The sequence below is a fragment of the Epilithonimonas sp. JDS genome (genome assembly GCF_021261315.1).
GTDB lineage: Bacteria > Bacteroidota > Bacteroidia > Flavobacteriales > Weeksellaceae > Epilithonimonas.
Genome location: NZ_JAJSAX010000001.1, coordinates 346029 through 461371, shown reverse-complemented (window position 1 = coordinate 461371; position 115343 = coordinate 346029). Strand labels below are relative to the sequence as shown.

The 115343-nt window shown below is 36.7% G+C and carries 84 protein-coding genes (2 of these 84 cut by a window edge); 43 read left to right on the top strand and 41 right to left on the bottom strand.

Translation table 11 applies throughout. The features are described 5' to 3' along the window. Positions 1–996, bottom strand: partial view of a PQQ-dependent sugar dehydrogenase gene (locus tag LUD75_RS02145; RefSeq protein WP_232704078.1) — the 5' portion only. It extends 363 nt beyond the left edge of the window; 996 of the gene's 1359 nt are visible here — the first part of the coding sequence; the start codon lies at positions 994–996; the stop codon falls past the left edge of the window. 224 nt (positions 997–1220) lie between these two features. On the opposite strand from LUD75_RS02145, the gene secD reads away from it, so the two are divergent. Next, on the top strand, positions 1221–4130 hold the full coding sequence (gene secD, locus LUD75_RS02140; protein ID WP_232704077.1) for a protein translocase subunit SecD: 2910 nt from the start codon (positions 1221–1223) through the stop codon (positions 4128–4130). Positions 4131–4337: 207 nt separating this feature from the next. Here secD and LUD75_RS02135 read toward each other — a convergent pair whose 3' ends face one another. The 3 genes from LUD75_RS02135 to LUD75_RS02125 form a co-directional block, all read right to left on the bottom strand. Continuing rightward, positions 4338–5015 (bottom strand): hypothetical protein, encoded by a 678-nt coding sequence (locus LUD75_RS02135; protein ID WP_232704076.1) that lies wholly within the window; start codon positions 5013–5015, stop codon positions 4338–4340. A gap of 477 nt (positions 5016–5492) precedes the next feature. Next, a complete protein-coding gene (locus LUD75_RS02130; RefSeq protein WP_232704075.1) occupies positions 5493–5864 on the bottom strand; it encodes a hypothetical protein in 372 nt (123 codons plus the stop codon). A gap of 182 nt (positions 5865–6046) precedes the next feature. Further along, on the bottom strand, positions 6047–7033 hold the full coding sequence (locus tag LUD75_RS02125; RefSeq protein ID WP_232704074.1) for a hypothetical protein: 987 nt from the start codon (positions 7031–7033) through the stop codon (positions 6047–6049). Positions 7034–7177: 144 nt separating this feature from the next. On the opposite strand from LUD75_RS02125, the gene LUD75_RS02120 reads away from it, so the two are divergent. Then, positions 7178–8395, top strand: coding sequence for a TCR/Tet family MFS transporter (locus LUD75_RS02120; RefSeq protein ID WP_232704073.1), 1218 nt, complete (start codon positions 7178–7180; stop codon positions 8393–8395). Here LUD75_RS02120 and LUD75_RS02115 read toward each other — a convergent pair. Continuing rightward, positions 8392–9642, bottom strand: a complete 1251-nt coding sequence (locus tag LUD75_RS02115) for a chloride channel protein (RefSeq protein WP_232704072.1) — start codon at positions 9640–9642, stop codon at positions 8392–8394. The two genes, LUD75_RS02120 and LUD75_RS02115, sit on opposite strands and share 4 nt — an antisense overlap. Positions 9643–9791: 149 nt before the next feature. Between LUD75_RS02115 and LUD75_RS02110 the strand changes: the two genes are divergently transcribed. Next, entirely contained in the window at positions 9792–10118 is a 327-nt protein-coding gene (locus tag LUD75_RS02110; RefSeq protein WP_232704071.1) for a twin-arginine translocase TatA/TatE family subunit, read from the top strand. A gap of 5 nt (positions 10119–10123) precedes the next feature. Beyond that, complete coding sequence (locus tag LUD75_RS02105; RefSeq protein WP_232704070.1) at positions 10124–10684, top strand: phosphatase PAP2 family protein; 561 nt, start codon at positions 10124–10126, stop codon at positions 10682–10684. Positions 10685–10906: 222 nt separating this feature from the next. On the opposite strand, the gene LUD75_RS02100 is transcribed toward LUD75_RS02105, so the two are convergent. Beyond that, the gene (locus LUD75_RS02100) at positions 10907–11380 is read right to left on the bottom strand and encodes a 23S rRNA (pseudouridine(1915)-N(3))-methyltransferase RlmH (protein WP_232704069.1); all 474 of its coding nucleotides are present in this window, start codon (positions 11378–11380) and stop codon (positions 10907–10909) included. A gap of 30 nt (positions 11381–11410) precedes the next feature. Between LUD75_RS02100 and LUD75_RS02095 the strand changes: the two genes are divergently transcribed. Further along, entirely contained in the window at positions 11411–12346 is a 936-nt protein-coding gene (locus tag LUD75_RS02095; RefSeq protein WP_232704068.1) for a YihY/virulence factor BrkB family protein, read from the top strand. A gap of 215 nt (positions 12347–12561) precedes the next feature. On the opposite strand, the gene nhaA is transcribed toward LUD75_RS02095, so the two are convergent. After that, the gene (gene nhaA, locus LUD75_RS02090) at positions 12562–13725 is read right to left on the bottom strand and encodes a Na+/H+ antiporter NhaA (protein ID WP_232704067.1); all 1164 of its coding nucleotides are present in this window, start codon (positions 13723–13725) and stop codon (positions 12562–12564) included. Further along, positions 13725–15926: a RelA/SpoT family protein gene (locus tag LUD75_RS02085; protein WP_232704066.1), complete on the bottom strand. Its 2202-nt coding sequence runs from the start codon at positions 15924–15926 to the stop codon at positions 13725–13727. Before LUD75_RS02085 ends, nhaA begins: the two co-directional genes overlap by 1 nt. A gap of 256 nt (positions 15927–16182) precedes the next feature. Between LUD75_RS02085 and LUD75_RS02080 the strand changes: the two genes are divergently transcribed. The 4 genes from LUD75_RS02080 (at position 16183) to LUD75_RS02065 (ending at position 20118) form a co-directional block, all read left to right on the top strand. Next, entirely contained in the window at positions 16183–17625 is a 1443-nt protein-coding gene (locus tag LUD75_RS02080; protein WP_232704065.1) for a circularly permuted type 2 ATP-grasp protein, read from the top strand. Between the two features lie 70 nt (positions 17626–17695). Beyond that, positions 17696–18625: an alpha-E domain-containing protein gene (locus LUD75_RS02075; RefSeq protein WP_232704064.1), complete on the top strand. Its 930-nt coding sequence runs from the start codon at positions 17696–17698 to the stop codon at positions 18623–18625. Between the two features lie 57 nt (positions 18626–18682). Further along, positions 18683–19663, top strand: coding sequence for a transglutaminase family protein (locus tag LUD75_RS02070; RefSeq protein ID WP_232704063.1), 981 nt, complete (start codon positions 18683–18685; stop codon positions 19661–19663). 32 nt (positions 19664–19695) lie between these two features. Next, the gene (locus LUD75_RS02065; protein WP_232704062.1) at positions 19696–20118 is read left to right on the top strand and encodes a VanZ family protein; all 423 of its coding nucleotides are present in this window, start codon (positions 19696–19698) and stop codon (positions 20116–20118) included. A gap of 13 nt (positions 20119–20131) precedes the next feature. Here LUD75_RS02065 and proC read toward each other — a convergent pair whose 3' ends face one another. The 6 genes from proC to LUD75_RS02035 form a co-directional block, all read right to left on the bottom strand. Then, positions 20132–20935, bottom strand: coding sequence for a pyrroline-5-carboxylate reductase (gene proC / locus LUD75_RS02060; RefSeq protein ID WP_232704061.1), 804 nt, complete (start codon positions 20933–20935; stop codon positions 20132–20134). 89 nt (positions 20936–21024) lie between these two features. Beyond that, positions 21025–21525 (bottom strand): hypothetical protein, encoded by a 501-nt coding sequence (locus LUD75_RS02055; protein WP_232704060.1) that lies wholly within the window; start codon positions 21523–21525, stop codon positions 21025–21027. A gap of 20 nt (positions 21526–21545) precedes the next feature. Continuing rightward, entirely contained in the window at positions 21546–22247 is a 702-nt protein-coding gene (locus tag LUD75_RS02050) for a DsbA family oxidoreductase (protein WP_232704059.1), read from the bottom strand. A 72-nt stretch (positions 22248–22319) separates the two neighbouring features. Then, entirely contained in the window at positions 22320–23336 is a 1017-nt protein-coding gene (gene murB, locus LUD75_RS02045; protein ID WP_232704058.1) for a UDP-N-acetylmuramate dehydrogenase, read from the bottom strand. Beyond that, a complete protein-coding gene (locus LUD75_RS02040; protein ID WP_232704057.1) occupies positions 23336–23779 on the bottom strand; it encodes a hypothetical protein in 444 nt (147 codons plus the stop codon). The genes murB and LUD75_RS02040 overlap by 1 nt, the downstream gene beginning before the upstream one ends. 17 nt (positions 23780–23796) lie before the next feature. Continuing rightward, positions 23797–24999: a pyridoxal phosphate-dependent aminotransferase gene (locus LUD75_RS02035; RefSeq protein ID WP_232704056.1), complete on the bottom strand. Its 1203-nt coding sequence runs from the start codon at positions 24997–24999 to the stop codon at positions 23797–23799. A gap of 359 nt (positions 25000–25358) precedes the next feature. Between LUD75_RS02035 and LUD75_RS02030 the strand changes: the two genes are divergently transcribed. Then, the gene (locus tag LUD75_RS02030) at positions 25359–25985 is read left to right on the top strand and encodes a YiiX/YebB-like N1pC/P60 family cysteine hydrolase (RefSeq protein WP_232704055.1); all 627 of its coding nucleotides are present in this window, start codon (positions 25359–25361) and stop codon (positions 25983–25985) included. A gap of 217 nt (positions 25986–26202) precedes the next feature. On the opposite strand, the gene LUD75_RS02025 is transcribed toward LUD75_RS02030, so the two are convergent. Then, positions 26203–26523 (bottom strand): hypothetical protein, encoded by a 321-nt coding sequence (locus tag LUD75_RS02025; protein WP_232704054.1) that lies wholly within the window; start codon positions 26521–26523, stop codon positions 26203–26205. A 120-nt stretch (positions 26524–26643) separates the two neighbouring features. On the opposite strand from LUD75_RS02025, the gene LUD75_RS02020 reads away from it, so the two are divergent. Further along, positions 26644–26955: an NIL domain-containing protein gene (locus LUD75_RS02020; protein WP_232704053.1), complete on the top strand. Its 312-nt coding sequence runs from the start codon at positions 26644–26646 to the stop codon at positions 26953–26955. 61 nt (positions 26956–27016) lie between these two features. Here LUD75_RS02020 and murA read toward each other — a convergent pair whose 3' ends face one another. From murA to LUD75_RS02000, 4 genes are all read right to left on the bottom strand, one after another. Next, entirely contained in the window at positions 27017–28330 is a 1314-nt protein-coding gene (murA, locus tag LUD75_RS02015; protein WP_232704052.1) for a UDP-N-acetylglucosamine 1-carboxyvinyltransferase, read from the bottom strand. Further along, positions 28330–28986 (bottom strand): DUF4290 domain-containing protein, encoded by a 657-nt coding sequence (locus LUD75_RS02010; RefSeq protein WP_232704051.1) that lies wholly within the window; start codon positions 28984–28986, stop codon positions 28330–28332. The genes murA and LUD75_RS02010 overlap by 1 nt, the downstream gene beginning before the upstream one ends. A gap of 156 nt (positions 28987–29142) precedes the next feature. Next, positions 29143–29568 carry a DUF393 domain-containing protein gene (locus tag LUD75_RS02005; protein WP_232704050.1) on the bottom strand — a complete coding sequence of 142 codons (426 nt, stop codon included), beginning with the start codon at positions 29566–29568 and terminating at the stop codon, positions 29143–29145. Then, positions 29565–30026, bottom strand: a complete 462-nt coding sequence (locus LUD75_RS02000) for a heme-binding domain-containing protein (RefSeq protein WP_232704049.1) — start codon at positions 30024–30026, stop codon at positions 29565–29567. Before LUD75_RS02000 ends, LUD75_RS02005 begins: the two co-directional genes overlap by 4 nt. Positions 30027–30264: 238 nt before the next feature. Between LUD75_RS02000 and der the strand changes: the two genes are divergently transcribed. Both der and upp read left to right on the top strand, forming a co-directional pair. Beyond that, a complete protein-coding gene (gene der / locus LUD75_RS01995) occupies positions 30265–31575 on the top strand; it encodes a ribosome biogenesis GTPase Der (RefSeq protein WP_028121367.1) in 1311 nt (436 codons plus the stop codon). 688 nt (positions 31576–32263) lie between these two features. Next, positions 32264–32914 carry a uracil phosphoribosyltransferase gene (upp, locus tag LUD75_RS01990; protein WP_232704048.1) on the top strand — a complete coding sequence of 217 codons (651 nt, stop codon included), beginning with the start codon at positions 32264–32266 and terminating at the stop codon, positions 32912–32914. Between the two features lie 76 nt (positions 32915–32990). Here the strand turns inward: upp and LUD75_RS01985 are convergent, their stop codons facing one another. Continuing rightward, positions 32991–33647 carry a double zinc ribbon domain-containing protein gene (locus LUD75_RS01985; protein WP_232704047.1) on the bottom strand — a complete coding sequence of 219 codons (657 nt, stop codon included), beginning with the start codon at positions 33645–33647 and terminating at the stop codon, positions 32991–32993. A gap of 122 nt (positions 33648–33769) precedes the next feature. Next, the gene (gene glgP / locus LUD75_RS01980) at positions 33770–35422 is read right to left on the bottom strand and encodes an alpha-glucan family phosphorylase (protein WP_232704046.1); all 1653 of its coding nucleotides are present in this window, start codon (positions 35420–35422) and stop codon (positions 33770–33772) included. A 282-nt stretch (positions 35423–35704) separates the two neighbouring features. Between glgP and LUD75_RS01975 the strand changes: the two genes are divergently transcribed. The 29 genes from LUD75_RS01975 to LUD75_RS01835 all read left to right on the top strand — a co-directional run bounded on the left by LUD75_RS01975 (position 35705) and on the right by LUD75_RS01835 (position 98137). Beyond that, positions 35705–36484, top strand: a complete 780-nt coding sequence (locus LUD75_RS01975; RefSeq protein WP_232704045.1) for a hypothetical protein — start codon at positions 35705–35707, stop codon at positions 36482–36484. 148 nt (positions 36485–36632) lie between these two features. Beyond that, entirely contained in the window at positions 36633–37235 is a 603-nt protein-coding gene (locus tag LUD75_RS01970; protein WP_232704044.1) for an SMI1/KNR4 family protein, read from the top strand. A 24-nt stretch (positions 37236–37259) separates the two neighbouring features. Further along, the gene (locus LUD75_RS01965; protein WP_232704043.1) at positions 37260–37811 is read left to right on the top strand and encodes an FG-GAP repeat protein; all 552 of its coding nucleotides are present in this window, start codon (positions 37260–37262) and stop codon (positions 37809–37811) included. 331 nt (positions 37812–38142) lie between these two features. Then, positions 38143–42411 (top strand): T9SS type A sorting domain-containing protein, encoded by a 4269-nt coding sequence (locus LUD75_RS01960; RefSeq protein ID WP_232704042.1) that lies wholly within the window; start codon positions 38143–38145, stop codon positions 42409–42411. Positions 42412–42725: 314 nt separating this feature from the next. Beyond that, complete coding sequence (locus tag LUD75_RS01955; RefSeq protein ID WP_232704041.1) at positions 42726–47600, top strand: YDG domain-containing protein; 4875 nt, start codon at positions 42726–42728, stop codon at positions 47598–47600. Positions 47601–47803: 203 nt separating this feature from the next. Further along, positions 47804–52846 (top strand): T9SS type A sorting domain-containing protein, encoded by a 5043-nt coding sequence (locus LUD75_RS01950; protein WP_232704040.1) that lies wholly within the window; start codon positions 47804–47806, stop codon positions 52844–52846. 195 nt (positions 52847–53041) lie between these two features. Continuing rightward, positions 53042–58615 carry a YDG domain-containing protein gene (locus LUD75_RS01945; protein ID WP_232704039.1) on the top strand — a complete coding sequence of 1858 codons (5574 nt, stop codon included), beginning with the start codon at positions 53042–53044 and terminating at the stop codon, positions 58613–58615. Positions 58616–58853: 238 nt separating this feature from the next. Continuing rightward, complete coding sequence (locus LUD75_RS01940) at positions 58854–62069, top strand: T9SS type A sorting domain-containing protein (RefSeq protein ID WP_232704038.1); 3216 nt, start codon at positions 58854–58856, stop codon at positions 62067–62069. A gap of 259 nt (positions 62070–62328) precedes the next feature. Then, positions 62329–68580 (top strand): lamin tail domain-containing protein, encoded by a 6252-nt coding sequence (locus LUD75_RS01935; protein ID WP_232704037.1) that lies wholly within the window; start codon positions 62329–62331, stop codon positions 68578–68580. A 459-nt stretch (positions 68581–69039) separates the two neighbouring features. Further along, positions 69040–76248 (top strand): fibronectin type III domain-containing protein, encoded by a 7209-nt coding sequence (locus LUD75_RS01930; protein WP_232704036.1) that lies wholly within the window; start codon positions 69040–69042, stop codon positions 76246–76248. A 106-nt stretch (positions 76249–76354) separates the two neighbouring features. Further along, positions 76355–76696: a hypothetical protein gene (locus LUD75_RS01925; RefSeq protein WP_232704035.1), complete on the top strand. Its 342-nt coding sequence runs from the start codon at positions 76355–76357 to the stop codon at positions 76694–76696. Between the two features lie 44 nt (positions 76697–76740). Then, positions 76741–77346: a sugar transferase gene (locus LUD75_RS01920; protein WP_232704034.1), complete on the top strand. Its 606-nt coding sequence runs from the start codon at positions 76741–76743 to the stop codon at positions 77344–77346. Further along, positions 77339–77953 carry an acetyltransferase gene (locus LUD75_RS01915; protein WP_232704033.1) on the top strand — a complete coding sequence of 205 codons (615 nt, stop codon included), beginning with the start codon at positions 77339–77341 and terminating at the stop codon, positions 77951–77953. Before LUD75_RS01920 ends, LUD75_RS01915 begins: the two co-directional genes overlap by 8 nt. A 216-nt stretch (positions 77954–78169) precedes the next feature. Further along, positions 78170–79303: an aminotransferase class I/II-fold pyridoxal phosphate-dependent enzyme gene (locus LUD75_RS01910; RefSeq protein ID WP_232704032.1), complete on the top strand. Its 1134-nt coding sequence runs from the start codon at positions 78170–78172 to the stop codon at positions 79301–79303. Between the two features lie 15 nt (positions 79304–79318). Then, on the top strand, positions 79319–81250 hold the full coding sequence (locus LUD75_RS01905) for a nucleoside-diphosphate sugar epimerase/dehydratase (RefSeq protein WP_232704031.1): 1932 nt from the start codon (positions 79319–79321) through the stop codon (positions 81248–81250). A gap of 48 nt (positions 81251–81298) precedes the next feature. Continuing rightward, on the top strand, positions 81299–82084 hold the full coding sequence (locus tag LUD75_RS01900; protein ID WP_232704030.1) for a polysaccharide biosynthesis/export family protein: 786 nt from the start codon (positions 81299–81301) through the stop codon (positions 82082–82084). Between the two features lie 115 nt (positions 82085–82199). Further along, positions 82200–84557, top strand: coding sequence for a tyrosine-protein kinase (locus LUD75_RS01895; RefSeq protein WP_232704029.1), 2358 nt, complete (start codon positions 82200–82202; stop codon positions 84555–84557). A 5-nt stretch (positions 84558–84562) separates the two neighbouring features. Continuing rightward, positions 84563–86014 carry a flippase gene (locus LUD75_RS01890; protein WP_232704028.1) on the top strand — a complete coding sequence of 484 codons (1452 nt, stop codon included), beginning with the start codon at positions 84563–84565 and terminating at the stop codon, positions 86012–86014. A 426-nt stretch (positions 86015–86440) separates the two neighbouring features. Further along, entirely contained in the window at positions 86441–87517 is a 1077-nt protein-coding gene (locus LUD75_RS01885) for an EpsG family protein (RefSeq protein WP_232704027.1), read from the top strand. Positions 87518–87599: 82 nt separating this feature from the next. Next, positions 87600–88451, top strand: coding sequence for a glycosyltransferase (locus tag LUD75_RS01880; protein ID WP_232704026.1), 852 nt, complete (start codon positions 87600–87602; stop codon positions 88449–88451). Positions 88452–88536: 85 nt separating this feature from the next. After that, complete coding sequence (locus tag LUD75_RS01875) at positions 88537–89241, top strand: glycosyltransferase family 2 protein (RefSeq protein ID WP_232704025.1); 705 nt, start codon at positions 88537–88539, stop codon at positions 89239–89241. A 23-nt stretch (positions 89242–89264) separates the two neighbouring features. Further along, entirely contained in the window at positions 89265–90602 is a 1338-nt protein-coding gene (locus LUD75_RS01870; protein WP_232704024.1) for a hypothetical protein, read from the top strand. Between the two features lie 19 nt (positions 90603–90621). Then, complete coding sequence (locus LUD75_RS01865; protein WP_232704023.1) at positions 90622–91695, top strand: glycosyltransferase; 1074 nt, start codon at positions 90622–90624, stop codon at positions 91693–91695. 124 nt (positions 91696–91819) lie between these two features. Further along, positions 91820–92788, top strand: coding sequence for an NAD(P)-dependent oxidoreductase (locus tag LUD75_RS01860; protein WP_232704022.1), 969 nt, complete (start codon positions 91820–91822; stop codon positions 92786–92788). A gap of 350 nt (positions 92789–93138) precedes the next feature. Next, positions 93139–93597 carry an adenylyltransferase/cytidyltransferase family protein gene (locus LUD75_RS01855; protein WP_232704021.1) on the top strand — a complete coding sequence of 153 codons (459 nt, stop codon included), beginning with the start codon at positions 93139–93141 and terminating at the stop codon, positions 93595–93597. Further along, entirely contained in the window at positions 93594–94139 is a 546-nt protein-coding gene (gene rfbC, locus LUD75_RS01850) for a dTDP-4-dehydrorhamnose 3,5-epimerase (RefSeq protein WP_232704020.1), read from the top strand. The genes LUD75_RS01855 and rfbC overlap by 4 nt, the downstream gene beginning before the upstream one ends. A 124-nt stretch (positions 94140–94263) precedes the next feature. Then, on the top strand, positions 94264–95655 hold the full coding sequence (locus LUD75_RS01845; protein WP_232704019.1) for an exopolysaccharide biosynthesis polyprenyl glycosylphosphotransferase: 1392 nt from the start codon (positions 94264–94266) through the stop codon (positions 95653–95655). 90 nt (positions 95656–95745) lie between these two features. Beyond that, on the top strand, positions 95746–97050 hold the full coding sequence (gene rimO, locus LUD75_RS01840) for a 30S ribosomal protein S12 methylthiotransferase RimO (RefSeq protein WP_232704018.1): 1305 nt from the start codon (positions 95746–95748) through the stop codon (positions 97048–97050). A gap of 718 nt (positions 97051–97768) precedes the next feature. Further along, positions 97769–98137 carry a septal ring lytic transglycosylase RlpA family protein gene (locus LUD75_RS01835; RefSeq protein ID WP_232704017.1) on the top strand — a complete coding sequence of 123 codons (369 nt, stop codon included), beginning with the start codon at positions 97769–97771 and terminating at the stop codon, positions 98135–98137. Between the two features lie 75 nt (positions 98138–98212). Here LUD75_RS01835 and LUD75_RS01830 read toward each other — a convergent pair whose 3' ends face one another. The 19 genes from LUD75_RS01830 to LUD75_RS01740 form a co-directional block, all read right to left on the bottom strand. Then, the gene (locus tag LUD75_RS01830; RefSeq protein WP_232704016.1) at positions 98213–100333 is read right to left on the bottom strand and encodes a cation:proton antiporter; all 2121 of its coding nucleotides are present in this window, start codon (positions 100331–100333) and stop codon (positions 98213–98215) included. A gap of 10 nt (positions 100334–100343) precedes the next feature. Continuing rightward, entirely contained in the window at positions 100344–100916 is a 573-nt protein-coding gene (locus LUD75_RS01825; protein WP_232704015.1) for a hypothetical protein, read from the bottom strand. 130 nt (positions 100917–101046) lie between these two features. Next, a complete protein-coding gene (locus tag LUD75_RS01820) occupies positions 101047–101313 on the bottom strand; it encodes a hypothetical protein (RefSeq protein ID WP_232704014.1) in 267 nt (88 codons plus the stop codon). Between the two features lie 20 nt (positions 101314–101333). Beyond that, on the bottom strand, positions 101334–101543 hold the full coding sequence (locus tag LUD75_RS01815) for a hypothetical protein (protein WP_232704013.1): 210 nt from the start codon (positions 101541–101543) through the stop codon (positions 101334–101336). Between the two features lie 88 nt (positions 101544–101631). Next, positions 101632–102195: a DUF1963 domain-containing protein gene (locus LUD75_RS01810; RefSeq protein WP_232704012.1), complete on the bottom strand. Its 564-nt coding sequence runs from the start codon at positions 102193–102195 to the stop codon at positions 101632–101634. Between the two features lie 87 nt (positions 102196–102282). Continuing rightward, entirely contained in the window at positions 102283–102783 is a 501-nt protein-coding gene (locus tag LUD75_RS01805; RefSeq protein WP_232704011.1) for a hypothetical protein, read from the bottom strand. 40 nt (positions 102784–102823) lie between these two features. After that, positions 102824–103537: an FG-GAP repeat protein gene (locus tag LUD75_RS01800; RefSeq protein WP_232704010.1), complete on the bottom strand. Its 714-nt coding sequence runs from the start codon at positions 103535–103537 to the stop codon at positions 102824–102826. 70 nt (positions 103538–103607) lie between these two features. Next, positions 103608–104102 (bottom strand): hypothetical protein, encoded by a 495-nt coding sequence (locus LUD75_RS01795; RefSeq protein ID WP_232704009.1) that lies wholly within the window; start codon positions 104100–104102, stop codon positions 103608–103610. Between the two features lie 545 nt (positions 104103–104647). Then, the gene (locus tag LUD75_RS01790; RefSeq protein WP_232704008.1) at positions 104648–104971 is read right to left on the bottom strand and encodes a hypothetical protein; all 324 of its coding nucleotides are present in this window, start codon (positions 104969–104971) and stop codon (positions 104648–104650) included. A gap of 206 nt (positions 104972–105177) precedes the next feature. Beyond that, on the bottom strand, positions 105178–105600 hold the full coding sequence (locus tag LUD75_RS01785; protein ID WP_232704007.1) for a hypothetical protein: 423 nt from the start codon (positions 105598–105600) through the stop codon (positions 105178–105180). An 86-nt stretch (positions 105601–105686) separates the two neighbouring features. Then, entirely contained in the window at positions 105687–106181 is a 495-nt protein-coding gene (locus LUD75_RS01780; RefSeq protein WP_232704006.1) for a YfbM family protein, read from the bottom strand. A 187-nt stretch (positions 106182–106368) separates the two neighbouring features. After that, positions 106369–106953, bottom strand: a complete 585-nt coding sequence (locus LUD75_RS01775; protein WP_232704005.1) for a hypothetical protein — start codon at positions 106951–106953, stop codon at positions 106369–106371. Between the two features lie 151 nt (positions 106954–107104). Continuing rightward, a complete protein-coding gene (locus LUD75_RS01770) occupies positions 107105–108100 on the bottom strand; it encodes a hypothetical protein (RefSeq protein ID WP_232704004.1) in 996 nt (331 codons plus the stop codon). 183 nt (positions 108101–108283) lie between these two features. Next, positions 108284–108658 carry a hypothetical protein gene (locus LUD75_RS01765; RefSeq protein ID WP_232704003.1) on the bottom strand — a complete coding sequence of 125 codons (375 nt, stop codon included), beginning with the start codon at positions 108656–108658 and terminating at the stop codon, positions 108284–108286. Positions 108659–108940: 282 nt separating this feature from the next. Next, on the bottom strand, positions 108941–109918 hold the full coding sequence (locus LUD75_RS01760; protein WP_232704002.1) for a hypothetical protein: 978 nt from the start codon (positions 109916–109918) through the stop codon (positions 108941–108943). After that, positions 109890–110282, bottom strand: a complete 393-nt coding sequence (locus tag LUD75_RS01755) for a hypothetical protein (RefSeq protein ID WP_232704001.1) — start codon at positions 110280–110282, stop codon at positions 109890–109892. Before LUD75_RS01755 ends, LUD75_RS01760 begins: the two co-directional genes overlap by 29 nt. 277 nt (positions 110283–110559) lie before the next feature. After that, positions 110560–111261, bottom strand: a complete 702-nt coding sequence (locus LUD75_RS01750) for a toxin-antitoxin system YwqK family antitoxin (RefSeq protein WP_232704000.1) — start codon at positions 111259–111261, stop codon at positions 110560–110562. A 177-nt stretch (positions 111262–111438) separates the two neighbouring features. Next, positions 111439–112056 (bottom strand): CpXC domain-containing protein, encoded by a 618-nt coding sequence (locus LUD75_RS01745; RefSeq protein ID WP_232703999.1) that lies wholly within the window; start codon positions 112054–112056, stop codon positions 111439–111441. A 150-nt stretch (positions 112057–112206) separates the two neighbouring features. Continuing rightward, a complete protein-coding gene (locus LUD75_RS01740; RefSeq protein WP_232703998.1) occupies positions 112207–112842 on the bottom strand; it encodes a hypothetical protein in 636 nt (211 codons plus the stop codon). A 145-nt stretch (positions 112843–112987) separates the two neighbouring features. On the opposite strand from LUD75_RS01740, the gene LUD75_RS01735 reads away from it, so the two are divergent. After that, on the top strand, positions 112988–113821 hold the full coding sequence (locus LUD75_RS01735) for a tyrosine-type recombinase/integrase (RefSeq protein WP_232703997.1): 834 nt from the start codon (positions 112988–112990) through the stop codon (positions 113819–113821). A gap of 59 nt (positions 113822–113880) precedes the next feature. On the opposite strand, the gene groL is transcribed toward LUD75_RS01735, so the two are convergent. Next, positions 113881–115343, bottom strand: the 3' portion of a protein-coding gene (gene groL, locus LUD75_RS01730) for a chaperonin GroEL (protein WP_232703996.1). Its footprint extends 160 nt past the window's final position; only the last 1463 of its 1623 coding nucleotides appear in the window; its start codon lies beyond the right edge, outside the window; its stop codon occupies positions 113881–113883.

Below are 115343 nucleotides of genomic sequence, written 5' to 3'. Positions count from 1 at the left end.
ACTCCAGGTAATAGTTGTGTTGTTAAGAATTCCAATCTGAGCAGAACAGTAATCCGCAAAAATATACTTTCCAACCAGGTCCGGATAAAGATTTCCTCTGTAAACATAGCCTCCGGTGATCGAGCATTTTCCGCCGGAATGATCATATTGCACAACCGGGAAAGTCATCGTAGAAGCATTGGCGCAACCAGTAGTGTTGTACTCACTGTTGCCTTCGTAACATCTCCAGCCGTAGTTCACTGCTGGCGTAGTTGCAGGAACTCTGTTTATTTCTTCAATCAGATTTTGCCCCACGTCGGCTATCCAGATATTATTCGTTGTCCTGTCGAAAGAATATTTCCAGCCGTTTCTCAATCCGTACGACCAGATTTCGTCAGCACCGTCAACGCCAACAAAAGGATTGGTTGGAGGAATGTTATATGCAGCTGTAGAATTCACATCAATTCTCAACATTTTCCCCAAGAGAGAATTTCTGTTTTGTCCGTTGCCATTGGGGTCGCCGCCACTTCCGCCGTCGCCTGTTGAAATCCAAAGATAACCGTCTGCGCCAAAATGAATACTGCCGCCATTGTGATTGGTAAAAGGTTTTTCTATAGACAGCATTACTTTTTCAGTGGCAGGATCAGCCGTGTTTGGATTTGCAGAATTAGCTGTAAATCTGGAAACTGTAATTGTTCTGCCGGCTCTGTTGTAGTAAACATAGAAATAGCGGTTCGTAGCAAAGTCCGGATGAAAAGCCAGACCTAATAATCCCATTTCACCACTGAAGTTGACTCTGTCGGTAATGTTTAAAAAGTTTGTGGCTTCAATAGTTCCATTTGCATTCACAATTTTAATGAGTCCGGATTGATCTACTGCAAACAAACGGTTGTCATTGGTCGGTGAAGCGGTAATTTCTGTCGGATTTGAAACTGTAGCAAACTCCTCCAGAATGATTTGTTGGGAATAAACTTCCGATGCAAATGCACAGGAAAGAATGAGTAGTAATTTTCGCATAACTTATTATTTTTTAGATTATTAATAAAGTTACCAAATTATATGCCTTACCATTCCAGAATTATTCAATTGATAACAAAAGCTTAATTTCAACGTGTTTTTTGAGGGAAAACTGAGTTTTAATTTCAATATAAAAACTATAATGCACTTTTCTCATTTTCAAATTCTTATTTCCGCTAATAATCATTATATTTGCCGACTTAATTTATATATATCGTAAGAAAATGCAAGGAAAAGGACTCGTTACATTAGTTGCCATCGTTCTTGGATTAATTTGCCTTAATGAGCTTCTGCCTTCTTTCTATGCCAACAAAATAGAAAAAGAAGCAAAAGCAATTGCCGGCGAAAATCCAGTGAAATACAACGCTGAGATCGCAAGACTTTCTAAAGACACGCTTAATCTAGGTTTTACAAAACTGGATTATGCGTCTGCAAAACAGAAAGAAATGAAACTCGGATTGGATCTTAAAGGTGGTATCAACGTATTATTGGAGATCAACCAGAGAGATTTGGTAAATGATCTTAGTAATTACTCTACAAATGCTACTTTAATAGAAGCACTCAACAGAACAGACAAAGCGCAGAAAAACTCAAGTAAGCAGTACATCGAGGATTTCTTCACGCAGTTCGACGCTGTTAATCAGGAAAAAGGAACCAACCTGAAACTTGCAGATCCTGAGATCTTCGGAAACACCAATCTTTCTGAGATCAAATTCAACACACCGGATGATCAGGTAAAAAATATTATCAGAAAAAAAATCGATGCCTCTGTAGGAACAGCTTATGAAGTTCTTAGAACACGTATCGACAAAATGGGTGTTACGCAGCCAAACGTTCAGAGAGTTCCCGGAACTGGAAGAATCTTGGTGGAAATGCCTGGTATCAAAGATATCGACAGAGTTAAAAAAATGCTTCAGACTTCTGCAAAACTTCAGTTTTGGGAAGTACAGCTTGGGCCGGAAGTGGTTCCGTATTTTGCTCAGCTGGACCAATTGGTTAAAGTGAAAGGTGATTCTATCGGCGTTGCAAAAACAACGAATCTGATGAACTTAATCCAGATGAATTCTACACCTGGAAATGCTGTTGCGAATGTAAAATTGGCTGATACAGCAGTTGTGAATAAATTACTTAACAGCGACGCTGCTATCAAAGCAAGACCTGTTAACTTGAAATATACCCAGTTTATGTGGGGCTACAAACCAGAATCTACTTCAGCAAACAGTCTTGTTCTTTACGCGATCCGCGGGAACATCTCTCAGAATGCGCCAGTTGACGGTGCTGTAGAATCTGCAAACATCAACTATGACCAGTTGGGTCGTATCGTTGTAGATATGCAGATGGATTCTCAAGGTGCGCGTGATTGGAAAGCAATGACGGAGAAGAACAATGGAAAAGTGGTCGCGGTTACTTTGGACAACAGAGTTTACACGGCGCCTTCTGTAAACAGCGTGATCCCTGATGGTAGAACGCAGATCTCTGGAAACTTTACACAAGAGGAGGCTAAAGATCTGGTAGATGTTTTAGGAGCCGGTAAATTGCCTGCAGGTGCGAAGATCGTACAGGCAGACGTTGTAGGTCCATCTCTTGGAGCTGAATCTATCAATGATGGGGTGATGTCATTCCTTATTGCATTTGCAGTAATTATTGTTTACATCATTTTCTATTACGGTGGTGCCGGAGTTTATGCGGTTATCGCGATGGTGATCAACTTGTTCTACATCTTCGGGATTATGGATTCTTTGGATGCTACTTTGACGCTTCCTGGTATTGCCGGAGTTGTATTGTCTATGGCAATGGCGGTAGATGCGAACGTAATTATCTATGAAAGAACAAAAGAAGAGCTTTTCCGAGGGAAAACTATTCTTGAAGCTTATAAAGATGGTTTCAAACACGCAATCTCTGCGATTATCGATGGTCACGCGACGACTTTCATTACAGCATTAATTCTTTATATCTTCGGAACAGGACCTATCAAAGGGTTTGCGGTAACGTTGATGATAGGATTGGTAATGACATTATTTACTTCTGTATTGTTGTCAAGAGTAATGATCTTCAGTAGACTTGAGAAAGGAAAATCTCTTTCTGTTTGGACTGCGCCAACTAAGAACCTTTTCAGAAACACTTGGATCGATTTCATCGGGAAAAGAAAATATGCTTATTATTTCTCTGCAATCTTAATGGTGATTTCTATTGCTTCCATCGCTTATAACGGATTCAAATTTGGGATCGATTTTACTGGTGGACGTAACTATGTGGTAAGATTCGAAAAACCGGTAGACGCTGAGAATGTTGAGGCTGGTATTGCGAAATTAATGAAAACTGCAGATGGTCAGAACAACATCGTTGAGGCAAAGACTTTTGGGAATTCTTCTCAGTTGAAAATCACAACCGATTATTTGATCGATGATGAGTCTCTTGCAGCGGATCAGACTGTGGAGCAAAAAATATACGAAGGTGTTAAATCCGAGTTGCCGGCAGGAATGACGATTGCAGATTTCAAATCGGCTGATAAAGGACACGCTGGTATTGTTTCTTCAACCAAAGTTGGACCTACAGTGGCAGATGATATTCAGACGCACGGGATGTTGGCAGTTGCTGCATCACTATTGGGAATCTTCATCTATATTCTTGTAAGATTTGACAAATGGCAGTTCTCTCTTGGAGCGGTTGCAGGTTTGTTCCACGATACTGTTGTAATCCTTGGGGTTTACTCATTGTTCTACAAAGTGATGCCGTTTAATATGGAGATCAATCAGGATTTCATTGCAGCAATCCTTACGGTGATTGGATATTCCATCAATGATACAGTAATTATCTTCGATAGAATTAGAGAATACCTTCGTGAGAAGAAAGCATTGACCCTTGCGGGATTATTTGATGACTCTATCTCCAGTACGATTGGTAGAACGTTCAATACATCATTCACTACGATTTTGGTGATCCTTGCGATCTTCATCTTCGGTGGGGATAACCTGAGAGGATTTATGTTCTGTCTATTGATTGGTATCGGTTTCGGTACTTATTCATCTATCTTTATCGCATCGGCTACGGCTTATGACTTCCTTAGAGGTAAGAAAAAAGAAGACAAAGTAACCGGAAAATCTACGATCAGCAATGCTGAAATAGTAGAGTAATTTTCTTAAAATATATAATGAAAGCCCTCAAGTGATTGAGGGCTTTTTTGTGCTTAATTAAATTAAGAGCGCTCTCTTAATAGACAGAATGGAACAACATCACCAAGCTCCGGCGGAGCGAATTGTAAAATATATAAAAAAATCCTGCAGCATTAAAAACTGCAGGATCAACCCATAAAAACAAATCAATTGGGAAAATTGACTTTACTATTCGACCGGTGGTGGCACAACTTCCGGCTCACCACTTGGTGTATCGTAGATCACATAATCATTATATTTTGCCTCGTCGGTTTCGTAGAAGATGTCTTGTCCTATGCCGGCGTATTTCATAACGAGTCTGTAAAGAATGTTCAGGGTTTCGACACGGTTTTCTGTAGCAACATCCCGATCCGAAATTCCTTTAGCCTGCGCATCTATAGCAATATCTAAAATATCACGTTGGTTTGAAAGTGTTGTGATTTTATCCGCAGTCAATCCTTCGGAGGCAAGTTCTGTCAGATATTTATCTGCTGTCACCGTCATAATTCTGGCGTTGCGTACCAGCTCGGCATCACTTTGGCGGGAAAGATCCGATCCTCCAAATTCCTTATACTTGGCACTCGCAAAGCCGAAAACATTTTGAGCCATATTCAGAATGGTGCGCATTGTTTTGGCAAGGGCATTTCTTGCGGCATCTTTTTGGGCGGTAAACTCTATTTTAATCGCTTCCAATTGTTCGTCGGAAGGGAAATTGTCCACGGCATCGCGCGCATTGGTAAACTCGGTTTTCTTGGTTGGGTTGTAGCCTCGGTCTGTGAATTCTACAATATCACGGTCTATAAGATTAATAAACTCGTCAGCTTTTTGTTTGAGAAAGGCATCGGCAAGTTTAAACTCGCGAGCCACGGGATTTTTTTTCATCGTTGAAGTATTTGTGTTTCTTGAATCGAATTTAGAAAAATAATTTTAGGACAACAAATTTTTCCAGTAAAAAATTTTTTTTGTTGAACTTGCAACTTATTGATTCATAACAAAATCGATGCATCTGCCTCAAAGGAGTGAATCAACGGCTTAACGGAATGAATCACTGGCTCAACGGAATGAATCAAAGAGCCTTCGTAATACTTCAACGCTTCATCGTAATGAATCAAAAACCCAACGAAGTGAATCACTGATCTGTCGTAATGGATCAATGGCTCAACGTAATGTGTTTTTGGCGCTATTGAGTATTTTAATAAAAAACAGACATTGGGGTGTCTGTTTTTAAGTTTAGCTGGCGCGAGCATCTTGCTCGGGCCTTTTAATGTTTGAAGCACGAGCGGGACGCTCGCGCCAGCGTGGGGATGTCTGTTTTGGTTTGTGTTTAATCTATTGTCGGAAAGTTTATTGTTTTGTAAGTGTCCAATCGCCTGAAAGCGTACCGTTTTTCCAGGTTCCTTTTTTATCTTTTAACTTACCGTAGAGGAAGAATGTGTAGTTTTCTGATAAGACCGGCTGCAATGTACCATCGTCATAAACGTAGCTTACCAATGCATCATTATTCTGTCCGTAAGTTCCGGTGATGTTTCCGCTTTTCGAAACTGAGAGAGTGATGTTCCCACTGCCTTGTCCGGTGTAAGATCCGACCCATTTTCCCATATAGGGCGAGGTGTAGTTTTCCTGAGCTTGGTGTTCGTAGTAATTGTCTGTGATGCGATCGCAGGAGATGAATGCGCAAAACATAATAAGAAGTGAGAGGATGGTTTTGGTTTTCATTGGTGGTTGTTTTTAGTTTGGTGAATTTAATGAAAAAAACGGATAAGGTGGTGTCTGTTTCTGTTTTATGTGTACGAGCAGGATGCTCGCACCAGCGGGGGGGATCAATGGCTCGACGTAATATGTTTTTAATGCTTTTTAATATTTTAGTAAAAAAACAGACATTGAATTGTTTCCTTAATTTATATATCTCTAAAATACTCACTATATAAATGCTTCTCATTTACATAAGATTTCAATTCTTTAATAAGATTGTCACTGTATTTTCTGTGTGGATGTTTTGAGCTATAGTATCCAATTTTACTATTAAATTGTTCTAATTCAACATTTCGCAAAATCAGTCTTATCTCTTCACAAAGGCTTTCATATTCTAAAGATATTTGAGGTAGTTCTAAGGTTTTTATATCTGTAATAATAAATCGATGAACAACTTTATTTCTTAAATTATATAATTTATATAATTCATTGTATTGCGTCTCATTTATGATATTCATTTTTTTTGAAATATCATAAATTTTCTTTTCCATCACAGGTTTATCATTTTCCTTTTGAAAAAGATATTCAATTTTAAATTCTTGAGTTTTTTCTATTAGTTGATATTTTAGGACGATACAAATTCTTAAATATGCGTCAATTTGGTTTGCGGTAATTATAATAAATTGAACAAAGCATCTATTTTCTAACGCTTTATTTTTTAAATCAAAAGATGCGGCGAGTGAAGAATTAAATTTTTCATATCTATCAAAACCAATAGCTAATTTTCTTCTGTCTTCACTTAAACACATTAATGTAGAAAGAACTTCATCTACTTTACTAATTTCTTCTTTTATCTGAATTCTATTTGATTCATTTGGTTGACAAACATATTTTGCCATAAATAAATAATCTTCGACAACAGTTGCCCATAGATAGATTTTGAAATCTTTATCGGGAAGTTCATTTTCAATAAACTTCAGATTATTAGTGTTATATATTTGTTTAGGAAGTTTAGTACTAAATTTTTTTTTAGATTTATGATAAACACTTATTTGAAAGCATCCACAATTATTTTCGTATAATTCAAAACTGAAAGGAGGTTTGTTTGGATAACCAAAAACTTCATTTTTATAATACCACTCAAGTGGAATGTTTAGTTCAAATATTCCTTCAGGATGTGTAAAGAATTTCATGACAGTTGTTTTTGATAGTTGTTATGTAATATTAGTCATTTTCTGTTAAAATCTTTCATTGTAGTTTTCAACATTCTTTAAAATTATGCGCTGTGTATCTTAGAAATCGAACTGTAAAATCAAAAAATTCCTATCTTCGCAAGCATGAAAACAAATCAAAAATCTGCTGCCATTGGTTTCATTTTTATCACGCTGCTGATAGATATTACAGGCTGGGGAATCATCATTCCCGTTGTCCCGAAACTGATAGAAGAACTGATCCACGCAGACATCAGCGAGGCAGCGAAATATGGCGGCTGGCTGAGTTTTGCCTACGCCTTTATACAGTTTGTTTTCTCGCCATTCGTAGGCAATCTGAGTGATAAATACGGGCGGCGACCAGTGATCCTGCTTTCTTTATTTGGATTCTCTGTAGATTATATTTTTCTAGCCTTGGCACCAAGTATCTGGTGGTTGTTTGTAGGAAGAATCATTGCGGGAATTACCGGCGCAAGTATCACAACGGCAAGTGCATACATTGCGGATATTTCCACTGATGAAGACCGTGCGAAGAACTTCGGGATGATCGGGGCGGCGTTTGGTCTTGGGTTTATCATCGGGCCTGTTTTGGGTGGCGTTTTGGGGCATTATGGAGCAAGAGTTCCGTTCTATGCGGCGGCGGTTTTGTGTATGATCAATTTTATTTATGGCTACTTCGTGCTGCCTGAAAGTTTGTCCAAAGAAAACCGACGGGAGTTCAGTTGGAAAAGAGCAAACCCGATCGGATCTTTCAAATTCCTGAAAAAACATCCCGAGATCTCGGCACTTACAACAGCTTTGATCCTGATTTATATTGGCGGACACGCCGTCCAAAGCAACTGGAGTTTCTACACAATGTACCGATTTGATTGGGATGAGCGAATGGTGGGGATTTCTCTTGGTGTTGTTGGTTTGCTTGTAGGTTTGGTGCAAGGTGTTTTGATAAGATGGATCAACCCGAAAATCGGCGATCAGAAAAGTATCTTTTATGGATTGATGCTTTACGCTGTTGGAATGTTGCTTTATGCTTTTGCGACGGAAGGTTGGATGATGTTGGTTTTCACGATTCCGTACTGTCTGGGTGGGATTTGTGGTCCGGCTTTGCAATCGATTATCACCAAGAATATTCCATCCAACGAACAAGGCGAGCTACAAGGTGCATTGACAAGTCTGATGAGTGCGACTTCTATTATTGGGCCGCCATTGATGACGAATCTGTTCTATTACTTCACGCATAAAAATGCACCTTTTCTGTTTCCTGGTGCGCCGTTCTTTTTGGCGTTCCTGCTGTTCGCGGTGAGTATTTATTTTGTTTCGATTAGTTTTAAAGGAAAGAAATCTTAAGCTTTCGGAGCGTAAGTGTAAACATTGTAAGGTAAAATTCTCTGAGCTGTTTTCTGAGCTAAAATACATCCCAACAAAATAGGGAAGAACAATGCGTAACCGTTTGGTACCAGACTGCAGGTCAATATTAATGCGGTAAAAGGTGCGTAGATTGCAGCAGATAATGTGGCGGCGATTCCTACCAAAACGAAATTGATCAAGATCAAAGACGTTCCGAAGAAGGTGTTGCACGCTATTGCAAACGCCAATCCTAAGTAAGCACCCACAACAATACTCGGAGCAAACACACCACCGTCGCCACCAGCGCCTAGTGTAAGAGACGATGCTAAGGGCTTCAATAAAATCAAAGCAAAAAGAAACAGCAGTGAATAGCTTTGTGGATGAATGATTAATTCGTTTAACGAATGATAACTGTCACCGTATAGAAATGGAAATATGCAAATCAAAGTTCCAACTGCCAAAGCACCGAGATTGACTCTAATGAAATTGTTGTTGATTCCAGAAAAGAATTCTTTCATTTTAATGACAAGGACTGTGAAATAGACAGACAATGTTCCGCTGAGTAAACTTAAAACCACCATAAACGGAACCGCGATCCAATGCCATTCGGTAACGGGTAAACTAATCAATGAAGTTGAGGGGAAAAAGTAAAGAAAAAGCCAAGATAACAGCGCAGATGCAGAACAGCTGATGAGCAAAGTCTTGCTGAATTTCCTCGCAATCACTTCCAAAGCAAACAGAAAACCAACCATCGGATTTCCGAAAAGGACGCCAACACCGGCAACTACACCTGCACAAATCAATTCCAGCTTGTAAACATTGGCTGCAAATTCTTTCTCGTAAACCGAATTCCCGACCGTGGCCGTTGCAACAACTGTAGAAACCTCGATTCCGGTAGATCCGCCAAAGATTACCGTTAAAAAACCATTGAAATAGTGTGACGGAATTTTAAAGAAAGGAAGATGATCTTTCCGCTGATCCACAGTTTTGTAAATCTCCGTGATGCCTTTGTTCTTCCTGTTTTTAAAGAGATATTTTCTTAAAAAATAAATAGCAGTGATTCCGATCGTCGGAAGAATGATAAAGAGATAAGAATTGTTTTTCTCCGCAAATTCGAAGATGTGTTCCTGAAAATATTCTGTAATTTTTTTGAGTGAAAGTGCAAGGCAGGATGCAATAATTGCGATGAATAATGATGATGTGATTAATTTCAAATAATTGTGCGCCTGTACTTTCTGTCTTTTCATTTTCCTAAACTCTTAATGGTCACAAATTTACGATAAAATGTCCGGAAACTTTTGGGACAGAAGGTGACATTTCTCTTTTTATCAATTTTATAATAAATTTAATAATGTTCTGTATATCACTTTTCTAAATCTTTGCTTAATTTTGTGAAATGGAATTGAGTATTGGAGAAATGCTGATGATTGCTTTGGCGATTGTTGTTTTGTTCGGCCCCGATAAATTGCCCGAGATCGCAAGAGGTCTTGGAGAAGGCGTGCGCAAGATGCGTGGCGCGGTGGACGATATCAAAACCGAAATTATGAAAGAAGCCGATAATCCGCTTTCTGAGATCAAAAAAGAGATCGATAACGTGAAGAAATCTGCCCAAGATTACAACCCTCTGTCTGACAGCAAAACCGAGACTTTCATTAATGAAGAAACTCCAAAGAAAATAGATCTTTCCGAAGACGATTCTCACGAAGGACCAGTAAGCCGATAATTTTTATGAACGGATTGATCGAAAAAGACCAGCAGCTTCTTCTTTTCCTTAATGGTTTGGGCAATTCCACCTTTGATCCTTTTTGGCTCACGGTCACCGGGAAATGGTTCTGGATTCCATTTTACGCCATTCTACTTTATTTACTTTACAAAAGTTTTCCGCTCAAAAAATTACTTTTTGTCTTAATATTTATCACGATTGGTATTACGATTTCTGATCAGTTGGCCGGGATTTTCAAACACGGCATCGAACGGTTCAGGCCTTGCCACACAGATGCGCTGATTCCTCATATGCGGATGGTCATCTGCGGCGGGAACTACGGATTTTATTCCTCACACTCATCGAATTCCTTTTTCCTGTTCAGCTTCCTCACGATTCTTATTGGGAAGAATTATCGATATCTACCTTATATATTGTTCATTTGGGCAAGTATCGTTTCTTACAGCCGGATTTATCTCGGTGTTCATTTTCCTTTTGATATTGCATTTGGTGCAGCTGTTGGATTCCTGCTGGGTGGTGTTTTGGCAAATCTTGCAAAGAAAGTTGTGAATAAACAGTCGGTTTAGATCATTATTTTTAGGAGCTTAATCCCGCTATCCACTATATCTTTTTTGTCTTCGAAGATGGTTTATCAATAGAACATTTCAAGAAAGACAAAAAAGGATGCCGTTTCTATCGGGGCTATGGGTTTTCGCAATCGAATTGTGTTTTAACTTTTATCCCGGAGTAATATTCGTTTTAAACAACTAACTAAATTTATTATCACTGATCACCCATCGCTTATAATCTCAGTCATTGTGATAAGGTTTCCCTTGCAAAATAGTCGCAGCTCTGTAAATCTGTTCCACGAAAAATAATCTGATCATCTGATGTGTGAAAGTCATTTTTGATAAAGAGATTTTCTCATTTGACCTTTGATAGATTTCTTCCGAAAAACCATAGGCGCCGCCAATTAGAATATTCACTTTCTTTACAGAGCTTCCCAACCAGAAATCGATTTTTTCTGAGAATTCGCGGCTTGTGAATTGCTTTCCTTTTTCGTCCAGGAGAATGACGAGCTCCGAAGACTCCATTTGATTGAGGAATAATTTGGCTTCCTCTTTCTTCAATTGGTCAGGTGTCAGGTTTTTGGCATTCTTGATATCAGGCATTTCGATAAGTTCGAAGTTCCAGTGTTTCGGGATTCGGAGAAGATAATATTTGATGAGAGAGATGATTTCTTTGTCATCCGTTTTCCCAATACAGATCAAATTAATACGCATTTACTATATTTGTGCGGCAAAGATAAATGAATGGCAAAAAAAATACAGCGTTTTTTCCTGAATATCAAAAACTTTTTCGACGGGATTCATATTCCGGTTTTGGGAATTTCTCTGTGGAAAATGTTCTCGATCTATTCTGATGCGATTTTCAAAAATCCTTTGGGGAGGCAGGCTGCGAGTATTTCCTGGAACTTTTTCCTGAGTCTGTTTCCGATGATTCTGTTCTTTTTGTCTGTTTTGCCGTTTATGCCGCATTACGACAAACTTCAGTTTTATATTTTCGAAGTTTTGATGCCCAGAGTTTTCCCTTCTCATATGCAGAGTGATGTCACGAGTTACATTCAGGAAAGCATCATCCCGAATATGAAATCGATTAGTAATCTGACAATTCTACTGTCTTTCGTTTTCGCGACCAACGGTTGTTTTACTTTAATTAATGGATTTAATAGAAATACGGAACTCTCAAGAACTTTTGTGAAAGAATACCTTCTAGCGATGCTGGTGACGATTTGTTTCCTTTCGTTGGTCTGTATTTCAATCTTCGGAATATACTACAGCGAGGTTGTTCTGAAACTTTATACGCCGACTTATGACATCACCTGGTTTACGAAAAACCTTACCAAAATCATCAGTTTCGTTTCTTTTCCGATATTTTATTTTGCGCTGCTGACTTTATTTTATTGGGTTGGCTGTCTGAAAATCACAAGAATCAGAGAAGCTTTTCCTGGCGCAGTTTTGACCACAGTTTTATTCGTTTTGCTGACTTATTTTTTTGCAATTTATGTTTCTAATATTGCCCGTTACAATGTGCTTTACGGATCTATCGGTTCCATTATTTTGGTGATGGTCTGGGTGAATGTGAATGTATTTTTGGTCTTAATGGGAAATGAACTGAATCTGGCTATCAAAAAAGTGAAGCTTGAGAAGATTGTTCGGGATGAGATGAGAACGATTAATGAATTTTAATTGAAATTTAAACTTAGTTTTAAATCCAAAAATCATTATATTTACAATACTTAAAAGCAACAAACACCAAAATATAATCATTATGGCAAAAGGTCAGGACGTAAAAAAGGCAGTGAAAAAAGAGCCTTTGAAAACAGCAAAAGAAAAGAAAGAAGCAAAAAGAGAAAAGAAAAATGCTTCTAAAAGAGATTAAAATAACAAGCCTTTCACTTTAATTATTGAGAGGTTTTTTTATTGGATTTCAAAATAAAATATCCCACAATACCTGATAAAACAGAAGCAATTAAAATGCTGATTTTTGCAATATTCTGAATCTCAATTTCATTTGGAAATGCCAGGAGCGAAACGAAAATCGACATCGTAAAGCCAATTCCGGCCAGAAATCCTACGCCAATCATTTCGCGCCAGCCGGAAAATGTCGGTAATGCAGCCCATTTTAACTTGATGGCAATCATCGAAAACAGGTTAATTCCCAAAACTTTTCCTAGGAATAATCCGCCGATAATTCCCAAGCTTAAAGGATTTATAAAACCTTCGAAAATCTCTTTCTGAAAAGTAATATTTGTATTAGCCAAAGCGAATAAAGGCATAATCAAAAAGCTGACAGGAATGTGAAGTTTCGCTTCCAGTTTTTTTAAAGGAGAAATCTCAGTTTCTGAAATATTTGTAGGAATGGTGAATGCTAAAATTACGCCTGCAATCGTAGCGTGAATTCCCGAATGGTGCATAAAATACCAAAGAAAAAGTCCGGGAATTAAATAGAAAATTAGTTTATTGACACCGGATTTATTCAAAATAATTAAGAGCATTGTAATTCCCGCGCAAATTCCTAATGACAGCCAATCGATCTGATCTGTATAAAATAATGCGATGACCAGAATTGCTCCCAAATCATCGACAATTGCCAGTGCGCTTAGAAATATTTTTAAAGAATTTGGAACGCTTTTTCCCAGCAGTGAAATTATCGCCAGAGAAAACGCAATATCCGTCGCCATCGGAATTGCCCATCCGTTTTTGTAATGTGTGTTGTGATTGAAAATGAAATAAATTAAGGCTGGAATCAACATTCCGCCAACAGCTGCAAAGATTGGAAGGCTGGCTTTTTTGATGTCGGACAGTTCACCTTCCAACAATTCTCTTTTTATTTCTAAACCAACTAACAGGAAGAAGATTGCCATCAATCCATCATTGATCCAAACGGAAACCGAATAATCAAGATGCAACGACTCAAAACCAAATTTCGAATCTAATAAATTTTGAAAACTTAATGATAATGAACTGTTTGCAATTAATAAAGAAATCAAAACAAAAACGATCAGAACAATCCCCGAGCTTTTGCTGTTGTGAAAAAATTGCTGGAAATATTTGGATAAAATCATTAAGTCCTTTTCACTTTAGAAACGCCATTGATGCTTTTCAGCTGTTTGAAAGTCTCTTCCAGTTGGCTCTTGTTTTTCACTTCAAGGTTGATGTTTCCGGTGAAAATACCGTCGTTTGAAGAGATGCTCATACTCTTCATATCCATATTCATAGAACCACTGATAACGGCCGTAATGTCATTGATCATTCCAATTCTGTCCAAGCCTTCGATCTCGATTTTAATTCTGTTTTTGAAACTTTCTGCATTCACCCACTTCGCCTGCAAAACTCTGTAATCGTAATTGGCTCTTAGGTTAATAGCATTCGGACAGCTGTCATTATGAATTTTAATTCCGTCCGATATGGTAATGAATCCGAAGATTTTGTCGCCTGGAATTACCGTACAGCACTTCGCAAAAGAATAGTTTAGTTTTTCCTCATCTTTTCCAAAAACGATCATATCGAGGTTGGAATCTACTTTTTCAATGTATTCCTCTTTGTTGGAAGTCTTTCTGAATCGCTGGAAAAGATTACTAAGAATGCTTTTTCCGTCCGCATATCTTTTGATGTCGCCGATGTCAAAAGTGCCGTTTTGGAAACCTAGGAAAAGATCTTGTGATGTTTTCAGGTTCAGAGATTTTTGCAGGCCATTGATTTCTTCATCAGAAAAATTCAGTTTTGCGTGGCGCATTTTTCTTTGCAGAATTTCTTTGCCTTCTGTTGTGTTTAAGTTTTTTTCTGAGTTAAGAATATTCTTGATCTTCGATTTGGCTTTGGAAGTCACTACAAAATCCAGCCAGTCCGGTTTCGGTTTTTGGTTTTGAGAAGAAAGAATATCGATCTGATCTCCATTTTGGAGTACGTAACTGATTGGAACCAGTTTTCCGTTAATCTTCGCCCCAAGACATTTTGTTCCTAAGTCTGAGTGAACTGAGAACGCAAAATCCAATGCTGTTGCGCCAGTCGGTAAAATTTTGATTTCACCTTTTGGCGTAAAGACAAAAACTTCTTTTGAGTAAAGATTGAGTTTAATATTATCAAGAAGTTCAGACGTGCTCAGGTTTTGTTGTTGTTCCAGAACATCACGGATTTCCGTTACCCAATTTTCAAATCGTTGATCATCGGTGTTTTTTCTGTAACCTTCTTTGTATTTGTAATGTGCAGCAACTCCTTTTTCTGCAATCTCATTCATCCTTTCGGAGCGGATTTGTACTTCGATCCATTTTTTGTCCGGACCCATTACGGTGAGATGGAGACTTTCGTAGCCTGTAGATCTTGGCTGGGAAATCCAGTCACGCATTCGGGAAGGATTGCTTTGGTAAAGATCGGTTACGATGGAATATATTTTCCAGGCCAGAAATTTTTCATTTCGAGGATCGGATTTATAAATAATTCTGATGGCGTAATTATCATAAACTTCCTCAAAAGTCACATTCTGTTTCTGCATTTTACGATAGATGGAACTGATGGCTTTTGCGCGTCCTTTGATCGTAAAGTTGAGATTTTCTTCTTTCAGCTGTTCGGAAACTTCTTTGGTAAATTCATCTACATATTTTTCACGAAACTCTTTTGCTGTTTCTAGTTTGCTGAGAATCTCATTGTAAACATCCGGATTATTATATTTAAGAGAAAGATCTTCAAGCTCAGATTTGATGGAATAAAGTCCGAATCTGTGGGCAAGCGGCGCATAAATATAAGCGGTTTCCGACGCTATCTTTTTCTGCTTCACCGGATGCATACTGTCCAGCGTCCGCATATTATGAAGTCTGTCTGCGATCTTAATAAGAATCACCCGGAAATCTTCGGAAAGTGTCAACAGTAATTTTCTGTAATTTTCTGACTGCACAGAGATGTTCTGCTGATTCATCACCGAAATCTTCGTCAATCCGCTGACGATGTCTGCAATGGTTTTGCCGAAAATTTTATTAAGGTCTTCGTAAGTGTATTCGGAGTCTTCGATAACGTCGTGGAGTAGTGCGCAGGCTATACTTGTTGCGCCAAGACCAACTTCATTGGCTACGATTTTTGCGACTTCAATCGGATGATAGATGTATGGCTCACCGGTTTTTCTCCGCTGATCTTTGTGTGCATCCAGAGCAATATCAAAAGCCTTTCGGATAAGCTTGTTCTGTTCCTCATCCAAAGTACGGTAGGTATTGGAAATGAGGTCTTTATATCGGGCAAGGATTTCCTTGTTTTCTTTCTCTAAATCGTAGATCATCGGCTTATGTTATCTCTTAACGAATATATGAAAAATTAAGACCATTGTCAAGAGATATTTTGTCTGGAAGGAAGAAATTTTTTCAAATCGATTATTTGAGACCAGTATTTATTTAAATCTACAATTTTGATCTAATTTTATAATTTTAAATTTTTAACCCCTATAAATTAAGGTATAAAATATAAATATTATAAAATATTATGATTTTACCCTTGTAAATTTATATATTAGATGTAATATTTATAAAAACTAATATATGACTGGAGATTTACTGAATCATTATCGACCTCTGGAAAGTGTTTTTGATGAGATGATGTCGGATGACTTTATCAGGAATCACTATCAGGAATTCATGACTTCATTTGAAAAACTGGATGTCACTGAGATGGATCAGAAAAGTGAACTGGCCAAAAAGCTTTTTTTAACTCAGGGAATTACTTTTACAGTGTACAGTGACGGCGAAGGTATTGAAAAAATATTTCCTTTTGATATTGTTCCGAGGATCATCCAGGCTGCAGAGTGGGATTTCATCGAAAAAGGAATCAAGCAGCGTTTGAAAGCTTTAAATATATTTTTGAAAGACGTTTATCATCAGCAGTTTATTTTAAAAGATGAGATTATTCCTTCGTCCTTGATATATAGTTGCCCGAATTTTCTTCGCGAAATGATCAATGTAGATGTTCCTTTTGATATCTACACGCACATCAGCGGAATCGACCTTATCAGAGATCACGATGGAAGTTATTATGTTTTAGAAGACAATCTCAGAACGCCTTCCGGAGTAAGTTATATGCTGGAAAACCGTAAAATGAGTTACCGGCTTTTTCCCAATATTTTACCGAACATCAAAGTTAAACAAGTTAATAATTATCCGGATTTATTAATTAAAAATCTACTGTCACTTGGAAGGCAGATCAGTGCAAAACCAAATGTAGTTCTCCTGACGCCGGGAATTTATAATTCAGCTTATTTTGAACATACAACGCTTGCAAGATTAATGGGAATCGAGTTGGTAGAAGGTCGTGACCTTGTGATTCAAAATCATATGGTCTATATGAAAACGACGAAAGGTCTCAAAAAAGTGGATGTGATTTACAGAAGGGTTGATGATGAGTTTTTGGATCCGTTGGTTTTTCAGAAGACCAGTGTTTTGGGTGTTCCAGGCCTGTATCATTCTTACAGGAAAGGAAATGTGATCATCGTGAATGCAATGGGAAATGGCGTTGCAGACGACAAAGCCATTTATTCTTACGTTCCCGATATGATCCGATATTATCTCGGCGAAGAACCGCTATTGAAAAGCGTTCCAACCTACCGAATGGAAAATATGGACGAACGGAAATTTGCTATCGAGAATATGGACAAAATGGTCATTAAGAAAACCAATGAAAGTGGCGGTTACGGAATGCTGATTGGTGATGTGGCAACTGATGAAGAAATTGCAGAATTCACCAAACAGATCAACCTTAATCCAAGAAATTATATCGCCCAACCAATTATCAAATTATCAACTTCGCCTTGTTATATCAATGGTATTTTGCAACCAAGACGCGTCGATCTTCGACCATTTGCTTTGTATGGTCCAGACGGAATCGACATCGTTCCGGGCGGATTGACAAGAGTGGCGATGAAGGAAGGTTCCATCGTGGTAAATTCCTCACAAGGCGGCGGAAGTAAAGACACTTGGGTCGTGGACTAATTATAAATGATTAATTATAAATGATGAAAAATCTAAAAACCAAAAACCATCAACCAAACACCATGACAAAATGTTAAGTAGAGTTGCAGAGAATATCTTCTGGATGAGCCGTTATATGGAGCGGTCGAATTTCCAGATCAAGGTTTTCCATACCCGATACATTGCATATCAGGATGGTGCTTCCACAGAAAGTTGGGAGAATTTTTGTGATGAATATCAGATCAAAGTCGAGGATGGCGATTACAGTTTTGGAAATCTTTTGTCTAAAGCACTTTTCGATATCGAGAACGATTCTTCTATCGCAAACAATATCTTCCGGGCAAGGGAAAATTGCAGAAGTGCGCAGGATCACATCAACAAAGATGTGTGGCAATGTCTCAACGATTTTCACCACCAGATGAAAGACCAAAGTCTGATCCGACAGGCAAAATACGGCGATCCAATCAGTGTTTTTGATGCATTGGTAAAGCAGGCAATGATCTATTACGGTGTCATTGACAATTCTGTGGCGAGAGATTTTGGCTATTGTTTTATCGAATTGGGAAAGTATGTGGAAAGGATTTTGAACGGCATCAATCTCATCCGGAAACAATGGCTTTTGTACGGCGAAGATCTTTTGGATAATGATTATTCCAGCTGGCGGTATTTTCTGAGTTCGGTGAGTGGTTACGACTTTTATCTTCGGAACAATCTCGGAACAATGGAAAAGGAAAGGATTTTTTATCAGATTATTTATGAGCCTTTGTTTCCAAATTCAATTACTTATTGTCTTCAGGAAATAGAAAAATTTGCCAAACATTTACAAGCCAACAGCAATGCTGAGGAAAAGGACGAATCTGTGGAATTCTTCATTGGGAAATGTATTGCGAACGTCCAATTCACGAGACATCCAAGAAGCAGAGATGAAAAAATGCAGTTTCTTGCCAAGATAGAATCCGGTGTCTACGAAGTCGTCAATATTTTTAATCAAAGTTTCTTCGGATTGGTTCTGAAAATCTGAAAATCTGTTTCAATTTAATTTAAACTCTAAAACACTCAAACTCTCTAACTTAATATTATGCCAGTTTTCAACGTTTTACATATTACAAAATACCAATATCCATCGCCCGTTACTGATAGTGCGAACCAAATTATCCTGTCTCCTTTGAGTAATGATTTTCAGGAAGTCATCAGTCAGAAATTGAGCCTTTTTCCTAATGTCAAACTTGATTTCTATTTTGATTTTTTTACTAATAAAGTCGGCGTGTTTACCATTGTAGAGCCACATAATTTTCTTGAAATCAAATCAGAATTGGTCGTGGAAACTTATCCAATCGAATTACCGATTGTAGATATGGATGTCCAAATGCAGTGGGAAGATGTGAAAGAGCAAAGTCAGGTTTTTCCTTATGTGGATTTTGTGCGTCAGGAAAAGATTGAAAGTAAAGATGAGATTCTCGAAGCGGTGAGAAATATTGCGAAACCAGAGTTGTCTGTGATGGAAACCACGACGGAACTTTCAACTTACATTTATGAGAATTTTGCCTATAAACAGGGCGTTACGGATTATGAAACCGAGATTGACGAAATATGGAAATTGAAAGCCGGCGTTTGTCAGGATTTCGCGCATCTGCTTTTGGCGATGTTGAGAATGTTGGGCGTTCCTTCGCGATATGTGAGCGGTTACATTAGTCCAAGTAATCAGGAACTTCGAGGTGAAGGTGCGACGCACGCCTGGGTCGAGGTTTACATTCCGGGTTATGGCTGGCTGGGGAACGACCCTACGAATAATTGTTGGGTGAGCGACCGTCATATTAAAATTGCGATTGGAAGAGATTTCAACGATTGTACGCCTGTGAAGGGAACTTACAAAGGTCTTTCCAATCATATTCTCAGCGTTTCTGTAATTATTACAAATGAAAATACCAAAGAAAAAACCAGCTTACCGATTGTGCCAATGTATGTGCGAGAAAATCCGAAAGTGATAGAGCAGACTTTGGATAACAATTCTTACCGCCGGTTTTTGGAAATTCAGCAACAGCAACAACAGCAGCAGTAATTTTGAACGCTAGATTCTGTAATTTTGCAGAAATGTTTCAGAAGTTTTATAAAATCACAATTCCGTTTTACACGATTTTTCTTTTGTATCTGATGTTTTTCGGATTCGGGAGAAGTCAGTATGATATCAATATTGTAAGACTGTCACCGCTGATTTCGACTTTTAGTTTTGTGAAGGAAACAATTCTGTGGAAAACGATTATCACTAATGTTTTCGGGAATATCATCATGTTTACGCCTTTTGGATTTCTTGGAATTGTCTTTCCGAAACTCAATGATTTTAAAACTTTAATCATCAACTTTCTTTCTGCAATTATCATCATAGAAAGTCTTCAATATTTCACCAGACTTGGCGTATTTGATATTGATGATATTATTCTGAATACTATTGGTGTGGCAATTGGCTTTCGGTTTTACAAATTTTTTAAGTTTAATAATCTATCAACCAACAACTGACAACCAACAACAATTATTTATTCAGTTCCTTAGCACGATTTTCCGCAGCAAGAATTCCTTTTTTTAGGATTGATTTTAATTCGTTTTCGTCAAAAGTTTTGAGTGCAGCTTCCGTTGTTCCACCTTTTGAAGCAACGTCTTTGATTAATTCTTCCAAAGATTTATCAGAATTATTAATGAGATGATACGCGCCCAACATTGTCTGTTTCACGAAAAGTTTCGAAAGATTTTCATCGATTCCCATTTCGGTTCCAGCTTTTATCATCGCATCGATGATGTAATAGAAATATGCTGGTCCACTTCCTGAAAGTGCTGTTACGCCGTCCAAAAGACTTTCATCTTCCAAATAAACAGAGCGTCCGGTGGAATTCAATAATCGCTCGACATTCATTAATTCAGAAAAAGAAATTCCGTCTGCCGCTGTATAACCCGTGATTCCCATTCCCAGAAGCGTAGGGGAATTTGGCATTGCGCGAACCACAAATTTGTGATTCAAAAGTTTCTGAATTTTTTCGATGGAAATTCCCGCCATTATCGACAAGACCAAAGATTTATCTGAAATTTTGAAAGGTAAATTTTCCGCAACGAAAGTAAAATCCTGAGGTTTTACAGCGATGATAATTAAATCAGCTTCAAGATTGTTGATTTCGTCAAACGTCGATATTTCTGAGTCTGGAAAGGATTCTTTGAGTTTGGATTTTTTATTCTCATTTCTTGTGATGAGATGGAGATTTTGAGGTTTTATCAATTCATATTTCAAGAATGACCTCGAAAACGAAATTCCCATATTTCCTGCTCCTAAAACTGCGATTTTCATTTGTGTTTTTTAGTTTTAAATCTTTTACGAATTACAATTTACTGTCGTAATTTGCTAATTTAATAGTAAAGCTAAGAATTTATTTATTTTCATTTTGCTCCGAAGGATACAATTAAGAAATAAATAATAAACATTATTAAATTGGTTGTTAAGTTTACAAATATGAAAGGTCTAAGTAAATTCCAGCCTCTCATTTTCTGTTTTAATGCGAGTAAGTAAAATGGAAATTCGATTATTAAAGTAGCAAGAAAAGAAACAAACATTCCAACTACAAAACCTTTTAATTCATATTCTCCTAATCTTGTTTTTCCTCCCCAAAAATCAGTATTTCCACTAAGCTCAGAAAAATGTGGAGCGATATAGTATAATCCAACAAACATTGAAATATAATTCGCAAGAACAATGAGCCATTTTCTATTTAAAACATGGAACTTAGAAGTCAATGTTTTACTTTCATAAATTCCAATTATGGCGTTTATCCAAATTAAATGTAAGAATCCAAACCACATCATTGGAGAACCTGCATTTGCCAGAACAAAAATCGGTAATAAAATTAAAGCTAAAAGGATTAATGAATTTTCTTTACTCATTAAGATTCGTGTTCTTTGTTTTAGCAATTTCCATCAATTTTACAGGAATCACCTTCTTCGATAATTTTTAATTTGGAATCGTTTTCAGAAAATTCTGACCAGCTTTTTTCCAAAACCTCCGAAAACAAATGCGTTGGCTGAGCTCCCGAAATGGCATATTTTTGATTGAATACAAAAAACGGAACACCACGGATTCCAAGATTGGAAGCTTCGGCAATATCGTTGTTTACAAGTTTCGACAATTGTTCAGAATTTACAGCGTTTTGGATTTCCTCATTTGAAAATCCGATTTTATTTCCAATTTCTGAAAGCACTTCAACATCGTCGATATCTTTTCCCAATCGGAAATAAGCTTCAAAAAGAAGTTCTTCCATTTCATTCGCTTTTCCTTTTTCTTTAGCGAGTTGAATCAGCATTTGGCTTTTGAAAGAATTAGAAACTTTCACATCATCAAAATTAAAATCGATGCCAGCATTTTTCCCTGATTGAATCAGGTTTTCGTGCATTTGCATAATTTGAGACATCGGAAAACCTTTCACTTCAGACAGATATTCGTAATGATTTTTGGTCAAATCGGTTTTCATATTGGGGTCGAGTTGGAACGAATGCCAATTGACTTCCACTTTATCATTCTGAGAAAATACCTGAAGTGCTTTCTCAAAATTTCTTTTTCCGATGAAACAAAACGGACAACGTGTGTCACTCCAAATATCTACTTTCATTTTTTTATTTTCAGTATTTTCTAATTCTACAACCCCTTCAGAGTTTCAAACTCTGAAGGGTTTCTGATATTTTTAAATAATATTCACTTCCCGTTCCAGCTCAATCCCATATTTTTGTTTTACGGAATCAATAATCATTGTTGAGAAATCAAAAATCTCTTTTCCAGTCGCATTCCCAGTTGCATTGATGATGACCAACGCCTGAAGTTTATGTGACGCCACATTCCCGATTTGTTTGCCTTTCCAACCACACTGTTCAATTAGCCAGCCGGCGGGGACTTTTACAAAATCGCCATTCGGATAACCCGGAATATTTTCAAATTTTAGTCTTAAAGTTTCATATTGAGTGAGCGGAATAGTTGGATTTTTAAAGAAACTTCCAGCGTTTCCAATCTCTTTTGGGTCGGGTAATTTGCTTTGTCTGATGTTGATGACCGCTCTGGAAACATCTTGAATCGTCGGATTAATGATTCCCAAATTTTCCAATTCCGATTGGATGGCGCCATATTCGACATCAATTCTATGGGTTTTTGTAGTCAATCGGAAAGTCACTTCCAAAATCACATATTTCCCTTTGCCTTCTTGCTTGAAAATCGAATCTCTGTAACCGAACCGACATTTTTCCAGATTAAAAATTTCTATTTCTAAAGTTTCAATATTCAGAACTTTACAAGATTCGAAAACATCTTTGATTTCTGTTCCGTAAGCGCCAATATTTTGCATCGGAGAAGTTCCAACATTTCCCGGAATCAATGATAGATTTTCCAATCCACCATAATTTTTCTCTAGACAAAACATCACAAATTGATGCCAGTTTTCTCCTGCTTTTGCAGTGACTAAAGCTTCATTTTCATTGATGGTTTCCTCCGTAATTCCTTTTAAATTCAGTCTAATCACTAAGCCATCAAAATCCTTCGTCAAAAGCAAATTACTTCCGCCACCGAGAAAAAGTTTGGGTGTTTGAGATTTTGAGATTTTGAGAGTTTCTGTGAGTTCTTCTACTGAATTGACGTCAGCAAAATATTTCGCAGAAGCTTCTACGCCAAAAGTATTGTAAGGTTTGAGAGAAACGTTTTCCTGGATTGTCATTATTTATATTTCGGAAGCATATTTTCCAAATCGGTCTTTAGTTTTTCAAGTTGTTTGAAGCCTGCGGATTCTTCTGGAACATTGTAGATTTCGTATTCTTTTTCTGTAGTTTTGATTCTGAAAATCTCGTCCGGACCATCGTAATGGCCGCGTCTTTCTCCACTTATTGTTTTGTCGAGAACTGATAAATTGATTCCCGCAACCAATTTCTGCCAATCGGTAGCATTGATTTTCTTTTTGATGGCTGGGAACTCTGTCGTTCTTCCGCCTCTCGATGAAGATTCCAGAGAGTCTTTGGTTGCAGTTACGAAGGTTGAACCACCTCTCCCAAAAGTGTGGGTGTAGGATATTGATTCGATTTTTGTACTTTGAGCAGTTGTTTTGCAGCTAAGCAAAAACAAACTGATTGCTGAAAGGACGAATCCTATTTTGATAATTTTCATCACTGTATTTTTTTATTTTAATTAAATTCAGAATTGTATTGGGTGATCGCATCTTTCAGGATCTCAACACTTCTTTTCAGGTCTCCCTGTTTCAAAACGTAAGCGATTCTCACTTGTTTTTTTCCAAGTTCAGGATTGCTGTAGAAGCCACCCATTGGCGCGACCATTACGGTTTCACCGTTATTGGAATAGCTTTCCAAAAGCCATTGTGCAAACTTCTCTGTGTCATCCACCGGCAATTCTACACCACAGTAAAATGCGCCTTTTGGTTTTGGGCAGATCACACCTGGGATCTCATTCAATAATCCGACCAAAAGGTCACGGCGCTGTTTGTATTCCTCTCTTACTTTATCAATATATTCTGCATCATTTTTATGCGCCGCAGTTGCAGCGATCTGTCCCAATAGAACTGGACTCAATCTTGCCTGAGCAAAAAGAATTGCCGCGTCGTGGATTTTTTTGGAACGCGTGATCAAACAGCCAATTCTTGCACCACACATCGAATATCTTTTCGATTCAGAGTCGATGACGATGACGTTGTCTGCCACTTCTGGAAACTCAAACATAGAGATCTGTTGTTCTCCATCGTAAACATATTCTCTGTAAACCTCGTCGGAAATAATGACGATGTCGTGTTTCTTTGCGATTTCTGCCAATTGCTGAAGTTCTTCTCTTGAATACAAATAGCCTGTTGGATTTCCTGGATTACAGATGACGATCGCTCTTGTTTTATCTGTAATTCTCTTCTCAAATTCCTCAATTGCTGGCAAAGCAAATCCTGTGTCAATGGTAGATGGAACAGCCACGATATTGATGTTGAAAGTTCCTGCAAAACCATTGTAGTTGGCGTAGTAAGGTTCTGGGATGATGATCTCGTCTCCATCATCACAAAGTGTGGAAATGGCGAAGTTCAAAGCTTCGGAACCGCCGTTTGTTACGATGAAATTTTCTGTCGTAAGATCTGTGAATCCTAAAGAATGGTAATAATCTCTAAGTGCAGTTCTGTACTCAAGATTACCTTCGGAAAGGGCATATTCGTAGATTTTCAGATGATTGTTTCTGATGGCTTCCAGCGCTGTTTCGGGTGTTTCGATATCGGGCTGACCGATATTTAGGTGGTAAACTTTGATTCCTTTCTGTTTTGCTGCAATTGCAAACGGAACTAATTTTCTAACTGGAGACGCGGGCATATGTTGTGCGCGCTGAGATATTTTCGGCATTGTTTATTGACTTTGGGATACAAAAATAGTGATTTTTTGGTTGCCGGTTGTCAGTTGATAGTTTTCAAAATTCGAGAGAATATAATTTTGTGACAAATCGTGAATATGGCGAAGCTGTAGCCCGACTTGAACGGAAATCCTTTTTTGCGTGTACTCAATTTCAACTTAATGGAAAACGTGTGCAAAAAAGATTGGGAGTGGAAGGCGGAAAAAGCTGCCCAAAAATTAACAATTAAAAACTTTCTGTAATTTGAATCTTCAATTATCTTTGCAGCTATGAAATCGCCACGATTTGTATTTGAAATATCTTTTAAGATTGAGCGATTGCATTTGACTTCTGAAAGAAATAATATCTACAAATGAAAAATTTTGTTTTACTTTTTTTGTTCTTTTTGACATTAAGTTGTAAAACTTATAATACCTCAATTTTGGAAAACGGTGATCTGCTTTTTGTGCCTGCTTTGGAAACGGGATTGTCCGGCGCCATCAACAATGTGACGCAAACGGAAAAGAAAACCTCGTACGACCATATTGGGATTGTGAAGAAGGAATCTGAGCATTTGTACGTGCTGCACGCTGCTCCAAAAGGCGGTTCTCAGAAACAAAAACTCAATTCTTTTTTGAAAGAGCAAACCAAACTCGGACAAAAGATTGATGTTTATCGTTTGAAAGTAGAATACAGATCGTCAATCACAAATTCTGTTTTGAAGGCAGAAACTTTGGTTGGGAAACCTTATAATTTTAATTACATTTTGGACGAAAATTCCTATTACTGCTCGGATTTTGTGGAAAGAGCATTTCGGGAAAATCAAATCTTCACATTGGAACCAATGACTTTCATCGACCCGAAAACAAAAACGACCAATGCGTTTTGGGAAAAATTCTATCAAAATAAAAACCTGAAAGTTCCGGAAGGTGAGCCAGGCTGTAATCCCAATGGATTGGCGGCTTCTGAAAAATTGGATAAAGTTGGGGAACTGAAATAAAATTTTTTAAATTTAATTCATACTTATTTGGTGGGAATTAAATAATTTATATATTTGCAACAGAATTAGAATTAAATGAAAGGCATCTTCTCTCAAATCATAATGTGTAACTCCAAGTAAATCATTGGATAGGAGAGAATATGTCATAAGCTTTACCTTTCCGGTAGAGCTTTTTTTATTTAAAAATTTTAAGAACAATGAAGCAAACAAATAAATTTTACACGGACGAAAATACAGTTAGATCGACTGCGTTTTTGGTAATCATTGTTCTTGCGGTCGCGCTTATTTTCAAGTGGCCGTATTTGGTTTTACTCTTAGTTTTTGATTTTATTATGAGGGCTTTAGGCTTATCACTTTGTCCTTTAGCCCTTTTTTCAAGATCGATCTCGAAAATATTGGGACTGAAAAGAAGACCGATCTTCGCTGCACCGAAAAGATTTGCGGCGGCATTGGGTTCTCTTTTTACATTATTGGTTTTTTTATTAATGCTCAATGGATTGTATGATCCGGCTTTCGCAGTCGGGTTTCTCCTGATCATCTTAGCCAGTCTGGAAAGCTTTTTTAAGGTTTGCGTCGGCTGCTATCTCTACCAATTCATTGTGATTCCCATCCAAAATAAATTTAAATAACAAATCAACTCACCAAAAAATATTCAATTATGATCTATCCACAAGAAACGCAGAAAGGAGGCTTCTTTCAAAAGCCCGCAAAGGAAATAATCCTGGAAATAGAACTGAATGGTAAAATAAGATTTGATATCCTGCTTTACACGATCTACAATCATTACAAGATCAGCTACAAAATCGTGAACGCGCATATCGAATATCTGAATGGCAATAACTTCGGCAACGTAAAACTTCTTTTGAAGATCACGGATGACGAAATTGATAAGATCGAAAATTACCTAGGTGAATATAAACTGATGAGTTGCAAAATACCGGTCCTACAACAAACAAAGGAAGCTTCATAATGAGCTTCCTTTAATTTTTTATAAATGATCAAGCTGTCGGCTGACAACTAAAAATTACTAGTTATTGTTCGATTCTTCTGATGTCTGCGCCAATCGCTCTCAGTCTTTCGTCGATATTCTCATAACCACGATCGATCTGCTCGATGTTTTGAATGATGGATTTTCCTTCTGCAGAAAGTGCCGCGATCAACAAAGCATTTCCTGCTCTGATGTCTGGCGAAACCATAGACGTTCCTCTCAATGGTGTTTCCTGATTCATTCCGATGACGGTTGCTCTGTGTGGATCGCAAAGGATGATCTGTGCGCCCATATCGATCAATTTATCGACGAAGAACAAACGGCTCTCGAACATTTTTTGGTGGATCAAAACAGAACCTTTGGCCTGAGTTGCCACAACCAATATGATTGATAAAAGATCTGGAGTAAATCCTGGCCAAGGTGCATCTGAAACAGTCAAGATAGAGCCATCGATGAATTTCTGGATCTTGTAATTCTCCTGAGAAGGAATATAGATATCATCGCCTCTTTGTTCCAATTCAATTCCTAATTTTCTGAAAGTATTTGGGATCACGCCCAGTTCATTCCAGTTTACATCCTTGATGGTGATCTCCGATTTGGTCATCGCAGCCAACCCGATCCAAGAACCGATCTCTACCATATCTGGTAACATTCTGTGGTCTGTTCCGTTCAATTTGTCAACACCTTCTACAATTAGAAGATTGGAACCAATTCCAGAGATATTCGCACCCATTCTGTTCAGCATTTTGCATAGTTGCTGAAGATATGGTTCGCAAGCCGCGTTGTAAATACTGGTTTTTCCTTTTGCCAAAACTGCTGCCATCACGATATTCGCAGTTCCGGTAACAGAAGCTTCTTCCAACAAAATAAATTTCCCTTTAAGTTCTTTTGCTCTTAAAGAGTAAAAAGCTTCCTCTTCATCGTAAGAAAATTCAGCGCCCAATTCTACAAAGCCTTGGAAATGCGTGTCCAAACGTCTTCTTCCGATTTTGTCACCTCCGGGTGTTGGCAAATAAGCTTCACCAAATCTTGCCAGCATCGGACCCAAGATCATTACAGAACCTCTCAGTTTTGCGCCGTCTTTTTTGAATTCTTTGGATTTTATATAATCGAAATTAACTTCATCTGCTTTGAAAGTGTAATCTCCTTTTCCGTTTTTAGTAACTTTTACATTAAAGTCTTCTAAGATCTCAATCAATTTGTTGACATCTTTAATATCCGGAATATTGCTGATTCGCACCTCATCTTCGGTTAGCAAAACAGCGCAAAGGATTTGTAAAGCTTCATTTTTCGCACCTTGTGGTGTGATCTCTCCGCTTAATTTTTTTCCTCCTCTTATTTCGAACGCATCACTCATTATCTTCTGTTGTTTTTATGGTTTTGGAAATTGTTTTTCCGGTTGTTGTTATTTTGGTTGTTTCTGTTATTATTTGGATTTCTATTGTTGTTATTTCTGTTGGCAGCGTAGTAAATTTTGCTTCTTTCCAAAGATTCCAAACTCGTCAAATCCAGTTTGTTATTAGATAATTCCTTCAAATGTCGGAAGATCACGTCATCCTGCACGTGTTCCTTGTTGTAAACATTGTAGGACTTTTTCATATTATTGGCAATCACGTGAGTTAAGGCTTCTTTTTCGTCGCCTTCTTCCAGTGCAATTGCTTTTTCTATCAATTGAAGAATACTTTTTCCGTAGAATTTATAAGCGTTATCCAAAGAAGGATAATCCATTTTTCTAGGTTTTGTAATAAGATCTTCAGCGGAAAGAATTGGATAAGGAGAATCTACATCCAAATTGTGGTCTGCCAGAATAAAGAAATGATCCCAGAGTTTGTGTTTATAATTTTCCTCATCGCGAAGATGCGGGTTTCTTTGTCCCATAAATTCGATGATAGCAAGCGCCATTTCATTTCTTTCTTCTTTGGTTTGCAGGGTTTTGCAATGCTCCACCAGCTGCTGTATGTTGCGCCCATATTCGGGCATTAGTAGTTGTGTTCTGTCGGTATTATAATCCATAATGTGCAAATATAAAACATTTCGTGTTCAAAGTCAGAAATTCAAAAACGAGTGTTTATTTTTTTCTTGATTAATATTTCTCTGAATGGAATAATGGCTGTAAACTAAGGCTCCCGAAGTCTTTTTTAGAGAATGTCAGGCTGAGGTTCTCGAAGCCTATTTCTCAATAAATTTTTTCCGCTGTTCCGCACTTGGTAAGAAACATTGGTTTGCAGCCAGCTTTTTTCGGTTTCGGGAAACAAGATTGTAAAATTGATTTCCAATCGCATCCGGAAGTATTTTCCCAATTGAAGCCAATGAATAAATGCCGCCGATTTCTGAAGCTATTTCTAAAATTGCCTGATATTTTGTCAAATAAAAACTGTCTGGTTTCCACAGATAAAGCGTATCAAAAACCTGATTTGGTAGATTTCGCTCATTCAAAAACTTCTGTCCAAATTCCGATTGTAGTGACGAGAATAAAAATTTGTCAGCTTTATCCTTCTCCAAGATCCATTGCACCCAATGGTTGCAAAATCCACATTCGCCGTCATAGAAAACGATGTTTTTGTCTTTGAAACTTACTGAGATATCTGTGGTCATAATGAGTTTGCTTGCTGGATTTGTTTTTGGACCATTCGGAAATAATCCACTAATTGTTTTCTTTGTTCATCGGTCAATTTCGCATCAGGATGTCCGAGTGTGTAACTTTCCAAAGGCATTTTCTTTTGCTCAACATATTCTGCTGCTTCTTCCAATTTATGGATTTGTCGCTTCGAATCGTAGGTTGCAAATGTAGAGAAATTAAGTTCCAATCTGGCCTCATCTATATGACTTTTCAAAAGCCAACCCGCTGGCTGAATGTAACTGTAAGCCGGATATTTGGTCTCATTGGAATGGCAATCGTAACAAGAATTTCTGATAATATTGGCAATCGGTTCCGGCGTATTTTTAATCTTAATAAAATCCATTCCATCGTTGGTTGCGGGATTCACTTTATCAATTTGAAAAAACTGGATCATAATAAAAGCCACCAAAAGAACAATTAATACTTTTTTCATAGTTTGATTTTAAAAGAGATATAACAAATTCTCGTCCAAAACATTTAACTCAAAAATCCTATCCCAAATAAAATCAGTACATTTGCAAAAATTTTGGGCTTCGAAAGTCGAAGTAACCCATTCTTAACTAGAATTTAAAAATTCGGAGATTGAGAGATTAAGCAATTTGTAATACTACAATAGTTTCTAAATCTCAAAATTCTTTATCTCTTAATTTTTAAAGAAAAGAAACAAATTTATGTCAAATATTGTCGCAATCGTTGGGCGCCCCAACGTAGGAAAATCCACATTATTTAATCGATTATTAGAAAGAAGAGAAGCCATCGTAGATTCCACTGCCGGCGTTACCAGAGACCGTCATTATGGAAAATCTGACTGGAACGGCGTTGATTTTACCGTGATCGACACAGGTGGTTACGACGTAGGAACAGACGACGTTTTCGAAGTGGAGATCCGCAAGCAAGTTCAATTGGCTGTGGACGAAGCAACTTCTATCATCTTTATGGTAAGCGTGGACGATGGACTTACAGACACCGATCAGGAGATCTTCGAATTATTAAGAAAATCAAACAAGCCTTTATATTTGGTAGTCAACAAAGTGGATTCTTCCAAAGAAGAACTTCCTGCAACCGAGTTTTACCAATTGGGCGTTGAAAAATATTTCACATTGTCTTCCGCAACAGGCTCTGGAACTGGAGAATTGCTAGATGCTGTTGTGAGAGATTTCCCGACTACAGATTACAAAGATCCATTCGAAGGCTTGCCAAAGATCACCATCGCAGGTCGTCCAAACGTAGGAAAATCTACAATGACGAACGCGCTCCTTGATGTGGAAAGAAATATCGTAACCGATGTTGCCGGAACTACAAGAGACAGTATCCAGACTTTGTACAACAAATTCGGACACGAGTTTGTGCTGGTAGACACTGCAGGAATGCGTCGTAAAGCGAAGGTTTCCGAGGATCTGGAATTCTATTCCGTAATGAGATCAATCCGCTCCATCGAATATTCCGATGTTGTGATCTTGATGGTAGATGCCACACAAGGTTGGGAATCTCAGGATATGAACATCTTCGGATTGGCTCAGAAAAACAGAAAAGGAATCGTGATCCTTGTAAACAAATGGGATCTCATCGAGGACAAACACACGAATACGATCCGTGATTTCGAACAATCCATCAGAGACAAGATCGGTCAGTTCAATGATATTCCAATCCTTTTCGTTTCAGCTTTGACGAAACAAAGGATCCTGAAAGCCGTAGAAATGGCAATGGTCGTTTACGAAGACCGTAAGAAAAAGATCAAAACGTCCAAACTGAATGAAGTGATGTTGCCGATCTTTGAAGCAATGCCACCGCCATCCAACAAAGGAAAATACATCAAGATCAAATATTGTGTGCAGTTGCCAACGCCATCGCCACAGTTCGTATTCTTCTGCAACCTTCCGCAATATGTGAAGGAGCCGTACAAGCGATTCACCGAAAATCAACTTCGTAAGAATTTTGGTTTCACCGGAGTGCCGATCGAGATCTACTTCAGACAAAAATAAAAATCCAAACCCTTTCTTAGTTCAAACTTCGAGAGGGTTTTTATTTTTAGGAGCATCACGTGTCTATTTCTTTTCACCAGTCCAACCCGCTATCCGCTATATCTTTTTCTTTTTTCACCACATTTGCAATCCAAATCGAAGTTTCAATACCAAAAAAGAAAAAGGATGCCGCTCCTATCGGGGCTATGTTGAAGCTTTCAACCATCTTTCAAGTTTTCAAAATGCTTAAAAGCAAAGTTATATCAGAAAAAGTCGCGGAGCGATGATCTGTTGGTAGGGAAACAAATCACGAGCGTTGGCAAAGCTCCAGAGGAGCGACCTGTTACAATGAGATAATATGATATGAAAACCAATGCAATAATGTCATTCCAAGAAATCCATAGAGTTTAGATTCCTACGGAATGACAAAATAATGATAAGAAAGTCTGATCTTAGCAAAATCACCAAATTGAGTTTTATAAAGAAGCCACAGCGTGGCGAACTGCTGGTAGAAAAGAAATTGAATGATTGTCATAGCTCCAGAGGAGCAACCTGTTGGTAGGAAAAAAATCAACATTAGCAAAAGCTCCAGAGGAGCGACCTATAACCATCAAAATATCATTAAATAACGAATTTCATCAAAAATAAATTTGAACCAAATCCAGACAATTTCCAAATTTTTACGATATTTACCCACAAAATAAACGAAATGCTAAAAGTTTTATCAGAAGAATTCTCATTGGTGAACTCCTGGATCAATGACCTTCGAAATGTTGAGGTACAAAATGACCGCTTAAAATTCCGTAGAAATATGGAACGCATCGGCGAAATTGCCGCCTTCGAGATCAGCAAAACTTTGAATTTCATCGACATCGAAATCACAACGCCACTGGAAAAGATCGCCGTAAAAGAAATCGAAACACAACCTGTGATCACTACGATTCTTAGAGCTGGCGTTCCATTATTTCAAGGGATTCTTAACTATTTTGATAAAGCAGATTGCGGTTTCGTAGCCGCTTACAGAAAACACGACGTGAATGATTATTTTTCCATTAAACAGGATTATTTGACTTGCCCGAACCTAGATAATCGTCCCTTAATAGTTGCTGATCCAATGTTAGCAACCGGCGCATCGCTTATCGAAGCTATTAAAGATCTTTTGACCAACGGAAAACCTACGTCCATTCATATCGTTGCAGCGATTGCAAGCCGACAAGGTGTAGAAACCATTCAAAAAGCTTATCCTGATGCAAATATCTGGATTGGCGCTTTGGACGAAAGTTTAACTCCAAAAGGTTACATCACACCAGGTTTGGGCGACGCGGGGGATTTGAGTTACGGCGAGAAACTTCAGAGATAGATCATTATAAATGATAATCGATAAATGATAATCGATTGCCATTCATCATTTATCAATTGTCATTCATCACTTATTATTACACGTCCATTGCCATTACCAGCAAGCTAATTTTTACATTTTCGGAATTGTGTAGGATTTCCCAAGCAATATTTGAACTTGTGTTTCCGGTGGTGTAAACGTCATCAATCAATAATAGATGCTTATCACAGATCTTCTCGGTCAGTTGGTAGGCATTTTTTGTTTTCAGACGTTCGAATTGGTCTTTCTTCGCTTGTGCCTTGGAATGTTTTGTTCTTTGAAGAAGAGAATGGCTGATTGGAATCTGAAAATGCTTTGACAACTCATTTGCGAAAATATGAAGTTGATTGTAGCCTCTTTGTTTCAGCTTTTTGGGATGGAGTGGAACGGTGGCGATGAGGTCTGGCTTTTTGTCTTCGAAGTTTAATTTCTCTATGGTCCATTCTGCGAGGTTCTTCCCGATCTTTTCTCGATGGTTGTATTTCAATTGTTGAATGATTTTCTGCGCCAGACTTTCCTTTTCATAAAGCATTAATGAAAATGCATTTTCAACCGGAAATAGGAGAGAAGCCTTTTCCTTCAAACCATTGTTTTCTGAGAATTGATGATGGGAAAAATGAATTTTGTCTTTACAAATCTCACAGACGATTTCACTTTTGTCAATCAACTGATTGCAATCCAGACAGCGGTTTGGGAAGAGAAAATCGAAAATCATTGTTTGTGTTTTTGAAACTTAAAATTAAGAATTTAATTCAAACAAAAATCCCCTCAGAGTTTTAAATTCTGAAGGGATTAGAAATTATAAGATTTATATAATTAATAATTTACCATTAATAATTAATACATCAATTTGTAATATTCGTCTGCCATTCTATCACTGTTGAATTGCGTTTTCACGTCATCCATTGAGGTGAAAACGATTTTTCTCCATTGATCTGGTTTCTCGTAATAAGCCGGAATGATTTCGTTTTCCAAAACATCATAAAGATTATTAAGGTCAAAACTATCTTGCTCGATTGTTGGCCAATTCTCGTAATCTGCTTTTGGAACTACGAAGGAGTTTTCGCCGTGTTTAGCAAATTCCGGGATCCAGCCATCGTCAGTCGAAAGGTTGACAGATCCGTTCATAGAAGCGGTCATCCCACTGGTTCCGGATGCTTCTCTTGGAACTCTTGGATTGTTCAACCAAATGTCGGAACCTTGTTTCAAGGATTTACTTAAAGACAATTCGTAGCCGGTAAGAACTGCCATATTTTTATGATTTTTGCTTTCCTCAACCAGGTTGTTGAAAGTCGAGATCGAGCCATAATCCATCGGGTAAGGTTTTCCTGCCCAAATGATCTGCACCGGATGTTCTTTGTTGGAAAGCATTTTTCTGAAACGCTCTTTGTCTGCTAAAAGTAGATCTGCTCTTTTGTATCCTGCAAAACGTCTTGCCCAGACAATGGTTAAAACTTTTGGGTCAAACATGTTTCCGGTCTGGTCTGCAACAATTCTGAATGCTCTCTTTTTTAGATATGCCTTTCTGATGTCAAATTCCTCATTATCGCCTTCCTCTTTGTATTGATAAAGCGCTTTGTCTGCCCAATATTTGAATTCCTGAGCATTTGTAATCGATTTTATTTCGCAGATGCCCGGATATTTGTTCCACATTTCTCTGGAAACCACACCGTGAAGCTGTGACACACCGTTTGCAACTCTCGCCATTCTCAAAGCGCAAAGCGAGTGGTTGAATTTGTCGTCTTCCACACCCTCGATTTTCTTTACTTCATCTATCGTCAGTCCGCAGAAGTAGGACATATCGTGGCAAAGGTAGATGTTGTGTTTTTCGTTTCCGGCTTCTTCTGGTGTGTGAGTTGTGAAAACTAATTTTTCTTTCACTTTGTTAAGATCGCCGCCGTATTTTCTTAATAAATAAAACGCTGCAGGCAATCCGTGCGCTTCATTCAAATGATAAACATCTCTCTCGAAATTCATCACGTCCAAAAGTTTTGCACCACCTTTTCCTAGAAGAATGTATTGGGCAACTTTGGTAGATTCGTTGGCGTCGTAGAGTTTATGGCAGATTGTTTTTGATAAATGATCATTCTCAGGAACGTCTGTGCTCAGGAAGAACATTGGACAGGTTTTGAAAGTCTCTGGAGCCAGATACCAAACTTTTACCCAAACCGGAGCGTTGTGAATCTCAATTTGAAATTTGATGCCCGTATCTTCCAAAAAGCTGTACATTTTTTTGGTCCAGATTGGATTCAGGGTTTGATCCATATTTCTGCTTTGGTCGTAATAACCATATTTCCACAAAATCCCGATTCCCACGAAATCCTGTTTCAAATTGTAAGCACTTTTCATATGCGAACCTGCAAGAAATCCCAGACCACCACTGTATATTTTCAGAGACTGATCGATCGCGAATTCCATGGAGAAATAAGCTGTTTTCTTGGTGTAATCTGGATTGATGCTGTAAGGCATCTTGAAGTTTTTAAAATCCATTATTGTTATAATTTTTAAGGTCTTATCTATATGCCTGCAAATATAACAATTAGTTTTTTGTACGGTCATTTAGAATCTTATAATGTTAAAAATAAAAACAATTAATTTGCCTTTGCGTTTGCCATTGCTTGTTTGTGAAGCTTTGCTGTGTGCTTATTATTCATTTTAGTTTGATGTTTTGACATTGTTATATCTTCTTATTTGTTAATTTTAATTCATATAAGTATTTTGTAATCAATTATTTATTAAATTTAAACAGGTTTAATTTCTAATAAATTCAAGATGATCTATTGTGAAGACCTTCAGAAGAATTTGGATGTGTACGTCGCTTCCAAAACCTGCAAATCGGATAATCTGGTGAAATGGTATGATTCCATTGGCAGCGCAAACCTGCACGAGCGCGAGGAATATCAGAAGAAAACGGAGCTCCTGCTTCTCAGCACTTTATTCGCTCATTATCCTGATATCGAGATCGAAAATCTTACTGGCGAAAGTCCCGATTTCATTATTAATTATCAGGGAAAAAGCATCGGTGTGGAGGTTTCGGAGATTATCAACCATTTTGAGCTCAAGAAAAAGGAAAGCTACATCAATCATATCTTTCGAACTGTAGAAGCGCTGTTGTCAGAATATAAAAGCCTTTCCGGAATTTATTATCTCAGCATCGATTATCATCAGGAAGACTTTTACCAGCAGCCGGAGCAGTTGATTAAAGAAATTTCGTCTGCGATCACCAACAACAAGAACACAAAATTTGTCAAACATATCAGAAGAACGCCCCATCACAAGGGCGTTCTTTTGTTTTTGGAATACCGATTTTCTTTGTTTGATGAGCTTCATTCCGAAAAGATCCGCCAGGTGATTGAGAAGAAAAACAGCAAGTACAAACTTTACAACTCCAAAGCTAAAGAATGCTGGCTGGTACTGGTTTCCAATATGTACAACATTGCTTCGCGCTACACCTACATCCACGCAAAAGAAGAATTGAAGAACATCAGCAGTCCGTTTTCCAAAATCCTGCACATTGAGAATCTTCACAGTCAGATGATGGTGATTAAGTGACGGTTTTTGAGTTGGAGAGTTTGAGGGTTTTAGTGCGATTTGGTTAGAAGATTTCAGATCAAATATTTTTAAAGTGATTTTAAAATGTAGTTTCTGTAATTTGAAAATGGATTGATATTGGTATTCAAAAATTCAAAGCATTACAAAAATGAACTTAGCAGAACAATATATTTCAGGACTCAGGAAAGCTTATTCCGATAATGGCGGAAAAGATATTTGGGAACATTTTGAAAACGTCAAACACGGTGCGGCGCAAGCTGATCTCGACCAACTCAAAATTATTTATCCTGAAATTCCCGAGTCATTTATTAACCTGCTGGAATATGCAGACGGCACATATTGGAGAGAATATGCAGGCGAAGAAATTGCCCTTTATTTCCTAGGATCTGACATTTGGGAATATCCTTATTATCTCTTGTCATCTCAGGAAATATTGGCTAATCAAAACATTGCAACACAATATTATTTAGATTACATCGAACGTCAATACGAAGAGGTAAAAATTGATGACAAAATCACGGATAAAACGGAGGATGTTAAATGGCTTCACTTCTCAGATTGTATGAACAATGGCGGAACTTCGCAGCTGTTTATAGATTTCAGTCCGTCGGAAAAAGGGAAAGTTGGTCAGATTCTCAGGTTTTTGCACGATCCGGATGAATTCAAAGTAATTGCGGAGAGCTTTGATGATTATCTGAAAAAGATGATTGGTAACGAATTTGATTTTATTAATGAAGAACTGATTGATTAATAAAAATTAACCAAAACAAATATTATGAAAACAAAATCTGGTATAATGACTTTGGCAATTCTTGTCTTCTCTCTATCGGCTTGTAATGATGTGAAAAGTAAGAAGCAGAAAGAAACTCTGTCTGAAAAAAATACAATGACTGCCAATATTAAAAGTCCGGCGCAAGTTACGACGCCAAAGATTTCAACTGCCGAAGCTGTAAAACTTGCAACAGCACAATTTGACGCTTATCTGCCAAAAATATTGGAATCGCACGGTGCAAATTTGGATCTTCAGGAACCGGCGACAGGAGATTTCACAGGCGACGGAATAGACGATGTTGCAATCTACTTCTCGCTCTCGCCGAAAGGTGGAGGGAATGCGCTCGTGGGTCAGGGTTTGACTTTGTATCAAAACGACGGCAAGCGGGTGAAGGTTATTGGAGGATTTGAGCCGGATTATCTTTTTAGTTTTAAGAAAATCAGTAATGGCAAAATCTACGTTGAAAAACTGGAATATGCGGAGGAAGATGGCAGGTGTTGTCCCTCCATCAAGACCGAACATATTCTGACAATTTCCGGAAACAAAGTCTATTAATTATTCGAAAAACGCCTTATCAAAGGGCGTTTTTTTTGTTTTTATATTATTGATAAATTTCTATCAAAATCAAAAGATACTGCCAATGGTTTGAATATTAAAACAAAATTAATGTTCAAAATGACTTAGATCTCAAAATAATTTGAAAAAATATCAACTGTCTATTTTACAAATCATACATCTCGGAATTCTTTACGGTGAAATGATGAATATCAAGTAATTAAATTTAAATTATTGATTATAAGTGAATTAAATATTTTAGACGATTTTGCTTTTTTTATTTAAAAATAAATTTATATCATTGCGAATAAAGTAAAAATATAAGTTTATTATGAAGGAAAAACTATTAATTTACATGCAGGATAATATTTTGCACAATGTATTTTATGTCTGCTTATTGATGCTGGGTAGTATAACAATCTCTGCGCAGGCAACGCTCAATTATTCTGAAAATTTCGAAGGCACCCATAATTGGAGTTTTATTAATGGAACTCAGGTTAACAAATGGTTTGTAGGAACTGCTACCAGCAATGGAGTGGGAAATAAATCGCTTTATATTTCAAATAACAATGGGGTGTCGAATCAATACACGCTGACTACATCATCTATAACGCAGGCTTACAGGGATATTACAGTTCCGGCAGGTACAACCAATGCAACTTTGTCTTTTGACTGGAAAGCTCAGGGGGATTCAGTTTGTTTTCTAGGGTGTACAGATTATGATTATTTGCGGGTTTGGCTCGTGCCTTCGGGTTTTACGCCTACGGCCGGAACACCAATTGCAGCCGCAACAGGAAGAGTGCAGATTGGTGCCAATTTTTTAAGACAGGGAACTTTTACCACTTACAGCATCACAGGTGATATCAGCAGTTTCGCTGGTCAGAACATGCGATTGGTTTTTGAATGGACGAATAATAGCAATGGCAACGGAAGCCAGCCTGCGGCAATCGATAATATTTCTTTTTCGGTGAGTAGCTGTCTGGCAAATCAGACCAATTCCAATACTTACGACAGGATTCTGAATATGAGTCTCACTAATTCTCTGGGCGATAACTATTCTAATGCAACCACAGGCAACACAGGCTATCTTTACACCAACAATCAGCCGCCGTTGGATTTGGTTCGGGGATCTACGACCAATACGCTGTCAATGACTTTCGGAACAGACGATCCTGTAAACATCCAGTACAGCGGTGCGTGGATTGACTTCAATGGTAATGGGATATTTGAAAACTCGGAAGCTGTTGCTTTAGCCACAACGCCTGCAACCAGTAATGCTACTGTAACTTATACCTTCGCAATACCGGCAACTGCGAGTCTTGGACCAAAGAGAATAAGGCTGCGGGGCGGAAGTGACACGGTGTATACCAGCGCAAACTCCTGTAATACGACAACCTACGGAGACACGGAGGATTATAATGTCAATATCGTAAGTTCTTCTATATCTAATGATTATGTCTGGAACGGCAACGTGAATACCAGCTGGCAGATTGCTGAGAACTGGACACCAAATGGCGTTCCTACCTCTTTTGATAATATTACCATCAATTCGGGAGCAAACGGTCTTATCACAACAGGCGTTCGTTCTATCAATAATATCACTGTCAACGGAAACCTGAATTTGGGCGCCAACAGTGATCTGATTATCCGAGGAAATGTTGTTTACGGAAGCAGTGCTACAGCTACGTTGGATTGCAGCAGTAAAATACAGATCAAAAGTACCAGTCCGCAGACGATTCCGCCATTTAATTATGGTACTTTGGATGCGACGGGAGGAAACCGTATTTTGCCAAGCGCAGGAACAGTAGGGATTTGTAATACCTTCACACCGGGAGCCGGAACCTATACGGTGACAGGCAGTACGGTCAATTTCTTTTCTCCGGCAACCGGAACTGTGATTACCGCGCCGTCTTTTACTTACAACAACCTCGTTATAAGCGGAACTGCAACTTACACAGTTGGGCAAGGCAATACCATCAATGTTCTTGGGAACTATTCTCAGTCGTCAGGGATTGTCAATCTCACAAACTTTACAGCCGGCAGTAACACGATGAATATCGATGGCAATATGAATATCACTGGCGGTACATTCGATATGAATGCCAATACAGTGATCGGCGCAAGTTCTATCATTAATCTAAAAGGCGATCTGACTGTAACTGGCGGAAAACTGGATGCAACTCAGAATAACAATGCCAATAAGGTTTTCAACTTTACAGGCACTGGCGATGGAACTTCTGCGGATAAAATTCAGAGTATCAACGTTGCCTTTCCGGATACCAGCAGAAGCAGAAGGATTCTCTTCACTGCAAAACCTGGAAGCTATGTACAGCTTGCCCGTGATTTTGATTTAGGTCTCAATTCCAGATTCTTCGTGGAAGGTAGCGCTGTTTTGGATTTCGGATTTACGGGAAATACTGCAAACAACATTACAGGAAACGGAAGAGCGGGAACCGACTTCAATGCCATACTAGGTGCGTATCTCAAAATCTCTTCACCACAAGGGATTTCAGCTACTGCAGGAACTGTCGGCAACGTGAGGACGGCCAATGATCCGCGCTATGCCTACGGAACTTTCCATTACATTGGAAAAGAAAATCAAAGTATGGGAACGGGTATTGGAAATTTGAGCAACGGAAAGGCAGTCATAGTGGAGATGGACAACAATAATCTGATTTTATCGCCGAGCACTTCTTTTGGTATTATCAAATTAACGAATGCTAATATTAATGGCGGTTTGGGAGGTATTCTGGATATCAGGAGAGGTCGTTTGGAAGAGACTGATGTCAACTACATCTACGGAGGAACTACAGAAAGCAGTTCGGGTGTTCTCAAGATGGCTGCAGGAACAGCTTATAAAATCACCAAAGCATCTGCCACTGCCATTGATAATGAGTATATTCCAAGATTTTTCACAATGAATCTTACAGGTGGTGAGATTGAGCTGGCTTCTACAGGAAATCAGACACTCAGAAGCAGTAATGCTTATCATAATATCAAGATTTCTGATAGTGGTGTGAAAACCTTATTTGGTAGCACAACGGTTGATAACTTGGTTACGGTTACAGGCGGAACACTCAGAACGCCGCTTACTACGGATGCTGCCTGGCCAATTGTTCTCACGGCGAAGAAAGGAATTAGAAATACCGGCGGGTCTGTCATCTTCGAAAACAATGCGCAGTTGATACAGGATGCGGATGCTGTAAATACGGGCAATATCCAGTCTCAAAGATTGGCGAGTAATATTAATAATCTCACGACCCAAATGGACTACATCTACTGGAGTTCGCCGGTGTCTGGGCAGAATTTGCAGACATTTTCGCCAGGTACGCCTGCAAATCGACTTTATGAGTATAATGAAAGCACGGATAAGTTCAGCGCTGTCAACCAGACTTTAGAACCCAACTTTGTGGCAGGAAAAGGCTATGCTTTCCGCGCAGAAAGTGGCATCTTGAATGGTATTTCCAAGACTTACAGTTTTACAGGAGTTCCAAATAATGCTGATATTTCTGTTGCAATCAAAAGATCTCCTAACACAGGCACGGGCGGAAGTGTAATCCACGGGTACAACCTGGTTGGGAATCCTTATCCTTCCAATATCAAATTCGATGAACTGTATCTGGGGAATTCATCTCTGATCTGGAATACGGCGTATTTCTGGACCAACAACAATTTCACTCCGGTGCAGGCGGGATCGAATTACACACCAAACAATTATGCAATCTACAACGGGACGGGAGGAAATAGCGCCACAAGAGCAGCAGTCGGTTTGGGTGTTACTGCTATTCCAAATGGCATTGTGAAGGTAGGCCAGGGATTCATCGTGCAGAAAAAGGATTTCGGTGCAGGTAATCTTCAGTTTAAAAATGATTACGGTGCTTCGAATGTGCTTCGAATTGCCGGTCCAGGTACCTTCTTCCAGAAAAATGAAGAATCAAGAAACAGATTCTGGCTCACGCTTACTTCGCCTAATGATCTTGTCAACAGTTTGCTGATTGGCTATATTCCTGGGGCTACAGATGGTTTCGAAACGGACTATGACGGTGAGCTTTTTGTAATAGGTTCGGATTCTTTCTATTCTACTTTGGGAGCGAGAAAGCTTGCGATACAGGGCAAGAAAGGTAATTTCAATACGGACGATGTTGTGCCTCTTGCGGTAGTGTCTTCTGCAGCCGGAAACTTCACCATCAATCTTCAGATTGCAGAAGGAATCTTCGATGGCAGTCAGACGATCTATCTTCGAGACAAATTATTGAACAAATATATCAATCTCAGCAGTGACGGAAGCTACACTTTCCAGGCTGTAAAGGGAGCAGATGCTTCAAGATTTGAAATCGTTTACAAAGAGTCCACATATCTGGATGCTGGTGCAAATGTCAAAACAGACTTCCAGGTTTACAAAGACGGTAATTCTTTTGTGGTGAAGTCTTTCAAAATCCTTGGTAATGTAGAGCTGTACGAAGCTGGCGGCAAGCTCATCAAATCTTACAAGTCAAATTCTAAAGATTTCAGAATAGAAAACACATCGTTACCAACTGGCGTTTATATCATAAAAGCCGAAAACTCCGGCGATATGAGAACCAAAAAAGTGATGAGGTAGATCTTTAAAAAGATAAACAGCCATCAACAAGAAAATACACTCCATTGCGGGGTGTATTTTTTTTGTTTTTTTTGATTATAAAAATTATTCTATCAGGTTAAAGTTTGATATCATTCAATGATTGATAACGTAATATTTAAATTATGGAGAATTAAGATGAATAATATGAAAAACATCGCAACCAATTAATGGATTAAAATGTAAAATAAACCCAATATTAATTTTTGATGATTTGATAGTTAATAATGATTATTATTTTCAATTTGTTTTTATAAATACTATTTTTGTACAATTTCGAATTTTAAAATGTCATTATGAAAATAAAATTATTAATTCATCAAAAATCTTCAGTAATAAGGAAGCGATTTGTGTTTCTTCTTATGCTAACAATGGCTGTGAATGTCTGGGCGCAAATAGAAATCCCATCAACAGCGATTGTTACTGAGAATTTTAATACGATGGGTACAAGCATCAGTAATGCTTTGCCGGTGTCGTGGAGACTGCAAAATAGTGCAAGTCCGACCTTTGCTGGAGGTACAAGAACTGTTGGTTTTCAATTTTCATCTGGAGCACCGGCAAGTGGCGGTCTGTATAACTGGGGTAATAGTGCTGGATCTGACCGTAGTCCTGGTGTGATGACGTCCGGTAGTTTTTCGAGTCCAAGTAGTTTAATGGGTTATTACAAAAATACTAATACTGCTGCTATCACCAAAATTACAGTATCTTACAATGTAGAGAGATATAGAATTAATTCATCCGCTGCTTCTGTCCAATTTTATTATTCTACAAACGGCTCCACTTGGACAGCAGTATCTGCTGGAGATGTTCCAACAGCATCTTTGCCGACAGGAAGTAGCGCATATGGATTTCCTCAGCTAACAGTTTCTGTCAACAATTTTGATGTTGCTTTTGCGAATGCCGTTGCTCCAGCTGGAGTATTCTATCTGCGTTGGAATATAAATACAACTGGATCTAATTCTCAAGGTATAGGTATAGATGATGTTACTGTCAAAGCTTCTTTTGTAGAAACTTGCGCCGCTCCAACTGTTTCTCCAACCACGTCATTAGAAAACAATACAGCAGTAGGAATAGATCTTTCAGGAAGTGTCATTGCAATTGGTGGTGCCAATGTGACAGAAGTAGGTTTCAACTATGGAACCTCTTCCACTTTAGCTGGTGCAACTACAGCCAGTACAACAGGACTTGCAGTTTCCACAGTTCCTTATGCGTTTACCAAAACATTGTCGGGACTAGCAGCGAACACACTTTATTATTACAGAGCATATGCAACAAATAACTGTACGACGCCTCAAACAGCTTATTCTAACGCTTCGGGATATCCAACATTTACCACAGTATCCTTAGCTCCAATTTCTGCAGCTGCCGATAATATCGTGACAGACTCTTTCCGTGCGAATTGGTCTGCACCATCTGCAACACAAGGTGCGCTGGCATACACTTATCATTTGGAAATAGACGATAATAATGATTTCTCTTCTCCAATTTATAATAACGAAAATTTAACAGCTACAAATTATACGATTGCATCACTAACTGCGAATACGCCTTACTATTACAGAGTTCGTATTAAAAATGCTGGTGGGTATTCTGCTTGGTCGGCCACGCAAACGGTAACTACTTCGGCTAGTAGTAAACCTGTGGTTACTGCATCTTCTTTCAACGGCACTGTGAATGTGAGTTTTTCACAAAATATTTCCGCGACTAATATTCCAGATAGTTATGCCATTGTTGCGGGAAACAATCTTCCTGCCGGTCTTGTTCTTAATACAACATCAGGTGCTATCACAGGGATTCCTACAGCAGCAGGAACTTTTACAACCAATGTTACTGCTACGAAAGGTGCTGAAACCAGTGATCCGACTACGCTTACATTTACCATCGCAAAAGGAAGCCAAACCATTACAGGATTGCCTATTGCGATTACAAAAATATATGGTGACGCAGATTACGCATTGACTGCAACTGCATCTTCCGGGCTAACGGTTACTTATACAAGTTCTAATACTGATGTTGCTACTGTAACAGGTAGTACTGTGAAAATTATTGGTGCGGGTAATGCTACAATTACAGCACAACAGATTGGAAATGCAAATTATAATGCTGCTTCAGATGTAACACAAGCCTTAACAGTCAATCCAAAAGAATTAACAATTACCGGTTTGGTACCACAAAATAAGGTTTACGATCAAAGCACTTCGGTAGTTGTAACTGGAACGCCTGCTTATGCTGGATTGGTAAATGGAGAAACATTTGCTGTGACAGGAACAGTGAGTTGGGCATTTGCGAACAAAAATGCTGGTGCAGATAAAGTACTATTGAAAACAGGAAACTACAATGCACCTTCTGCAAATTATACAGTGCTGCAGCCAACATTGCAGGCTACTATCACTAAAAAAGATATTACCATTAGTACCATCACTGCAAATGATAAAGCTTATGATGGAACTGTAACTGCAGTGTTCTCGAATGTCACTTCTACAGGTGTTTTAATAGGAGACACTGTAACATTTACAGTCTCGGGAAGTTTTTCTGATGCGAATGCAGGACTAGACAAAGAAGTAACTGTTTTGGCAATCAATCTTTTGGGAGCAGATGGTGGCAATTATAATATTCCACTTTTCCCAACAGGATTGACGGCTGATATTACGAAAGTAAATCAAACCATTACGTTTAATGCCGTTCCAACTGTAAATGTAGGTGGAACAATCAATCTATCAACTTATGCAACAACGACATCTGGATTGCCATTGTCATACAGCAGTTCTGTACCTGCTATAGCAAGCATTTCTGGTGCTACGCTTACCGGTAATAATATGGGAAGCACAATAGTGACAGTATCACAAGATGGGAATATTAATTACAATGCTGCAACAAATGTTCAGCAAACAGTAGATGTGGTAGAATTGCCTGTGGCATTGGCACAATGGGATTTCTTTGGTGTGACATCATCAGCATCTTTAACTACTCTTGCTGCAACAGAAATTTCGCCTTCTTTGAATGCGGCAAGTGCGATACTAAGTAGAGGATCTGGTGCGCCTGGAAGTGCAGGAGGTAATTCTTTCCGAACTACTGGTTTTCAAAATAATGGAATAGAAGTTACCAATACAGATTATTTCCAGACAAGCTTTACAGCTACAGAAAACATCTTGTCTTTGACATCTATTAAAGCTCGTGTGATTGGTACGGGTACATTTACAACAACGCCTGGTGTACAGATACAGTTTGCCTATAGTTTAAACGGTACGACTTATACTCTTATTAATTCTCCTATTAACTTTATTGGAGATGGTCAAATACCCGATATGAATTTAGCTGGCGTTACTGCACTACAAAATATTGCTGCAGGAACAACCGTATATTTTAGATTTTATGCTTCAGGACGTACAGCTACAGGTGGATATGGATTCTCTTCTCCTGCGTCAGAACAATATGGTTTAGAGTTTTACGGAAGATTCAAACCAACCACTATAACTTGGGATGGAACGGCTTGGTCTAATTTTAATGGACCAGACAAATCTCAGAATGCAATCATCGATGGTGCTTATACTCAAAGTAGTACAAATACGGCACTTGAAGTTAATAACCTTAACATAACAAATAATGGCGCCATCACAATTCTGGCTGACCAAGGTATTACTGTAAACGGAGATATCACAACTCCGGATGACAAAATCACGATCGAAAGTGATGGTAGTCTTACACAGACCAAACTTACAAATGGCAACAGTGCAAATACCATTATTGCCAAAAGAGAGGTCAATATGAGAACTTCAGATTACACCTATTGGAGTTCTCCGGTAGCCAATCAGGTTTTATTAAATACAGCCAATGTTAATGCTGCTAATAGTACTGGAGGTTTTTCTCAAGGTTCTCCAAACAATAGAACTTATGAGTACAACGAAGTGACAGATACGTTCAAAGCTACAGCAGACCAACAGTTTGTTTCGGCAAAGGGATATGCTATACGTGGAAAATCGGGTTATGGGTCAGCTCTATCATCAGATGAGCTTAGCTTTAGAGGAATTCTGCATAACGGAAACTATTTTATCCAGATTCAAAAATCTAAGAATACATTAGTTGGCGGTGTTTCTACCGAGCACGGCTACAATATGATCGGGAATCCATATCCATCACATATGGATTTTAATAAATTCTATAATCTTGATAATGGAACTGGGACGAAAAATAGCGATCTGATTTTAGGAAAAGCATGGTTCTGGACCAACGTTCCAGGCGCACCTGCAAATCAGGGTGGATCTGCTTATGTGGCAAATAATTATGCAACCTATTCATTGGCAGGTGGAGTTCCAGCAACAGGTTCAGACGAGGTAGAGTCTCCAATTCCTACCAAATTTATAAAAGTAGCGCAAGGCTTCATTGTTCAAATGAGAACTGCCGCACCAACTGGAAATACACCTGATCTTGGAATTTTGAAGTTTGATAATAGCATTAGATCCAACGACAGCTCTAGCTATTTCTATAATAACAACAAATCAGGAGAAAGCGAGATCAACCGTTATTGGATAAAATTGATATCACCTTATAATGTTGTAAATACAATCCTGATGGCTCACGTAGATGGCGCTACCAATGATTATGATGCAGATTATGACTCAGAGTTATTAGCAGTTGGTGATGATTCTTTCTACTCCAAACTCAATAGTCAGAAGTTGCAGATCCAGGCAAGAAATAATCCACTGAGCAGCAACGATGTTATTAATCTGGGAACAAAATATTCTGTAAACGGAACTTATAAGATTAAACTTGGTAATAAAGAAGGTGTTTTCAAAGCTAATCAGAAGATATATCTTATCGACAAGCTGCTCAATACTTACACCGATATTACAAACCAGGCTTATTCTTTCACAGCAGGTAAAGGAACTGATGAAACACGTTTCCAGATTGTGTATAAGGATAATACATTCCTGGGAACAGATCCAGCCACGAAATCTGACTTCGAAGTATACAGAGACGGAACAGATTACGTGATTAATTCATCCAAAATTCTGGGTCAAATTGAAGTTTATGATGCGGCAGGAAGATTGGTCATCAGTCAGAAAACTTTGAACAAATCTCTTAAAATTAATACTTCTGCTCTCATCAATGGCGTGTATATTATCAAAGCTGAGAATTCTGGAGACATCAGAACGAAGAAGATGATTAAATAATTTTTTTTTCAAATATTAAATAAAAGGCACTTTCGGGTGTCTTTTTTGCGTTTGGAAGAATCGCATTTGTAGGTGTAAATGTCAGATTTTGGTTTTAAAATCCTTTATTAATGGGTTTTGGAGGACTATATTAACTTTTCTTAAGGTACTTAGATAAAATAATAATTTATCATAACTTTATTGCGAAATAAAATCTAACACAAATGAAAAACAAATTACTTAAGAATTCCTGGGGATTTACTTTTCAGAAATCTTTGGCCACCTTCATTCTTTTTTTAAGCCTAACTCTTACCGGCCAGGTCACTTTACCTCATCTGGATCCAATAAGTTACACAGCAGGCACAGCGCTTCAAACCCAAAGTGGCTGGACTTCACTTAATGCCGGGGATGACCTTGCTGTTACAGCAGGAAGTCTTAGTTATTCAGGATTGGCAGCTTCCGCAGGCAACAAAGTAGCTTTTGACGGAGCGGGCATAGACGCTGCCAAGGCCTTCACCCAGCAGACATCGGGCACTGTTTATTATTCTTTTTTGCTTAATGTTTCTTCTTTAGGTTCTCTCAATACAACAGGTGGATATTTGACAGGTCTCAATGAAGGGACGACAACAAATTTTGGAGCCACAGTCTGGACAAGAAGCAGCGGCGTAGGATACAATATCGGCATTAATCCACGTACCACCGTTGCAAATACTGCTTGGTCATCGTCTGTACAGACAGTTGGAACAACTGTTTTGGTAGTGATTTCTTATCAAATTGTGGCAGGTTCATCAAACGATGTTGTGAAAATGTGGATCAACCCAACACCTGGAGGTACAGAACCTGCAGCTACATTGTCTGCAACTAACACAGGAACAGATTTACTTAATCTCAATCGAATATTTATTCGCCAAGATGCAACTACAACAACACCTTTTGTTGAGATGGATGAGTTGAGGGTGGGAACCACTTGGGCTTCTGTAACGCCCGCTGGATCATCCTGCGCCGCTCCGGCTTTAAGCAGCACTGTGTCTGCAACTCAGAACATCACCGGTGATATAGATTTTACAGGAAGTGTTACTAATGCAGGTGGCGGAACCAGTATTACCAAACGTGGATTCCAGATTTCTACAAATGCTAATATGTCTTCGGCAACAGACTTATCAGAAAATTCATCTTCTACCGGATCTTACACATTGAATACGATCCTTACTGGGAATACAAGATATTACTACAGATCTTACGCAATTAATAATTGTGCGGTTCCGCAGACCGGCTATTCCAGTGCAACACCTGTATCGACTTCAATTGTAACCAAGCCATTTTCTACCACTGCAAATGCAGCTACCAATGTTTCTTCAAAATCCTTCCGAGCCAATTGGACCAATCCGGGAGTAGGGACGGAAACTTTTACTTATAAATTATTCGTGTACGCCGATGACGGATTGGGAAATTACTCACTCTTCGCAACTTATACTTCAATTCCGTCTGGTACAACTTTTTATGATGTAACAGGTCTTACGCCAAATACGAATTACAGATATAACTTCAGATCAAATAATTCTGCGGGAGATTCGGAACTGCCTTCTAATACTATTAATGTTACAACACTCACTGCCGCTACAAAACTTGCTTACAGCGTAAGTCCGCCAGCAACTGGAAATGCAGGTGTCAATTTAACGTCATTTACAGTACAGGCGCAGCGAGCGGACAACAGTGTGGATACAGATTTTTCCGGAACTGTAACGTTATCAAGAAATATTGTTTCAGGATCTGGCACGCTTGGCGGAACTACGACTGCTGCTCTGTCTGGAGGTGCGGCAACTTTCGGTGCAGTCAATTTGTCATCGGCAGGAACTTACACTATTACAGCATCCCTTTCAGGATTAACATCTGCAACAAGTGGAAACATCATCATATCTGCAGTAAGCGCTGCGACAGATTATTTCCGAACTTCTAAATCCGGAAATTGGTCAGATACGGCTTCTGCAACAACTCCTTGGGAATCCTCTACCAATGGAACTTCGGACTGGCACACTGCAACACTTGCTCCGGGAACGAATGCCAGTGCTGTAACCATACAGTCAGGTCATAATATTGTTATTAATACGACCGGAATTGTCATTACAAAAACACAGGTTTACGGAAGTCTGGAAACGGGCATAAATAATTTTTCTGTAAATGGAATTGCAGACGGGATAGAACTTACCATAAAAAATGGCGGATCTTTTATCACCAATGGAGACGGATATGCTAATGCTGGAAATGCTTACGGATTGGTAGAGACCGGCGGAAAGCTTGTTGCTCTCAGCGGTAGTGGGAGCACGTTTGCTCAGCGGTATATAGAAGCAAGTTTTGGATTGTTTTATTTTGGGAATAATGCAATTTGCGAATGGCAAAACTCAAGTACCAATTTAGGAAGTGCAGATACCAATTATTTTTCAGCTTTCAACACGGGAGATATAGCAATTTTCAGAATCGTCAATTCGCCTGCATTTGCTTTTGGATCTTCTACCAGCAATGTTTTAAATGCAAAAATTGAAGTTAATTCAAATATCGTATGGGACTATCAAGGTAATGGGAACAAAACTTTCGTCGGTGGTCTGCAGGGAACGGGAAGTCTTACTATTAATTATGCTTCCGGAACTGGAAAAGTGATTTTTGGAACTTCTGGAAATATTCCAACTCTAGGTAATACTGGCAAACTCACATTCACCTTCCCATCAAATAAAATTGAATTTCCAAATGGTGCGAATGTGCCGCTGGCAGCTGAGGTTGTGCTTCAGAGCGCTGCACAGAATAACTATTTGAGCAGAACCGGCGGCACGATAACGGTCAATGGAATTCTTGATCTTTCAAATATCAGAATTATAAACTCCGCTACAGGATCTATCTCCGTCAACGGAACTTTGAAAACATCAAATACCGGTGGCCTCAAAGCGACTGGTTTAGGAAATATCCAGGAAGGAACGCTTGCTCTGAATGCAAATAGTATTGTTGATTATTATGCGACTGCCAATCAAACTGTCAGCTCAAATCCTTCTTATTATAATATCATATTTTCTGGTGCAGGAATCAAAACACCCTCCAGTGCAATATCAGTTGATACAAATGGATCTGTAAAAGTCACCGGAACTACGACAGCAGATTTTACCTCGAATAATCTTGCCAGTACATCGGCAAATACTACTGCATTTCAAATGGATGGTGGCCGCCTGATTCTAGGAACCGGAGGAGCGCAGCCAAATATGCGCGGAACGTATAATCTAACTGGTGGCGTTGTAGAATTCAAAGGTTCATCCTCACAAACTATCAGAAGTAAAAGTTATCAGAATATAGAAGTGAGCGGAACAGATGTCGGTAATTCTTCAGGAAATATTACACTGAATTCAAACGGTACATTTACAGTGGTTTCGGGCGGTTTATTTACTATTAATGATAATTCTATTACTTCATTATCCGGAGCCAATGCAAAAGTTATTGTGAAAAATGGAGGTACTTTCAAAACGGGAAATACCAAAGGATTACACGGTTTTACAGCCACCTTCACGGATAACTCTGCAGTGCATTCCAATATTACGGACATCACTTTGGAAAATGGCAGTACGGTGGAATATAGCAAAGCAACTGCGCAAACTGTGAGCGATTTTACGCCGGGATATTATAATCTTAATTTTACCGGTACAGGCGAAAAGACTGCAGCAAATCTTAAGGTTAATAATCTGACGACGATAAGTGCCGGAATTCTTAGAATCTCGGAGACAGCAGATAATGTGATACCTAATGTTTTCTATGCACACAAAGGAATCAGCAATACTGGCGGAAATGTAATTCTCGAAACCAATGCAAACCTGATGCAGGATGCGACTGGTGTTTCTAACTTCGGAAATATTGAAGCGAAGAGAAAAGCCAAACTGCCAAAATTGGGTTACAACTATTGGAGTTCGCCTGTCAGCAATCAAAATCTCTACGCTTTTTCTGACGGCGGCGGTCTTAACGGGACACCAAAAAACAGATTCTGGCAGTACGATGAGGCTACAGATCTTTTCAAAAACACAGGATCTTTTCAACTGAATGATCTTTCCGTTTTTGAATCCGGAAAAGGATATGCAATCCGCGGACAAAATCAGTTTGATGCTGCAGTGCCTACTACTTCATACGAGTTTACTTTTACAGGAACACCTCACAATGGCAGCTTGTCTTTTGTGAATTTGAAGTATTCCGGGCCAGACAAAGGATACAATCTGGTGGGGAATCCATATCCTTCACATATTGATTTTGATGAATTGTACAATATCAATTCCTCAAAGATCTATGCCACAGCCTACTTCTGGACTAACAATGATATGAGTGTTACCTCGCAGCAAGGTTCGGGCTATCAAGGAAACAACTATGCTGTTTACAACCTGACAGGTGGTGCTCCGGCTGTGGAAATAGATCCTGCGCCTGGACAGCCTGCATTGGCAAGCAGTACACCAAATAATATTATAAAAGTAGGGCAGGGTTTCATCATCAAAGCAAAAATTGCAGGGAGCAACCAGCCGCTTAATTTTACTAATGCAGTGAGAGTTGCAGAGAGCGGCATCTTTTTTAACAACAAACTTTCTGTAGAAAAAAACAGATTTTGGCTGAAGCTGAAATCGCCGGCCAACATTACAAATACAATTCTGATAGGATATATCCCAACGGCTACCAATGACTTCGAAATAGATTACGATGCCGAATTGTTTGTTGTTGGATCTGATTCCTTCTATTCTACATTAGGCAGTAAAAAACTCGCAATTCAGGGCAAAGGTACCTTTGACATAGAAGATAAAGTTGGCTTGGGAAATGTCTATTCGCAAAATGGAAACTACACCGTTTCACTGAAAAATGCAGAAGGCATCTTCAGCGGAAATCAAAATATTTATCTGAAGGACAAGCTGCTGAACAAAGTTGTAAACTTGAGCAATAGCGATTACACATTCCAGGCAGTAAAAGGAACAGACAATTCCCGCTTCGAAATTGTGTTCAAAGAAGATGCAGTTTTGGGAACAGATTCAGCCACGAAATCTGACTTCGAAGTGTACAGAGACGGAACAGATTATGTGATTAATTCATCCAAAATTTTAGTAAGAATCGACGTTTATGATGTCACGGGAAGATTGGTCATCAGTAAAAAATCTACCGACAGAAATTTCAGATTGGATTCTGCGATGCTTTCCAATGGTGTTTATATCATTAAGGCTGAAAACTCTGGTGATGTGAGAACGAAGAAAGTTATTAAATAATTTCTTTGTAAATATCAAATAAAAGGCACTTTCGAGTGCCTTTTTTGGTTTTCATTTGTTGTCTATAATTGATGGTTGAATTGCGGTATTTGTATTATAAAGCCTTATTTAATGCCTAATTAAAAAATATTTAACTTTTTATTAATGAGTTTGAGAAAAATAATTAATTTAACAAACTGATTTAAGAAGAAACAAATGACTACGAAAAAAAAACTAAAAACTGTGGTTTTCAAAAACCAATTTTCTAACTATGCTATTCTATTAGCTGTATTTTTTAGCAATATTATTCTGGCTCAGACAACAGTGACTTACAGTGCTTTTACAACAGTTACATGTCCAGATACACCAGTAGCAACTATTTCTACACCACCAACTGGATTGACTTTTTCTCAATTCTCACGTGGTTCCGGCGTAACCTGTGCAACAGCAAATGGATCCATATCAGGATCTTTGTTTAATAATACCCTAACTGCAAGTATCAGCGCAGCAAAGTGGTTTACATTTTCGATTACCAGTGACGCTTCTACATCCTTTACGCTTAACAGTTTAAACATTGTTTCAAGAGTTAGTAATGCCAGTGGAACCCCAAACGTATCGGTTCAATACAGCATTGGTACTGGTACAAAAACAGTAATAGGTTCTTACACGCCTACAGGAAGTGTGGCTACATATACTATTACACCGTCATCCGCAATATCTGTAGGTGCAGGAGAAGTTCTTAATATATTTATCATTCCAAATTCCTTAACTGCAAATGGTACAACTTGCAGAGTGGAAAATAATACAAGCGCTAACGTTACAGCAACCACGGTTTCAACTTGTACAACGCCTGCAGATCCGGTGGGAACTATTTCTGCTACACCTTCCTGCGGATCTACGAGTCTCGGTTTTTCCGGAACAGCTCCAACAGGTACAAAATATTATTGGCAAACCAGTTCAAGTGGAACTTCAACGACCAACCAAACGACAGGTTCTTATGCACCAACAACTTCTGGAACTTATTATGTCCGTTCTAAGTCTGATGCCGGAAATTGCTGGTCAGCAGGAACAGTTTCTCAAGCAGTTACCGTAGTTGCTGCACCTAGTATCACTAGCCAACCGGCAAATCAGGCAGTTACTGAACCTTCAACTGCAACATTTTCTGTCACTGTTTCCAATGCTGCAAGTTATCAGTGGCAAGAAAAAATAGGCGCTGCGGCCTGGACCAATGTGGGTAGCAATAGTAATTCTTACACTACACCTGCAACTTCTATTGCAATGAACGGCTATCAGTATAAAGTTGTTATTACAGGTAATTCTCCTTGCGCAACTATAGAATCTGAAGTGAAGACATTAACGGTAAATGCAGCAGTTCCACCTACCATTACAAGTTCACTTACCAAATCCACCATCTATGGAACAGGAGACACATACACAATAACCGCTTCCAATACACCAACATCTTACAGCACAGGAACATTGCCGGCTGGATTTTCATTTTCGGGAGCTATTGTTACAAAAGCAAGTAATGTAGAGGCAGGCATATATAACATCAGTATTTCTGCGACAAATGCCGGAGGAACAGACACAAAAACGCTGGTATGGACAGTTACACCAAAGCCTTTAACTATTAATGGATTAACTGGTGTTAACAAAGTTTACGATGGTAGCACAGCAACAATACTTTCCGGAAGTCCCAGCTTAGTCGGCATCGTTTTTTCTGACGATGTCTCAGTCACCGGAACGCCTACTGTCAATTTTACAACAAAAGATGTTGGAACCAATAAGCCAATTACGGTTTTTGGATATTCCTTAACTGGAACAAAAGCAGGTAATTATTCGGTATCGCAACCTACCGGATTGACGGCTAATGTTACAGCAAAATCTTTAACAATTACTTCCGTAACAGTTGCTAATAAAGTCTACGACGGGACTAATGCTGCAACAATTACAGGAACACTTTCAGGCATTATTAGTCCGGATGTGGTGACCTTCAACGGAACAGGAACTTTTGCTTCGGTTAATGTTGGAACAGGTATTTCGGTAACCTCTACTTCAACATTAGGCGGTGCGAATGCAGGCAATTACAGCCTTACACAGCCAACAGGATTAAGCGCTGATATCACCAAAGCCAATCAGACCATTACATTTACTGCGATTCCAACTTTGGGCGTCGGAAATACTTATAATTTGACATTGGTTGCAAGTTCCAGTTCAGGATTGGCTTTGAGTTTTTCCAGTGCATCAACCAATGTAGCAACTGTGTCAGGCTCTACTTTGAGCGGCGTTTCTGTCGGGACATCCCTTATCACAGCATCACAGTCCGGTAACGGAAATTACAATGCGGCAACTTCTGTCAGCCAAACGGTCACTGTTGCATTAGAAGCATTTACTGATGGCGATTTTAGGACTAAAGGCGGGGGTGTGTGGAACAATAGGAATGATGCAGCTTCTACAGTTACCTGGCAGAAATACAATGGAATTTCAAATATTTGGGAAGACGTTTCTGCAGGGCCATCTGCTGTAGATACCAATGTTTATATTGCTACTGCGGTAGAAATTCCGGTAAGCACTACGATTAGTGGAAACTTTAGAATTGTAGTTAGGGATACAGGTGTTCTTACTTTTAAATCTTCATCTTTGTGGACTTTTAGAAATATCATCATCAAGTCAGGCGGTACTTTGGATATGCAAACCAGATTTACTGTTTTGGCAGCAGGTAATTTTGAAATCGAAAACGGTGGAAATTTTTGGTACAGCTATCCATCTGCTGCTGCTTCCACGCTTACTGCAAGTCTTTGGGCTGGAAATGAGATTTTTCATCCGGATTCCAACTTTATTATTAAAAATCACGATACAGGAAGCGGTATTTATTTTTTACCGGCACAATCAAACATTTCAGCTAATACATACAATGGTGTAACAGCTTATTTTGGAAACTTGATTTCAGATTCATCCAGTGGCGACGTTAGGATGACGACCACTAATTTTAATAATACGACACTGACACACGGTAATCTGGAAATACGGCCAAATGGTTCTTATGCACTACTATATGGAAATGTAAACTGGACCATTGGAAAAGATTTTGTCATTAAACAAAATTCATCCAATCTTACTGCAACCCCGAATCTTTCAGTTTCTACCGCAAACACCATAACGCTTAATGTTAAAGGAAGTTTTATTAATAATTCAAAAAGTAATTTTAGACTTTCAAACTCTACAGCAGGTACCATAACTTTGAATATTGACGGTAATCTTGAATTAAGAGACGAAGGTAAATTTGATGCAAAATTCAATGCTGCAATTACAGAAGTTAATTTGAAAGGAGATCTTTTGGTAGATCCTGATGCGCTATTACGGGCAACTGCTGCAACTAACTTTAATTTTACAGGAACCGGAGATGGTTTAACAGCTGCAACGACTCAAAATATTGATGTGGCATCAACGGTTACAAATGAAAATTCAAACCTTAATTTCAATATAAAATCTGGTGCTTACGTTCAATTATTAAACAGAAATTTTGAACTCGGAACCAATTCTAAACTGACCGCAGAATCTGGCAGTACCTTAGATTTTGGTTTTAATGGAACTACCGCTCTCAATATCGCAAGAGTCGGATCAACTGCCGGTCAGTCGTTTGCCTCAGATGCGGGAAGTGTTTTAAAAATCACCTCACCGGATGGTATTTCTAATGGAACAAGTGTTTACACAGGAAATGTCCAGGTAGGATCGACTGCTACCAACCGTGTTTTCAGTCCTGCCGGAACTTTTTATTTCATTGGAAAGGCAAACGCTGCACAAGTCTTAGCAAATGGTGCGGATCAAATCTCTGGAAATGGTTTGCCAAGCGACGCCTCTTCCAAAAATATCATTGTGGATCTCAATACCAGCAATGCGGCTCAGGACGATGTAAGCTTCAAAGCAATTGGTGTCAATAAGTTTTCAAGCGCAGGTTCTCTTAAAATTATCAAAGGAACAGTCATTGATATTTCAGGAAATGGATTTGCAGATGGCACTGCAGAAGACGGAAAACTTGTTATGACAGGTGGTCGATATAAAATATCGCGCGGTGGAACACAGCCAAGTATGAGCGGCGATTACGATCTTACCGGCGGCGTGATAGAATTTGCAGGGTCTGCATCTGTTCAGATCAGAACGGGCGCACCTGCAAAACAGTATCTGAATGTTGATATCTCCGGAACCAATGTAGAAACTGGCGGTAAAAACTTCGTAGTCAATAATCTTCTTAGAATAACCGATACCTCTGCAATTTTCACAGTTCCGGAAGTGACTTTGGATTCCGACAATCCTTATGTAGTTACGGCGAAAAAAGGAATTCAAATTGTAACAGGCGGAAAAGCTTTGTTTAAAAATAATGCTGTCTTATTGCAGGATAAAGACGCTGTGAATAGTGGTAACATAACGATGGAAAGAAAAGCAACTGTTCCGTCTATCCAATATAATTTTTGGTCTTCACCAGTCAAAGATCAGGCTTTGTACAGTTTGTATAATGTGCCTAATAATTCGGTAATGGCTTATAATTCAGCTAATGACAAATTTAATGTTCTTAACACTGCAAGCAATCCAAAATCTGTCTTTGCAAAAGGATATTCTATAAAGGGATCTCCAACGATGGCGCCTGCTCTTACTGCTACTTTTACAGGAGAACCGAATAACGAAAGTACATTGGGAGTCAATACCATCGCCTTATCGACTGCCGGAAACAACTATAATTTAATCGGCAATCCTTATCCTTCCAATCTGGATATTGTTGCTTTATTTAACGATAGCGACAATTTTTCAAAATTTTATAATGGAGCAGATGAATCGCCAACTGCCTATTTGTGGGATAATACGAGCAATACAAATCTGAGTCAGTTAGGTTCAGGTTATGTAAACCAAAATTATGCGATCGTAAACTTATCCTCCGGCATGGGAATTCCTGCGCCAATCGTAGCTGCTACCGGGAAAAAACCAAACGGAATCTTAAGACCCGGACAGGGATTTATTATGAGAGCAATGGAAACAGGAGGAAGTCTGACTTTCAAAAATGCTTTGATGAGAACTTCCGGCATTACAATGGGTGGAACCAATTCTCAGCATTTTAAAAATAGTGAGGAGAGCAATGACAATTTTTATCTCAAGCTTACGACACCTAAAGATATGCATATCGTAATTGCGATGGCTTATCATCCGGCTGCGGAAAATTCCTTTGAACGTTTTGACAGCGCAATATTCAGCGAATCTGTGACGGAGAATTTCTATTCATTAAGTTCGGATTCCAAAAAATTAGCAATCCAGGGAAGAAAAGGTAATTTTAATAAGGATGATGTGATTCGATTGGGTTTCAAAACATCTGTCAGCGGAAATCAGAAAATCAGTCTGGAAGATAAAGGCGGAGTTTTCAGTATGGGGCAGAATATTTATTTGAAAGATAAATTATTGAATCAAACCATTAATCTGACTAATGGGGATTACACTTTTCAATCTGTAAACGGTACCGACCTTACACGCTTCGAAATTGTGTTCAAAGAAAATGCAGTTCTAGGAACAGATTCATCCACGAAATCAGACTTTGAAGTTTACAGAGACGGAACAGATTATGTGATTAATTCATCCAAAATTTTAGGAAGAATCGATGTTTATGATGTCACGGGAAGATTGGTCATCAGTAAAAAATCTACCGACAGAAATTTCAGATTGGATTCTGCGATGCTTTCCAATGGTGTTTATATCATTAAGGCTGAAAACTCCGGTGATGTGAGAACGAAGAAGATTATTAAATAAATTCTTATATCTTTCTTTAAAAGGGACTGTTTCCAAAAGTGAAACAGTCTCTTTTTATTTTTAAGTGTGTTTTTTAGTAATTTTTTTCACAGATAATTGTTTGTTTATTTTGTTAATATTTAATTAGTGTCAATAATAAAATTTTGATTATCAATGTTTTGTAAAATTTTATAATCTGAATTTTGTAAATCCGATAAAAAATCTAAATTTACAGCAGACCTTAAAAATACAAAACCTGATGAAAATTTTTTTCTCCTGGTTATTCCTGTTTGGAGTAATCAGCATCTTTGGGCAACCATATATTGCAGACACCGAAGGACTCGGCAAATATGGCTACTTAGATAAAAATGCTACAACTTACATTCGGCTCAATTCCGGATCTTACACAAATATCTACCAGCTTTTTGCAAGAACCTGGACTGGATCTGCCAGCGTGAGAACTTACGGAACGCCTCTCAATTCATGCGGCGGCGCCAATGTGAATCAGAATACCAATAATTATCTTTTTGCTTCTGCAATGTCTCCGGGTAGTATTGCTTACACTTCTGTTCATGCAGATTTTTGCGGTGGTGGCAATTCTTATGGCGGAAATCCGGACATTCCAGGTTTCAACGAGAAGCAGCATTACATTTTTGAACTCACAAGCCGGAATTCTGATCTGTCTTCCAATATTGTAGTTGGAAATAAAAATGTGGTAATGTCCGCTAAGATTGATTTCGGATCTTTGTCCGACAGAAAACTGCAGAGATTCTGGATTAAAAACAATGGAACTTTTGCGGAGGCTACAGACATTCCGAATGATGGTTTCAAAATCTATTATGAAGCAGCCACAGGATCGGAAACTTTTAACGGAAGTGAGAGCAGTGCTATACTTTATGGCGAATACGGCGGAAACTCCACTTCCAATAATGAATACGGACACGATGCGCTTAATATTGATATTCCCGCCGGCGGTCTGAGAGTTTATGTAGTTCTAGAAAATTTGAATAGTTGTTCACCAGGCAAAACGGTGAGCGTCAATTTGCTGAATGACGGACTGAGTTTTTCGCCGATTCCCTCAGCAAATACAAAAACTTTGGCGCGCGTCAATTCAATTCCGGCAACGCCAACTGCTATCACTTATAATTATCCTTCAACTTCTATCACGCCTGCAAATCAAACTGTTGATTTGTATGCAGCTGCAACCAATCTTTCGGTTTCAGTTCCGGGTGCGACATCTTATCAATGGTACAGAAATGTGGTAGCCAATAATACAACCGGAACATTGATTGCCGGCGCGACTTCATCCACATATTCTCCACCAACGGGACCTTCCGATGATTTTAATACACCTGGGACAAATTATTATTATGCCATTGCCACGACCGGCGCTGGAGCTTGTGACAAAGTTGTGAGTGTACTTTCAACAGTAGTTGTTAATAATTCCAATGTTGCCAACTGGGCAAATATCCAATTTCCAAAAACAGATCAGAATCTTTACGAAGGAATTGGTGTGGATGTGTTTGCGCAGGTTTATATTGATGGTTCTACACCGGGACTTGGTCAGGCACCCAATGTAAATGCGTGGATTGGCTACAGTTTGACCAATACCAATCCAAACACCTGGGCACCTACACAGTGGATTCCGGCTGTTTACAATCCTTTCCAGTCGTACAGAGAAGATTTTAATGATGAATATTGGGTGAAGGATTTTGGTAAAGATCTGCCAGCAGGAACTTATTATGTAGCTTCCCGATTTCAGAAAGGCAGCGGCGCCTACGTCTACGGCGGAATTGATGGAACAACAGCAAACGAAAGCGGCGGCATCTGGAATGGGACGACTTATTTTAGTTTGAAATTAATGAACGACCAAACAGTCACCTGGACTGGCTCTGCTTGGAATAATGTAACGGGACCAACAATTACAAGTCCTGCAGTAATCGCCGGAGATGCCACGTCGCCACCGTCATTTTCTGCAAAAAAATTAACAGTCAATAATGAAGTAGGACTCAATATTCCATCAGGACAATCTGTAACGTTAAGCAATGAACTGGTAAATAACAATGGTAATTCCCTCACGAAGACTGTAACTGTCAAAAGTGGCGGAAACTTAATTCAGAATAATGCGCCAGTTTCAAATTCCGGAAAAATCCTTGTCGAGAGGGACGCTGCGGTGGCGGCTGCACAATACAACTTCTGGAGTTCACCTGTTGCAGGACAAGATCTGTACACTATGTATCAATCCGGAAATACAGTGACCCCGAAAAGGGTTTTTACTTACAACACTTTGACGGATTACTACACAACGGTCAACTCAGGAACTTTTGCACCCGGAATTGGATACTCCATCAAAGGCGAATCTGCAGGAAATTCCAAAGCTGCTTTTTTCGGAATTCCGAATAATGGCGATGTAACGGTGAATCTTAATTCAGGAGGACAACGTTATAACCTGATAGGAAATCCATATCCATCTAATTTGGATGCGGTCAGTTTTCATTTTCAAAATCAGGATCAGATAGAAAATACACTTTGGTTTTGGGATAATACAGGGAATTCGGCGGTAACTCAGATGGGGTCGGGATATACTACTTATAGTACGAACAATTTTGCGACTTATAATATTTATTCCGGCGTTGGTAATTCGGGCACCGGAACGCAGAATGACGCCAGCAAAGTTCCAAACGGAAAAATTGTGATCGGACAAGGTTTTATTGTTCAAGCAAAAAGCGGCGTTGCAAATCCAGCGGTCACTTTTAAAAATAATATGAGGACTTCGGAAACAGGTGTTTTCTTTGCCAAGCAAAATCAGGAGAAAGATGTATTCTGGTTGCAGCTCATTTCGCCGGCAAATATTACAAACACTACTGCTATTGTTTATAATGAAAATGCGGTGAATAATCTGGATAATTTTGATTCTGAACTATCATCATTGGGTTCTGATACTTTATATACTTTGGCGAACAATGATTTTAAAAAACTAAGTATTCAAGGCAGAAACTCAGGTCAATTGCAAAACGACAGAGTGAAATTAGGCGTTCAGTACTTCAAAGATGGAACTTATACTTTTACACTGAAGGATAAGATGGGAATTTTCGATAATGGACAATCGATCTATTTGTTGGACAAGCAAACCAATGTTTATATTAATCTGCAAAACGGTAATTACACTTTTTCAGCAAGCAAAAGTCTGGATGAAAACCGATTCGAGATTGTTTATAAAGACAATGCTGTTTTGGGCAACAATGAAATTAGAATTTCGGATTTCCAAATCTATAGAGATCACGATAATTTTGTAATCACTTCCGCCAAAAAATTAGGCAAAATAGAACTATATAATATGTCGGGACAATTGCTGAAAACTTACTTTACCAATGATCAGACGTTCAGAATTGCCGATTCGGAATTATCAACCGGTGTCTTTATTCTAAAAGTCGAAAATGCTGGAGATGTCCGAACGAAAAAAATTATTAAATAAATAATGATAATCAGAATATGTTAAAATATATTTTTGAATATTTTAAACTAAGCATCTCTATTTTGAGGTGTTTTTTTTGATTTAAACCTTTGTGGATCATAATTATAAATATGCAGATCGTTATATTAAATTATGGATTTAATTAAATGATCGTTTGTTTTAATGTTAAATTTTTACTAATTGATTGTAGGTTTTAATATTCTGTTTACATTTGCAATCCTTTTTTAAAAGTATAAAATAATAAGAAAAAAACATAAATATGAGAAAAAGTTTATCCACGCACGGACGATCTCTACATCGTTTTACAAGAAACTTTTTGCTGCCAATCCTTCTTTTTTTGTGGAGCGGGAGTGTTTGGGGGCAGACTACAATTGCTTCAGATGGTTTGAATAATTCAACTAGTCTGTTCTCATTATCGGGTGGTTTGTATTACTCAGGAACTTCTGCTGCAGGAGACAGACCTGCTTCATCTCCCTTTGCATCAGAAGGAACCCACAGCTACGGTCTTAATGCAACATCTGCTTCAGTAGCAACTGCAAGTATGACCACCAGCGATATCAATACTTCCGGTTACACAGCCGTTGAAATGCAGTTTAAGCTAGCATCATTCTCAATAGGTTCAACCGGTAATGGTGCTGACACTACCGATACTGTTACTATTGAAGTAAGTCCTAATGGAGGTGCGAATTGGTATAGCACATATGTTGTAACTGGTAGTGGAAATAGCTTCTGGCCATTCAGTGCAGCAACAACTTCTAGTACAGCATACGACGGAGACGCAACTCCAGTGACAATTGCTGCAACTGCAACTGGTACAGTCAAAGTAACATCTCTTCCTTCCACAACAAACTTAAGATTCAGAATAACTTTAACAAATAATGCAACAGCTGAGCGTTGGTTGGTTGATGACTTTAAAGTTACAGGAACCGCCGGTATAACTTCATTTCAGACTGGAAACTGGTCAGATACTGCAACTTGGGTAGGAGGTGTAGTACCGACATCTTCCCAAAATGTGGTAATTGCCGCTGGACATACCGTTACGATGGATAATGCTACTTATTCTACACGTAATAGTGGGACAATCACTACAGTTAACGGAACTTTAGCAACGAATTTAACTTATACTAATAATGGAACAACCACAATCAACGGATCTTTCCAATTAAATAATGGTGGTTATGCCGGAGGTTCTGCATTTACTTATGCAGCAACCGGAAGTGGTTTAATTTTTAATAGTGGAAGCGTTTATGGCGTAGGATCCGGTAATGCATTTTGGCCGACTGCCAATCCGCCTTTTAACGTAACGGTTAACACAGGTTCTGGTGCAAAGCTTGATACGCCAGTTGGAATAGTTACTGGAACTTTGACATTAAATGGTCAATTAAATGCTGTTAATGCTATAACTGTCAACGGAACTTTACAACTTAACGCTGGTGGATATGTTTCAACAAATGCCCCTGTTTATGGGACATCATCAACATTACTATATAATACAACTTACGGTGTAGGAACAGAGTGGACTACAACCGGAACGACTGTCGGAGCCGGAATACCAAATCACGTAACAATTCAGGGTAATGCGACTGTGACTTATCCTGCTGGAGCTGCCAGAGGAATGGCTGGAAATCTTACTATTACTTCTGGTTCAACATTGACTGCCGGCGATGTTTTGAATGTAAAAGGAACAACTATAAACGCTGGAACTCTTACAAATAATGCCGCAGCCAACTTTACAGGTGTTGTGACAAATTCAGGTACATTTAATTCTAACGGTACTTCCACACTGGCCACTAATTTTGTAAATACCGGAACGCTTAACCTAGGAGGTGATTTCTATCTTGCAGGTAACTGGACAAACACGGGAGGAACTTTTAATCCAAATACCAAAGCTGTTTTCTTCAATGCTGCGTCCGGGACACAGGTGATTACGAATACGGCGGGCGAAACTTTTGATTATTTAGTTCATAATGGCGCAGGATTGCTGCAATTTGCTAACAATGTCACAGTTAAAGGAAGTTCGGGAGATGTGCTTCAGTTATTGGCTGGTACAATTAATCTTAATGGAAAATCACTGACACTTTCTGGCTCGGCTGGTAACGTAAAAGTTGTAGCAGGACAAGTTTTAAATTCTTCAACTTCCGGTGCGACATTCAACATCACCAATGGGACAAAAACAATTACTGGGGGAACGCTTTCCATTCCTTCAAGCGTAACAACAATATTAAATAACGGAATTGATTTCGGAAGCAATCTTACAACCATTTCAGGAACTTTGAGAGTTGCAGCAGGAGGTTTTGTTTCTAATAATTCACCGATCTATACGAGTGCTTCTACATTAGAATATAATGGTGTGACATCTTACGGCGTGAATAACGAGTGGACGGGAAATGCTGCAACCGCAGGAGCTGGAGTTCCACAAAACGTAATATTGACCAGTGCTTCTGTTAATATGCCGACTTCAGCTAGAGGAATGGCTGGGAATCTTACGATTGGTTCGGGAAGTAGTTTAATTTTGAGCGGAACTCTTGGTGCAGATCTTGCGCTAGGAGGAAGTTTTACCAATAACGGTACTTTCACACCGAGTAACAGAGCGGTTATCTTTAATGGAGATGGTTCTATTGTTAATCCACAAAGGATTAATAGTGCGACAATTTTTGATTATCTAATTATTAATCAATCTGGATCGAATTATCTTCAGCTTTCTGCAAATATTGTCGTAAATAAAGATCTTACTCTTACAAACAAAAGTATAAGCCTTACTGGTTTTAATTTGACAATGCCGAATGAATCCTCTGTTATTACATCTAATAGCTCCTCTTATGTGCAAGCTAGTAGTGCAGGACAGTTGATTCGCCAAAATTTGACCACGGGTAAAGAATATATTTTTCCGTTAGGAACTTCTGCGGGTAGCAGATATGCTCCAGTTAAGATAAGTAATCTTTCTGCGGGTGCTAACATTGGAATGAATGTAGCAGCTATTTCAAGCAATTCTAGTATTACACCAAGTATTGTAGATTGGACAAAAGTGGTACTTACTCAATGGAAAATTACAACAAGCAGTAATGTAACAGCGAATATTTATACGGAGTGGCAATCTGGCAACCAAGGTTCTACTATGGTTAATACTGGTTCAACAACCGGTGATATGGGTGTTTCTCAAAATGCTGCACCGTATCAGATTTATGATGTCAATCTTTTACAATACAATACGCAGGCGACAGGTGTGTCGTTATCAGCTACAGGAACTAATGCAATTGTTGTTGGTAATGACGATGCAGTGATGGTTGGTAACGATGACTGTGTTGGCGCAAAAAATATAACAATAAATGCAACAGCGATTTCTGGAAGTACTGTTGGTGCAAGTTCTAGTTTACTTCCTATTACTTGTAATGTTAAAACATCTACAACATCACGTGATGTTTGGTATAAATTTACTACAGTTGCCGCTGGTTATTACAAAATTGAAGTAGTCAAAGGGACTATCGGCGATCACGTTATTGATCTTCGAAGTGGTTCTTGTAATGGAACCAACATTGCTTGTGCAGATACGAATAGTGCAACAGAAAGTATTACCATAGAATTAGCTGCTAATACTTCATACATTTACAGAGTATATAATAATGGAAGTGCCACTGGAGATGGATCTTTTACTACATCAGTAACCACGGTACCAACGATTACTGTAAATCCTTCGACGCTGGATTTTGGAGATGTTGCCATAACGACAGATTCTGTTGTGAAAACATTTACAGTAAAAGCAAGTCTTCTTACAGCCTCTACAGGAAATATAGATTTAACTGCCCTTGCAGGTTATCAATTATCCTTGGATGGAACAACAGCTTGGGCATCTTCAGTGAGCTTGCCTTTTACGGCATCAACGCTTGCAGAAACTACAATCTATACAAAACTAAATCCTTCTACTTGTGGAGATTTTAATGGAAACATTACAGCTGCAGGTGGTGGAGCGACTACTGCAAATGTTGCAGTTACTGGTAAAGGTGTAATTCCAGTTACAACTGCAACAGCAGGTACAGGCATTACTGCATCAACATTCACAGCCAATTGGAGTGCAGTTGCAGGAGCAACCGGCTATAAATTGGATGTTTACAAAAAAGTTACGGGTACTGCTACAGATCTGTTAATATCTGAATATGTTGAAGGTACATCTAACAATAGATATCTTGAGATATTTAATGGTACTGGAATTTCTGTTAACCTAAGTAATTACAAATTACGTTTATATGCGAATGGAAGTACTATATCTACTGATGTCACTTTGTCAGGAACGTTAGCTAATAATGCTGTAGTAGTTTATAAAAACTCAGCTGCTACCACTTACTCAGGAACAGCAGTTAACAATGCCGCGGTAAATTTTAATGGTAATGATGCAGTAGAATTATACAAAATTTCTTCAAACTCTTCCGTAGATATTTTTGGAAAAATAGGAGAAGATCCTGGAACAGCTTGGACTGCAACGGGATTTTCAACTGCTGACAAAACTTTAGTTCGTAATTCTAACATTGCATCCGGTGTTAATGCAAATCCAGCTAGTGGTTTTCCTACTTTAGCGACACAATGGACTCAGTATAATGTTGATGTGGTTTCAAATTTAGGAAGTCACACTTTTAATGCCATTGCTAATAATTACATATTGCAAAATGAAAATGTTGGAAATGTAACATCTTACAATGTAACAGGTTTACAGCCAAACACCCAATATTACTACGTTGTAAGAGCAACAACTGCTGCTTGTGAATCTGCGAATTCTACCGAAGTTGCTGTCACCACCAACAACACCGTTGTCTGGGACGGAACAGCTTGGAGCAACGATAATGTTGGTCCAACCGCAACACTTGATTCAAAATTGACAGGCGCTTATAATATTGCTACTAATTTTGAAACAAAAGATCTGGAAATCACGAGTACAGGATCTCTGGATGTTCAAGCGACAAAAGATGTTATTGTGAACGGGAATATTATTCTTCCTTCCGATAACAAAATTACAATAGAAAGTGATGCTGGTCTTGTGCAGAAAAACACAGGGGCCGATAATAACTCAAATTTCACAGCTACTGTAAAACGTACGGCAAAACTTCCTACAAAAGGTTACACTTTCTGGAGTTCTCCGGTAAGCAATCAGAATCTTTACAGTTTCTCAAACGGTTACAATCAGGCGGCTGGAAGTGGTACAGGAACACCTTGGAACAGATTTTTCGTTTACAAAGAATCCTCTGATACATTCGTGACAGCGGTAAGTGGCGAAATTACACTAGGAGCAAGTTCAGTATTTGATAGTGCACGAGGCTATGCTATCAAAGGTAAAAACAGTTACACTCCAACGGGTGGGACAGGATCAGAAGTTCCAGCAAGTGCTGATACTTTTGTTTTCAATGGAAAAATTAACAATGGGCCGATTTCGTCTCAAATCTTGAAGAACTCTTGTGGAGGTTCTGTTTTGGAAGCTGACTGTACAAAAGGTTATAATTTGGTTGGAAATCCTTATCCATCTAATCTGAATTTTGACGCGCTCTACGCTGCCAACAGCAGTAAGATCTACGGAACAGCGTATTTCTGGACCAATAATGATATTACAGCAACCCAGCAGCAGTCTGGCTCTAATTATAGCGGGAACAATTATGCAATCTACAATATGACTGGTGGAACACCAGCGGTAGAAGTAGATCCGCATCAGCCTTCTGGTGCTGCAAGTCCTACACCTAATGGAATTGTGAAAGTAGGGCAGGGCTTCATCATCAAGTCTAAAAAGTTAGGAGCGGGAAGTGCGCTGTCATTTGATAATACAATGAGAGTCGGGTATGATGCAAATGCACATTTCTACAATGCTAAAAAAGCTGAGAAAAACCGTTTTTGGATTAGAATGACATCGCCTGCAAGCATTACCAATACATTATTGGTAGGTTACATTCCGGGTGCTACTAATGGTTTTGAAATCGATTTTGACGCTGAATTATTTGTTATAGGTTCGGATTCTTTCTATTCTATTTTAGGAACCAAGAAATTGGCTATCCAAGGTAAAGCGGACTTCTCGAATGAAGACAAAGTTCCTGTTGGAACCAAATATGCTGCAAATGGAACTTACAAGCTCAGCCTTGGAAACAAGGAAGGGATTTTTGAAAATCAGAAAATCTATTTGAAAGATAAACTGACTAATTCTTACACTGATCTTACAAGCCAGGATTATACTTTCTCTGCGGTCAAAGGATCAGACGACAGCCGTTTCGAAATTGTTTATAAAGACAATGCAGTTCTTGGAACAGACAGTAACGCAAAATCTGATTTCACAGTTTACAGAGATGGAGAATCCTACGTTGTAAAATCTTCTAAGTCTCTTGGTAAAATAGAAATTTATGACACCTCAGGTAGAATGTTGATAACTTCTTCAACGAAAGAAAACACAGTTAGGATAGATGCTTCTTCTTTGACAAATGGAGTTTATATCATCAAAGCTGAGAACTCTGGAGATCTTAAAACCAAGAAAGTGATCAAATAATTTTAAAGTTCTAAAACTTTTTATAACACCGCTTCGTATATGTTACGAAGCGGTTTTTTATGCGCCTATTCAGCATTTTAGAATCGATCATGTAATTGTTTAAATGTTGATCTAATGGTATTCCACTTCGACTTTTAAAGCTTATCAACAGGTTAAATTTTTACATTAATAATAAAAGGTTTTAATTCTATATGTTGTAATATATTAACAATTGTTAAGTCAATAAGGCAGGTATTTTACTATTTATTTGTTGATTTGTTTGATCTTTATAGGATTGCAGTTATACTATTCTTAATTTAAACATCGGTTTAGATTTTTTTGTGCTATATTCTAATTTTGTTATTAATATTTGTAAATAAATATTAATTTTATGAAAATAATTCAAAAATTATTATAATTTTGCAGGCTATTTATGATCTGACACAGATTGTACAAGTATTATATATAAACACTTAAGATATGATTAAAAATTTATTATCTTCCCAAACGAGGAATGCATTTTATTTTGCAAATTTCAAGTTTTTTGTTTTCCTTCTGGTTGCTTTCTCAACTTCTTTAGGATTAAATGGACAAGTTAGCCTATATAATTTCACTCAAAGTAGCGAAACGTATACACCTTTAAATCCTACCACAGCAACAACACTGGTAAGGAATACCGGTGTTGGAACTAGTGGTGCAGACGATGTAAATTATAGTGCTACCCTTCCCTTTAGCTTTACTTTGGGCACAACAACCCAAAGTGCGAGTACAACTGTATATGTGAACTCAAATGGTTTTTTATCTTTTGGAACTCCTACAGCAAGTGCTACAACTCCAATTTCTACTGCAACAGGGAATGCAGTAGTCGCTGCAATTGGAAGGGATTTGGTAAATAACAATTTTGCAGTTACTGCTTCAATTGCTTCTGGAAGTAACTCAATAACTGTTAGTAGTACTGCAACTGCAGCTGCATTGCAGGTAGGTGAGCCTTTGACAGGTACTGGTATTCCTGCAAATACTTATATTACAGCGATTTCTGGCACAACGATTACGTTAAGCGCAAATGCAACAGCAAGTAATGCAGCTGCATCTTTGACAGCGGGAGGTACTATAAGTTATTCGACAGTAGGATCGGACTTTGTGGTCCAATTTCAGAATTGGGCTGTTTATAATAATTATGGTATTAATAGTGGATTGAATTTTCAGATACGACTAACCCAAACAACAAATGTGGTTCGTGTTGTTTATGGAACTAATACAACTACATCAAGTAACACTACTTATCCTCAGGTGGGTTTGCGTGGTGCAACTAATTCTATTTTCAATAACAGGTCAGGATCTACTTGGGCAGGAACCGTTTCAGGATCGTCAAATACTGCTACAATTACTTTAAATTCTACTAGTGTTCCAGCCTCAGGATTAACATTTATATGGTCTCCACCAACTTGTTCAGGGGTTCCTACGGCACTTACATCTTCACTGTTAACAACTAATTCTGCCACTATAAGCTGGACTGCCCCAAGTACAGCGCCTGCAAGTGGTTACGAATATTATTACAGTACAAGTAGTACTACACCAACTTCTTCGCAAACGCCTAGTGGTTCAACTGCAGCGGGCGTTACAACAGCAGGGTTGTCGTCATTATTACCTGCAACGACTTATTACTATTGGGTTAGATCAAATTGTAACGGAACTGATAAAAGTGCGTGGAGCGCTTCCGGCACATTCACAACAGCTTGTTCTATTCCAAATGCACCAAGTAACGTCGTAATTTCCAACGTAACAGCTACAACACTGACGGTTGGCTTTACTGCTGCTTCACCAGTTCCTACTGGTTACATGGTTTTTCTTTCAACCACAACCACAGATATTCCTACATTGTCATCAGGAACTACTTATGTTACCGGCACAGATTACGTCATTGGTGGAAAAACATATAAATGTGTAGTTAGTAACGGAACGGTGACATCTTATGATTTGGTAGGCGGAACGCCAAATACACAGCATAACTATTTTGTGTTTTCACGAAGCAGTACCAATTCCTGTGCAGGTGCGCCTTGGTATTCGACGGGAGTTACAGGTTCTGCTACCACTTGTCTTGCAACCCCGACCTCCAGTGCAGGAACTGCAGTCACAAGTTCAGGATTCACGGCTAACTGGGCAGCGGTAACTGGTGCGACAGGCTATCTGTTGGATGTTTCTACTGTTTCTACGTTTGCTTCATTCGTATCGGGTTACAATGGTTTAGCTGTTACAGGAACATCACAAGCAGTAACGGGATTGAATCCCGCTACATCCTATTACTATAGAGTGAGAGCAACTGGCGCAACGTCTTGTACAAGTGTTAATAGTGCGACACAGACAGTTCTTACTTCTTGTAATGCAATTTCTTCTTTCCCTTGGACTGAGAATTTTGATAGTATGTCTACTATCGGTTCTGGAGTAGCCCCCACTTGTTGGAGTAATGTAACTGGTACAAAGGCGTGGGTTTCTGCAAATGCGGCTACGGATACATATAATGATCCGAGATCTACACCAAATTATATGTCTATTCAATATAGTAATAGTTTAGCAAGTCAATTATGGACTCCTGCATTTGCATTGTCAGCAGGAACTTCATATGATATTAGTTTTTATTATAACACTGGTACAGGAACGACAAATACTGGGTGGACAGGAAAATTGTTAGTTAACAATTCTCAAATTTTAACTGGTGCCACCGAATTAGCTACTTTTGTAAGTGCAACTCAAACTACATCAGGTTATGTAAAATATACTTATAGCTACACGCCTGCATCTGCTGCCAACTACACTTTTGCAGTAAGTGTAAGTTCTACAGGTACTCCGTGGAATTTAGGGGTGGATGATTTTAGGCTGGAACTTACACCAACCTGTCAAGTTCCAGTTGCACCGTTTTCATCTGCAATGGTTGCTGTAAACAATGCCAATATCAATTGGACAGCACCATCTGCTGCGCCTACAAACGGTTACGAATATTATCTTTCTACAACCAATACGGCTCCAACTGCTGGTTCTACAATTACAGGTTCAGTAGGTGCAGGAATTACAACTGCTAGCATAACTACTGGTTTGGTTGAGGGAAATACTTACTACTGGTGGGTGCGTTCTAACTGCAATGGTGTAGATAAAAGTACTTGGGCAAGTGGAGGAAGTTTCTACTATGGATATTGCAGACCGTCAAGTACCAATACGACAAATTATATCTCAAATTTTACGACTACTAAAGGCTACACTTCCAATATAAGCAATACTTCAACATATACTACAGGAGGTTATCAGGATAACTATGCTACCCAAAAAGTAGAGATGTATGCGGCAGGTACTGTGGATTTTTCATTTACTTCGACTGGCGGTAGTGCTGGAACAGCAATTTGGATAGACTGGAACAATAATTTGGTTTTCGAATCTTCGGAAAGAGTATATGGTTTAGCATCATATGTTACATCTGGTAGTGGTTCTATTACTGTCCCGGCAGGTACTGCAGTGGGAGACTATAGAATGAGAGTGAGAACTATGTACCTTTCCAATGGTAATGTTGTAGATCCTTGTAATTCATCAATAACTCGTTCTGAGGCTGAAGATTATAAATTTACAGTTGTCGCGACACCTGATTATACAGTATATACAGATGCTGTTTCGCCAAACAATACTGTAAACAACACAATTGATGTTTATTTAAAAGATTTTGATGGCGTCAATAATTTCTATACAGATGGTCAGACTAGTATCTGGATGTATGCCGGTGTCCAGGTAAGCCCTACATCACAATTTCAATATATTGGGACAACAGCTCAGGATGCAAACAATACGGCAACATTGGTAGAATTTACAAGACAGTCTACATCTCCAAATGTATATAAAGCTACTATTAAGTTTGCAGATTACTTCTGTATTCCGGCAGGTACTACGGTTCAGGGAATCAACTTAATATTTAGAAATCAATACAGTGCTTTAGGAAATGATAAAACTGCTGATCTATTCCTTGATTTGGGAGATGCAACGGTAGTGGTAAATGTACCGACGCTAACAGCTGCGGCATCCATTACTGATGCTTCCGCTACTATTAATTGGACTGCGCCAACATCTGGTGCGATCAAAGGTTATGATTATTACTATTCTAATTCGTCTACTGCACCAATTACATCTACTACACCATCAGGAACTACAGCAGCTGGTGTGACAACTGCTAATTTGACAGCTCTAAATCCATCAACACTATATTATGTATGGGTGAGAACAAAAGGTTGCGGAGCAGATGTAAGCGCATGGAGCACTGTTGGTACTTTTACAACAGCTCACATAGCTGCGGTTCTAGATTATGCGGATGGATTTGAAGGCGCAAATAACTGGACGCTTGTGAATGGAACACAGACAAATAAATGGTTTGTAGGAAATGCTGTCAATAATGGTGGAACCAAAAGTCTTTACATTTCAAGTACAGCGACAGGAACAAATAATAATTATATAAGTACAACATCCGTAGTGCAGGCGTATCGTGATATTGCAATTACGTCTGGAACTACATTAGTAGATATTAACTATGATTGGAGAGCAGTGGGAGAAAATATAGGTGCTACTTACTATGATTATTTCAAAGTATGGTTGGTACCTGCATCATTTACACCAGTAGCTGGAACTCAAATCACCGCTGGTGCAGGAAGAGTTCTTCTTAACGACAATATGAACCAGCAACCGACTTTTGCTACCAAGTTTAACACGAACGTAGATGTCAGTTCATTTGCTGGACAAACAATGCGATTGGTGTTTGAATGGAATAATGATAATTTTGATAATTACAATACTGCCGCAGCTATTGATAATGTTGAAGTGAAAAAATCCTGTGCAGTTTCTATCACCTCAGTTACCAATGGCTCAAATTGTGGTACTGGTTCTGTGAACTTAAGTGCGGTAGGATCTGCTGGAACTACCGAGTACCGTTGGTATTCGGCATCTACCGGAGGTACGCCGCTAGCGACAACACCTATAGGAAACTGGTCTACTCCAAGCATTTCTGAAACAACGACTTATTATGTTTCTGTCTTTAACGGTACTTGTGAATCTGGTCTGCGTTCTTCTGTGGTTGCTGCGATTTTGGTGGCGCCGGCAAATATTGTTCTTGAACCGACCATTGTTTCATCACCGGCGGGTGCAACCGATGTTGCTTGTGCTTTGGATTATGTTAAGCTGGATGTTACAGGAAATACGGCTGTTTCTTTAATAAAAGAAGGCTTTGAAACTGCAGTTTCAGATTATTTCTCGCTTAACGCAACTGGTAGTGGTTCATTTTACACCGAACCATATTTTACGGAAGGCACTCAAGCTATTAGTTTGGAAGGTGCAGGAGTGGTGGATAATGCTGCTGGAAACACGAGAATTGTTTTAACCAATTCTATAGACTTGTCTCAATACGCATCCGCACAATTGACGTTTGATCATATCTGTGCATCCGAAGCAGGTTTTGACTACGGGTATGTTGAATATTCAACCAATGGTGGGACAAACTGGACAACGTTTCCAACGTCTAGTTATGTAGGTACTGCTACATTGAAAAATGGTGTTGTTTCTTTCGATAAATCTAGTTATTCGCAATGGAATACTCAGTTCACAACAAGTACTTCTACTCCAGGTACCGCGCCTGCAAGCGCAATGTTTAGATCAGAAACGATTAATCTGGCTAGTTTTATGGGTAATACTAATTTTAAAATTAGATTCAGATTAGCCTACGATAATGTTGTGGATTATTACGGTTGGATCATCGATAATGTAAAAATTAATGTTACACCAAAAATTACATGGACGCCATCAACCGGTTTGTATACAGATGCAGCGCTCACGATTCCTTATGTAGCAGCTGCCAATGCAACTACTGTTTATGCTGCGCCGACCATCGCAACAAGTTATCAGTTAAAAGCGACAGTAGGAACTTGTGATAAAATTATAAATACAGCCTCTGTTGAAAGACTCAAAAAAGAATTCAGAGGACCTGGAACAGATTGGAATACAGCAGCAAACTGGTTCCCGGCTCAAGTTCCGGATAATGGAAAATGTGCAAGCATTCCTGCTACTCAAACTGTTGTTATTAACAGTAATGCAGAGGCAAAATCTTTGACAATCGCTGCTACTGGTAAAACAACTATCACTGCAGGTAACTCTTTGACGGTGACTGATGCGATTGATATCACAAACAATGCAACTAATGATAACCTTGTCTTGGAAAGTGATGCGAACCTTCTTCAGGTGAATTCAACAATTCCTAATACAGGAAAAATGCTGGCGAAACGTGATGTGAAAATGCGTAGACTGGATTATACTTACTGGAGCTCGCCTGTTAAAGATCAGCCTTTGCTGAACACTGCAAATGTAAATGCCGCAAACAGTACAGGTGGTTTCTCAGAAGGTTCACCAAATAACAGAATTTTCCAATACAATGAGTCAGATGATAGATTCTATGCAACTCCAGATGCTAAGTTTATAGATGCAAAAGGCTACGCAATACGTGGTAAATCTACATATGATCCTGCTGTACTAACTTCAGATACGAATCTAAAATTTGTAGGAACGCCAAATAACGGTAGCTATTCAATTAATATCAAGAAATCGCCTAACACAGGGACTGGTGGAATTGTAGAACACGGCTACAACCTGATAGGAAACCCTTATCCTTCTAATATGGATTTTGTGAAATTCTTCTTCTTAGGTAACAACAGTAATATTATTAATGCAAAAGCTTGGTTCTGGAGCAATGTAACACCTGTCGTGAAACAAGATGGATCGGCTTATGCTGGAAACAACTATGCTACTATTACACTTTTGGGTGGAACGCCTCCAACGACAACAGTAACGCCGTCTCCATCAACGGGTGCTTATATTCCTACAAAAAATATCAAAGTGGGGCAGGCATTCATCGTTCAGGCTAAGAATATTGGAACCAATCAAACTCTGACTTATGATAATACCATAAGAACTGGTGAAGCTGGTGTGTTCTATAATAATAAAGGAACCTCTGATGTGAACAGATATTGGGTAATGTTGACCACGCCTGATAATATCGTCAATACAATTCTTATCGGTCACGTAGATGGTGCAACCAATAATTACGATGCTAATTATGATGCAGATATTTTATCATTAGGAGATGATTCTTTCTATTCCAAATTGAATACTCAGAAGTTGCAGATCCAGGCAAGAAGCAATCCTCTGAACTTGGAAGATGTGATTCCATTGGGGAATAAATACTCTGTTACTGGCAATTACAAAATTAGCTTAGGAAGTAAAGAAGGTATATTTGATACCAATCAAAAAATCTATCTTTTTGATAAACTTAACAATTTGTACACAGATCTTACGTCTCAGGATTATATCTTTACAGCTAATAAAGGAACAGATGAAACGCGCTTCGAAATTGTTTATAAAAACAAAGAAGTTCTGGCATCAGATGATCTGAAAAAATCAGAGTTCTTGGTTTACAGAGATGGAGAATATTTCGTCGTCAAATCTTCTAAGATTTTGGGTAACGTAGAATTATACGATGCAAGTGGTAAGCTGATTGTCTCCAAAAGTACATCTCAGAAAGAGTTGCGTCTGGATGCAAGAACCATCGTTTCCGGTGTCTATATTATTAAAGCAGATAATGCAGGTAATATCAGAACCAAGAAAATTATCAAATAGTGTTAAAAAAAAGGATCGTTAATTTAATTTAATATAAGGATATAAAAAATTTATTAAATTTTTATATCTTTACCGCTTGAAAATTATGTTTAGTATTAAACTACCAATGAGAAAGTACTTCACCTTATTGTATGTAACCTTTAGTGTTATGTCTTTTGCTCAGTTTACAGATAATGTCTTTGAACAACAACAGTCAACTTCTGGTCAGCAACAGTCACCAAATATCAATTCTGCAACGCAGGCTGAGGCAAATCCGAACAGTTTTGCACCCGAGGGAGAAAGCCAGCCATCTGCAGCAGTTGGTGTTCCTGGACCTGGAGAGCATGAAGAAGGACCTGGTAACCCAGGTGAGCCAGTTCCAATCAATGACTATATTCCTTATCTCGTAATACTAGGTATATTTCTGATGATTTATTATCAAGCTAAAAACAAAAAGATTAATATTTAAATATCAAATCCGAAATTCTAGAATTTCGGATTTGTTTTGTCATTATGTACAGAAATATCATTAAACCCTTATTCGATTTTTTGCTCTCATTAGCTTTGATCTTAGTTCTCTCTCCGGTATTTATACTTCTAATCATACTGCTGTATTTTTTCAATCAGAAAAATGTCTTCTTTTTTCAGGAAAGACCGGGGAAAGATGAAAGAGTTTTCAGGATTGTAAAATTCAAAACGATGACAGATCAGAAGGATGAATCAGGTAATCTTTTGCCGGATGAATTCCGACTGACCAAAATGGGGAAGTTTGTTAGGAAGACTTCTTTGGATGAGCTGCCACAGCTGTTTAATGTTTTGAAAGGCGATATGAGTTTCATCGGACCAAGACCACTTTTGGTAAGTTATCTGGCTTTGTATAACTCAGAACAGAAAAGAAGACACATTATTAAACCGGGCATCACAGGCTGGGCGCAGGTCAATGGCAGAAATACCATCAGCTGGGAAAAGAAATTCGAATACGATGTTTGGTACGTGGATCATTTGACTTTTTTGCTGGATGTGAAGATTCTTTTGCTAACCGTGAAAAAAGTGATTAAATCTGAAGGTATCAACACCGCCGGACAGGCAACTACAGAAAGTTTTAAAGGAAATGAATAATAAGATTTATATAGCCGGAGCCGGAGGTCATGCGAAAGTTGTAATAGAGATAGCGGAATTATCAGGCTACGAAGTGGCTGGCGTTTATGATCAAAATGTTGAGGTTAAAGAGATTTTGAAATATCCGGTTTCTCATCACCTTTCTGATTTTCCTAAAAATGAAAAACTTTTTTTCGCCCTTGGAAGTAATCTCAGCAGAAAGAAAAATGCAGAAAACTCCCAAGCAGAATTTTTTAATCTGATCCATCCGAGAGCAATTGTTTCTAGAAATATAGAATTAGGCAAAGGGAATGCTGTAATGGGTGGTGTTGTAATCAATTCATCCTGCAAAATTGGTAATCACTGTATCATCAATACATCTGCGAGCATAGATCACGATTGTGAAATTAGTGACTATGTTCATATCTCTCCTCAGGCTGCTTTGGCGGGAAACATAAAAGTATCAGAAGGAGCCCAAATTGGTATCGGAGCCTGTATCAAGCAAAATATTACAATTGGAAAATGGTCTGTGGTAGGAGCCGGAGCTGTGGTTGTGAAGGATGTTCCGGATTATGCCGTCGTGGCTGGCAATCCTGCGAGAGTTATCAAGACTATAGAAAATCACTAATAATCTAGATTCAAAATAGATAATAGAAAAAACAGTTAAACAGAATTAGTTTATACATAATTAATTAACTTTGCAAAATCTTATAATATAACGGGTCATTTGTGATATTTAAATCAAAAAAATAAAATTGATTTTAAATATTAATTTAATGATAATGGGAGTTAATTATTGTAATAATGTTAAAATAATTGATATTCAGTAAATAATAATAAAATAATGGAGGCTAAAATATGGCTATCGTCACCACATATGGGCGGCGGAGAAATGAAATATATTCAAGAAGCATTTGATCACAACTGGGTAGCACCTTTAGGTAAAAATGTGGATGAATTCGAAATAGCAATAGAAGATTTCCTTCAAGAAAATAAATTTGCATCTGCACTCAGTTCGGGAACTGCAGCATTACATTTGGCTTTGATACAATTAGGTGTTGGCTACGGAGATGAAGTAATCTGCCAGTCTTTTACATTTTCTGCATCAGCAAATCCAATCAAATATCTTGGTGCAACACCTGTATTTGTAGACTCTGACAAAACTAACTGGAATATGTCTCCCGAGTTTTTGGAACTTGCAATCCAGGACAGAATCAAAAATCACAAAAAACCAAAAGCGGTAATTGTAGTTCATCTGTACGGCATGCCGGCATTGATGGACGAAATTCTGGAAGTTTGTAACAGATACGAGATTCCATTGGTAGAAGACAGTGCGGAGTCTTTGGGCTCAACATATAAAGGCAGAAAATGCGGTACATTCGGTGAGTTTGCATTATTGTCTTTCAATGGTAACAAAATTATTACCACGTCAGGTGGCGGCGCTTTGGTAACCAGTACAAAAGAGCAAAAAACCAAAACAATTTTTCTCTCAACCCAGGCCCGAGATCAGGCACCACATTATCAGCATTCCGAAGTGGGATACAATTACAGATTGAGTAATATCTGCGCCGGAATTGGAAGAGGTCAGATGGAAGTTTTGAATGACAGGATCAATCAGAGAAGAGCCAATCACGATTTCTACAAGGAATTATTTTCTGAGACAGAAGCTGTAGATGTTTTCTCGGAAGCCGATTCCGATTTTTACTCCAACCATTGGCTTACAAGCATTACCATCAACAAAGATTTGACTTCAAAAACAAATCATGATTTAATGAATGCTTTTGCCGAAAAAAATATAGAAACGCGGCCATTGTGGAAGCCAATGCACCTTCAGCCAGTTTTCAAAGATTGTCCGTACTACGGGGAAAATGTGGCAGAAGAATTATTCAACCAGGGCTTGTGTCTGCCCTCTGGTTCCAACCTAACCAATGATGATAAAAAAAGAATTTATGAAGTAATTAGTAATTTTCAATTTTAAAATAGCCACCAAAAAATGGAGAAGCTTAAAAATCCAAAGCGATTTTCACTGAATGATAATGTATTGGATCTTGCAGACCTCAAATTCTTGCCAAGATGGGTTATATTATTTATTGATTTATTAATCATAGCAACATCTCTTTTTGTATCACATATGCTGATACTAGGTTTGGAAGTGAATCATTATAAGGTATTCCCGTTGCCTTACGTTTTTCTTTTTATTTTAACGATCAATGTTTTGTATATGTATATATTCAAAACCTATTTGGGCGTTATCCGACATTCCACTTTTGTTGATCTTTTCAAGATTTTTTTAGCGAATCTTTGTGGTGTTTTAACGATCATTATTATTAATTATTCTTACTTTCTGAGTTCTAATGAAAAAGTAGTACTTATACCGTTTCTGGGTTTATATTTTGCTATTTCGTGTTTGTTTTTGTTCGTATTCAGGCTGTGTGTCAAAGGTTTTTTTAATATAATAAAAGAGAATAAAAGAAGTGGCAGCCGGAAAAAAATCTTTATTCTTGGAGATGATGACACCTCGGTTGCTATTGCTCAGGTTATCCTGTCTAATCCCAACTTACCTTTTGATATCCGCGGTTTTATATCTTACAACAACAAAAAAGTAAGTATCAAACTATTAGACAGACCTATTATTACCAAAGCCAAATTCATCAATAATCTCGAAAACGGAATCGAAGAAGTAAGTGGCGTTTTGGTTATTAAAGAGGCTTTGCAAAAAGAAGAACTGGATTTTTGGGTTAATCTTTTCCTTGAGAACAATCTGAAGATCTACAAAGCTCCAAATATGCAAAAACTGCGGAGCAAAGAGATTATCAATCAAATCAAAACAATTCAGATTGAGGATCTTCTCAACAGAAGACAGATCAAACTTGATAATGTTGAAGTAAGAAAAAGACATTTCCAGAAAACAATTTTAGTGACTGGCGGCGCTGGTTCTATCGGTAGAGAGATTGTAAGACAGGTTGCGCTTCTGGAGCCAATGCAGATTATCGTTCTGGATCAGTCTGAGACGCCACTTTACGATACAGAGCTGGAAATGAAGGAAACTTATCCTCATATCAATTTCAAATTTGTTCTGGCAGATATTTCAAATCTCAACCGTTTGGAGCCTATCTTTAGAAAGTATAATTTTTCTATGGTCTACCACGCTGCCGCTTACAAACACGTACCACTCGTGGAAGAAAATCCGCACGAAGCAGTACTTGTAAATGTGATGGGGACGAAGAATCTGGCTCTTTTGGCAAGCAAATATGAAGTCAATAGATTTGTAATGGTTTCTACTGATAAAGCAGTGAATCCAACAAATGTGATGGGTGCATCCAAAAGGGTGGCCGAGCTATTTGTACAATCTCTACAAAATCTTGAAGGTAATAAAACCAAATTTATAACAACCCGTTTCGGAAACGTTTTAGGTTCTAACGGTTCTGTAATTCCACACTTCAGAAAACAGATTGAAAAAGGTGGGCCTGTTACCATTACGCATCCCGATATTGTAAGATATTTCATGACCATCGCAGAAGCGTGTGAATTGGTACTAAATGCCGGAACAATGGGCGGTGGAGGAGAGATCTATGTCTTCGACATGGGAGAGCCTGTGAAAATCATCGATTTGGCGAAGAGAATGATCAAATTATCAGGTTTTGAGCCGGATATTGATATCAAAATTATCTATACAGGTCTAAGGCCGGGAGAAAAACTTTACGAAGAATTATTGAGTGATAACGCCCGTACGCTTCCAACTTCTCACGAGAAGATTATGATCTCCAAAGACCCGTCTATGCAGTTTGGAGAGATAGATGAATTAACCGAACTCGTTATCGATTTTTCCAGAAAAGAAGAGAAGCAGGAAATAGTAAGAGTACTAAAATCCATAGTAAAAGAATTTAAAAGCAATAATTCCATATATGAATCGTTAGATAAATAAGTTTGTTTATATTTGCAAACTTCTAATGAAAACTATCTTTGAACTCTTATGAAGAATTATTTACTATCTGTTTGTCTTCCGATTTTGCTTGTTGTATCGTCTTGTAAAACAAACCAAGAAATAGATTACCTGAAAAATATTGAAAATGTAGCAATTGAAGCTTCTCAAAGACAATATTCTTCTACCATTCAGCCGGCTGATCAACTATCTATTACTGTTCTTGCTAAAGATAATGAGGTTGCAAAACCATTCAATCAGAATTACTATTCTACAGATATGTCTCAGTTTTCAACAATGCCGACGCGTAATGCATCGGTGGAGCCAACTTATTTGGTTGATAGTAATGGTAATATAGATTTTCCGATTTTAGGCACTTTGAGCACTAAGGATAAAACCTTAGAAAATTTCAAAGCAGAATTGAAAGATAAACTTGCAAAATATATTAAAAATCCAGGGGTTAATATCCGTACTCTTAATTATAAAGTCACTGTACTTGGCGAGATTAATAGACCTGGAACAATTCCAATCCCAGAGGGGCAACCAACAACAATACTTAATGTAATAGGAATGGCTGGAGATCTTACTATATATGGACAACGTAAAAATATCCTGTTAGTAAGAAATGTAGATGGTGTGACTACCAAGCATTATGTAGATTTAACTAATGCAGAATTATTTAATTCTCCAGAATATTACGTAAGACAAAATGATGTCATTTACGTATCTCCAAATAAAGCAAGAAAAAGTGCAGCATCCTATGGTCCTCAGACAGGGATTTGGATTTCCGTTGCATCTGTTCTCATCGGTGTTCTGGCTCTAATATTCAGAAATTAATTTCACTATATCAAAATAGTGAAGTTAAAATTAAGCAATTAAACATTTTAAAAATTAAATAAAAACTTTGACTGCCGTATTTTTTATTGCAGTCATAATCATAAATAATACTTAGATGGACGTTAAGAATAAAGAAGAAGAAATCAATTTAAGAGAACTTATTAAACCATATACAAAAAAATGGCATTGGTTTTTATTAGGAATTGTTGCCGCATTGATTTTGGCTGTTACTTATATAATGATAAGCGCTCCGGTCTATAAAGTACAATCATCTGTTCTTATCAAAGAAGCGAAAAAAATGTCGAGTGCTTCTGGTGATTTTGATGTATTGTCGGGATTGGGAGGATTTGCCGGAATGGGTACAAACAGTATCGAAAATGAATTGGAAATTTTCAAATCAAAAAAAATTGTAGAAGATGTCGTCAAGACATTAAAAATTCAAACATCTATTTATTCCAGAGAGAAATTTTATGACGTAGAATTATATAAGGACACAAATCCATTTATTGTACATATTGTTACCGAAAAACCATTTACTGAATTACCTGAGAAACCGATAAATATAAAAATTGATGGAGATAAAATTACCTTGTCTTCAGATGAATTTAAAAAAGATCTAATAACTACATTTAATAAGACCATAAGTCTTCCTTATGCCAATATCTTAATTACCAAGAATTCAAAATTCAATCGTGAAAAGGTGAAAAAGTTGAATCTTGATGATTTTTACTTTACCTATTCAGATTTTGATGGCTATGTAAATGATCTTCAAGAATCTCTTGAAGTAGATCTTTTAGATAAAGATGCAACAGTGATTGGGCTTACCTTGGCAGACCAGAATACAGATAAATCTAAAGATATTTTAAATAAGCTAACAGATATTTATAATGAGTATGCTATTACAGATAAAAATTCAGAATCCAAGAAAACAAAGGATTTTATTGATGATAGAATTATTATAATATCAAATGAATTAGGTTCTGTAGAGACGGAAAAAGAACGCTTCAAGCTTGATAATAACTTGACGGATATAGGTGCAGAAGCAAAAATTAACTTGCAAATCTCCAATGAAACCCGCCGAAAAGCAATAGAATTTGATACGCAGATAGAGCTTACAAAAATAATGTTGGGCTACATCAATTCACAGACTAATAATTACCAAGTTCTACCCACCAATATAGGATTGGATAATCCTGCCGCAACGTCCAATATCTCTGCTTATAACAAATTGGTAATAGACAGAAGCCGATTGCTGGAAAATGCAACACCTGAAAATCCATTGGTTATTGAAAACACGAAAGACCTTAATTCTGTTAGAAATGCACTCCGTGAAAGTCTTAATCGTAATTTAATTGGTATGCAGGCTGGTAGAAGCCAATCTGAAAGTGAAAATTATTACAGTAAAAATCAAATCGAAAAAGTACCAAAGCAAGAAAGATTATTTCGAAGTATAGAAAGGCAACAACAAATTAAAGAAAACCTATACCTGCTTTTGTTACAAAAGAGAGAGGAAGCTGCGATTACAATGGCAATTACTGGTGATAAAGCTAGAGTTGTAGATTATGCTTATGCTGCAGAAAAACCAGTTTCACCAAAGAAATTGTTTATTCTACTGGGCGCAATGATATTAGGATCTTTGATACCTTTTGGTTATATATATTTAAAAGAGCTGCTCAATAATAAATTAATTGATAGAAATGATTTAGAGAAACTAACATCATCATCTGTACTAGCAGAAATCCCAAGAATTTCCAGCAAAGACCAACATCTTATCCAGCATAATGATGTGAGTCCTTTAGCAGAATCATTTAGAATTTTGGTAACGAATATAAAATTTATGCTACCAAGGAAAGATTCTGCAAAAATCATTTTTGTGACTTCGACTATTAAGGGAGAAGGTAAAACTTTTATTTCGGTTAATCTGTCTTTAGCTTTGGCTAATTCTAAAAACAAAGTTCTAGTAATAGGTTCTGATATTCGAAATCCGCAGCTGCAAAGATATAATCCTTCTATGAAGGGCTCAAAGGGCTTGGCAGAATATCTGTATGGAGATGCAAATGATACAAAATCAATAATTCATCCAAGTGGCTTTAATCCAAATTGTGATTTTATTTATTCAGGAAATATTCCGCCGAATCCGGCAGAACTTTTGCAAAATGGCCGTTATTATGAACTTATAGAGTCATTAAAAGATGATTATAATTACATCATATTAGATACAGCACCATTGATGCTAGTAACAGATTCTTTCCTTTTTGCTGATGTTGCAGATGCTACCATATATGTTACAAGATCTGAGATTACGGAAAAAGCATTTATAGAATTTGCCAACAAAAATATCGAAACCAAAAAAATTGTAAATGCTGCATTTGTCTTAAATGATATTCATAAGACCAATTTTGGATATGGTAACAAATATGGATATGGTTATCAGGCAGAAGAAAAAAAATGGTGGAATAAATTTTTCGGATAAAAATTTTGAAAACAAAAAGTATAAAAAAAAATTATATACTGAATAGCTTCAGGGTTATTTCCGGTGCAGCTGTCGGTCTTATTACGATGCCTTATATCAATAGGGTTTTAGGAGCGGAATATATCGGGAAGGTAGAATATGTGAATACTATTATCAATTATTTTCTGCTTTTTACCGCTCTAGGAATTCCGATGTATGGGATTAGAGAGATTGCTAAAGTGAGAGAACAACCAGCTCAAAAAGCAAGGACATTAGCAGAATTGCTCGTATTACTAGGCGTTACATCTTTAGCAGGTTATATTTTATTATTTGGAGTGCTTTATCAAATGGATTATTTTTCCAATTATAAAAGTATCCTTCTTATTATGAGTGCGATGATTTTTCTAACTAATATTGGTGCAGAATGGTACTTCCAAGGGGTAGAAGACCAGTTATATATTACAATTAGGTATGTTGGTGTCCGTGTTCTGATGGTTGTTCTGATGTTTCTTTTTATAAAATCACCGGATAATTATCACTTTTATGCCTTTTGTATTGTTCTTACTACATGTGGGGCTAATATTCTTAATTTCTTTGTGATTTCTAAAATTCTTTATAAAGAAAAGAATGTATTGCGGAATTTGAATGTAAAAAAACACATTAAACCAGCTTTGACAATATTTATCGCCACAATTTCAGTAAGTATTTATTTGAATTTGGATAATCTGCTCATAGGAACTATTGCCGGTGATAAGTACGTTGGATATTATTCTGTAGCCAATAAAATGATAAGATTTGTGATTAGTTTTATAACAGTAATAGGAGCGGTAATGCTTCCAAGACTGTCCTTTTTGTTTCAGGAAGACAAGGAGCAGTATTTCAAATATCTTCACAAGAGCTTTACATTTCTGCTGCTTACATCTTTACCTTTTACTGTTTATTTTCTTGTTTTTGCAAAGCCGATAATTAATCTTATAGCAGGGTCGGAATTTGACGAGTCTATTATTACAATGAAACTTATATCGCCTTTATGTTTGATTGTGAGCATGGCATATTTTATGGGATTTTTGATATTGTATCCTCAAAATAAAGAAAAGGTATACACCTATGCCACACTAATATCGGCAGCCTTTAGTGTCTGTGTCAATTTTTTTGCGGTTAAATATTATCAGCATAACGGAGCGGCGGTTGTAGGTGTGTTATCAGAACTTCTAGCGATTGTCATCATGTTCTTTTTTTTGAAGAGAACATCAAATTTGCCTGATATTTTTGATAAAAATTTTGGTAAAATTATTGTCGCTTCAGTTATAATGTTGCTGGTTTCATTGATAGGGATAAAACTTTTCCCAGAAAACATATTCTATTTTGTACTGATGAGTTTGATTTCATGGTTGGTTTATGGAGCGTTGCTTTATATTTTGAAAGAAAACGAAGTGAAGGAAATAATTAATAAAATAAAAAATGCTATAATTAGATAATGGTTTTTTATTTACGTTATTGCTTTCTCTTATTGGTCATACAAAGTAGAAAAGACTTATAAAACGTTTATACTGATAGTCATATTTTAAAAATGAAAATCTTTTTAAAATGCTTTTTTGGTATTAAATATTGACTGGTGAAAAAATTTATAAAAAAGAACATATTGTAAATATATAGTTAGAAAAAATAAATAAGTTAGGGAATATTAATATTAAGTTATTTTAATTTGTTGAAACTTTCTTCCGATTGGGATTTTTTTTTAAAAAAATTAAAAAAAAATAATGAAATATAATTTCATCTTTAACCAATTGAGTGTAAAAAAATGATTTTTATTTTCTTCTTTATCGTACGTCTAAAACCCTGTCAAATTTATAAATTTATTTTTACTAAATATTAAAAACTGTAAAAGTTAGCAGTAAAATTATATGATATATTATATACTTTTTTTAACCACTTCTTTATTAGCTCTTTTAGGTAATTATCAACTAAAAAAGGTAATTATTGTAATATTAATAATTGTACTCACTTTATTTGCTGGGACAAGACTTTATATAGATAAGGATTTTCCAATGTATAGAAACTTTTTCAGATTTAGTGATGTGTCATATGCAAAGTTTGCAGCTAATAACATGGTAGAACCCTGTATATATGTAATTCCTAATTTTTTTAAATTATTTTTTGATAGTAGAACACAAATTATTAATAGTAGTTTTATGTGTTTTGCTTTTTTAGGTGTGACAACGAAATTGTACGCTATATATAAATATTCAAACAATATATTCCTAAGCTTTATAATATATTTTTCTTTTCTTTTTTTGATGATGGAAATGACCACCATTAGAGCAGGGGTTGCCGGTGGTATTTTCTTGCTTAGTCTTCCATTTATGATTAATGGTCTCTATAAAAAGAGTATAGTTTTAATGGCTATTGCATTATTTTTTCATACTTCCAGTATACTTTTTTTTATGATATTAATTTTGATTAGACAAAAAATTAATATAAAATATTATTATTATGCCCTATTAGGATCTTTTGTAATTATAATAGCCAAAATAAATATTTTGAAATTGTTATTTCTGGATAGAATCTTCCCTAAAATAAAATTATATTTAGAATTTTTAGAGAATAATTCTGTTGATGAAGAAGTGAATTTGTTTGGTTTTAGAGTTTTATTAGCTACGTTTATGGCTATAATTCTAGGGATTAATTATAATAAATTGAAAAATATTAAAGGATTTGAAGTCTTATATAGGATACATTTGTTTTCATTAGTATTATATTTCTCTTTTAGTGTTACTGCGGCTGTTTTTTCAATAAGAAGCTTTGAATTGCTATCCGTTGTTCAAATTCTATTATTTCCAATGCTGTTATACGCATTTCCCTATAAGTTTAAATATCTTGCGTGGATTATGTTATTAATTTTGTATAGTGCACAAATATTTATTATGGTTGATATTTCTGAATTATATGAACCATATAAATCTTGGCTTTTTTCAAATTAATTTAAGTTATCGAGCGAATTATTTTTTATTATTTGAAAAAGCATGTTTTTTTACACTAATAGTTAAATTATAAAATATTAAAATGAAGCTTATAGGAGTTGTTGTTACTTATTTTCCAGAATTAGAGATGCTAAAAAAAAATATCTCATCCTATATCAGTGACTTAGATCATCTTATAATCTGGGAAAATACACCCAGCGGAGAAAGAAATTATAGTTGCGAAGAAATAAAAAAAATAAGTGGCAAGATTACCTTTGCTGGAGTAGGTGAGAATGTTGGAATAGGAAAAGCCTTGAATTTTGGAGTAAATTGCTTGCTATCCAATGATTTTGATTTTTTAATAACATTTGATCAGGATAGTTACTTCGCACCGGGAATGCTGGAAAGATATAAAGAAAAAATTTCAAAAAATGAAAATCCTAACATTGGTATTTTTGGAGTCAATTATACAGCTCGGGAAAAACTAGCCTATAAAAATGATAACGAAAATACCATTATGTTGGTAAAAGAATGTATTACTTCTGGATCGGCTTTTCCAAGATCAACCTTTGAAAAAGGTTTATTGTTTGATGAAGAACTATTTATAGACGCTGTAGATTTCGATTTTTGTTATAAGGCAAATAAAAAATATGCTCTGCAAACAGTAATACTTACAGATATAATTCTGAATCATAAAATAGGATATTCTGAAAACACTCTCAAAGGCAGAATCTCTGATAACTATTCTGCATTCCGTACTTTTTATTTGATAAAAAATCAAATCTATATCTGGAGAAGATATCCGCATTTATATCCAATAAGGAAAAAAAAACATTTGATAGTAAAATACATTGGATTAAGATATATATCGGTTTTACTCTTTGAAGAAGATAAATTTGCAAAATTAAAATCCATATCAAAAGGAATACTTTTTGGCATTTCAAAAAAAATATAGATTAATTTTGTAATTTTTTGAAGTAAGATTTTATAAACGATTATCGCACAATTAATAACTATTGAATATGAAAAAAAGCGTTTGTATGGCAACATACAATGGAGAAAAATATATTGAAGAACAATTACAATCTATACTTGTACAACTAAGTGATAATGATGAAATCGTGATTTCTGATGACCACTCAACCGATAAGACCATAGAGGTAATAAAAAACATCAATGATTATAGAATAAAAATATTCTTAAACCAAGGACAAAAGGGATTTACATCTAATTTTGAAAATGCACTGCGACATGCAGAAGGAGATATTATATTTCTTTCGGATCAAGATGATGTCTGGTTACCAAATAAAGTAAAAACGATAACGGCATATTTACAAGACTATGATCTGGTGGTTTCTGACTCTAAAGTAACAGATGAATTTTTAAATGTTACAAATGAATCTTTTTTTAGTATCTTTAATTCTGGATCGGGCATTTTCAAAAATCTGGGATATAACACCTATTACGGATATTCTATGGCTTTGCGAAGAAAAGTCCTAGAAAAAGCATTGCCATTTCCGAAAAATAGGGAAGTGGCATTTGATATTTGGTTGGGTTTTGTGGGAGAAATTGTTGGTAAAGTAAAATTTATTAACCAACCCCTTGTATTATACAGAAGAAATGATAATACAGTAACAACAATTAAAAAAAGTAATAGACCTTTATTGGGCAAGTTGTATAAAAGATTAGTTATTTTTAATAATATTGCATTATATTATTTCAAACATAAATTGAAAATTATTTGATACAATAATAGAAAACACAGAATATGAAAAAAAATAATATTATATATCAAATTACAAGTCAAAAATTACCCAAAGTTATATTTTGTAGTTTAGTTTTGGTGTTACTCCTATTATTGGTTTCTAACTTCCTTTTTTCTCAAAAAAAAGTAGAAATAGATTTTTCTCAAAAAACAACCGAAAAAAAATCTACTATTGGATTTTTACACTTCAACGATCTAAAACCATTAGAAAAAGATATTATTGCTCTAAAACCCGCATACTGGAGAATAGGCAGTGCAATGAAAGACAAAAATACCAGATTAGAACAGATGAAAATTCTAAAAAAGTATAATATCAAGCCTATCCTTGTTGTTACAGATTTCTTCTTTCATAAATCATCACAATGGAAAAAACCCTATTCTGATAAAAAAACTTTACTCACTTTGGTAGAAGAGTTATATAAAGAAAACGGTAATGAGGTCATCTATGACCTGTGGAATGAGCCCGATATCGAAGTTTTTTTTGAAGGATCTAGACAAGATTTTTTTGAGACTTTCAAATTAATTCATGATAAAATTAGATCCTTGCCGGGAGGTAATGATGCTATTATTACAGGCCCATCAACTACTTCATTTAAAGAAGTTTTTTTTAAGGAATTTTTAGAATTTTGTAACAGTAATCATATTAAATTAGATTTGTTGAATTGGCATCAGCTTGAGCTAAATGGTATTGATGATGCTCTAAAAATGAGTAATACAATAAATTTTGTAAGACAAGATTTGATAAAAAAATTTCCGAATTTAAAAATAAGAGATGTTATGATACCGGAGTTTGTAGGATCAGATGATTATTTCAAACCGTTAACATCATTAGCCTATATCAATGTATTGGATAATTTAGGAGTTGTAGGTTGCAAAACTTGTGGGGATGCTCCTCCAGCACAGAATGAAAATACTTGCTGGAATAATTCTATAGGCGGACTATTAACACCACAAGGCAAACCCAGATCTGTTTGGTGGGTTTACAAATATTATGCAGAAAGTTTAAATAATAGACTTAATACAGGCGTTGATTCGGAAAAAACCGTTGCCATTTCTTATCTCTCTGAAAATACTAATTCTGCTAATATATTATTTGGAAACTTGGGAAAAATGGCTTCATCCTTTCAGATTAATCTAAAGTCAATCAAAAAATCACCTTTATTTTCCAAATCAAATAAAATTAATTATACTCTTTTTAAGATTCCGGATACTGAACAAAAAGAATTATCTTTACCAATTAAAATAAAGTCAGGCTCAGTCTCTCTAAACAATAGTAATGCAAACATTAAGTTGAGTAATATTGATACAGAATCTGTGTATTTGCTAAAGATAAATAGATAAAACTAACAACACAATTTTTATGAAAATCTTACATATTGCAGAGGCTTTCAGTACAGGGATCTATACTTACTTGAGGGATTTGACATCCTTTATTATTCATGCTCATGGTGCTGAAGATCATGAAATTATTATTATTTATAGTAAAAGAGATGTGTTAGATGAATCTAAAATAAAGGATGATTTTTCGGATAAAATAAAATTTATCAAACTTCAAATGACTCGGGACATCAATCCGAAAACCGACATCCAATCATTCCTCGAACTAAGAAAAATTTTAAAAGTAGAAAAACCCGATATCTTACATCTGCACTCCTCTAAGGCAGGTGTACTAGGTAGAATGGCAGCGGTCGGTATTTTGAAAAGAGATAAAATTTTCTACTCTCCTCATGGCTATGCATTTTTAAGACAGGACATATCACCATCCTCACAAAAAATATTTCGACTTATTGAGAAGTCTGTACAACTTTTTTTCGGTGGAATTACAATTGGATCTGGAGAAACGGAGTTGAAGTTTGCAAGAAAGATTGGAAAAACCTATTTTGTTAGAAATGGTATAGACTTTAAAAACCAAATTTTCACCCAAGATAAAACCCAGAATAAAAGATTCACTGTAGGTACTATTGGTGTTCTTCATGCACAAAAGAATCCACAAGGATTTAATGAGATTGCACTCAAAATGCCAGACGTAGATTTTGTTTGGATTGGAAATGGAGAATTGGCAAATCAGATTACTGCTCCTAATATTACAATTACGGGTTGGGTTGGCACTAGACAAGAACTACTTACTCGAGCTTCTGCATTTGATGTATATTTACAAGTTTCTTTGTGGGAGGGGCTTTCTATAGCCATTTTAGAAGCTATGGCATTAGGGAAACCTATTGTAGCAAGCAATATAGTTGGTAATAAGGACTCGGTCGAAGATGGTAAAACCGGATTTCTCGTTAATTCTATGGATGAGGCAGTTGAGGCTATTAGGAAATTGCAAAATAGCCCAATCAGAGAAGAGATGGGTAAAGCTTCCTTTGAACGATGCAAAGAATTGTTTGATAAAGACAAAAATTTTGAAGAGTTAATTAAAATTTACAAATCTTAGTCATACTATTTTTATTTTCTGAACATAGTCATTTCTTCATTGCGGTTAATATATAGAAACAAATGGACATTACAACTATTATGTGACAGTTGTATATTTTTGAATAAGCTAATCAACACAATTAATGAATTATTTTATATTTGGAGGCTCAGGCTTCATAGGAACTCATCTAATCAATTATTTATTAGAAAAAAATCCAAATTCTAAAATTTACAATCTTGATATAAGAGAAAATCTGCACAATGGTAAATCTGTTTTTATTTATTGTGATGTAAGATTAGAAATTAACATTAATGTTCCTGTATCTGAAAATGATATCATTTTTAATTTTTCTGCAGTTCATACAACACCAGGACATCCCGACCACGAATATTTTGAAACCAATATTAAAGGTGCTGAAAATGTAACGGCGTTTGCAGATCAATTTAACATTAAGAAAATAATTTTCACTTCATCTATTGCCCCTTATGGAGCATCAGAAGATGTTAAAACTGAAGATACGCTGCCTACGCCAAATACGCCGTATGGCATTTCCAAGTTTGTGGCGGAAAAAATTCATATGGCTTGGCACATCAAAAAAGAAGAGGAGAGACAATTGACCATTCTGCGACCGGGCGTTGTTTTCGGGAAAGGCGAAAACGGAAATTTCACAAGACTGTATTGGGGAATCAAGGGTAGAAAATTTTTATATCCGGGAAGAAAAGATACGGTAAAAGCTTGTATCTATGTGAAAGAATTGGTGAACTTTATGCTGTTCCGTTTAGATGAGAATAAAACCGATTGTGAGATTTACAATTGTGCTTATTTTCCAGCTTTTACCATTGAAGAAATTGCTGAAACAATGATGAAGGTGACAAATACAAAACGTTTTGTTCCCAAAATTCCTGCACCTATTTTGAAATCCGCAGCCGTAATTATTGGAAATCTGGGTGGGAAAAAATTGGGAATCCACCCCGACAGAGTGAAAAAACTGATGATATCCACAAATATTAGTGGCGAAAAATTAGCGAAATCTCCCTATAAGTTTAAATATAAATTCGAGGAAGCTTTAAAAGACTGGTATGCAGACAACGACAATCAGTTTTTGAAATAATATTATTACCTCCAAACTTTTTCTTAAAACAGGCCGTATCTCATTTCTGTTGATTATTGTAATCTATAATAATCGAGTTTATCTTTCAGTTATACTGAATTTTACAGTTACATTAGAGTTGAATGACTTAATTTCCACATTAGCATTAAGATTTTTGTATCCGTCACATTAATTATGTTAACATTTTTTGATTTAATTAATTTTATACCACCTCCCAAGCCCATATCCTTGCTATGCAGCATAACGAATTAATTAGATGTTTGATCAAACTTACAAATAAAGATTGTAAATCATAATTGGAATGATTTAATTAATATTTTTTGTACTTTTGTCGTAATAAACTAAAACTTATGAAAACACAAAAAGTTGGAATCACATTTTCTTCTTTTGATTTACTTCACGCAGGTCATATAAAAATGTTGGAAGAAGCAAAAACTGTTTGTGATTACCTAATTGTTGGCTTACAACTGGATCCAACCTTCGACCGCCCGAATAAGAACAGACCATCTCAATCCATTGTAGAAAGGTATATTCAACTTAAGGCTTGTAAAGATGTAGATGAGATTATTCCCTATAATACAGAGGAAGATCTTATGGATATTTTGCAGTCATTTGTTGTAGATGTACGTATTATTGGCAGTGATTATAAAGATAAAAATTTCACAGGAAAGGAATACTGCGAAAAAAAAGGTATAGAAATTTTTTATAATAAAAGAGATCATAGATTTTCCAGCTCAGCGCTTAAGAAATCCGTTTTTGAGCAGGAACTAAAAAAACTTGATTCAACATTAGGAAAACAGATCGTATGAAAATAAAAGAAACACCACTTAAGGATTGTTATATTATCGAACCAACTGTTTTTGAGGATGATCGAGGCTATTTCTTCGAAAAGTACAACGAAAAAAAATTCGAACAGGAAACAGGACTTAATGGTCACTTCGTTCAAGACAATATATCCAAATCTTCCTATGGTGTACTAAGGGGATTGCATTTACAAAAAGGTGAACATGCACAGGCAAAATTGGTTTCCTGCCTCGAAGGTAAAGTATTCGATGTCGCTGTAGATCTGCGTGAAGACTCTCCAACTTTCGGAAAATGGTTTGGCATAGAATTGACGCCAGAGAATAAACTTCAACTATATGTACCTAGAGGTTTTGGACATGGTTTTTCAGTCTTGAGTGAGACTGCCGTTTTTGCTTATAAATGTGATAATTTCTATAATAAAGAATCCGAAGGAGGTGTGCTTTGGAATGATCCCCAAATTAATGTGGATTGGAAACTGCCAGCTGAAGATGTAATTCTCTCAGATAAAGATGCAGTTCTTACCACATTTTCTGAGCACAATTTTTAATTTAGTACTTATTTTTTATTATTTTGTTAAATTAATGTTATATTTGAAATTAACATATTTTGGCAAAGTAAAAACCCCAAAGTGTACTAATGAAATTGAAAAAAAATACTTCATATTTTAAAATATGCCTCTTTATTTCTTGAGAAAATTAACCAAATACCTTGTATTTGGAGATTATATAATTATTAATATTATCTTTCTGTTAGGGATTAATTTTTTTATTAGTCCTTCGGAGATTTCTGTTATTAAACCAGATTATAAAACTCAGTTGTTAATTCTGAATTTCTCTTGGTATATCATTTCAAAATTGGTGAAATTATATGCAGATTCTTATTACAAAGATTCTGCAAAACACTTTAGTTCATTATTCAAGGCTTTATTAATTTTTATCATATTCTTCTTCTTTTATAATACTTTAATCTATTCAAAATCAATTAGTATTTGGTTTACTGTAAAGTATTTACTGTTGGTTACTTCTATGATGGTTTTGGGTAGAATAGTGATATTCTTAATCAGGAAAAAATATAGAATTAAGATTACTAGAAGCATTAATTCAGTCAATACAATTTTGATTGGTAAAAATAATTTTTCAAAAACGATTTTATCTAATGAGGAGATTAGATCGTCTATGGGAATCCGGGGTTTCTATTCTCTAGAAAGTTCAAGTGGGAAAGGTAAATATTTGGGAGATATAAATAGTCTCTTGGAAGATTTGGAAAATGAAAAAATTGATAATATCATTCTTTGTGACGACTCAATTGATGAGGAATTATACAACGAGATTGTCCACGTTGCAGAGCACAAAATGATAAGAATTTATATCGTTCCGGATTTTAAATATATCAATATGGGACCTCATTCTTTTGATATCATTCAAGGTGTTCCATTTCTGAAATTAATGCCAGAACCTCTTACGAATTCTGAAAATCAAATATTTAAAAGATTTTTTGATATAGTTTTTTCACTATTTGTCATTGTATTTATTCTTTCTTGGCTTGTTCCAATTGTGGCTTTAATCATTAAAATAGAAAGTAAAGGATCTGTATTTTTCCTTCAAAAAAGATCAGGAATCAAAAATGAGCCTTTTAACTGTATCAAGTTTAGAAGTATGGCAATTAATAGTACCTCAGATTATGCTATGGCAAAAAAGGGTGACAGCAGAATAACGAAATTTGGTAAATTCATTAGAAAAACAAGTATAGACGAACTTCCTCAATTTATAAATGTACTAATAGGAGATATGTCAGTCGTGGGGCCAAGGCCGCATATGCTTTCACAGACTGAGCAGTATTCCAAAATTACAAAAAAATATATGCTAAGACATATCGTAAAGCCAGGAATTACTGGCTGGGCGCAGGTAATGGGTTCGCGTGGAGAGATATTCTCTGACAAAGATATGGAGAAGAGGATTGAAAAGGATATTTGGTACATCCAAAACTGGTCATTCTTTTTGGATCTTAAAATTGTATTCCTTACATTCTATAATATTGTAAAGGGAGATGAACAGGCTTATTAAATCAATTTGTTTAAAAACAATCTAAATAGAAAGAACCAAATTTTTGGTTCTTTTTTTTATCACTAAATTTGCAACCTCAAATTTTTATAAATGCGTACGAAATCAACAGGTAAGAAAAAAATAAATATCGTCACTCTTGGATGTTCCAAAAACGTCTATGACTCAGAAGTTCTGATGGGACAGCTGGAGGCTAACGGTAAAAAAGTAGTTCACGAAGAAAAAGGTGATATTGTAGTTATCAATACCTGCGGATTTATAGATAATGCAAAGGAAGAAAGTATCAACACAATTCTGGAATATGTAGATCTGAAAAACCAAGGTGTAGTAGAAAAAGTATTTGTAACGGGTTGTCTTTCTGAAAGGTACAAACCGGATTTGATTCGTGAAATTCCGGATGTGGATCAGTATTTTGGAACCAGAGATCTTCCTGTTTTATTAAAACATTTGGGAGCCGATTACAAACACGAATTGGTTGGCGAAAGATTGACGACCACGCCAAAACATTACGCTTATCTAAAAATTTCTGAAGGCTGCGACCGTCCTTGTTCTTTCTGCGCAATCCCACTGATGAGAGGAAATCACATTTCGACTCCCATAGAAAAACTTGTGATCGAAACTCAAAAATTAGCTAAAAAAGGCGTGAAAGAATTAATTCTGATTGCTCAGGATTTAACTTTCTATGGTCTGGATATTTATAAGAAAAGAGCTTTGGGAGAACTGCTTCAGGAATTGATAAAGGTTGAAGGCATCGAGTGGATCAGACTTCATTACGCTTTCCCGACAGGTTTCCCCGAAGATGTTCTTGATATTATCAAAAACGAACCGAAAATCTGTAACTATATTGATATTCCGCTGCAGCACATCAACACCGAATTGCTGAAGGCTATGAAACGTGGCACAACGTTCGAAAAAACGAATGCGCTTCTTGATAAATTCCGTGAAAAAGTGCCGGATATGGCAATCAGAACAACATTGATTGTAGGATTTCCTGGCGAAACAGACGAAAAGTTTGCAGAGTTGAAACAATGGGTGAGAGATCAAAGATTTGATCGTTTGGGCTGTTTCACATATTCTCACGAAGAAAATACAACAGCTTATGTTTTGGAAGATAATATTCCGGACGAAGTCAAAAATAGAAGAGTTGAAGAAATCATGGAAATCCAGCAGCAAATCTCTTGGGAGAAAAATCAGGAGAAAGTTGGTAAGGTTTTCAAATGTATTTTTGACAGAAAAGAAGGCGATTATTTCGTTGGTAGAACAGAATTTGATTCTCCAGATGTAGATAATACCGTTTTGGTGCCTGCAAAAGATGTCTATATATCCATTGGAGAGTTTGCAAATGTGAAGATTACTTCAGCGGAAGATTTTGATTTGTATGGAGAGTTAGTGGATTAGTTAGAAGATTACATTTCATAAACTTCGATAATAAATCAACTGCAAAAAGCTTAAAGCGATGAATTACAAATTCATCGCTTTTTTATTTATCGTCATTGAACTAAAAAATAACTTTATCTGTATCATAACCTATGAATCTATGATAATGTGCTGAATTTTTAATCTTATTAATTGATGTAATCTCAGATAGATAATCTCAAATTATAATACTTTCTACTAAATATCAAGTTAATCTCGAAGCAAAAATTATGTAATTGTGTTAATATTTTTGTGTTTTAAGTTTAAACAATTGAATATCAATAACTTAAATAATTATTAAATCGTTGAAACTGTATTTATGCTAATTAATTATGAATTTGATGTTAATATTTAGTTTTGTTAAAGATAATTAAAAGTATTAAGTGAATTTATTAAATAATTTTTCCTAAAACTGTAAATTAATTATATGAATCAATTATTTTACTAATTTCGAAAATGTAATATTTTACTGATTATCAAGTGTTTAAGTCTTGTGTGTTTTTAATTTTATAATGATTTAATTAACAAAATTGAATATAAATTAACATATTTTAACAAATCTTGTCATTGACTTACAGCAACTGATTATCGAAGGTTGAAAAGTGGATTTTGGGTTGTAAACGCGGCAGAAAAGCCAAAAGTGAAGTTCGGGAAAGCTTTAAAGGTATCTTTGCAGAGTCAAAACCAATAAAAATTCAACATGATAAAAAGAATTCTTCTTGTAGTCATAATGATGATTTCCACACTTGGTATTTATTCTTTCAAGAGTTATGCCACAGATGCTAAAACAAGTTTTGCATCGTTCTACCACGATAAGTTTAATGGTAGAAAAACAGCAAGCGGAGAAATTTTCAGTAACAGAGAACTTACCGCTGCTAATAAAACACTTCCTTTTGGGACAGAAGTAAAAATTACTAATTTGATCTCCGGGAAAAGCGTTGTAGTTAGAGTTAACGACAGAGGACCATACCACTCGTCCAGAGCCTTTGATCTCTCGAAAGCTGCATTTGATTCGATAGGCGACACCAGAAAAGGTACAATCGCAATTGAATATGAAATTATCGACTAAAATTCAACTTATTTTAAAGTTTAAAAGCCATCCAGATCGGATGGCTTTTTAGTTGTTCAATTTCTTAATTCGAATCTAGCTGAAGATTTTCTTTATTATATTTCCTATCTCTACAAAATCATCGTGATTCCTCACGGAGCGAATTTCAGTATCATTTTCATCTGTTTTGGAATAAGGATAAATAAGCAGGTAATTCTTGTTGTGCAAATGTGCATTCAGAAAATCCGGAATGTGGCGCATTCTTGGAAAATAAGAAATCATTCCACGTTTGGCTAAGATCAGAATCAAACCTTCATTATCTTTAATGCTTTCCGCTTTCTTCTCTGCATCTGCCCAAGAGTTAATGATGATAAAGTCAGCTTCGATATTGACTTTCTTAATGATTTTCTTTAAAACATTGATAATGTTTTCCGGCGCGTAAAAACTTAGGACAGCACCAGAATTTTTTCCAATATTCCAAACCCTTGCTAATGAATGGTAGAATCCGGATTCCAAATGTGCGTTCTCCGGAATCATTACAAGATATCTTTTCACTGTTGATAGCGGTTGTGCTGCGTGGTAAACCAAAATATTAATATCATCATTCTGCAGGTATCCATTGTAAAGATTGTCTGCAAAAGAAGCGGAAAATCCCTTCTCATCTTCCAAACCAATAATCAGGTCTGTGACTTTTTGTTCTTTTACGACATTGTTGATTCCATTAATCACGTCATTATCGTATCGCGTGAGAGGTTTTAAGACGACATCGGCGGCTGATGCGGTGTTGACAGCATAATTCAGGATTTTCTCAGCATTTTTGGTCGACGAATCATTTTTATCTTCATTAATGACATTGAGACCAAACATGTTTTCGGTATTAGAATGATTTTTCACCAGTAATCCGAGATTAACAGTTTTATCAACCATTCCTTCATAATTAAGTGCCAGAAGAATGTTCTCCTGCTCGTGATTGTCGCCGGAAAGTGTGTCTTCATTTTCAGCTTCTGCAATTTTTTCTGCACTCGACATTGATATGAATGATGAAATCGTACAGGAAATCAGAATTAATAAAATACTGCCGTTCAAAACATGCTCATTCAATAATCTCACTGGTTCTCCCGATTCGCTTTCGGAAAGGATAATGTTGTAACCAACCATCACGGCGGCCAGAGTGGCAGCGGCAGAAGCGGAACTTAATCCGAAAATTAATTTCCCTTCGTGTTTTGTCAGTTTAAAGGTCTTCTGAGTGAGAACTGCAGCAATATATTTCCCCAGGATTGAAGCCACCAGCATCACGGCTGCAACTTGAATAGTTTCCCAACTTTTGAAAAATACTTTGAAATCGATCAGCATCCCAACGCTTATTAGAAAGAAAGGAATGAAAATCGCATTCCCGACAAACTCAACCCGATTCATCAGAGAAGACGTGTGTGGAATCAGTCTATTCAAAGCCAAACCGGCAAGGAACGCTCCGATAATGGCTTCAACACCCGCTAATTCTGCCAAAAGTGCGGCGAGGTAGATCATTACCAAAACAAAAATGTACTGCGAAATCTTGTCATCCACTTTCTTGAAAAACCATCTGCCAATAATTGGGAAGATTAATAAAACTACCAATCCAAAAGCCAGAACAGAAGCGGAAAGTTTGATCCAAAACTCGCTGCCCACATCGCCTTGTGACATCCCGACAACCACTGCCAAAACCAGTAGTGCAAGAATATCGGTAATCATAGTTCCGCCAACAGTGATGTTTACGGAAAGATTTTTGGCAACGCCCAATTTGCTCACTAACGGATAAGCTATCAAAGTGTGCGACGAAAATAAACTCGCAAACAAAACAGATGTCAGCAATGAAAAACCTAAAAGATAATACGATCCCACAAAGCCTAAAACAAAAGGAACGATAAAGGTGTAAATCCCAAAAGTCAGACTTTTCCATTTGTTCTTTTTGAAATCGCCCATATCAATTTCCAGTCCTGCAAGAAACATAATATACAGCAATCCGGTTGTTCCGGTCACGACGATACTGCTGTCGCGGGACAAAATGTTGAAACCATTTGGTCCAATGATAGCTCCCGCAATTATGAGTCCCAAAAGATGTGGAACCTTAATTTTGTTGAGTAATAGCGGCGCACTGAGAATGATGATGAGAACCACCAAAAATTTCAGAACAGGATCTTCCAGCGGAAGGCTGAGGTTGTGAATACTTAGAAGCATTTGTGTGTTTTTATTTTGATGGACGTACCAATTCTACAGAAAATGCAGCAGAACAGTTGTTGTTTACAGTGATCGTTCTCTTTCCGCGCATTTTGCCAGGCGAGATTTCATTGAGAAGAATATTCATATCAACAAGCTTAGCTGCTGTAGAATCGGTTTTGAAATTGAGTCTGATTTCATTATTCTCCAATTTTCCAGAATAGGTTCTTACCAGATTGTTGTTGCTGTACACATTGACTGAGGTTTGCAGAGAATCATTGACGAATTCCCAAACATCTGTTCTCTGATCGCCAATCACGTAATCGGAGCAAGTGGACTCTGTGCAGATGACTTTTCCAGACCATTTCCCAAGGATGTCTACTGGCCAGGTTGGAACAATTACAGAATCTGTTTTTTTTGCATAGAGGCTGTCTCTCATTTTCAGCAGAGACTGGAATTCGGATTCTTTCTGAGCGAAAATATTTTCTTTTTCGGAAAGTATTTTTTCACGGATATCCAATTGTTTTTCCCTTTCGTTCTCTTTGCAGGAAAACAGGAAAATGGTGAGACTCAACAACAATAAAAACTTCGGAATTCTCTGCATAAACTGGATTTTTTGAAATTTCAAGTTAATAAAAAAATAATAAATCGCAGATCGCAGGAGACTAAGGACTATAATATAAAGCAAAAAAACCACCTTAAAAAGATGGTTTAAATTATATTATTGATGACTTTCAGGAAAGTTTGACTAATCTTACAACTTGGTACACAGCGTGATTTTTCGATGATAAGGATCTTACAATTTCCGGAATTGCCTGTAGATGAGCTTCGCAGAGATAACCAAATTCCAGTTCCTTGATCACTTTGCCATGTTCGGAAATTATCTTTTTTAGTTTTTTATCTGTTTTATAAAGTTCGACATAAACCAGATATTTGCTGTCAGAATATTCTTTTGGCGTTCCGATGACTTGGATGTATTTTTCTAAATCTTTATTTCCCATTTTTATTCGGTTTAAATTAATTATCGCTTCTTGAATTTATTGTTGATGGCAATCAAAACAGATCCGCTCATCAGAAAAACAAAAAGCATAATGATAATATTGATGCTGACCTGTCCGTAACCAAGTTTTAAAACGTTCAGAAAAGGGTATTGAAGCCAATAGAATATATGTAAAATTGGAAAATCACCGCTAACGTTTCGGGCTTTGCGCTCGGATGGAAATCCAAGCACAAAAGCTGATATTTGTGACGAAAGTCTATTGCAAGACTGCTGTTGAATTTTACACTTCTACCGCCCGAAGGTAGTATTTCTTTAAGTTTTAGCAACAATCCCAATTAAACCACACCTGGCTAAAATCTTTTTCTTTTAAACTGTTAGGGTTAATAAATAAATTTCCTACACCAGAGTCACCAAACATAATTTCTTCATCGGTGTCAATTTGCAAAAGTAGAATTTCGTCTTTTTGGTTGTCATTATAATCCCGTGGGTCAGATTGTGTAAAATAGGCATATCCACCAATTTTATGTCCAATTCCGTCAAGAATATAGTCCATGTCAGTTTTTTGTTCGTCAGTTAATTTTTCCTGGTAGTCATAATATCGTTTTCCATTAAAATCCATATCAAATCTAAAATCTTCATATCCTCCGTATTCGATAACTTTTTCGAAATCCAATTTATGTTCGCAATAAACAGGACTTTCTTTATACAACTTTTCAGTTAAGAAAGAGAAATCTGTTTGATATTCATTTTCTGTAGTTTGATGGAAAAGAATTTTGTAATCGTCCATATCGTACCAATCTGTTGGAGAAATAAAAAATTGTAAAATTCCGTCAGTCGGATAGTTTTCGAGAGGCGGTGTTTCTGAAAAGTTTATTTGTGCCAAAAGTAGCCGAAACTCTCAACTAAAATACAAATCTTAACCGAAACAAAAAACGTGAATTGCAGACTTACTGCTCACTATTGCAATACCCTAATTAGCGGTAGTTTTTATAATTTTTGCCGCTACTTCAAATACTTTGTAATCATTCTTATTGGTATTTTGAAGGTCATATTTTTCAATTTCAATTGGATATGTTGCAGTTTCTTTTTTGTTGGTTCGAACGTTTTGTTTTGCAATTTCTACTGTTTTGGTATTGAAGTTATAGGAAATATCATATTTTTCTACAGGCAGTATTAGACCATTATACGTACCTGAAATATGTCCTAATTTATCTTTTAATAAAGAAAAATTTTCGCCAATGCACATCATTTTCTCCGACTCTAAACGAAATATTCTGATGATTTTGTTCAAAAATGGATTTTCGTGGCGTATCAAACGGAAAGCCCCATTTTTTATCTGTACTTCAAAGACTTTATCATAATAACTCTCGTCAACTGCAAGGATTTCATCATTTATTTCTTTGATTATATAATTGCTATCTTTAGGATTATAAAGTAAAACATACAACGAACTCTCATTGTAGTTTTTCATTCCTTTTTCGTGATTGGGCGTATCGTAGCGAACTATATTTTTATTTTTTTTTCGGATTGACGGCTCTTGCAATAAGCACTATATCGTCAAAACCGTCCTTATTCAAATCGCCTTTAGCAAGGGCGATTTCTTCCCAACCCGATAATAATTCGGTATAATTTTTTACGGTATTACTTTTCAGTTCGGGATAATAGATACACATTCTATCAAGTTCCGTATCGTAGTCACCTTTTAGTAAATTTTTATACTGATCGATATTTTCACAAACCTGTTTTTTCATCACACGGTTTTCGGGATAATTCTTTTGTCTGCTCCAATAGCTTAGTAGTCTTGCCTTGTTTTTGTAATTGTCGGCATAACCGGGAAATTGTTTAATCGCTTCGTCATAAGCAGTCAAAGCATTGTTAAACAATGTTTCGTTATAAGGCTCATCGTATGCCTTTTGATGCAAGGTTTTGGCAAATTGAAGCTTAGCCAGAGGCTCATCTTGTTTTGACTGTACAGCCTGCGCATAGAGATTTTCTTTTAAATCCTGATTATCTAAACCTTGCATGGAAAATTGGTTCAGTACGTTGGCGTAGTTAAAGATGGCATTGGGGTTTTTGGGTGCCAATTCGTAAGCCTTTTTAAAGAAAGCACCGCTCTGGTTTTCGTCGCCCAAATCTACAGGCAGGTTCTGTAAACAAGCACCCGCATTCAGATAGCCGAGATAGCCTTTTGGGTACAGTTCAATCGCTTTTTTAAAGTAAATCAACGCGTAAGAAAACTCTTTTTTATTATAAAATGATAAGCCTACATTGTTGAGTGAAGCTTCTCTGTAAGGTTCATAAACTGTTCCAAGAAAGGCAAATAATGCATTGGATTGCTGATAGGAACCGGAACGAAAAAGTTTTTTCGCTTCTGTAAAAAAACATATCCAATTCTTTTTCGGTGAAAGCTTTTTTATCGTCTTGTGCCAAATATTCAATAGATTGGCGGATAGTTTCGTTGCTTAATCTTCCGCCTTCGCTATTGTTCCAATGGTTTTTTCTTGAGATATAACTGCTTCCGTCTTTCGCACAGGAATATCGGTTCATCAATGTTTGAAGCAGGAAAAAGCGTGTTTTGTCGATTGCAACTTGCACCATCCCATCGGTAAATAATTTATAACAAGATGCAGGATATTCTTCCTTTTTTTTTGTCATTTTTAAATAGATGGGAATACTATTTTTTATGACATATTTTTCATAAATATTTTTGTTGATGCTTTCTTTGCCTGCTGCATAATTTTCAAAATCCTGGTAAAAATCAAAATTTTTCTTTTGAGGTTCATTTGGCATGTTTTGCTTTATAGCTTTGGTCGTAGCTATAGGTATTGACAGTTGCGGTTCGTTTTTGGATTGTGCCAATGCAGACTGATAGGTAAGTAGTAAGTAGGGATAGTATAAATAAAAATGTTCTCATTACTGTAAATCATATTATAAATTGAACTAAATAAACTCCGACAAGTAATGTAATGATAGCTATCAAAATCAAACTTGCATTTCGTTGTTGTATCTTAATTTGGTTGTGAAATTTACGAGCTTCGTAAGCGAAAAGACGTACGCTAACCACAATAATAATAGTTATTATCTGAAAAAAAATACCTGCATATCCAATATCTATATCAAGAATTATATTCAATTCCTAAACGGTCTTCCTCATAATGATATCAGGTAAAAAAGCAAAAGCTGAAATCTTTGGAAAGACTTCTATTATTTAATAGTTAGTTTTCTGTTGACTAAAAGATAGAAAAGATATTAGGTTGAAAAATGTCAGTATGAGTAGTCTTTTCAGAACATTATCGATAACGTTTCGCCCCACTATTGCAAAACCCTTGTTAGCGTTAGTTTTTTATACTGTCTAATTTTTGTATTAGTTCATAACTGTTTCCACCACCACAAGAAGAATGAATTACTTTACCACTTCTACCAATCAGGATTTTTGCGGGACTACAATACATATTGTAATTTAGAATTTCAGGTTTGCCTTGTGATTTTGTGTTGTCAATCTGCTCAAATAGGATTTTAGAATTTTTCAAGTATTCATCTAATTCTTTTTGGTTTTCGACATAGCCTTCTATTATACCAATAAATTTGATTTTGTCTTTATATGAATTATAAATTTCATTTAATTCTTTCGCCATATCATATGTTTCACTCTTTTTCAATCAGGTTTTGTGTAGGGAAACGGTCGTGAAAATTATGGCTAGTTTTTTTTGGCTTGCTGAAGGCAGGGATTTTCAGAACAAAAGTTCAATCGAGGAGCTAATGTTGATATTTGCACAAATGTCCAATCGAAGCCGTTCAGCACCGCTTTTTGCAAATCCTCGTTAGTGGGATTGCTATTTTGTATGTCTGTTAGATTCCTGTTTTATTAATCAAAAATATTACCAATTCTTTCCTCTTCGTCATCTTTGTAATTGTGCAAAAGAATAGTTTCGTAGCCGATAGCATCAATCAATTTGTCAAAGAAAAGATTGACTTCTCGATTTTGAATTTCTGTATTCTCAGATAAATTCTGTTTGTCAAAATACAAGATCCATTGCGTCTCTTGGTTGTCAAATTTTAATTTTCCGTCCAAGTCTTCATTGGGGTAGAGGTCAAAATACCAACGCGGGTTTTCTTTTATAAACTGAAAATAATAATAGTCGTAATTGAAAGCTGAGATTGAATCATCATTTCTTTTGTAGATTTTTCTATATTCATATTCATTTTTTAGAAACTTGTTAATTCTTTTCACAATTTCCTTTTCGTCTTCTTTATCGCATATTATTCCATATTCCGCACGTATGATCATAACTGTCTATTTTTATGTGATCTATTTTTTCATTGCTGTTATGCATTGTTGGTCAGCATTACGTTAGATGAAGCCTTTTCTGTCGATTAGTTTAAAAATGTAATTATTGCATCCTCGTTTTTTGTTGCGTCTGCAAAAACACTTTGTAATGTCAAAAATCCGTCAGCCACATAATCAAATGCATCATCTCCCTCGTCCCAAATTGTAGGATAGACTTCTAATTCAGTCATTTTTTCAGGATTGAACTTTTGCTTTATGTCAGCAATTGTGATTTTTGAAATTTCATTATTTAGTTCCGCAACCTGTTCAGGTGTCAAATAGTGAGCTGGTCCATAACCTAAATCCTGTTCCTCATCAATTAGTTGTCCACTGAACAAAACTCTTACAAGATCGTGTTCCGCTGTTGCTAGACTTTGTCCAGTAAGTAGAAATATTATTCCGTCCCAAGATTTGTCAATATCTACTAGATTTTCGTTTTCCGTTTCGTCGTCATAGATCTTGTCTTCCAATAATGAACTGTCTTTTAAATAGTCTTCAAGTTCAGATTTAGTCACTCGAAGCAGGTTTCCTATCATACTCATAATTCAAAATATTTTTTTTAAGTTGCTAATTTTTGTATGCGCGTTTTTCTGTCAAGGTTACTGCTAGCGGTTTTGGGCTTTGCGAAGTGGCGGAATTAAATTTTGCACAAAAGCCGAAACGAAGAACAAGTGTTGAATATGCCAGTTTTGCCTAACTATTGCAAAAGCCTTGTTAGCAGTAGTTTTTTTATTTGCTCTTTATCCGCTCGATATCTTTTCCATTTGTTATTAAAGCAACATAGTCAAATTTTTTTATCGTATAATTTGTCATAGCGCTATCAATATTTGGTCTTGTTGATTTTTCCATTCTCGAATAGTAAAACTCTATCCACCCAGTGCAACTCGCATCATATTTGTCTGTGGTTTTATTGTGCAAAAATTTAATTTCAATCGTTTGCGCTTTTTGAATAGAGTCAAACTTGAATTCTGGATACTTTTCTAAATACCAATTTTCTATAATAGCTTCTGCTTTCCATAAGTCTAGATCATAAATTTTTTGAATAATCGAATTGAATTTTTTTTTGTCGGTTTTATAGAAAGGATTCATCTTCGGTTTCAATTTCAGGTTTAATGTTCGATAACCGAAATAAATAAATTTTTCATCTTCACTTGCAATTTCATAAAAACCTGTTTGAGTTTTAGAAAGACCAACTTGCGGATTATTTTTTAGTAGCTCAACGGCTTTAAGAGGCGAACAGTATTCGGGGTTATTTTTTTGTGAACAACCTATAGCTGATAATAATATTATAATAAAAAGGGCTGTTTTTTTCATAAAATATCTGCCAACTTTTCGGTGCCTTGCGATGGCGGGGCAATAGAAGCACCAATATTCAATTTTGTACAAAAATTAAATCATAGAAAATACCGTTGAACTTTGCAGTTTCGCGCCACTATTGCAAAAGGCTTGTTAGCGGTAGTTTTTTTTAATATACTTGCAGTTCCGCAGTATTTTTTGGGCGGTACAAATAAAGTTGAATGTAGGTTGTAGTTCCAATGTCTTTATCTTTTCGTTTAAAGCCTCCCCAAAGTGCGGATTTTTCGTTATTTATTTTTTCTAAGCACACCAATTTTCCGTTGGCATAAAAAGTCATTTTGTATTTTTCTATGGGTTTCAAATCAAAAAATTCAAGATCATCATCTGTTCTAAATTGATACTCTTTGTCCCAACTATTTTTTATTTCTTCGGAAGAAAGATACATTTGCTGTGCAAGTCTTTTTTCTTTGTCATACTGAATGTTGGCTAAGTCATCTTTTGTTCCTTTCAAGTAAATGTTTCTTACTTCATTGTATTTTGCGACAACTTCCTTCTCTAAAATTTTTAGCTGTTCTTTATCTTTGGTGAAAAGTAGCTCTGCATTATCTAAACTGTTAATTTTATAAGGAACATTTGCTTCAAAAGTAAAACTGTCTTCAAAATATTTCTTTCCATCAAAAGTTGCAACTTCTCTACCTTCAACCATTTTCTGAGGCGTTGTATAAGTTTTCACTTCTTCTTCATCGCCCCAACTATTATCTTTGTTTATGAAAGATTCTTCTATAATTATCCGAACACCAGAGTTCCTCATTAATGTTGTGTGCATTGAATTGGTGGTTTGATTAAATCCAGGAGACAAACGAATAGTTATTTTTTGTGCACCTTTTTGGGTGATGTCCCAATTCAGCGGAAAATACGAACCTGACAAACCGCCCCCAGAATTATCTTTGTATTTAATTATGGGAACGTCATTAATTAGAATTTCAAACGAGCAATTACTCGTTGTAATACTTGCTCCGTAATGCGGTTCTTTACTGAAATGTTTTATTTCGTTTCCGATTGCATAAATATCTTTTTCTGATTTTGTGTTTTTATTTTGTCCGTTACAGCTTGTGAATAGAAGTGTGAAGTTTAGAAAGAAAAGTATTTTGTGTAATTTCATCATTCCTTGTTGGTTTATTTCATTTGGCCGGTTCTGTAGAATTACTGCCAACGTTTTGGGGCTTTGCGATGACGGGGAAATCAAAGCCGAAACCTTCAACTAAAATACAAATTTCAACCGAAGCACAAAACGTGAATTTTAGACTTTCTGCCCGCTATTGCCAAACCCTCGTTATGTGCTGTACTTTTACTCATTCTGTTTTGTCAATATTAGTTTGTCATCAACTTTAGAGATTAAATAAATTAAATCTTTTTTCTTTCTAATCTCAGTAGGTTTTTCCCATCCTCCAGAATATGTAACAGAATCTACAGAAATGCTTATTTTGTCCTTGTCAAAAAAATCATATTTTCCAATTACAGTTGTAAAATTATCATTTCCACAGAAGGCGGTGTATCCACTACTAAAATTCATTTCTTTGTTTGAAAAACTAGTTAAGTTACCTGCAAATTTTCTTTGAATAAATTTTGTCAATGTAAATTTTCCCGCATTTGGGTCTAATCCTAAAATAGCATTGGTTTCCCAAATTCCATTTTCTAATTCATTTTTGTAAATATTTTTCACGTTCGTATTCCGTTGTGGTTTTGTGTCGCAGGAAAAAATGAATAAAGTCATAATCAGTAAAGACAGATTTGAAAAAATTTTTTTTGTCATATTGATTTGTATTTCAGTTTTCGGTTTTTCATTATGGCACATAATGTTTCGCGGCTTTGCGATTGTGGGTCAATCGAAGGACAAATGTTCAATTTTGCACAAATGTTCAACCGAAGATCCGCTGCGGCGGATGAATTTTGCAGTTTAGCCCGCCTGACGCAAAACCCTTGTTAGCAGAAGCTTTTTTGTTCATTAATCTATTTCGCATAGAAGTTTCACTGGAAATTTCACTTTCATAAAAACTTCTATATAGTGATCTATATCAGAAAAAAAATCTTCAAATTCTTCGAAAGTTGATAAATAACTGATGCCTCCAAGTCTATTGAAATTTTCTTTGATTTTAAGTTTGCCAATAACTTCAAATCTGTCTTTCATATATGTCATATCTTTATGCGTAACGAACTCAAACGGAATTCCAAATGCAAAATGTTCTCTTCCTTCAAAAACTTCGATAAAGCTATCATCGTAAGTTCTATCTTTTTGAGCTTGTGTCATTGGTTGAGCATTGTTTTTGTGATACTCCCAAAGTATGTCAATCTCTGGTTGTTTCTCTAAAAATTCCTTTTTACTTCGTCCGTGTCCTCCCATTATATGTCCAACAATAAATTCATTTTTTAGTAGATTAATTGTTGGCTTATCTTTCCTCTTGTATGTAGTTATGGCTAATTCATAAGTTGTTTGTGATTTGTCTTGTGTGATATTTGCACAGATGACAGCACAATAATTATCGTCAGGAAGGCAAAAAGTTAACACATCATTTTGTTCAAAGTGTAGATTTTTTACAACTCTATATTTTTTTCGTTTTCGGATTTTTTGATTTGGTTCAGATATATTTTGCAGAAACTTGTCAAGTACCTTTAGTCTTTTTTTTCCTTCTTTTTCATCACATTCTTCAGTCCAAAGTTTCACACCTGCTTTAAGGTCAATAACTCGCTTTACTTCATTAAGTATTTCGTCTGTCAATTCTCCGATTTCCCAAAATGCAAGAGCGTAAGCTGTTACAAAAATTTCGTGATAAAAATCTGAATTAATACCATAATCATCTTTTATGAAGGGATATTCTTTTTTTATAGTTTCGGCGTTTGCACCACTGTCATACAATTCCATAATATTTTCGTATGTGTCGTGTGCCAAATCTCCGTCAATTATTTGCACTCCGTCTGTTGCCATATTGTTTTTGTGTCTTGTTGGGAAAGATTTCTGCTAACGTTTCGGGGCTTTGCGTTCGGGCGAAAAATCGAAGGACAAAAGTTGATATTTCATTAGTTTTTTTAAAGTTCAGTAAAGTTCCAGGTCCCGGAATAAGATAAAAACCAATATTTGTATCAATATAGCTATTTAAAGCTTTTTCATCCTTTGTTTTAAAAGCCTTTATTAACTTAATGATTTCATTTTCTAATTCAGCTTTTGGATTTTGGATTTTAGTAGCTATAGGTATTTTTTCATTTTGAATGTTGGTGTTCGTATTTTTTTCCTTCTCATTCTTACAAGAAAAAAGAGAAATTGAAAAAAGTATTAGGATAAACTTTCTCATTTTTCATTATTAAAGTTGCGAATTTAGCATCGTTCTTTTATAGTATTTATATTGTTTACACGGCTTATCGGAAAATTACCACCAACGTTTTGGAGCTTGGCGTTCGGGCGGGATTTCGATGGATAAAAGTTGATATTATTTCTAAAGTTAAATTGAAAAACTACATTTGAATTTTGCGCTTCAGCCCGCCCGACGCAAAAGCCTTGCTGTGCGATGTTCTTTGTTTGAATGTCGACTTTGCTTTTCAATATCTAACACATTTAAGAAATATCTACAATTATTGTTCTTTCTCATATTTATAAGTTTTCATCAATTGTCCATAACCGTTATATAATTGCAATTCTTCTACTTCTCCATTTTTATAAATTTCAAGTTCACTTAATGTTTCGTCTTCGAAGTAGTATCCTTTCCATTCCCCAACTTTTTTACCATTTTGATAATTTCCGATAGATACAAGTTTTCCTTTATCATTGTAATATCTCCATTCTCCGTCTTCTTTTCCATCTTTATAACTCCCTTCAGATAATAATTTTCCATTTTTATGAAACTCTTTTCCATTTGTTCTTTCTCCATTTACGTAAATGTCAATCGTTTCTAATTTTCCATCTAAATAATGTTTGAATTCACCGTGTTTTATTCCATTTTTAGCATTCATAATAAAATTTAATGTGCCATTTTCATTATAATATTTCCATTCTCCATTTTCCAATCCATTTTGATAATTTGTAATTGACATTAGATTCCCATTTTCGTAATATTCTTTTACTTCGCCTTCAAGTTTTCCATTTTCTATGTTTCCGGTTTTTAGAAGTTTTCCACTTTCATAATATGCTTTCCATTCTCCTGTTACTTCACCATTTTCGTCCAAATAATTATGCTCTTTTAAATTTCCATTCTCATAGTATGTTTTATTTTCTTTTCCTTGTGAACAAGCAACTAAATAATTTAAAATTAGAATTATGAATAATAGTTTTTTCATCTTATGTTTTTATTTGTTTAGATTGTTGGTTTTAGCATATCGCACAATGGTTTGCAGCTTGGCGAAGTGGCGGAAGCACAAATCTTCAGTTTTGTACAAAAGTTAAACCGAAGAACAACTGTTGAACTTTGCAGTTTTGCCCCACTATTGCAAAGCCCTTGTTATGCGACGTTTTTTTTATTTTCTAAGGATTTCCATATTGTATAAATTGTCCTTTTCATTAGTTTCAAGATTTTTAATATCATATTTCATTTCCATTATTTGGCTTGGATTACTAAAGCAATAGAAAGAAATTTTTTTTTTAAATAATCCAGTTTCTATTTTCTTGAAAAATACTTTGAAATTAAAATCATCATTTATTTCTGCCACTTCTTTTATAGATTCGTCTAACATATTTTTCATTTTGTTAGAAACCTTTTCAACTACTAAATCATTTAGTTTGCTGTCAAAAATATTTATCTTTTCGATAAGTTTTTCGTATTCGTAAACTTTACGATAAATATATCCTTGCGTTACCATATTTTCGATTATTTTATTCTTTCCTTCATCGTTTACTTCTTCATCTGTCATAGATAACTCAAGCATTATTTGATTTTTCATATCGTGATAAAGAAAACCAGAAACTATATTTATTTCTTTTTTGCAATTTGAACAGATATTTTCGTTCATTTTACCAGAAAGAACTTTATTTTTAAGTTCTGGCTGTAGAGTGATATTTACCGTTTGGTAATATTCTAATTCTTGTTCAAAATTGCAATGAGGACAATTTTGTGTAATTTTATTATTTAAACTCATTTTCGATTAAATTTCGTTTAGGTCAGTTTTTATAAAATGTTGCATAACGTTTCGGGGCTTTGCGATGGTGGGGCAATCGAAGCACAAAACCTCAATTTTGCACAAAAGTAGAACCGAAGAACTGCCGTTGAACTTTGCAGTTTCGCCCCACTATTGCAAAACCCTTGTTAGCCATAGCTTTATTTCTTCATAATTACTTTTAAATTCAATTTTTATTGGTTTGTCATAGTTACTATCTCTAATTTCAATTTGCAACTTGTTTCCAGTATCAGACCAGTTTACCAATTTCGCATTAGCTATCGTTGTTTTCGATTTTGACGTTACTACTTCTACTGGTGATGCAAAAGTAGTCGTTCCAAATTGATTTGATTTACCTAACAATATTATGCTCTCCTTAGAGAATATAATATCTGCTTGCTCAAAGTCATAGATTGGTTGGCTAATATCAACATTAAAAAAACTTCTTTTGGAAAATAAGTCAAACCCTTTTACAATTACAGGTACATCAGAAATAATTTGCAAGTCTTCGTTATTCAAATCAAGAAAAGCTTGTCTGCCAAGATGGAACATTCTATATGTATTCCAATATATAAATCCAGCTTGAATTGTCAGTCCAACGATAATGAAAATAAAATATCCCCAAAATGAATTCAAATCAGTTTTGTAAGTCCAGAAAAACAGAAGCGTTAAAAACACAAATGCAAAAACCCAAATTATCTTCAAAAACCAAATGGGCTTTGTCGTTTTTAAGAATTGCAAGAATGTCTCTGGTCGAAAATTGTTCATAAAGTTGTGGCTAACACCCAAATTTACGCATTGCGACAATACTCAATATATACAATTGCGCTAATGTTGTTTTAATTTAGGCTATCTGCTTGCTAATCATTAAATTAAAATTTACTATATTTGGATAAACGCACAAACTTCCAAGATGAATAAAAATTATGTAGAAGATTTCGCTACAATATTGCGGCTTCAACGATATGCAAAAAGCAGTGTTAAAACTTACACCTCCCATTTATCTTATTTTTTGAAACTCTCGGCAAAGTATCAACCTGAAGATATTACACAAAAACAATTGGAAGATTTTATTATTTGGCTCGTTGAAAAGAAAAAAGTAGGATCATCTTATCAAAAAGCAATGATTGCAACTATCGTCAAGTTTTATCAGGAAACGTTTCAAAGAACAATTAGTTTAAAACATCTTTACCCTCAAAGAAGTGAAAATAAATTGCCGAAATTTTTAACTAAAACGGAAGTGAAAAAGATTTTAGATTCTACTTCCAACATAAAGCATAGAGCAATTCTTACAACTATTTACTCTTGTGGTCTCAGATTAGGAGAATTATTAGATCTTAAAATTTCTGATATTAAAACAAGCCAAAATATTCTGCTAATCAGGCAAGCAAAGGGAAAAAAAGATAGAGTAGTAATGCTCTCCTCCAAACTTATCGAGTTGCTGAGAGAATATTACAAAATCTATAAACCTAAAAAATATTTATTTGAAGGTTCAAAAAATGCGAAATATTCCCAGCGTAGTGTACAACAAATAATGAAATCTGCCTTGCAAAAATCACGTGTAGATTCTCCTGCATCTGTTCATACCCTAAGACATTCTTTTGCAACTCATCTTTTAGAAAATGGTGTAGATATTCGGATTATTAAGGATCTTTTGGGACATAATAACATCAAAACTACTGAAATCTATACACATATTACAGATATTTCAAAGCTTAGTATTAGTAGTCCGTTGGATTTTCTGTAAAACAAAAAACCGCTCAGAAAAAATCTGAACGGTTCTATATATTTAGTTGTCGTTGACTACTACATCATTCCCGGCATCCCGCCGCCCATTGGCATTGCAGGTTCAGCGCTTTTCACTTCAGTGATAACACATTCAGTTGTCAATAGCATTCCAGAAACAGAAGCTGCGTTTTCCAGAGCAACTCTTGTTACTTTGGTTGGATCGATGATTCCAGCCTCAAGCATATTCACATATTCGTCAGTTTTTGCGTTGTAACCGAAATCTCCAGTTCCTTCCGCTACTTTCGCAACGATTACAGAACCTTCGCCTCCAGCATTGGTCACGATTTGTCTCAATGGCTCTTCGATCGCTCTTTTGATGATCTTGATACCAGTCGTTTCGTCAGCATTTGAACCTTCGAAGTTAAGGGCAGCAACCGCTCTTACCAAAGCAACACCACCACCGGCAACGATTCCTTCTTCTACAGCAGCTCTGGTTGCGTGCAATGCATCATCAACTCTGTCTTTTTTCTCTTTCATTTCTACTTCAGAAGCAGCACCTACGTAAAGTACAGCAACACCGCCAGCTAATTTAGCCAATCTCTCCTGAAGTTTTTCTCTGTCATAGTCAGAAGTCGTTGTCTCCATCTGAGCTTTGATCTGCGAAACTCTTCCTTTGATCTGAGCTTCTTCGCCACCACCGTTTACAAGGGTTGTATTGTCTTTGTCAATCACCACTTTCTCAGCAGTTCCCAACATATCTAGCGTAATGTTTTCCATTGTGAAACCTCTTTCTTCAGAGATCACTTGTCCGCCTGTTAAGATTGCGATATCTTCTAACATTGCTTTTCTTCTGTCACCAAATCCTGGCGCTTTCACAGCAGCAATTTTAAGAGAACCTCTCAATTTGTTCACTACCAAAGTTGCCAAAGCTTCACCTTCAACTTCTTCAGAGATGATCAAAAGCGATTTTCCACCTTGTGCAACTGGCTCAAGAACTGGCAATAATTCTTTCATCGAAGAGATTTTTTTCTCAACCAACAAGATGTAAGGATTTTCTAGTTCAACCACCATTTTTTCTGGATTGGTTACGAAATATGGAGACTGGAAACCTCTGTCAAACTGCATTCCTTCTACAACATCTACAGTTGTATCTGTTCCTTTTGCTTCCTCAACAGTGATCACACCTTCTTTCCCAACTTTTCCAAAAGCTTCAGCAATCAATGATCCGATCGTATCATCATTGTTTGCAGAGATAGAAGCCACTTGCTTGATTTTTTCAGAATTGTTCCCCACTTCCTGAGACTGAGATTTAAGGTTCTCAACCACTGCCAAAACAGCTTTGTCGATTCCTCTTTTCAAGTCCATTGGGTTTGCACCAGCAGCAACGTTTTTAAGACCTTCTCTTACGATAGCCTGAGCAAGCACTGTAGCGGTAGTTGTACCATCTCCAGCGATGTCATTGGTTTTAGAAGCAACTTCTTTCACCATTTGAGCACCCATATTTTCTACTCTGTCTTCCAGTTCGATTTCTTTGGCAACCG

What these genes read in the sequence shown, in the direction of transcription:
- LUD75_RS01910 (WP_232704032.1), top strand. Translation starts at nt 78,170, where the DNA reads ATGGAGGCTAAAATATGGCTATCGTCACCACATATGGGCGGCGGAGAA.
- murA (WP_232704052.1), bottom strand. Translation starts at nt 28,330, where the DNA reads ATGAGTGATGCGTTCGAAATAAGAGGAGGAAAAAAATTAAGCGGAGAG.
- LUD75_RS01775 (WP_232704005.1), bottom strand. Translation starts at nt 106,953, where the DNA reads ATGAAAAAAACAGCCCTTTTTATTATAATATTATTATCAGCTATAGGT.
- LUD75_RS01950 (WP_232704040.1), top strand. Translation starts at nt 47,804, where the DNA reads ATGAAAAACAAATTACTTAAGAATTCCTGGGGATTTACTTTTCAGAAA.
- LUD75_RS01745 (WP_232703999.1), bottom strand. Translation starts at nt 112,056, where the DNA reads ATGAGTTTAAATAATAAAATTACACAAAATTGTCCTCATTGCAATTTT.
- LUD75_RS01895 (WP_232704029.1), top strand. Translation starts at nt 82,200, where the DNA reads ATGGACGTTAAGAATAAAGAAGAAGAAATCAATTTAAGAGAACTTATT.
- LUD75_RS01900 (WP_232704030.1), top strand. Translation starts at nt 81,299, where the DNA reads ATGAAGAATTATTTACTATCTGTTTGTCTTCCGATTTTGCTTGTTGTA.
- LUD75_RS02085 (WP_232704066.1), bottom strand. Translation starts at nt 15,926, where the DNA reads ATGATCTACGATTTAGAGAAAGAAAACAAGGAAATCCTTGCCCGATAT.
- nhaA (WP_232704067.1), bottom strand. Translation starts at nt 13,725, where the DNA reads ATGATTTTATCCAAATATTTCCAGCAATTTTTTCACAACAGCAAAAGC.
- LUD75_RS01780 (WP_232704006.1), bottom strand. Translation starts at nt 106,181, where the DNA reads ATGAGTATGATAGGAAACCTGCTTCGAGTGACTAAATCTGAACTTGAA.
- LUD75_RS01925 (WP_232704035.1), top strand. Translation starts at nt 76,355, where the DNA reads ATGAGAAAGTACTTCACCTTATTGTATGTAACCTTTAGTGTTATGTCT.
- LUD75_RS01870 (WP_232704024.1), top strand. Translation starts at nt 89,265, where the DNA reads ATGAAAAAAAATAATATTATATATCAAATTACAAGTCAAAAATTACCC.
- upp (WP_232704048.1), top strand. Translation starts at nt 32,264, where the DNA reads ATGCTAAAAGTTTTATCAGAAGAATTCTCATTGGTGAACTCCTGGATC.
- LUD75_RS01770 (WP_232704004.1), bottom strand. Translation starts at nt 108,100, where the DNA reads ATGATGAAATTACACAAAATACTTTTCTTTCTAAACTTCACACTTCTA.
- LUD75_RS01965 (WP_232704043.1), top strand. Translation starts at nt 37,260, where the DNA reads ATGAAAACAAAATCTGGTATAATGACTTTGGCAATTCTTGTCTTCTCT.
- LUD75_RS02070 (WP_232704063.1), top strand. Translation starts at nt 18,683, where the DNA reads ATGCCAGTTTTCAACGTTTTACATATTACAAAATACCAATATCCATCG.
- LUD75_RS01985 (WP_232704047.1), bottom strand. Translation starts at nt 33,647, where the DNA reads ATGATTTTCGATTTTCTCTTCCCAAACCGCTGTCTGGATTGCAATCAG.
- LUD75_RS01820 (WP_232704014.1), bottom strand. Translation starts at nt 101,313, where the DNA reads ATGGGAAATAAAGATTTAGAAAAATACATCCAAGTCATCGGAACGCCA.
- LUD75_RS02005 (WP_232704050.1), bottom strand. Translation starts at nt 29,568, where the DNA reads ATGACCACAGATATCTCAGTAAGTTTCAAAGACAAAAACATCGTTTTC.
- LUD75_RS02020 (WP_232704053.1), top strand. Translation starts at nt 26,644, where the DNA reads ATGATCTATCCACAAGAAACGCAGAAAGGAGGCTTCTTTCAAAAGCCC.
- LUD75_RS01945 (WP_232704039.1), top strand. Translation starts at nt 53,042, where the DNA reads ATGACTACGAAAAAAAAACTAAAAACTGTGGTTTTCAAAAACCAATTT.
- LUD75_RS01905 (WP_232704031.1), top strand. Translation starts at nt 79,319, where the DNA reads ATGGAGAAGCTTAAAAATCCAAAGCGATTTTCACTGAATGATAATGTA.
- LUD75_RS02080 (WP_232704065.1), top strand. Translation starts at nt 16,183, where the DNA reads ATGACTGGAGATTTACTGAATCATTATCGACCTCTGGAAAGTGTTTTT.
- LUD75_RS02055 (WP_232704060.1), bottom strand. Translation starts at nt 21,525, where the DNA reads ATGAGTAAAGAAAATTCATTAATCCTTTTAGCTTTAATTTTATTACCG.
- LUD75_RS01805 (WP_232704011.1), bottom strand. Translation starts at nt 102,783, where the DNA reads ATGAAAAACTACAATGAGAGTTCGTTGTATGTTTTACTTTATAATCCT.
- LUD75_RS02130 (WP_232704075.1), bottom strand. Translation starts at nt 5,864, where the DNA reads ATGAAAACCAAAACCATCCTCTCACTTCTTATTATGTTTTGCGCATTC.
- LUD75_RS02050 (WP_232704059.1), bottom strand. Translation starts at nt 22,247, where the DNA reads ATGAAAGTAGATATTTGGAGTGACACACGTTGTCCGTTTTGTTTCATC.
- glgP (WP_232704046.1), bottom strand. Translation starts at nt 35,422, where the DNA reads ATGGATTTTAAAAACTTCAAGATGCCTTACAGCATCAATCCAGATTAC.
- LUD75_RS02040 (WP_232704057.1), bottom strand. Translation starts at nt 23,779, where the DNA reads ATGAAAATTATCAAAATAGGATTCGTCCTTTCAGCAATCAGTTTGTTT.
- LUD75_RS01935 (WP_232704037.1), top strand. Translation starts at nt 62,329, where the DNA reads ATGAGAAAAAGTTTATCCACGCACGGACGATCTCTACATCGTTTTACA.
- LUD75_RS01740 (WP_232703998.1), bottom strand. Translation starts at nt 112,842, where the DNA reads ATGAACAATTTTCGACCAGAGACATTCTTGCAATTCTTAAAAACGACA.
- LUD75_RS01755 (WP_232704001.1), bottom strand. Translation starts at nt 110,282, where the DNA reads ATGAGAAAGTTTATCCTAATACTTTTTTCAATTTCTCTTTTTTCTTGT.
- LUD75_RS01920 (WP_232704034.1), top strand. Translation starts at nt 76,741, where the DNA reads ATGTACAGAAATATCATTAAACCCTTATTCGATTTTTTGCTCTCATTA.
- LUD75_RS01975 (WP_232704045.1), top strand. Translation starts at nt 35,705, where the DNA reads ATGATCTATTGTGAAGACCTTCAGAAGAATTTGGATGTGTACGTCGCT.
- LUD75_RS01750 (WP_232704000.1), bottom strand. Translation starts at nt 111,261, where the DNA reads ATGAAAAAACTATTATTCATAATTCTAATTTTAAATTATTTAGTTGCT.
- secD (WP_232704077.1), top strand. Translation starts at nt 1,221, where the DNA reads ATGCAAGGAAAAGGACTCGTTACATTAGTTGCCATCGTTCTTGGATTA.
- LUD75_RS02115 (WP_232704072.1), bottom strand. Translation starts at nt 9,642, where the DNA reads ATGAAAAGACAGAAAGTACAGGCGCACAATTATTTGAAATTAATCACA.
- LUD75_RS01855 (WP_232704021.1), top strand. Translation starts at nt 93,139, where the DNA reads ATGAAAACACAAAAAGTTGGAATCACATTTTCTTCTTTTGATTTACTT.
- LUD75_RS01785 (WP_232704007.1), bottom strand. Translation starts at nt 105,600, where the DNA reads ATGATCATACGTGCGGAATATGGAATAATATGCGATAAAGAAGACGAA.
- LUD75_RS01955 (WP_232704041.1), top strand. Translation starts at nt 42,726, where the DNA reads ATGAAAATAAAATTATTAATTCATCAAAAATCTTCAGTAATAAGGAAG.
- LUD75_RS02110 (WP_232704071.1), top strand. Translation starts at nt 9,792, where the DNA reads ATGGAATTGAGTATTGGAGAAATGCTGATGATTGCTTTGGCGATTGTT.
- LUD75_RS01875 (WP_232704025.1), top strand. Translation starts at nt 88,537, where the DNA reads ATGGCAACATACAATGGAGAAAAATATATTGAAGAACAATTACAATCT.
- LUD75_RS01960 (WP_232704042.1), top strand. Translation starts at nt 38,143, where the DNA reads ATGAAGGAAAAACTATTAATTTACATGCAGGATAATATTTTGCACAAT.
- rfbC (WP_232704020.1), top strand. Translation starts at nt 93,594, where the DNA reads ATGAAAATAAAAGAAACACCACTTAAGGATTGTTATATTATCGAACCA.
- LUD75_RS01760 (WP_232704002.1), bottom strand. Translation starts at nt 109,918, where the DNA reads ATGGCAACAGACGGAGTGCAAATAATTGACGGAGATTTGGCACACGAC.
- proC (WP_232704061.1), bottom strand. Translation starts at nt 20,935, where the DNA reads ATGAAAATCGCAGTTTTAGGAGCAGGAAATATGGGAATTTCGTTTTCG.
- LUD75_RS02030 (WP_232704055.1), top strand. Translation starts at nt 25,359, where the DNA reads ATGAAAAATTTTGTTTTACTTTTTTTGTTCTTTTTGACATTAAGTTGT.
- LUD75_RS01885 (WP_232704027.1), top strand. Translation starts at nt 86,441, where the DNA reads ATGATATATTATATACTTTTTTTAACCACTTCTTTATTAGCTCTTTTA.
- LUD75_RS02010 (WP_232704051.1), bottom strand. Translation starts at nt 28,986, where the DNA reads ATGGATTATAATACCGACAGAACACAACTACTAATGCCCGAATATGGG.
- LUD75_RS01930 (WP_232704036.1), top strand. Translation starts at nt 69,040, where the DNA reads ATGATTAAAAATTTATTATCTTCCCAAACGAGGAATGCATTTTATTTT.
- LUD75_RS02035 (WP_232704056.1), bottom strand. Translation starts at nt 24,999, where the DNA reads ATGCCGAAAATATCTCAGCGCGCACAACATATGCCCGCGTCTCCAGTT.
- murB (WP_232704058.1), bottom strand. Translation starts at nt 23,336, where the DNA reads ATGACAATCCAGGAAAACGTTTCTCTCAAACCTTACAATACTTTTGGC.
- LUD75_RS01940 (WP_232704038.1), top strand. Translation starts at nt 58,854, where the DNA reads ATGAAAATTTTTTTCTCCTGGTTATTCCTGTTTGGAGTAATCAGCATC.
- LUD75_RS01860 (WP_232704022.1), top strand. Translation starts at nt 91,820, where the DNA reads ATGAATTATTTTATATTTGGAGGCTCAGGCTTCATAGGAACTCATCTA.
- LUD75_RS01970 (WP_232704044.1), top strand. Translation starts at nt 36,633, where the DNA reads ATGAACTTAGCAGAACAATATATTTCAGGACTCAGGAAAGCTTATTCC.
- LUD75_RS01865 (WP_232704023.1), top strand. Translation starts at nt 90,622, where the DNA reads ATGAAAATCTTACATATTGCAGAGGCTTTCAGTACAGGGATCTATACT.
- LUD75_RS01880 (WP_232704026.1), top strand. Translation starts at nt 87,600, where the DNA reads ATGAAGCTTATAGGAGTTGTTGTTACTTATTTTCCAGAATTAGAGATG.
- LUD75_RS02120 (WP_232704073.1), top strand. Translation starts at nt 7,178, where the DNA reads ATGAAAACAAATCAAAAATCTGCTGCCATTGGTTTCATTTTTATCACG.
- LUD75_RS02105 (WP_232704070.1), top strand. Translation starts at nt 10,124, where the DNA reads ATGAACGGATTGATCGAAAAAGACCAGCAGCTTCTTCTTTTCCTTAAT.
- LUD75_RS02095 (WP_232704068.1), top strand. Translation starts at nt 11,411, where the DNA reads ATGGCAAAAAAAATACAGCGTTTTTTCCTGAATATCAAAAACTTTTTC.
- LUD75_RS01835 (WP_232704017.1), top strand. Translation starts at nt 97,769, where the DNA reads ATGATAAAAAGAATTCTTCTTGTAGTCATAATGATGATTTCCACACTT.
- LUD75_RS02125 (WP_232704074.1), bottom strand. Translation starts at nt 7,033, where the DNA reads ATGAAATTCTTTACACATCCTGAAGGAATATTTGAACTAAACATTCCA.
- LUD75_RS02025 (WP_232704054.1), bottom strand. Translation starts at nt 26,523, where the DNA reads ATGATCAGGAGAAACCCGACTGCGAAAGCCGGATCATACAATCCATTG.
- LUD75_RS01830 (WP_232704016.1), bottom strand. Translation starts at nt 100,333, where the DNA reads ATGCTTCTAAGTATTCACAACCTCAGCCTTCCGCTGGAAGATCCTGTT.
- rimO (WP_232704018.1), top strand. Translation starts at nt 95,746, where the DNA reads ATGCGTACGAAATCAACAGGTAAGAAAAAAATAAATATCGTCACTCTT.
- LUD75_RS01825 (WP_232704015.1), bottom strand. Translation starts at nt 100,916, where the DNA reads ATGCAGAGAATTCCGAAGTTTTTATTGTTGTTGAGTCTCACCATTTTC.
- LUD75_RS01735 (WP_232703997.1), top strand. Translation starts at nt 112,988, where the DNA reads ATGAATAAAAATTATGTAGAAGATTTCGCTACAATATTGCGGCTTCAA.
- LUD75_RS02065 (WP_232704062.1), top strand. Translation starts at nt 19,696, where the DNA reads ATGTTTCAGAAGTTTTATAAAATCACAATTCCGTTTTACACGATTTTT.
- LUD75_RS02100 (WP_232704069.1), bottom strand. Translation starts at nt 11,380, where the DNA reads ATGCGTATTAATTTGATCTGTATTGGGAAAACGGATGACAAAGAAATC.
- der (WP_028121367.1), top strand. Translation starts at nt 30,265, where the DNA reads ATGTCAAATATTGTCGCAATCGTTGGGCGCCCCAACGTAGGAAAATCC.
- LUD75_RS02000 (WP_232704049.1), bottom strand. Translation starts at nt 30,026, where the DNA reads ATGAAAAAAGTATTAATTGTTCTTTTGGTGGCTTTTATTATGATCCAG.
- LUD75_RS01795 (WP_232704009.1), bottom strand. Translation starts at nt 104,102, where the DNA reads ATGCCAAATGAACCTCAAAAGAAAAATTTTGATTTTTACCAGGATTTT.
- LUD75_RS01845 (WP_232704019.1), top strand. Translation starts at nt 94,264, where the DNA reads ATGCCTCTTTATTTCTTGAGAAAATTAACCAAATACCTTGTATTTGGA.
- LUD75_RS02075 (WP_232704064.1), top strand. Translation starts at nt 17,696, where the DNA reads ATGTTAAGTAGAGTTGCAGAGAATATCTTCTGGATGAGCCGTTATATG.
- LUD75_RS01915 (WP_232704033.1), top strand. Translation starts at nt 77,339, where the DNA reads ATGAATAATAAGATTTATATAGCCGGAGCCGGAGGTCATGCGAAAGTT.